This is a genomic window from Bacillus sp. 103mf (assembly GCF_900116295.1).
GTDB classification, from domain to species: domain Bacteria; phylum Bacillota; class Bacilli; order Bacillales; family Bacillaceae_G; genus Bacillus_A; species Bacillus_A bruguierae.
The window spans coordinates 1-113,096 of record NZ_FPAF01000009.1; the positions used below are offsets into that span (position 1 = coordinate 1).

Annotated in this window: 91 protein-coding genes, 9 tRNA genes and 3 pseudogenes; 69 read left to right on the forward strand and 34 right to left on the reverse strand. The window is 36.2% G+C overall.

The window, feature by feature from the left end:
* The first annotated feature begins 1 nt into the window (after nt 1).
* The 22 genes from BM350_RS17840 (at nt 2) to ugpC (ending at nt 17,278) form a co-directional block, all read left to right on the forward strand.
* A tRNA-Thr gene (locus BM350_RS17840) sits at nt 2-77 on the forward strand.
* Nucleotides 78-87: 10 nt separating this feature from the next.
* Nucleotides 88-171: transfer RNA gene (locus BM350_RS17845), tRNA-Tyr, on the forward strand.
* 14 nt (nt 172-185) lie between these two features.
* Nucleotides 186-259: transfer RNA gene (locus BM350_RS17850), tRNA-Trp, on the forward strand.
* Nucleotides 260-269: 10 nt separating this feature from the next.
* Nucleotides 270-345 (forward strand) — tRNA-His (locus tag BM350_RS17855).
* Between the two features lie 114 nt (nt 346-459).
* Nucleotides 460-534 (forward strand) — tRNA-Gln (locus BM350_RS17860).
* A 5-nt stretch (nt 535-539) separates the two neighbouring features.
* A tRNA-Gly gene (locus BM350_RS17865) sits at nt 540-614 on the forward strand.
* A gap of 10 nt (nt 615-624) precedes the next feature.
* A tRNA-Cys gene (locus BM350_RS17870) sits at nt 625-698 on the forward strand.
* A 6-nt stretch (nt 699-704) separates the two neighbouring features.
* Nucleotides 705-786 (forward strand) — tRNA-Leu (locus BM350_RS17875).
* Nucleotides 787-986: 200 nt separating this feature from the next.
* Nucleotides 987-1,766, forward strand: coding sequence for a transglycosylase domain-containing protein (locus BM350_RS17880; RefSeq protein ID WP_090918840.1), 780 nt, complete (start codon nt 987-989; stop codon nt 1,764-1,766).
* 190 nt (nt 1,767-1,956) lie between these two features.
* Nucleotides 1,957-2,607: a DsbA family protein gene (locus BM350_RS17885; protein WP_139207741.1), complete on the forward strand. Its 651-nt coding sequence runs from the start codon at nt 1,957-1,959 to the stop codon at nt 2,605-2,607.
* A 113-nt stretch (nt 2,608-2,720) separates the two neighbouring features.
* A tRNA-Gly gene (locus tag BM350_RS17890) sits at nt 2,721-2,794 on the forward strand.
* Between the two features lie 224 nt (nt 2,795-3,018).
* Nucleotides 3,019-4,158, forward strand: coding sequence for a tRNA epoxyqueuosine(34) reductase QueG (queG, locus tag BM350_RS17895; protein ID WP_090918779.1), 1,140 nt, complete (start codon nt 3,019-3,021; stop codon nt 4,156-4,158).
* Between the two features lie 49 nt (nt 4,159-4,207).
* Nucleotides 4,208-5,104 (forward strand): amidase domain-containing protein, encoded by an 897-nt coding sequence (locus BM350_RS17900; protein WP_090918781.1) that lies wholly within the window; start codon nt 4,208-4,210, stop codon nt 5,102-5,104.
* 55 nt (nt 5,105-5,159) lie between these two features.
* Nucleotides 5,160-5,648, forward strand: coding sequence for a tRNA (uridine(34)/cytosine(34)/5-carboxymethylaminomethyluridine(34)-2'-O)-methyltransferase TrmL (trmL, locus tag BM350_RS17905; RefSeq protein ID WP_090918783.1), 489 nt, complete (start codon nt 5,160-5,162; stop codon nt 5,646-5,648).
* A 339-nt stretch (nt 5,649-5,987) separates the two neighbouring features.
* A complete protein-coding gene (locus BM350_RS17915) occupies nt 5,988-7,883 on the forward strand; it encodes a PrkA family serine protein kinase (RefSeq protein WP_090918788.1) in 1,896 nt (631 codons plus the stop codon).
* Nucleotides 7,884-8,600: 717 nt separating this feature from the next.
* Nucleotides 8,601-9,776, forward strand: a complete 1,176-nt coding sequence (gene yhbH / locus BM350_RS17920) for a sporulation protein YhbH (RefSeq protein ID WP_090918790.1) — start codon at nt 8,601-8,603, stop codon at nt 9,774-9,776.
* A 519-nt stretch (nt 9,777-10,295) separates the two neighbouring features.
* The gene (locus BM350_RS17925) at nt 10,296-11,264 is read left to right on the forward strand and encodes a carbohydrate ABC transporter permease (protein WP_170857735.1); all 969 of its coding nucleotides are present in this window, start codon (nt 10,296-10,298) and stop codon (nt 11,262-11,264) included.
* 13 nt (nt 11,265-11,277) lie between these two features.
* Nucleotides 11,278-12,141, forward strand: coding sequence for a carbohydrate ABC transporter permease (locus BM350_RS17930; protein ID WP_090918792.1), 864 nt, complete (start codon nt 11,278-11,280; stop codon nt 12,139-12,141).
* Between the two features lie 51 nt (nt 12,142-12,192).
* On the forward strand, nt 12,193-13,446 hold the full coding sequence (locus BM350_RS17935; RefSeq protein ID WP_090918794.1) for an efflux RND transporter periplasmic adaptor subunit: 1,254 nt from the start codon (nt 12,193-12,195) through the stop codon (nt 13,444-13,446).
* Between the two features lie 23 nt (nt 13,447-13,469).
* Nucleotides 13,470-14,789 (forward strand): ABC transporter substrate-binding protein, encoded by a 1,320-nt coding sequence (locus tag BM350_RS17940; protein WP_090918796.1) that lies wholly within the window; start codon nt 13,470-13,472, stop codon nt 14,787-14,789.
* Between the two features lie 87 nt (nt 14,790-14,876).
* Entirely contained in the window at nt 14,877-15,794 is a 918-nt protein-coding gene (locus BM350_RS17945) for a hypothetical protein (protein WP_090918798.1), read from the forward strand.
* Nucleotides 15,795-16,180: 386 nt separating this feature from the next.
* On the forward strand, nt 16,181-17,278 hold the full coding sequence (ugpC, locus tag BM350_RS17950; RefSeq protein ID WP_090918800.1) for an ABC transporter ATP-binding protein: 1,098 nt from the start codon (nt 16,181-16,183) through the stop codon (nt 17,276-17,278).
* 141 nt (nt 17,279-17,419) lie between these two features.
* Here ugpC and BM350_RS17955 read toward each other — a convergent pair whose 3' ends face one another.
* The 5 genes and pseudogenes from BM350_RS17955 to BM350_RS27670 all read right to left on the reverse strand — a co-directional run.
* Nucleotides 17,420-19,264: a sensor histidine kinase gene (locus BM350_RS17955; protein ID WP_090918801.1), complete on the reverse strand. Its 1,845-nt coding sequence runs from the start codon at nt 19,262-19,264 to the stop codon at nt 17,420-17,422.
* Nucleotides 19,261-19,446: a helix-turn-helix domain-containing protein gene (locus BM350_RS17960; RefSeq protein WP_090918803.1), complete on the reverse strand. Its 186-nt coding sequence runs from the start codon at nt 19,444-19,446 to the stop codon at nt 19,261-19,263. The genes BM350_RS17955 and BM350_RS17960 overlap by 4 nt, the downstream gene beginning before the upstream one ends.
* A gap of 179 nt (nt 19,447-19,625) precedes the next feature.
* Nucleotides 19,626-20,285 (reverse strand): YkyA family protein, encoded by a 660-nt coding sequence (locus tag BM350_RS17965; RefSeq protein ID WP_090918805.1) that lies wholly within the window; start codon nt 20,283-20,285, stop codon nt 19,626-19,628.
* 16 nt (nt 20,286-20,301) lie between these two features.
* Nucleotides 20,302-21,099: a peptidoglycan-N-acetylglucosamine deacetylase gene (locus tag BM350_RS17970; protein WP_090918806.1), complete on the reverse strand. Its 798-nt coding sequence runs from the start codon at nt 21,097-21,099 to the stop codon at nt 20,302-20,304.
* Between the two features lie 638 nt (nt 21,100-21,737).
* Nucleotides 21,738-21,875, reverse strand: a pseudogene (locus BM350_RS27670) (IS6 family transposase); the annotation flags it as partial.
* A 712-nt stretch (nt 21,876-22,587) separates the two neighbouring features.
* Here BM350_RS27670 and BM350_RS17985 point away from each other — a divergent pair.
* From BM350_RS17985 to BM350_RS18010, 6 genes are all read left to right on the forward strand, one after another.
* Complete coding sequence (locus BM350_RS17985) at nt 22,588-23,130, forward strand: NfeD family membrane protein (RefSeq protein ID WP_090918808.1); 543 nt, start codon at nt 22,588-22,590, stop codon at nt 23,128-23,130.
* Between the two features lie 15 nt (nt 23,131-23,145).
* The gene (locus BM350_RS17990) at nt 23,146-24,678 is read left to right on the forward strand and encodes a flotillin family protein (protein ID WP_090918810.1); all 1,533 of its coding nucleotides are present in this window, start codon (nt 23,146-23,148) and stop codon (nt 24,676-24,678) included.
* Nucleotides 24,679-25,029: 351 nt separating this feature from the next.
* A complete protein-coding gene (locus BM350_RS17995; RefSeq protein WP_090918813.1) occupies nt 25,030-25,284 on the forward strand; it encodes a hypothetical protein in 255 nt (84 codons plus the stop codon).
* Nucleotides 25,285-25,609: 325 nt separating this feature from the next.
* Nucleotides 25,610-26,155: a helix-turn-helix domain-containing protein gene (locus BM350_RS18000; RefSeq protein ID WP_090918815.1), complete on the forward strand. Its 546-nt coding sequence runs from the start codon at nt 25,610-25,612 to the stop codon at nt 26,153-26,155.
* 5 nt (nt 26,156-26,160) lie between these two features.
* Complete coding sequence (locus BM350_RS18005) at nt 26,161-27,114, forward strand: alpha/beta hydrolase family protein (protein ID WP_090918817.1); 954 nt, start codon at nt 26,161-26,163, stop codon at nt 27,112-27,114.
* 239 nt (nt 27,115-27,353) lie between these two features.
* Complete coding sequence (locus tag BM350_RS18010; protein ID WP_090918819.1) at nt 27,354-28,058, forward strand: metallophosphoesterase family protein; 705 nt, start codon at nt 27,354-27,356, stop codon at nt 28,056-28,058.
* 100 nt (nt 28,059-28,158) lie between these two features.
* Here the strand turns inward: BM350_RS18010 and BM350_RS18015 are convergent, their stop codons facing one another.
* The gene (locus BM350_RS18015; RefSeq protein ID WP_090918821.1) at nt 28,159-29,085 is read right to left on the reverse strand and encodes a DMT family transporter; all 927 of its coding nucleotides are present in this window, start codon (nt 29,083-29,085) and stop codon (nt 28,159-28,161) included.
* A gap of 128 nt (nt 29,086-29,213) precedes the next feature.
* Here BM350_RS18015 and BM350_RS18020 point away from each other — a divergent pair, with 128 nt between their 5' ends.
* Complete coding sequence (locus BM350_RS18020; protein ID WP_090918823.1) at nt 29,214-30,611, forward strand: MocR-like pyridoxine biosynthesis transcription factor PdxR; 1,398 nt, start codon at nt 29,214-29,216, stop codon at nt 30,609-30,611.
* A gap of 41 nt (nt 30,612-30,652) precedes the next feature.
* On the opposite strand, the gene BM350_RS18025 is transcribed toward BM350_RS18020, so the two are convergent.
* The 5 genes from BM350_RS18025 to fdhD form a co-directional block, all read right to left on the reverse strand.
* Nucleotides 30,653-31,168 carry a GNAT family N-acetyltransferase gene (locus BM350_RS18025; protein WP_090918824.1) on the reverse strand — a complete coding sequence of 172 codons (516 nt, stop codon included), beginning with the start codon at nt 31,166-31,168 and terminating at the stop codon, nt 30,653-30,655.
* A gap of 679 nt (nt 31,169-31,847) precedes the next feature.
* The gene (locus BM350_RS18030; protein ID WP_090918826.1) at nt 31,848-33,224 is read right to left on the reverse strand and encodes a HAMP domain-containing sensor histidine kinase; all 1,377 of its coding nucleotides are present in this window, start codon (nt 33,222-33,224) and stop codon (nt 31,848-31,850) included.
* Nucleotides 33,225-33,697: 473 nt separating this feature from the next.
* The gene (locus BM350_RS18035; protein ID WP_090918828.1) at nt 33,698-34,375 is read right to left on the reverse strand and encodes a response regulator transcription factor; all 678 of its coding nucleotides are present in this window, start codon (nt 34,373-34,375) and stop codon (nt 33,698-33,700) included.
* A 646-nt stretch (nt 34,376-35,021) separates the two neighbouring features.
* Nucleotides 35,022-35,528, reverse strand: coding sequence for a GNAT family N-acetyltransferase (locus BM350_RS18045; protein ID WP_090918830.1), 507 nt, complete (start codon nt 35,526-35,528; stop codon nt 35,022-35,024).
* Nucleotides 35,529-35,830: 302 nt separating this feature from the next.
* Complete coding sequence (gene fdhD, locus BM350_RS18050) at nt 35,831-36,628, reverse strand: formate dehydrogenase accessory sulfurtransferase FdhD (protein WP_090918832.1); 798 nt, start codon at nt 36,626-36,628, stop codon at nt 35,831-35,833.
* 600 nt (nt 36,629-37,228) lie between these two features.
* Here fdhD and fdhF point away from each other — a divergent pair.
* The 13 genes from fdhF to BM350_RS18115 all read left to right on the forward strand — a co-directional run bounded on the left by fdhF (nt 37,229) and on the right by BM350_RS18115 (nt 55,590).
* Nucleotides 37,229-40,171, forward strand: a complete 2,943-nt coding sequence (gene fdhF, locus BM350_RS18055) for a formate dehydrogenase subunit alpha (RefSeq protein WP_090918834.1) — start codon at nt 37,229-37,231, stop codon at nt 40,169-40,171.
* 11 nt (nt 40,172-40,182) lie between these two features.
* Nucleotides 40,183-40,668 (forward strand): helical membrane plugin domain-containing protein, encoded by a 486-nt coding sequence (locus tag BM350_RS18060; protein WP_090918836.1) that lies wholly within the window; start codon nt 40,183-40,185, stop codon nt 40,666-40,668.
* Nucleotides 40,669-41,186: 518 nt separating this feature from the next.
* The gene (locus BM350_RS18065) at nt 41,187-43,046 is read left to right on the forward strand and encodes a glycerophosphoryl diester phosphodiesterase membrane domain-containing protein (RefSeq protein ID WP_090917595.1); all 1,860 of its coding nucleotides are present in this window, start codon (nt 41,187-41,189) and stop codon (nt 43,044-43,046) included.
* 118 nt (nt 43,047-43,164) lie between these two features.
* The gene (locus BM350_RS18070) at nt 43,165-45,504 is read left to right on the forward strand and encodes a xanthine dehydrogenase family protein molybdopterin-binding subunit (RefSeq protein ID WP_090917593.1); all 2,340 of its coding nucleotides are present in this window, start codon (nt 43,165-43,167) and stop codon (nt 45,502-45,504) included.
* Nucleotides 45,501-46,343, forward strand: a complete 843-nt coding sequence (locus BM350_RS18075; protein ID WP_090917592.1) for an FAD binding domain-containing protein — start codon at nt 45,501-45,503, stop codon at nt 46,341-46,343. Before BM350_RS18070 ends, BM350_RS18075 begins: the two co-directional genes overlap by 4 nt.
* On the forward strand, nt 46,340-46,810 hold the full coding sequence (locus BM350_RS18080) for a (2Fe-2S)-binding protein (protein WP_090917590.1): 471 nt from the start codon (nt 46,340-46,342) through the stop codon (nt 46,808-46,810). The genes BM350_RS18075 and BM350_RS18080 overlap by 4 nt, the downstream gene beginning before the upstream one ends.
* Nucleotides 46,807-47,763: an XdhC family protein gene (locus BM350_RS18085; protein WP_090917588.1), complete on the forward strand. Its 957-nt coding sequence runs from the start codon at nt 46,807-46,809 to the stop codon at nt 47,761-47,763. Before BM350_RS18080 ends, BM350_RS18085 begins: the two co-directional genes overlap by 4 nt.
* Before the next feature lies 1 nt (nt 47,764).
* Nucleotides 47,765-48,367, forward strand: coding sequence for a nucleotidyltransferase family protein (locus BM350_RS18090; protein ID WP_090917586.1), 603 nt, complete (start codon nt 47,765-47,767; stop codon nt 48,365-48,367).
* 635 nt (nt 48,368-49,002) lie between these two features.
* Nucleotides 49,003-50,136, forward strand: a complete 1,134-nt coding sequence (gene ald / locus BM350_RS18095; protein ID WP_090917584.1) for an alanine dehydrogenase — start codon at nt 49,003-49,005, stop codon at nt 50,134-50,136.
* An 89-nt stretch (nt 50,137-50,225) separates the two neighbouring features.
* Complete coding sequence (locus tag BM350_RS18100) at nt 50,226-51,641, forward strand: amino acid permease (RefSeq protein ID WP_090917582.1); 1,416 nt, start codon at nt 50,226-50,228, stop codon at nt 51,639-51,641.
* Nucleotides 51,642-51,754: 113 nt separating this feature from the next.
* Nucleotides 51,755-52,315 carry a class I SAM-dependent methyltransferase gene (locus BM350_RS18105; protein ID WP_090917581.1) on the forward strand — a complete coding sequence of 187 codons (561 nt, stop codon included), beginning with the start codon at nt 51,755-51,757 and terminating at the stop codon, nt 52,313-52,315.
* A 510-nt stretch (nt 52,316-52,825) separates the two neighbouring features.
* Nucleotides 52,826-53,203 (forward strand): ArsR/SmtB family transcription factor, encoded by a 378-nt coding sequence (locus BM350_RS18110; RefSeq protein ID WP_020061255.1) that lies wholly within the window; start codon nt 52,826-52,828, stop codon nt 53,201-53,203.
* Between the two features lie 23 nt (nt 53,204-53,226).
* Nucleotides 53,227-55,590: a heavy metal translocating P-type ATPase gene (locus BM350_RS18115; RefSeq protein WP_090917579.1), complete on the forward strand. Its 2,364-nt coding sequence runs from the start codon at nt 53,227-53,229 to the stop codon at nt 55,588-55,590.
* 33 nt (nt 55,591-55,623) lie between these two features.
* On the opposite strand, the gene BM350_RS18120 is transcribed toward BM350_RS18115, so the two are convergent.
* Complete coding sequence (locus tag BM350_RS18120) at nt 55,624-57,087, reverse strand: nicotinate phosphoribosyltransferase (RefSeq protein WP_090917577.1); 1,464 nt, start codon at nt 57,085-57,087, stop codon at nt 55,624-55,626.
* A gap of 196 nt (nt 57,088-57,283) precedes the next feature.
* On the opposite strand from BM350_RS18120, the gene BM350_RS18125 reads away from it, so the two are divergent.
* From BM350_RS18125 to BM350_RS18130, 3 genes are all read left to right on the forward strand, one after another.
* Entirely contained in the window at nt 57,284-58,555 is a 1,272-nt protein-coding gene (locus BM350_RS18125) for a helix-turn-helix transcriptional regulator (RefSeq protein WP_090917575.1), read from the forward strand.
* Between the two features lie 2 nt (nt 58,556-58,557).
* Complete coding sequence (locus tag BM350_RS26365) at nt 58,558-58,686, forward strand: NprX family peptide pheromone (protein WP_139207713.1); 129 nt, start codon at nt 58,558-58,560, stop codon at nt 58,684-58,686.
* Nucleotides 58,687-59,040: 354 nt separating this feature from the next.
* Nucleotides 59,041-60,702 carry a M4 family metallopeptidase gene (locus tag BM350_RS18130; protein WP_090917602.1) on the forward strand — a complete coding sequence of 554 codons (1,662 nt, stop codon included), beginning with the start codon at nt 59,041-59,043 and terminating at the stop codon, nt 60,700-60,702.
* A 47-nt stretch (nt 60,703-60,749) separates the two neighbouring features.
* On the opposite strand, the gene BM350_RS18135 is transcribed toward BM350_RS18130, so the two are convergent.
* Nucleotides 60,750-61,298 carry a TVP38/TMEM64 family protein gene (locus tag BM350_RS18135; RefSeq protein WP_090917573.1) on the reverse strand — a complete coding sequence of 183 codons (549 nt, stop codon included), beginning with the start codon at nt 61,296-61,298 and terminating at the stop codon, nt 60,750-60,752.
* 413 nt (nt 61,299-61,711) lie between these two features.
* Here BM350_RS18135 and BM350_RS18140 point away from each other — a divergent pair, with 413 nt between their 5' ends.
* Both BM350_RS18140 and BM350_RS18145 read left to right on the forward strand, forming a co-directional pair.
* Nucleotides 61,712-62,218 carry an RNase A-like domain-containing lipoprotein gene (locus tag BM350_RS18140; RefSeq protein ID WP_090917571.1) on the forward strand — a complete coding sequence of 169 codons (507 nt, stop codon included), beginning with the start codon at nt 61,712-61,714 and terminating at the stop codon, nt 62,216-62,218.
* Nucleotides 62,219-62,234: 16 nt separating this feature from the next.
* The gene (locus BM350_RS18145) at nt 62,235-62,507 is read left to right on the forward strand and encodes a hypothetical protein (RefSeq protein ID WP_090917601.1); all 273 of its coding nucleotides are present in this window, start codon (nt 62,235-62,237) and stop codon (nt 62,505-62,507) included.
* Nucleotide 62,508: 1 nt separating this feature from the next.
* On the opposite strand, the gene BM350_RS18150 is transcribed toward BM350_RS18145, so the two are convergent.
* From BM350_RS18150 to BM350_RS18165, 4 genes and pseudogenes are all read right to left on the reverse strand, one after another.
* On the reverse strand, nt 62,509-63,765 hold the full coding sequence (locus tag BM350_RS18150; protein ID WP_090917569.1) for a VanW family protein: 1,257 nt from the start codon (nt 63,763-63,765) through the stop codon (nt 62,509-62,511).
* 384 nt (nt 63,766-64,149) lie between these two features.
* Nucleotides 64,150-65,166 (reverse strand): LCP family glycopolymer transferase, encoded by a 1,017-nt coding sequence (locus BM350_RS18155; protein ID WP_090917567.1) that lies wholly within the window; start codon nt 65,164-65,166, stop codon nt 64,150-64,152.
* Nucleotides 65,167-65,431: 265 nt separating this feature from the next.
* Nucleotides 65,432-65,569: pseudogene (locus BM350_RS18160) on the reverse strand (nucleoside transporter C-terminal domain-containing protein); the annotation flags it as partial.
* A gap of 2 nt (nt 65,570-65,571) precedes the next feature.
* Nucleotides 65,572-65,975, reverse strand: a pseudogene (locus BM350_RS18165) (Na+ dependent nucleoside transporter N-terminal domain-containing protein); the annotation flags it as partial.
* Between the two features lie 77 nt (nt 65,976-66,052).
* Here BM350_RS18165 and BM350_RS18170 point away from each other — a divergent pair.
* Nucleotides 66,053-66,439 carry an SMU1112c/YaeR family gloxylase I-like metalloprotein gene (locus tag BM350_RS18170; RefSeq protein ID WP_090917565.1) on the forward strand — a complete coding sequence of 129 codons (387 nt, stop codon included), beginning with the start codon at nt 66,053-66,055 and terminating at the stop codon, nt 66,437-66,439.
* 113 nt (nt 66,440-66,552) lie between these two features.
* Nucleotides 66,553-67,863 (forward strand): hemolysin family protein, encoded by a 1,311-nt coding sequence (locus BM350_RS18175; protein WP_090917563.1) that lies wholly within the window; start codon nt 66,553-66,555, stop codon nt 67,861-67,863.
* 24 nt (nt 67,864-67,887) lie between these two features.
* On the opposite strand, the gene BM350_RS18180 is transcribed toward BM350_RS18175, so the two are convergent.
* Entirely contained in the window at nt 67,888-69,510 is a 1,623-nt protein-coding gene (locus BM350_RS18180; protein ID WP_090917561.1) for a lactate permease LctP family transporter, read from the reverse strand.
* Nucleotides 69,511-70,084: 574 nt separating this feature from the next.
* Between BM350_RS18180 and BM350_RS18185 the strand changes: the two genes are divergently transcribed.
* Both BM350_RS18185 and BM350_RS18190 read left to right on the forward strand, forming a co-directional pair.
* Entirely contained in the window at nt 70,085-70,372 is a 288-nt protein-coding gene (locus tag BM350_RS18185; RefSeq protein WP_090917559.1) for an ArsR/SmtB family transcription factor, read from the forward strand.
* A 255-nt stretch (nt 70,373-70,627) separates the two neighbouring features.
* On the forward strand, nt 70,628-70,807 hold the full coding sequence (locus BM350_RS18190; RefSeq protein WP_090917557.1) for an acid-soluble spore protein H: 180 nt from the start codon (nt 70,628-70,630) through the stop codon (nt 70,805-70,807).
* A 32-nt stretch (nt 70,808-70,839) separates the two neighbouring features.
* Here BM350_RS18190 and BM350_RS18195 read toward each other — a convergent pair whose 3' ends face one another.
* Together BM350_RS18195 and BM350_RS18200 are read right to left on the reverse strand one after the other, a co-directional pair.
* A complete protein-coding gene (locus BM350_RS18195; RefSeq protein WP_090917555.1) occupies nt 70,840-72,231 on the reverse strand; it encodes a peptide MFS transporter in 1,392 nt (463 codons plus the stop codon).
* Nucleotides 72,232-72,684: 453 nt separating this feature from the next.
* Nucleotides 72,685-73,650 carry an ABC transporter substrate-binding protein gene (locus tag BM350_RS18200; RefSeq protein ID WP_090917553.1) on the reverse strand — a complete coding sequence of 322 codons (966 nt, stop codon included), beginning with the start codon at nt 73,648-73,650 and terminating at the stop codon, nt 72,685-72,687.
* A gap of 174 nt (nt 73,651-73,824) precedes the next feature.
* On the opposite strand from BM350_RS18200, the gene BM350_RS18205 reads away from it, so the two are divergent.
* The 3 genes from BM350_RS18205 to BM350_RS18215 all read left to right on the forward strand — a co-directional run bounded on the left by BM350_RS18205 (nt 73,825) and on the right by BM350_RS18215 (nt 76,761).
* On the forward strand, nt 73,825-74,829 hold the full coding sequence (locus BM350_RS18205) for a FecCD family ABC transporter permease (protein ID WP_090917551.1): 1,005 nt from the start codon (nt 73,825-73,827) through the stop codon (nt 74,827-74,829).
* On the forward strand, nt 74,826-75,884 hold the full coding sequence (locus BM350_RS18210; protein ID WP_090917549.1) for a FecCD family ABC transporter permease: 1,059 nt from the start codon (nt 74,826-74,828) through the stop codon (nt 75,882-75,884). The genes BM350_RS18205 and BM350_RS18210 overlap by 4 nt, the downstream gene beginning before the upstream one ends.
* Nucleotides 75,885-75,948: 64 nt before the next feature.
* A complete protein-coding gene (locus BM350_RS18215) occupies nt 75,949-76,761 on the forward strand; it encodes an ABC transporter ATP-binding protein (protein WP_090917547.1) in 813 nt (270 codons plus the stop codon).
* 240 nt (nt 76,762-77,001) lie between these two features.
* Here the strand turns inward: BM350_RS18215 and BM350_RS18220 are convergent, their stop codons facing one another.
* On the reverse strand, nt 77,002-77,733 hold the full coding sequence (locus tag BM350_RS18220) for a class I SAM-dependent DNA methyltransferase (RefSeq protein WP_090917545.1): 732 nt from the start codon (nt 77,731-77,733) through the stop codon (nt 77,002-77,004).
* Between the two features lie 401 nt (nt 77,734-78,134).
* Here BM350_RS18220 and BM350_RS18230 point away from each other — a divergent pair, with 401 nt between their 5' ends.
* The gene (locus BM350_RS18230) at nt 78,135-79,325 is read left to right on the forward strand and encodes a glycine C-acetyltransferase (RefSeq protein ID WP_090917543.1); all 1,191 of its coding nucleotides are present in this window, start codon (nt 78,135-78,137) and stop codon (nt 79,323-79,325) included.
* A 34-nt stretch (nt 79,326-79,359) separates the two neighbouring features.
* On the forward strand, nt 79,360-80,334 hold the full coding sequence (locus tag BM350_RS18235; protein ID WP_139207711.1) for an L-threonine 3-dehydrogenase: 975 nt from the start codon (nt 79,360-79,362) through the stop codon (nt 80,332-80,334).
* A gap of 287 nt (nt 80,335-80,621) precedes the next feature.
* Here BM350_RS18235 and BM350_RS18240 read toward each other — a convergent pair whose 3' ends face one another.
* From BM350_RS18240 to BM350_RS18280, 9 genes are all read right to left on the reverse strand, one after another.
* Complete coding sequence (locus BM350_RS18240) at nt 80,622-80,819, reverse strand: hypothetical protein (RefSeq protein ID WP_244548042.1); 198 nt, start codon at nt 80,817-80,819, stop codon at nt 80,622-80,624.
* A 206-nt stretch (nt 80,820-81,025) separates the two neighbouring features.
* On the reverse strand, nt 81,026-82,909 hold the full coding sequence (locus tag BM350_RS18245) for a vWA domain-containing protein (RefSeq protein ID WP_090917537.1): 1,884 nt from the start codon (nt 82,907-82,909) through the stop codon (nt 81,026-81,028).
* Between the two features lie 3 nt (nt 82,910-82,912).
* Complete coding sequence (locus tag BM350_RS18250) at nt 82,913-83,806, reverse strand: ATP-binding protein (RefSeq protein ID WP_090917535.1); 894 nt, start codon at nt 83,804-83,806, stop codon at nt 82,913-82,915.
* A gap of 260 nt (nt 83,807-84,066) precedes the next feature.
* The gene (locus BM350_RS18255; RefSeq protein WP_090917533.1) at nt 84,067-85,593 is read right to left on the reverse strand and encodes a cardiolipin synthase; all 1,527 of its coding nucleotides are present in this window, start codon (nt 85,591-85,593) and stop codon (nt 84,067-84,069) included.
* 710 nt (nt 85,594-86,303) lie between these two features.
* Complete coding sequence (locus tag BM350_RS18260; protein WP_090917531.1) at nt 86,304-86,531, reverse strand: hypothetical protein; 228 nt, start codon at nt 86,529-86,531, stop codon at nt 86,304-86,306.
* The gene (locus BM350_RS18265) at nt 86,528-87,727 is read right to left on the reverse strand and encodes a Ger(x)C family spore germination protein (protein WP_090917529.1); all 1,200 of its coding nucleotides are present in this window, start codon (nt 87,725-87,727) and stop codon (nt 86,528-86,530) included. Before BM350_RS18265 ends, BM350_RS18260 begins: the two co-directional genes overlap by 4 nt.
* Nucleotides 87,724-88,839 carry a GerAB/ArcD/ProY family transporter gene (locus tag BM350_RS18270; RefSeq protein WP_170857736.1) on the reverse strand — a complete coding sequence of 372 codons (1,116 nt, stop codon included), beginning with the start codon at nt 88,837-88,839 and terminating at the stop codon, nt 87,724-87,726. Before BM350_RS18270 ends, BM350_RS18265 begins: the two co-directional genes overlap by 4 nt.
* A gap of 2 nt (nt 88,840-88,841) precedes the next feature.
* The gene (locus tag BM350_RS18275; protein ID WP_090917527.1) at nt 88,842-90,404 is read right to left on the reverse strand and encodes a spore germination protein; all 1,563 of its coding nucleotides are present in this window, start codon (nt 90,402-90,404) and stop codon (nt 88,842-88,844) included.
* A 655-nt stretch (nt 90,405-91,059) separates the two neighbouring features.
* The gene (locus BM350_RS18280; protein ID WP_090917526.1) at nt 91,060-92,484 is read right to left on the reverse strand and encodes an amino acid permease; all 1,425 of its coding nucleotides are present in this window, start codon (nt 92,482-92,484) and stop codon (nt 91,060-91,062) included.
* A gap of 459 nt (nt 92,485-92,943) precedes the next feature.
* Here BM350_RS18280 and BM350_RS18285 point away from each other — a divergent pair, with 459 nt between their 5' ends.
* A complete protein-coding gene (locus BM350_RS18285; RefSeq protein WP_090917524.1) occupies nt 92,944-94,902 on the forward strand; it encodes an electron transport protein in 1,959 nt (652 codons plus the stop codon).
* A 58-nt stretch (nt 94,903-94,960) separates the two neighbouring features.
* Here BM350_RS18285 and BM350_RS18290 read toward each other — a convergent pair whose 3' ends face one another.
* A complete protein-coding gene (locus BM350_RS18290) occupies nt 94,961-96,412 on the reverse strand; it encodes an RNA-guided endonuclease InsQ/TnpB family protein (RefSeq protein ID WP_090917522.1) in 1,452 nt (483 codons plus the stop codon).
* 287 nt (nt 96,413-96,699) lie between these two features.
* On the reverse strand, nt 96,700-97,590 hold the full coding sequence (locus tag BM350_RS18295; RefSeq protein ID WP_090917520.1) for an SDR family oxidoreductase: 891 nt from the start codon (nt 97,588-97,590) through the stop codon (nt 96,700-96,702).
* Nucleotides 97,591-98,050: 460 nt separating this feature from the next.
* Here BM350_RS18295 and BM350_RS18300 point away from each other — a divergent pair, with 460 nt between their 5' ends.
* The 12 genes from BM350_RS18300 (at nt 98,051) to fsa (ending at nt 110,283) form a co-directional block, all read left to right on the forward strand.
* The gene (locus BM350_RS18300; RefSeq protein ID WP_090917518.1) at nt 98,051-98,254 is read left to right on the forward strand and encodes a hypothetical protein; all 204 of its coding nucleotides are present in this window, start codon (nt 98,051-98,053) and stop codon (nt 98,252-98,254) included.
* 129 nt (nt 98,255-98,383) lie between these two features.
* Nucleotides 98,384-99,358 (forward strand): phosphotransferase enzyme family protein, encoded by a 975-nt coding sequence (locus tag BM350_RS18305; protein ID WP_090917516.1) that lies wholly within the window; start codon nt 98,384-98,386, stop codon nt 99,356-99,358.
* Nucleotides 99,359-99,964: 606 nt separating this feature from the next.
* Nucleotides 99,965-100,693, forward strand: a complete 729-nt coding sequence (locus BM350_RS18310) for an amino acid ABC transporter ATP-binding protein (protein ID WP_090917514.1) — start codon at nt 99,965-99,967, stop codon at nt 100,691-100,693.
* Nucleotides 100,694-100,705: 12 nt separating this feature from the next.
* Nucleotides 100,706-101,530: a glutamate ABC transporter substrate-binding protein gene (locus BM350_RS18315; protein WP_090917512.1), complete on the forward strand. Its 825-nt coding sequence runs from the start codon at nt 100,706-100,708 to the stop codon at nt 101,528-101,530.
* A gap of 72 nt (nt 101,531-101,602) precedes the next feature.
* A complete protein-coding gene (locus BM350_RS18320) occupies nt 101,603-102,259 on the forward strand; it encodes an amino acid ABC transporter permease (RefSeq protein WP_090917511.1) in 657 nt (218 codons plus the stop codon).
* Nucleotides 102,260-102,904 (forward strand): amino acid ABC transporter permease, encoded by a 645-nt coding sequence (locus tag BM350_RS18325; RefSeq protein WP_090917509.1) that lies wholly within the window; start codon nt 102,260-102,262, stop codon nt 102,902-102,904.
* Between the two features lie 139 nt (nt 102,905-103,043).
* Nucleotides 103,044-104,468 carry an amino acid permease gene (locus BM350_RS18330; RefSeq protein WP_090917507.1) on the forward strand — a complete coding sequence of 475 codons (1,425 nt, stop codon included), beginning with the start codon at nt 103,044-103,046 and terminating at the stop codon, nt 104,466-104,468.
* The gene (locus tag BM350_RS18335; RefSeq protein WP_090917505.1) at nt 104,446-104,823 is read left to right on the forward strand and encodes an OsmC family protein; all 378 of its coding nucleotides are present in this window, start codon (nt 104,446-104,448) and stop codon (nt 104,821-104,823) included. Before BM350_RS18330 ends, BM350_RS18335 begins: the two co-directional genes overlap by 23 nt.
* A gap of 564 nt (nt 104,824-105,387) precedes the next feature.
* Nucleotides 105,388-105,846: a MarR family winged helix-turn-helix transcriptional regulator gene (locus BM350_RS18340; protein WP_090920515.1), complete on the forward strand. Its 459-nt coding sequence runs from the start codon at nt 105,388-105,390 to the stop codon at nt 105,844-105,846.
* Between the two features lie 19 nt (nt 105,847-105,865).
* Nucleotides 105,866-107,488 carry an MDR family MFS transporter gene (locus BM350_RS18345; RefSeq protein ID WP_090920517.1) on the forward strand — a complete coding sequence of 541 codons (1,623 nt, stop codon included), beginning with the start codon at nt 105,866-105,868 and terminating at the stop codon, nt 107,486-107,488.
* 719 nt (nt 107,489-108,207) lie between these two features.
* Nucleotides 108,208-109,113: a ribokinase gene (gene rbsK / locus BM350_RS18360; protein WP_090920523.1), complete on the forward strand. Its 906-nt coding sequence runs from the start codon at nt 108,208-108,210 to the stop codon at nt 109,111-109,113.
* A 522-nt stretch (nt 109,114-109,635) separates the two neighbouring features.
* Nucleotides 109,636-110,283, forward strand: a complete 648-nt coding sequence (fsa, locus tag BM350_RS18365) for a fructose-6-phosphate aldolase (RefSeq protein ID WP_090920526.1) — start codon at nt 109,636-109,638, stop codon at nt 110,281-110,283.
* A gap of 756 nt (nt 110,284-111,039) precedes the next feature.
* On the opposite strand, the gene BM350_RS18370 is transcribed toward fsa, so the two are convergent.
* Together BM350_RS18370 and BM350_RS18375 are read right to left on the reverse strand one after the other, a co-directional pair.
* On the reverse strand, nt 111,040-112,194 hold the full coding sequence (locus BM350_RS18370; protein WP_090920529.1) for an MFS transporter: 1,155 nt from the start codon (nt 112,192-112,194) through the stop codon (nt 111,040-111,042).
* Nucleotides 112,195-112,705: 511 nt separating this feature from the next.
* Nucleotides 112,706-113,096 (reverse strand): CAP domain-containing protein (locus tag BM350_RS18375; RefSeq protein ID WP_244548043.1); only part of this gene is annotated, 391 nt, incomplete at its 5' end.

Genomic DNA, 113,096 nt, shown 5'->3' on the forward strand with positions numbered 1-113,096 from the left:
AGCCGGCTTAGCTCAATTGGTAGAGCAACTGACTTGTAATCAGTAGGTTGGGGGTTCAAGTCCTCTAGCCGGCACCATGTAAGTTTCGGAGGGGTAGCGAAGTGGCTAAACGCGGCGGACTGTAAATCCGCTCCTTCGGGTTCGGCAGTTCGAATCTGCCCCCCTCCACCATTTATATTTTATATAGGGGCATAGTTTAACGGTAGAACAGAGGTCTCCAAAACCTCCGGTGTGGGTTCGATTCCTACTGCCCCTGCCAACACAGCATGGCGGCTGTGGCGAAGTGGTTAACGCATCGGATTGTGGCTCCGACATTCGTGGGTTCGATTCCCATCAGTCGCCCCATTTTTAAATATAACTTTACAAAACAAATTGATTGTGATAATATACTAAATGTCCGGTTCGGATATTTTAAGGAATAAAACAATTAATGCATCATATAATGTATTAATCACTCGGTGGGCTATAGCCAAGCGGTAAGGCAACGGACTTTGACTCCGTCATGCGCTGGTTCGAATCCAGCTAGCCCAGCCATTTTTGCGGAAGTAGTTCAGTGGTAGAATACAACCTTGCCAAGGTTGGGGTCGCGGGTTCGAATCCCGTCTTCCGCTCCAAATTTAATATGGCGGCATAGCCAAGTGGTAAGGCAGAGGTCTGCAAAACCTTTACCACCGGTTCAAATCCGGTTGCCGCCTCCATATTATGCCGATGTGGCGGAATTGGCAGACGCGCACGACTCAAAATCGTGTTCCTTCTGGAGTGTCGGTTCGACCCCGACCATCGGTACTGTTTAGACGAGGTTACTCGTTTTTTTTTATGAACGTAAATAAATCGATTATATTAAGCGTTTTCTACTGTAGTAGAAGGCGCTTTTTTCTTTCTAGTCCTTAAAATTACAAATTTGTAAGGAAGTTGTAAGAGAAATCAATTGGATATTTTTAAAAAGAAAGGTATTCTTAAATTAAGAGTAATGAATGTTGAAAGGAATGGGGGTGTCTGTTGTGAAGGAACGAACAGCATATCGCACTTTGCATCATAATATTTCTTTAACTCCGATAGCAAAGATTTTTTATAAAGCCCTTATATTATTATTATTGCTAAGTTGTATGCTAGTGTTTGCTGGAAATAAAATGATTGAAAGTAAGGATATAAGTAAATTGACAGTACCTGCTCAATTTGAGTTACCAGAGCAATTAGGGAATGCATTTATCGCAACTGAGGATAAGAGGTTCTATCATCATAATGGATTAGATTATATTGCAATTGTTAGAGCTACAGTAGAAAATATAAAGGCTGGTGGTGTTGTACAAGGTGGCAGTACAATTACTCAGCAACTTGCAAAAAATGTTTTTTTAACAAGTGACCGAACATTTTCTCGTAAATGGAATGAAGTTTTCTATGCAAAAAAAATAGAGCGAACATTTACGAAAAATGAGATTTTAAAACTTTATGTAAGCAATATTTATTATGGAGAAGGAGCATGGGGCATTGAGAAAGCTGCGAAACTTTATTTTGATAAGCAGGTAGATCAATTAACATTAAGTGAAAGTGCTATGCTAGCGGCCGTTGTGAAAGCACCAGCTTATTATTCTCCAATACAAAATTATGATAAGGCTGTAGAAAGACGTAATATTGTATTGAAGCTCATGGAGCGAGAAGGATATATTACTCATGCTGAATATGTACAAGCTGCAAGTGAAAAGCTTGTTATTCGTCATGACATTCCTAATAATCAACCAGCAGAGCGTGTGAAAGCTGTGAGTTAAGAGTAAGTTCAAAAGAACTTACTCTTTTTATGTGAATGAATAGAAACGAATTGAGACACAATATTGTCACATTTGTTTGATTTTGCTTATTTTATGAGCTACTTCAATGGACTGTTTATATGAGAATTGATATCATAAATATTGTATGTATAGTGGCATACAAAGAATAAAACATTAAAGAGGAATGTATATGAAGTCAAAAAATATTATGATTCTCGGTGTTATTTTTTCTGTTGCAGTGCTTATTGTAATTGGGACAATTGTATATAGTCTTGTGAACGATAAGAAGGAAAAAGGAAAAGATACGTTTTTATATGGCACGCAGCAATCTTTAGGAGAGAAAGATGCTACGATTCATATTGTTGAATTTGGAGATTTTAAATGTCCAGCTTGTCGTACATGGGATGTAACTGTATTACCACGCTTAAAGGAAGAGTATATTAATAAAGGAAAAGTTCAGCTTCATTTTATTAATTTTCCTTTTATTGGGAAAGACTCTGATTTAGGCGCAGCAGCTGGAGAAGCGATTTATAAGCAAGATCCAAAAGCTTTCTGGACGTTCTATGATGAAATATATCAAAATCAAAAGAATGAAAAAGAAGAGTGGATTACAGAGGCTTTAGTAGTAGATATAGTAAAGCAAAAGCTACCTACTATCGATGTAGAGAAGTTTAAAAAGGATTTAAAGAGTAAGGAAATAAAAGATAAAGTACAGAAAGATTTTGACCTTGCTCAAAAATTAAAAGTACAAGGTGCACCATCTATATATATAAATGGTAAACTTGTTAATCCAGATTATGATAGTATTAAGGCGGCAATTGATAAAGTTACGAAAAAGTGATGAGATATTCATCACTTTTTCGACTTTTTTCGATAAAATTATTGCACCGCCTTATATTACATGCTATACTTCTTAACATAAGTTAACCAAAAATTAATATTTTCTTCATATTTGCGGGTGTAGTTTAGTGGTAAAACAAGAGCCTTCCAAGCTCTGGTCGAGAGTTCGATTCTCTTCACCCGCTCCAGAAATTATTTCGTATTTTTATAATCATTGTGATCAACGCAGTGTTTCGTTTCTTAGATAAACGAGGCATTGCGTTTTTTTATGTTTCGAGTGCATGGATATATGTAAAAATAGTAATGTGTAATTCGTTATGATATATTGCAAATGCTTTTGACTAATGAGTAATGGAAGTAAAATGACTGCTTGTGAAATAAAATAAATATGCATGTTATAAGGAGAGTAAATGTGAATTTTGAACAATTAAAACAAGATGTTATTGCGTATAGTAAAACAATTGGTATTGATAAGATAGGGTTTGCGAGTGCCACGCCATTTGAGGAATTAAAGCAACGTCTTATTCAGCAGCAACAATTAGGATATCAATCCGGTTTTGAAGAATCGGATATAGAAAAGAGAACGAATCCGGAATTGTTATTGCCAGGTGCAAAATCAATTATTGCTATTGCATTGGCGTATCCTTCGAAGTTAAAAAATGCACCACAAAGCAAACGAGGAGAGAGACGAGGGATTTTTTGCCGTGCTTCTTGGGGACAAGATTATCATCTTGTTTTGCGTGATCGTTTAGAGAAGCTGGAGGCATATTTAATTGAACGTTTACCCAATATAGAAGTCAAATCTATGGTAGATACGGGAGAATTAAGCGACCGTGCTGTTTCAGAGCGAGCAGGCATTGGATGGAGCGGAAAGAACTGTTCCATTATTACGCCGGAATTTGGTTCGTATGTTTATTTGGGCGAGATGATTACAAATATTCCTTTTCCACCAGATACTCCAATTGAAGATCAGTGCGGGAGCTGTACAAAGTGTATTGATGTTTGTCCGACAGGGGCGCTTGTCCAAGGCGGACAATTAAATTCTCAAAAATGTATTGCGTTTTTAACGCAAACGAAAGGATTTCTTCCGGAAGAATATCGAGACAAGATTGGAAATCGCATTTACGGATGCGATACGTGCCAAACTGTTTGTCCGAAAAACAAAGGGATAGATTTTCATAATCATCCAGAAATGGAACCTGACCCTGAACTTGTAAAGCCGCTATTAAAACCCCTTCTGACCATTAGTAATCGCGATTTTAAAGAAAAGTATGGAATCATGTCTGGATCGTGGCGAGGGAAAAAGCCGTTACAACGAAATGCAATCTTGGCACTGGCTCATTTTAAAGACGAAACGGCCATTCCTGATTTAATTGCTGTAATGAAAGAAGATCCTCGTCCTGTTATTCGCGGCACAGCGGCATGGGCATTAGGAAAAATTGGCGGAGAAGGGGTGCAAGAGGCGATTGAAAAAACGAAAGAGCGGGAAAAAGATGAAGAAGTGCTTCATGAGATGAATCGTGGCCTTGAACTATTAGCTAAGAAAAAATAGCAGATTATCCTTCAGTCCCTCATATTGTAATAAGGGGAGGGGAGACTCTATGTCTGTAAAACAGCATCTTCAACAGTGTCTGCAAAGGAAATTGGATTATATAACAAATAAACGTATGAATGAAGCAGAAATTTCAGATGAAATTGTTGACATGTTACACCGTAAAAAGAAGCTCTGTAAAAGACGTAATGCTGAGATTGTAAAAAGCAATGCTAACGTATCTTTTCTTAGACAGTTAAAAGGTGTGAACTATGATGAAGTAGATTATCAAATTCATTTTCAGTATTTTATTCGTCATCATCATTTATTTTATGTAGAGGAAGAACAAATGGAGAGGCGTTTACGATTAGAAGATGGATGTATTAAGCAAGATATAGCAATTGGAACGCCGATAGATGAACAGAAAGTTGGAACGTTAGAACGTGAAGTAACAAAGGGAAAAGGACAATATATTCCATACAGTTATAATCGCTTAGAGGCAGTGAAATATGCAGAGCGGTGGTGGGATGATCGGAATCCAGCTTATCAGAACTTCCAAGATAATTGTACAAATTTTATTTCGCAATGTCTGCATGCTGGTGAAACACCAATGACTGGATATCCGAATATTCGCAGTGGATGGTGGCAGCAAAATCGCCAATGGAGCTGGAGCTGGGCGGTAGCTCATTCTTTTCATTGGTACTTATCAAGTGATTCTCTAGGACTTCGAGCAAAGCAAGTTGAGAAGCCACAGGATCTAATGCTTGGAGATATCATTGTATATGATTTTGAAAATGATGGCAGATGGAATCATACGACAATTGTCGTGGCAAAGGATGCTAATGGTATGCCTCTTGTAAATGCACATTCTGCCAATAGTCGCAGACGTTATTGGGATTATGAAGATTCAAGTAAGTATACACCGCAAATGAAATATAAGTTTTTTCATATTCTTGATAATGACTAGAGATTTTTTATCCAAGTGGTATAATACGTAGTAGAAAAAGATTGAGGTGAACATTGTGGGAATACATGTTGTTTTATATCAACCAGAAATTCCAGCGAATACAGGTAATATTGCGCGTAGTTGTGCAGCAACAGGTGCAGAATTACACTTAATTAGACCGCTTGGATTTTCTACTGACGATAAAGCGTTAAAGCGTGCTGGATTAGATTATTGGGAACACGTAAAAATTACGTATTATGACTCTATTGAGGAATTTTATGAGAAAAATGAAAATGGTGAGTTTTTCTACTTAACAAAGTATGGAGAGAAAGCACACACAACATTTGATTATAGCAACGTAGAAAAAGATTATTATTTTGTATTTGGAAGAGAAACAAATGGTCTTCCAGCAAATGTTATTGAACATAATTTTGATCGTTGCTTACGCATTCCAATGACTGATAAAGTTCGTTCTTTAAACTTATCTAATACTGCCGCTATTTTAATTTATGAGGCATTACGTCAACAAAATTATCCAGGATTAGATGTAGAAATTGTTTATTAAAAGCTGTCATATGGAGAGACTTTATTTTATAACAGGTAAAAAGTGATGAGCAAGCTCATCACTTTTTATTTTGTTCTTGGTTTATCATTGTATCCTGATGTAAAAATAGCAGTAAGAAATGTGAGCATAACACCTAAAATTAATAAAAGCTTCATGAGAATAGCCCCCATTCATATTTATCTCTATCATTTTTATTATATCGAATTTTCTATCAATTTAGGTAATAAACTTTATAAAAGTTTGTGTATGATTTCATTTTGATTCGTATGAATGTTTAAGGACATCCTCGCATACTTTTATAATAATCCGCTTGAACAAGGAGATGGGGGAGGAGCTATAATGGATATTTTAAAGAAAATCGAACAGCACCGGGAAGCAGAAGAGCGTTTAAAGTGGGAAGGGACATTTGCTGACTATTTAGAAATTCTAAAAGAAAGACCATGGGTAGCACAAACAGCGCATTCTCGTATTTATAATATGATAAAGGATGCTGGAATTGAAGAAGTAGATGGCAGAAGAAAATATAATTTCTTCAGTAATCAATTATTTGGGTTAGAAGAAGCATTAGAACGTCTTGTAGAAGAATATTTTCATCCATCTGCAAAACGATTAGACGTAAGAAAACGAATTTTATTATTAATGGGACCAGTTAGCGGCGGGAAATCTACATTAGTTACAATGTTAAAGCGTGGATTAGAGGCATATTCACATACTGATCGCGGTTCGGTTTTTGCAATAAAGGGTTGCCCCATGCATGAAGATCCGCTTCATCTTATTCCGCATCATTTACGTGATGATTTTTATGCAGAGTATGGAGTGCGGATTGAAGGGAATTTATCACCACTAAACTTAATGCGTTTAGAAAAAGAGTACGGCGGCAGAATTGAAGATGTAATTGTCGAGCGTATTTTCTTCTCGGAAGATCGGAGAACGGGGATTGGAACATTTAGTCCATCTGATCCGAAATCACAAGATATTGCTGATTTAACAGGTAGTATCGATTTTTCTACTATTGCTGAATATGGTTCAGAATCTGATCCGCGTGCTTACCGTTTTGACGGGGAGTTAAATAAAGCAAACCGCGGAATGATGGAATTTCAAGAGATGTTAAAATGTGATGAAAAATTTTTATGGCATTTATTATCACTAACGCAAGAAGGAAATTTTAAAGCAGGTCGATTTGCATTAATCTCCGCAGATGAGCTAATTGTTGCTCATACGAATGAAACAGAATATCGTTCCTTTATTTCTAATAAGAAAAATGAAGCACTTCATTCACGGATTATTGTAATGCCAATTCCATATAATTTACGGGTAAGTGAAGAAGAGCATATTTATGAGAAGATGATTCATGAAAGTGATGTTTCTGATGTGCATATTGCACCGCATACATTTCGCGTTGCAGCGACGTTTACAATTTTAACGCGCTTAAAAGATCCGAAGCGGCCAGACATCGATTTAATTAAGAAAATGCGTTTATATGATGGTGAGATGGTGGAAGGATACAATTCTATTGATGTAGAAGAATTACAGCGGGAATATCAAGATGAAGGTATGAGTGGAATTGACCCGCGTTATGTAATAAACCGTATTTCTTCTACGATTATTCGTAAAGAAGTAGCGTCAATTAATGCCTTAGATGTATTACGTTCTTTAAAGGATGGATTAGATCAACATCCATCCATTAGTAATGAAGATCGTGAACGCTACATGAATTTCATTTCATTAGCGCGTAAAGAGTATGATGAAATTGCGAAGAAAGAAGTACAAAAAGCGTTTGTATATTCATATGAAGAATCAGCGAAGACACTTATGGATAATTATTTAGATAACGTAGAAGCATATTGCAATAAGTCGAAACTGCGTGACCCGTTAACTGGAGAAGAAATGAGTCCTGATGAAAAACTTATGCGTTCTATTGAAGAACAAATTGGTATTTCTGAAAACGCGAAGAAAGCGTTCCGTGAAGAAATTTTAATTCGTATTTCTGCATATGCTCGCAAAGGGAAGCGGTTTGATTATAATTCGCATGAACGTCTTCGCGAGGCAATTCAGAAGAAGTTATTCGCTGATTTGAAGGATGTTGTCAAAATTACGACGTCAACGAAAACACCGGATGAGAATCAATTGAAGAAAATTAATGATGTTGTGGCGCGATTAATTGATGAACATGGTTACAACTCCACATCTGCAAACGAATTGCTCCGTTATGTAGGTAGTTTATTAAATCGATAATAAGCATGGTTGTAGAAAAAGAAAAGCTGTCTCTTATTTGAGGCAGTTTTTTTGTATCTTTTGTTCAACATATAAGTTACCGCTATGCAGAACAAAACATGCCCGCTACTTGCTTGCCCCCTTTGTTTAAAACATGGCAAGTGGCAGAAAAAGGCCCTGATCGCTTCTACACACGGCCAGATGCTCCCGCCCTCCTAAAAAGAAAGAGGTTTTATGCCGTTTTTCAACGTAACTTTATATAAATCCATTTTAATATTCCAACACATAAGTCGCTACTATGCAAAACACAATATGCTCTGCACTTGCTTGCTACCTTTGTTTAAAACATGGCAAGTGGTAGAAAAAGGCCCTGCCCGCTTCTATGCATGGCCAGACGCTCTCGTCCTCCCTAAAAAGAAAAGGTTTTTTATGCCGTTTTTAACTGGAATTTATATATAGGCAATGCTTGTCCACTATGAATAAATTAAAATGCAATCTTATGAATTTATTTGTCAATTATTTTCACAATGAGCATATGATAGAGTAACCAACCATTCATACAGAAAAAAGTCAACACAATACAATATGTTGCCTAGCTGTAAAGTGTGCAACAATGCATTGTGTTTCTTTCTTAATTATGGAAGTGTATTTCTTCGTTGCTTATGTTCTAACTAAGAAACTTATGTTTTAGGATGTATTTTAATGAAAGCATAAAAAACTATGTAAGGAGGGAAAGGAATGACAGAAGAAAATCAATCCAATTATACGATTTCACAGGAAAATTGGTCCCTCCATCGTAAAGGACATGATGATCAGCAACGTCATCAAGAAAAAGTACAAGAGGCAATAAAAAATAATTTACCAGATCTTGTTACAGAAGAAAGTATTATCATGTCCAATGGCAGGGATGTTGTAAAAATACCAATTCGTTCACTAGATGAATATAAAATTCGTTATAACTATGATAAAAATAAGCATGTTGGTCAAGGAACAGGTGATAGTAAAGTGGGTGATGTTGTAGCGAGAGATGGATCTAGTGGTCAAAAACAAAAAGGAGCAGGAAAAGGAAAAGGCGCAGGAGACTCGGCAGGAGAAGATTACTACGAGGCAGAAGTATCGATTTTAGAGCTTGAGCAAGCATTTTTTAAAGAGTTAGAGCTCCCTAATTTGAAGAGGAAAGAACTGGATGAAAATCGCATTGAACACATTGAATTTAACGACATTCGCAAAACGGGTCTTTGGGGGAACATTGATAAAAAACGGACGATGATGTCTGCGTATAAACGAAATGCAATGAGTGGCAATCCAGCCTTTCATCCAATTAAACGAGAAGATTTAAAATTCCGTACGTGGAACGAAGTTTTGAAACCAGAATCAAAAGCTGTTGTGTTAGCAATGATGGATACGAGCGGTTCGATGGGCCTTTGGGAAAAATATATGGCTCGTAGCTTTTTCTTCTGGATGTCTCGCTTTTTACGCACAAAATATGAAACAGTTGATATTGAATTTATCGCACACCATACAGAAGCAAAAGTTGTCACAGAAGAAGAATTTTTTTCAAAAGGTGAAAGCGGTGGAACGATTTGCTCATCAGCATATAGAAAAGCATTAGAATTGATCGAAACAAAATATTCTCCAGACCGCTATAATATATACCCATTTCATTTCTCGGATGGAGATAATTTAACATCTGATAATGCACGTTGTGTCAAACTTGTGCAGGAGTTGATGAAAGTATCTAATATGTTTGGGTATGGAGAGGTGAACCAGTACAATCGCCACAGTACACTCATGTCAGCATATAAAAATGTGAAAGATGAGAAGTTTTGCTATTATATTTTAAAACAAAAAGCTGATGTGTTTCATGCGATGAAGAGCTTTTTCCGTGAAGAATCGAAAGAAAAGATGGCTTAACCTCCTAAGTGCAGGGGGTTTTTTGCTTGTAACTATTTAGTCTTTAATAAATTTTTGTAGCATGTTTGATTCATTGATTATTAGTTAACAATTGAAATCCGGTTCCTTCTACTATTTTTTTAATGGAGGATGACTATCATACATACGTAATGCAATTGAGAGTTTATCTTTTTCTAATGTTGGTCTACCTAATTTTTTTTCGCGTTTTTCTACCTGCTTCTAAACTTTCGACATACCCCTTGTACAATAAAAAGGCATTGGAGCCATTCATGCTCTTTACAACAGAACCACCCAGCCTATCTAAAGTTGATAAAAATTATCAATTATCTTTTTGATTTTACAATATGATTCTAGGCAGGGTAAGGGACATTCACTTTTCATCCCGTTTTATGAACATCGGAACTAAAATCCCTTCTTTCTTTATTTTATCTGCATTTCATCTGCATCTGTGCCCACTAAACTACATAATTGTAAGATGTATTTATGAAAATAGACTCATAAAAAAAGAGGGATCTACGAATGAAAATAAACAAAATTCGATTATATATTCGGAATATCTTTTTGGATCGCAGCCATCAATCATTGAATAAACTTCAAGATAAAAAAAGATCCCCAATAAAATTTTGGGATTTTATGCAAAAGGATACAAGTATAGCATTCTTTTTTCTTCTACCAAGTGCAATTGGTTTTTCAATTTTTTATCTGATTCCATTTGTAATGGGAATGATCTATTCGTTAATGGATGGCATGACTGATGGTTCTTTTGTCGGTTTAGCCAATTATAAAGAACTGCTGGGTAGTGCTTCTTTTCTCAAAGCAGCAACGAATACGTTTTGGTTTACCGCAGTGAGTGTACCGCTCGTAATCATTATCTCTTTATTACTGGCACTTTGTTTGAATCAAAATATATATATTCAAAATTGGTTAAGAAGCGCGTTTGTACTACCACTTGTCGTTCCTGTGGCTTCTATTGTCATGCTCTGGCAAATTTTATTTGATTGGAACGGTACATTTAACGTATGGATGCACAATATGGAGTTTGAACGAATTGATTGGATGAAATCCAGTTGGGCAATTGTTGTCTTGTCAATCGTATATTTATGGAAAAATATCGGATACAACATTATTTTATTCTTGGCAGCTTTACAAAATATCCCCAAAGAGTATTACGAAACTGCAGAAATTGAAGGTGCAGGTCGTATGCATACATTTATAAATATTACACTCATTTATTTAACACCAACAATGTTCTTTGTCATATTAATGTCGATTATCAATTCGTTTAAAGTCTTTCGGGAAACATATCTGATTGCAGGAAGTTATCCGCATGACAGCTTGTATATGATGCAGCATTATATGAACAATATGTTCGTGTCGCTTGATATTCAAAAGTTGACAGCGGCTGCCACGTTGATGGTGGCGGTTATTTCTATCATTGTATTCATATTGTTTGCAATAGAACGTCGTTTTCGAAAGTTTATGAATTAGGTGGGAAAAGCAGATGAAAAAAGAAAATGTATTTCGTAAATGGATGTTAACGCTATTTTTGACTATAGTAGCGGTTATGATGCTATTTCCAATCATATTTACCCTAACGAATTCATTCATGACTGAGCATGAGATTGGATACAATTATGATTCGATTGGAGAAATGAAAAAGGATACACCGTTCGTTAATTTAAAATTAATCCCAGATTTAGTGTCATTTGAACAGTATGGAACAGTATTAGTGAAAAATCCGGCATTCTTAAAAATGTTTTGGAATTCAGTATTCATGGTTGTACCAATAATAGTAGGTCAAGTCATCGTTGCATCGTTTGCAGCCTATGTCTTTGCCAAGATTCAATTTCGAGGAAGAGACAAGTTGTTTATAGTTTATCTTTTGACAATGCTTATGCCATTCCAAGTTACACTGGTACCGAATTATATCATGGCAGATAAACTTGGAATATTAAACAGTACAGCGTCTATTATTCTTCCAGGAATCTTTGGAGCATTCGGTGTATTTATGCTCCGGCAGTTCATGTTGCATATCCCGGATGCGTATATAGAGGCAGCTAAGATGGATGGAGCTGGCCATATTACAATCTTTTTTAAGATTATTCTTCCTCTTATTCGTCCTGGAATTGCTGCTCTTATTGTCTTATTATTTGCGGACTATTGGAATATGATCGAACAGCCACTTATTTTTCTGAATGATGAATCCAAACATCCATTATCGCTCTATTTATCAAAAATTAATGAAGGGGCACGCGGTGTGGGGTTTTCTGCTTCTATCCTGTATATGACCCCAATGATTCTGTTGTTTTTATATGCTCAGTCCTACTTTATCAAAGGAATTCAATTATCAGGTGTGAAAGAATAACGAAAACTTATCATATAAGCTTTCTTTCGGAAAGATTTTAGGGGGAACAAAATGGAAGATACAAACGAACAAGTAGTAGCAAGAAAAAAACGAAATATCAAAATTATTTCCAGTTTATTTATAGGGCTCTTAATTATCCTTACACTCTTTAGCAATACGCTAGCGAATTGGAACTTGCCAAAGGTCACTACAGATAAGCCAAGAAATGGTCAGCTTACACAAACATTTACAGGTAATGGCGAGTTACTGCCACAGGAGGAAGCGAAGTTAAGTAATAGTAGCGTAGAGGCGAAAGTGAAGGAGGTACATGTAAAGGAAGGAGACCGTGTCAAAAAAAACCAATTATTAGTGACATACGATAGTAAAAAGAGTGAACAAGAGATTCTTGATGAAGAAGCAACTCTTCAAATTAATAAATTAGCACTGAATGACGCTCAAGCGAACTATAATGAAGCAAAAAAAAATCAACAAGAAAACAGATCAAATGATCAACCAAATAATGAACAGGATAATCAACAAGAAAACAAATCAAATAATCAACCAAATGGGGGGATAAGTGAGACAAGTATACAAAGTCTCAAAACAGCTGTGGAGAGCAAAAAAATTGAGATTAGTGTTCAAGAAAGAAAAATTAAAAATTTAAAAGAAGAATTGGAAAAGAGCAAGAACCTAATTGCTCCTTTTGATGGAGTTGTTACAAAAATAAATGCAAAGAAAGATCAACTTTCTGCGAAAGAAGAAGGAGATATAATTCTCTCTGATGAGAGTAAAGGCTTTAAAGTTGAATTACAAGTCCCTTCTGATTTAGCTATGCACTTGAAGGTTGGAGAAAAGATAGAGATGAAAGGAAATGCTAAATCCTTAGAAGGTGAACTTATAGAGATTAAAAATATAGAAAGTAATGAAAATGAGAGACTGGAGGAACAAGGTAAACAGCAAGATGAACAAAAAGGCGAACAAACACCAGCAACTCCACAACCACAGAAACGTATTCTTGTAAAAGTACAAGGAGAAGAACTTAAAAAAGGGGAGCAGGTGGAAGCTAAACTGACTAAACAAATTACTAAAGGCGTGCTTATACCAAATAAGGTGATCAAGAGGGATAATCAGGGAACATTTGTCTATACAATAGAAGAAAAAAAAGGACCTTTAGGTAATGCCTTTTATATAGAAAAGTCTCCTATTACTGTTGGTGAATCCAACGGGCAAGAAACAATAGTATTAGAAGGAGTATATGAGAAAGATCAAATTGTTTTAGACAGCAGTGAGCCTTTGAAAAAAGGAGAACGAGTAAAGGTAAAATAACAAAAATAAGGAGAGAATCTAAAATGAAAAAGGTTTGTATGATGCTAGTAGCAAGCCTATCACTTATCTCTGTGGCAGCTTGTGGAAATAGTGATAGCAAAGAGGAACGAAAAACAAAAGATGGAAAAACGATAGTCGAAGTGTCGACTTTAGGTGCTACTGAGTCCCTAAAACAGGCAGAGAAACTATATGAACAAAAGAACCCTAAAATTGACATCCAGATAAAAGGGGCTTTTCCAGAAGATGGATCAAAAAAAGAAGGATCAAAGACAGACGAGACCTCCGCAGAGAAAACGATTAGTAAGGTGAATACAGAATTTTTATCAGGTAAAGGATCCGATGTGATTGTACTAGACGGTTTACCAGCGGACAAGTACGGAAAGAAAGGCTTACTTACAGACTTAAATAAAATGATGGAACAGGATAAATCTTTTGATAAAAATCAATATTTTAATAAAGTTTTAGATAATTCGAAAACAAACGAAAAACTTTACGGTATTCCATTATCTTTTTGGTTAAGTGGATTGCTGGGGGACGATACAGCGATACAACAATCTGGAGTAAAAGTGAATGACAAAGAGTGGACTTGGAGTGAGTTCACAAGCATTGGAAAAGAATTAGCAAGCAAAGGAACACATACACATGTTATTGGAAATACTCCTCCGGAACAAATGCTGCAATTTCTGGTGCAAGATCATTATGGTGAGTTAGTAGATAAAGCAAGTGGACAAGCAAAGTTCCAATCTGATTTATTTGTACAGATGCTGGAAGACGTAAAGAAGATGTATGACCAGAAAATAGCCACTGCAGATTCTGTGAGTTTAGGAGAAGCATATTTTGTCCGTCTACCAATGATCATGTCGGTAGAAGATTATTTCAGTACGGGAGCTTCATTGGGGATAACAGGGGCAAAAATATATCAAAAACCACATATAGCTGGACAAAAAAAGGAAATTGCTTTTACACCGAACACAACAGTAGGTATAAATGCGAAATCTCCGGTTAAAAAGGAAGCATGGAATTTTCTTAAGTTTTTAATGTCTGATGAGGTCCAAAGTAAAGGGAATGGATTTCCAATTAATAAAGCTGTATATGAACAACAAATCAAAACGCTGAAGGAAAAAGGAAAACTTGAGGGTCCAGTTGGTTCTATTAACGTTAGTGAGAGTGATATACAAGGATTAGAGAAAATGGTTGCTGAAATAGGCGTCCAGAGCCCACAAAGTACTAAAATTGAATCAATTATTGCTGAGGAGTCCAAGTCTTACTTTAGTGGTCAAAAATCAGCTAAGGATGTAGCAGCGCTGATCCAAAATCGAGTGACGACATATATCAACGAATAAGTTGTATTTATTTCATGACAGGTAGTAGTAATTAAAGAAAAATAAAAATAACTAGTAAAGTGAGGAATGGAATTGAAGAAGAATAAAATGATCCTGATGTTATGTAGTAGCATATTGCTAACTGGTATGGTGGCATGTAGTAACAACAGTGATGAGAGTTCAGTGAAAACTGTTGATCAAAAAAAGAGTGCAGAAAAAATGGAATCAACTTCTAAAGAAGCATCTGTTGAGGAAACTAAACTCTCTATAGAAGATACACTTTCAAAAGAAGATCAAGAAATTGTCGACGTATTGTTTAACTCGGTCCCTGAGATAAAAGATTATTATCAAAAAGACAAAGAATACACGATTTCATTAACAGCAGAAGTTACAAAACCGAATCCAAATTCAACGAATAAAAATGAGAAAGAACATTATAAAGTGCATTTTCAAGGAAAGGTATTAGGAGGTTGGGAGTTTTATGTGAAGCCACACAGTAAAGAGGTTATATTTAAAGGAATATTTGTAGGAAATAAGGGTCTTTATACTCTTGAAGAGTTCAAAAAAGAAGCAAATGAAACGGATGATTTCTATGCAAAACTGAAAGAGAAAGTGCCGGAGTTTAGAAAAGATGTAAAAACAACTGTAGCAAAGAAACTTCAAAGTAAAGTAGCAAAAAAACAAGACATTAGTGATGAAGAAATCATAGCGTATCTAGATGAGGTTGCAGAACCTGAGTTGAAGGTATGGAACCAAGCTATGGCGCAAAAAAAAGGACTAGACATAAAAAAAGAAGTAATCAAACCAGATCCAAGTGCAAAAGATCCACTAAAGAGGGATTTTTATCAAGTTAATATCCTAAAAGAAACTTTCCTTATTAAATCTACCTTTGAAGAAAAGGACATATATTTGGCTCTAGATCAACCTATTGAGAAATCGGGGAAAGAAGTGAATTCAGTACAAGTTTCTCGTTTTATAACATTTTCTATGGACATGCTTTCTCAGGATACAGCTAACAAAAAATAAATGTAACTACTCAGCTACTAAATAAGATGACATACTCAATAAATTATGCCATACATGGTGACAACTGGACCATTGTTTCATAGAAATCCACGATAAATAAGAGAAACTGCACAAAATTGAATGGCGGTTTCTCTTATTTTACTTCTTGAGTCAAAGGAACCATTTCGTTTTTTTTATACTGGTCTCATGCCTTGAAATACAGACTGGTCCTCTCAATTTATCCAGTAGAGTTTCCGAAGTATTATTGTTCGTTCGGATAGATGAGAAAAAGCTTGTGGGGTTCAACATGAACATGTGAATTTTGAATTCATACTATATCTTTAAAAATTCGGGGAAAACAAAAATGATAAAAACATATATAGTTTTTTTATTACAGGAGGTAAAACATGACAGAGGTAGTATTAAAAAATATTTATAAAATATATGACAATAATGTACCAGCGGTGGAGGATTTTAATCTTCATATTCAAGATAAAGAATTTATAGTATTTGTTGGTCCTTCTGGATGTGGTAAGTCGACTACTTTACGTATGATTGCTGGGTTAGAGGATATTTCACAAGGAGATTTATATATTGATGAAAAATATGTGAATGACATACCACCAAAGGATCGTGATATCGCAATGGTATTCCAAAATTATGCCCTCTATCCTCATATGACTGTGTATGATAATATGGCATTCGGTTTGAAAATTCGTAAGTTACCAAAAGATGAAATTGAGCGTCGTGTTCACGACGCAGCAAGAATTCTTGGATTAGAGGAACTTTTAAAGCGGAAACCAAACGCGTTATCGGGCGGTCAGAGACAACGTGTTGCTTTAGGGCGTGCGATTGTGCGTGATGCAAAAGTATTTTTAATGGATGAGCCATTATCAAATTTAGATGCAAAACTACGTGTTACTATGCGCTCTGAAATCTCTAAACTGCATCATCGCTTACAAACAACAACTATTTATGTTACGCATGATCAAACAGAGGCAATGACAATGGCAACGCGCCTGGTAGTTATGAAAGACGGACGGATACAACAAGTTGGTACACCAAAAGAAGTATATGAATATCCCGAAAACGTATTTGTTGGTGGCTTTATTGGTTCACCAGCCATGAATTTCTTTACGGGGAAAGTGGAAAATGGAAAATTTGTTTTAGGTCATATCAAACTAAGCATTCCAGAAAAAAAATTAGAAGTACTGCGTGAAAAAGGCTATGAAAATAAAAACATAATTCTTGGTATTCGCCCGGAACATATAAATGATAGTCCAAGTATGTTAGAAACTTTACCTGATAATATTATAAATATCAAAATTGAAGTTGCCGAATTGCTTGGAGCTGAATCAATGATTTATGCTACGTTACACAATCAATCCTTTATTGCACGTCTAGATACACGTAATGATTATCGAACAGGCGAAGCTATGCAACTTGTATTTGACATGGAGAACGTACATTTCTTTGATGTTGAAACACAGTTACGTATTAAATAAAATTGTATTTGATTGCAATGAAACCTATCTATCATGTCGGGAATTTTGTACGTTTGGACACAAATAAACCTATTCTCTGTACGTTAAGAAAAAGGTTGAGATACTATCAAAATAAATGAAAAAAAGTGTAGAATCTCCGTTCTACACTTTTTTCTGTAAATAGAAATAAAACAACACGCCATCAACTGTATTATTTACCCCATACTCTGCTCCATGAAGTTCTAAAATGTTTTTTGAAATAGCAAGTCCAAGTCCTGTCCCACCTTGTGAGCGATGACGTGCTGTATCAACCCGGTAAAAACGATCCCAAATTTTATCTAATTGATCTTCTTCAATATGGGCGCCTTTATTTTCGATGCAAACTTTTATACGACTTGGCTCATCTATTGTAGAAATAATAATATCCTCTTTTTCTGGCGTATAACGAATAGCATTCGTGATAAAGTTTGTGATTACTTGTTCCATACGACGATGATTTGCAATGACTTCAGTTGCAGCAAGATGTGTGTGAACATGTAATTGCTTTTTTGTTATCTCCAAAGATAATTGTTCACATATATGCGTAATGGCCTTTTCAATGCAAAAAACATCCATCTGCATTTTATACGTACCAGATTCAAATTTTGCTAACTCAAGCATATCCACAATTAACATGTCCATCTTATCCACTTCTTTTTCCATTGCCTTAAAGTAATACTCTTTCTTATGACTTGCAACACCATCTTTTAAGATAGAAATACAACTTTTCATAATACTTAGAGGTGTCTTTAACTCATGCGATACTCCTGAAATAAATTCTTTTCTTGTATGTTCTAATTTTTTTTCTTTCTCTATGTCTAGTTGCAATTGCTCAATATGTGAATGTAATGTATTTGAAAGTACATTAATATTTTGAGATAAATCACCAATTTCATCTTTTGACATGACTGGAACCCTTTCCGAGAAATCTAAGTTTGCAATTTTCCTGGTTGTCTTGTTTATTTGTAATAAGGGACTTGCAATCTTTTTTGAATAGTAAAAAGAAGCTAGAAAAATAAGAAGCAACACAAATATAATAATATAGACATAATACTCTTGTATCATGTGTACAGCTTCATCAACGGGCTGCAACGAAGTCATTGAAAAAATGTATGTTATTGCACCGTTCTTATCTTTTATCGGTTTGATTATGAGCTTATATTTAATATCATTTTGCTCATAATTGATTTCTTGTAATGAATCATAGTTAGTACTCTTTTCATTTAGCAATAAGTCTGCCTGAAACTCTTGTATCCTTTCCATAAACAAGTTATTTGTATAAACAAAATTCGATTGTGTACTGTCAGCCGAAAGTTGAACCTTTGTAATTTTCCCTTCTATATATTTTTGAGGTACTTGTTCATCAAGTTCTTTTGTATGTTCAAGCTTCTCTTTAGAACTATATTTATTTTTAAGTTCTTCACCAAGTTCATTCATTTTTTTTTCTAATGTCGTATTTACCAAATTTGGAGTTTCTGTTTTGAAGAATACATAATAAGGAATAAATGTAGCATTTTTTTCTATACCCCTCAAAGTAACTGTTTCTCCTAAAGGGAATATTTCATTTGAAATATTCCTCGCATGATCGTCCGCAACCTTGAAATTATAAAGAGGTATGGTCATTGTAGAATTAGCAAATTGATTTTCTTTATTTTTAGACTGATCTAATTTTACTTCTATATAAAAATCATTTACATTCTTTAAGTTCCCATTAGTATCTAATGTTGTGATCCATGTATTATGTTCTCGATAAAAATCTTGTTCTAACTTTTGGATGACTTGTGAATTTCCGCCACTATTTAAATAATCTGTTTCAAAAGATTTCATGTTTGTTTTGATATCATCTACTTTTTTATTCGCATAAAATTGCTTAAAGAATATCGTTTGTCCAACAAAAATGGTTGCCAAGATCAACATACATAACACTGTTGTTAACATAAATAATTTTAATACAATTCCTCTTTTCATACTTTATCCTCCGGTTTACAAACTGCTCGAACAATGATTATAACACTCTTAGATTTATCTCCCCATTTATTTCGCAATGTACTAATGTGACTATTTACTATACAATCATCATCAACAAATTCATAGCTCCATATTTTTGTAATTAACTGTTCTCTCGTAATGACTATACCTTGATTTTGCATTACATATGAGTCAGGTTAATGTCTTTCCCATCTATTGCTTCTAATACTTCATATCCTGAATCTAATTAAAATGACTACTGAACACAAAAAGCCAAATTGCTCTTGATTAGCAAGAATTTGGCTTTTGAGGTTTGAATTATAAAAAACTCTCACAATACACTTCGTCTTTTACAATCGTTTTATTTTTTAATTTCTTTAATTTTAATATTTGCTTGTTTATAAAAGGCTAATTTCTTCTGATTATACTCATTCGTGTATTTATTAAATCTATCCTTTTCTAAATGAATTTGTTCATAAGATTGATTGATAGTTTTTATTTTCTCATTAATTGATTTAAGTTTTTCATCTTTCGCTTGTAGCATTTTGTACAGTTCTTCTTCTAATTGTAATGATTTTTTATAACTATTATACAATTTTTTGAAAGAATCAGCGCGATTTCTATACATATCTTGAACTTCTTCTGCCTGTTCTTGTAATTTCTTATCTTCTAATTTCTTTATATAGTTATCAACAGACTTCACTTCTTTTTGTGCATTGTCTAAGGCGGTTTTTTCTTTCTCTAATATTTTTTTACGGTCATGTATATTTGTTACAGCTTGATCTAACTTTTCTTTCACTACTTGATTATTTTCTTTTCCTTCAATTGTAATTTGCGTATATAACTCTTGTCCTTGCTTTTCTAATGCTGCTAATTTTTTCGTATCTTCAAACATTGTCTTTTCTTGTTTTGTAGCACTTTCAAATGCTACATACAAATTTGCTTCTGGTTTTTGTCCTAAACAGCCTGACAACAAGGTTACAGATAGGGCTGTTATAAGTGCTATTTTTCTATATATCAACTGCAATTCCTCCTACTTAGATACGATCATCTTTCCAAAAATTTAATGGGAAATGAGATGTTTCATCATACACTTCAAATTCATAACCTTTATTACGAAGGTCATTAATAATTCTTTGTAATGCCTGCACTGTCTGTGATTTTTCATGCATTAAAATGACTTCGCGATTTTGACCCACCTGAGAAATTGTTTTTTGAACCACAGCATCTGGATTTCCTGGGAACTTCCAATCTAAAGAATCTATTGTCCAATCCCACTCTTTCATGCCGACACTTACCATTTTATCCCGTAATTCCTGTTTAAGTCCGGGCATACTCCCATACGGACAACGAACAAGATTTGGATGAATTCCAGTTACTTCTTTCATGATGTTTTGCGCTTGTTGCATTTCTTCAACAAATTTGCCTTGGATATACAGCTTTTTATTATCGTGTGTCATACTATGAACACCTGGATAGTGACCTTCATTTACTAAGCGTTTTACGCTTTCTTTATGAGCTGGGATATTTCCACCAATCATAAAGAACGTTCCTTTTATATTATTACTCTTTAAAATATCTAAGATTTCTTTTTGAAATTGACTTGGTCCATCATCAAATGTTAAGTATGCTACTTTACGAACCCGACCATTGTATTGATCTGGTGTTGTTTTTTTCATTTCTCCTTTTGTTTGCTCACTTGCCAGTTGAACAGTATTTTCTTGGTTCATTACCCCTTTGGCAGGTGATGTGAAGAATTGAAACATAAAAATTCCTAGTGTGATACAAGCAACTATTGATATAATCACCGTTATTTTTAGTCCTTTTGTAAACATTCTAGTATGTCCTTTCTAGTAACCTTTAGTTTTAGATTTTCTACGAAATGATTCTATTTATTAAAATTGAAATTTGATCTTTTTTCGATAATGTATCTTCATACATTGTTCCTTTTACTCTTGGACTGAATAAAAAATAGATCGATGTAATACATATAAAAATCAGTATAGGAAATATAATCATTTTTTTGTTCATAAAAAAATCCCCTTTGGATCAACTTGCTTTTGATAATATGTTTACAATTTAATAGATTTTTTAAAAATAAAAATAATATCGTGAGCGTTACAAACCACCTACAAAATATAAATGCATACGGTAAATTGATAAAATTCTCTTTGCTTAACCGTCTATAAATTTTGTCATACCTACTGGGTATACTTTTAGGATAAAAGTTTTATGTAAAGATTAAATGCAGATAACATGAATTTTTTTAAAAGATTGTTATCTGTAAAAGGGGATAGCGTACACATTCATCAACTGAAAGTATATGTTTGTAGAGAGGCTGGTTTTTCTATGTGATTTTTTATAGGGATCCCGACAGAAAAACGGGTTCTGGTGCAAGGAATCTATAAAACTGGGAGGTTCTGTTGCAAAGTTTCTTCACACACAAAACGGTTGAGATGATTGCTGCTAAATGTTATGTAGCCGTTATTAATTTTTGTAATTCTTTATACGCTGAAAAAGCACAGTTTGTTTGAAGCCTGTGCTTTTGTTTATAAATGGCATGAATGGTTTCTATACTTTTTATGGTACGTGAAGCATGACGAAGATTTTGTGTAACCGCTAAATAAGATTGAACACTTTACTGCTTGATAAGGCTGAACACTTTTTTCCAGTTCGCAGCACTCGCTTTACATGGAGAGGCGTGCATGATAGGCTGGATGGCCTTGCAAATTTCCTTATATGATGCAGCTTTTACAAGAACAGCTTGTGCGCATAGGCTCCATGTCAAGCGATCCTAGTTGTGAACAAATTTCCAGAAATGTGTTCACTCTTATTTAACAAAAAGTGTTCATTTCTGTCAGGTGGTCGTTTAAAAGAAGTTCATCTATAAAGTAACAGCCAAGTGGTAAATTATCGAGTAAGAGGCCATATAAATACAAATTAAAAAATCGACATAAAAACCCTTTTTCTTTTTAGGTGGGTGAGAGCATCTGGCTGTGCATAGAAGCAGTCAGGGCCTATTTCTGCCACATGCCAGGTTTAAAACAAAAGGAGAAGGCGAGTGGATTGTAAAAATAATTTCCAATATATATATGACTTTACTTTTTATGTAAAATCTTATATTATATAAAATATATAATATAGTAGTTTATTTTCAGGAGGAGGCTGTCAACGTAGCTTTCTCCTGTTCTTTTTTGGAGTCTGCAGTATAAGGCTCTTTTTTTAAAAAATAACTGAAAATTAAGATAACAAAGGAGGGGAGAATATATATTAAATAAGAACCTGTTAACAAGTTTCACTTATGTTGAAAGGAGTGAAGCAGTATGTTATTTAACTTTCCAATTGAAACAATCTATTTATATGGGCTTATTATAACTGCAGCTATTGCCATTCTTTATTTGCTTTTCGGTGATATTTTAGAATCCCTTTTTAGTATATCAAGCGGAGCCACTTCGCCTTTTACACTTTTATTTAGTTTTCTTGCGATGCTATGTGGATTTGGTTACATATTAGAATATATATTTCCATGGAGCAGTATTTCTATTTTTGTTATTTCTTTTTTTCTTGCACTTGTTGGTGTGATTACAGTGAAAATGCTTGTTTTAGCTCCAATTTCTAAAGCGGAGCAAAATACAATGCACCGCATGGAAGAATTTATTGGTTGCAAGGGAGAAGTGATTATAACGATTCCGAAAGAAGGGCTAGGTGAGGTTTTGCTGGCTTCTCAATTTGGCAATAATGCGATGCCAGCTAAGACGATAGGAAAGAAAGATATTTTACAAGGATCTTATGTCATTGTTGAGGCAGTGCAAGACGGTGTTTTACTTGTACAAAATTTAGCAATTTCTTTAAAGAAACCGAAATGATAAGGAGGAGTTACTATGGTTCCATTAATTATTGGCGGTGTTTTGTTAGCGATATTAGCTATTCTGATTTTAATCTTTATTACGAAATATCGAACGGTTGGACCCGATGAAGCGTTGATTGTAACGGGAAGTGGTTTAGGAAGCGGAAAAAATGTTGTTACAACAGATGATGGCAAGAAGATTAAAATTATTCGCGGCGGCGGTACATTTGTTGTGCCGATTATGCAACAAGCAGAACCTCTTAGCCTATTAAACTATAAGTTAGAAGTAGGAACACGTGATACATATACGAAGCAAGGTGTTCCGGTAACAGTAAATGGTGTTTCTATTATTAAGGTGGGTTCTACAATTGAGGAAGTATCAACAGCAGCAGAACAATATTTAGGAAAAGAAACAGAAGAACTGAAGGTAGAGGCAAAAGAAGTGTTAGAAGGACATTTACGAGCAATTCTTTCTTCGATGACAGTAGAAGACGCGTATAGTAACAGGGAACAGTTTGCCCAGAAAGTACATGAAGTTGCTTCTACTGATTTGAAGAAAATGGGGCTGCGCATTGTATCATTTACGATTAAAGAAATTAGTGATAAAAATGGATATTTAGATGCGCTTGGTCAGCCGCAAATTGCGACAGTAAAACGTGATGCGCAAATTGCAAACGCAGAACGAGAAAAAGAAGCACGAATTGAGAAAGCGCGTGCCGAAAAAGAAGCAAAAGAAGCAGAGTATCAGCGTGATGCGCAAATTGCTGAAGCAGAGAAATATAAAGAATTAAAGGTGCAAGCATACAAAAAAGAGCAAGAACAAGCACGTGCTGATGCAGACCTTTCCTATGAGTTACAGCAAGCGAAGGCGCAGCAAGGTGTAACAGAAGAGCAAATGCGTGTGAAAATTATTGAGCGTGAAAGACAAATTGAATTAGAAGAAAAAGAAATTGCTCGTCGTGAAAAGCAATACGATGCAGAAGTGAAGAAAAAAGCAGACGCTGATCGTTATGCAGTTGAGCAAGCTGCAGAAGCAGAAAAAGTGAAACAAATAAAAAAAGCAGATGCTGAGCAGTATAAAATTGAAGCAGAAGCAAGAGCACGTGCAGAAGAAGTACGTGTTGAAGGTTTAGCAAAAGCAGAAATACAAAAGGCGCAAGGTACAGCAGAAGCGGATGTTATTAAACTAAAAGGTCTTGCAGAAGCAGAAGCAAAACAAAAAATTGCTGAAGCATTTGAACAATACGGTCAAGCAGCAATTATGGATATGGTACTGAAAATGTTACCAAGCTATGCGAAGGAGATTGCAAGCCCGCTTAGTAATATTGATAAAATTACTGTTGTGGATACCGGCGGCGGTGGAAAAAACAGCGGAGCTGGTAAAGTTGCAGGCTATGCGACTGACTTGATGGCAACGATGCAAGAAACTTTGAAGGCTTCTTCCGGTATTGATTTAAAAGAATTGCTGGAAAGTTTTGCGGGAAAAAGTACAACGCAGCAACCTGTTAGTGAGAAGTCCGTTGTACAAGTAGGGGAAGAAAGTAAAAAGGAAAATAGTGAGCAGTAAAAAATATATACAGGTTAAAAAAACAACATAAAAATCCCCTTTCCTTTTAGGGGGACGAGAGCATCTGGCCGTGCATAGAAACGGTCAGGGCTTTTTCCTTCTACATGCGATGTTTAAAACAAAAGTACAGGGGCATGTTGTATTCGGTATAGCGACTTATATGTTGAAAAATGAAAATGGATTTAAATAGTAAACCCTCTAGTGTGTCTAGAGGGTTTACTATTTTAGTATAGCTAACTAGAAAATGTAATACAATTCAAATCTTTTAAAATATAAAAGATCTGAAATAACAGTGATAGAATGGGTGAGGAAAATGAGATTTTGAATAGGAAAGCAAGGAGTAGAGCTCGTATGAAAGCAGTTATTGAAAGCATTTATAGCCCATGTAATGGAGTAGTAGAAGAAGTGTTAATTAATGAAAAGTCTTATGTATATGAATGGGAAAAGCTACTTATTATTAGAAATAATAAAGGGATATTAGAAGAAGCAGCGGTTGGGATTAGTGGAAATGTATTGTCTGTAGATGTAGTAGTTGGACAGGAAGTAGATACGAATACAGTATTGTGTAAAGTAGAAGATGACTTGTTAATAACGGGCTGTGAATAAGTTTTATCCCGCTATTCGTGGGCAGTAAGACCCCCACCTCAAGATTCAGAGAGAAACAAAGAAGATAGGTGGGGGATGAAGAAAACCCCCACTGACAGAAGTTTCACTTTATTTTATTAAAATATAAAAAAGACAAAAACGAGTATGTGTGTAGGTATACAAGTACTCGTTTTTTTTTGTAATGAAAAATGATATACCGAAGGGTTCTATTTATTGTTATCCATCAATATTTTTAATATTAATTAAAGATTGTTTTGTATGTATTTTTGTTATCATTTTTGATAATATAATCATAAGATGTAATAAAAGGGATAGGTGTAGATACATGAAAGAAAAAAAGATGGATATTCTGTTTCATCCGATCCGTTTTCAATTGATTCAAGAATTTATCGGAGGAGAGAAATTAACAGCAAAGCAGCTTGCAAAAAAGTTACCGCATATTCCACAAGCGACGTTATATCGCCACTTAGAAAAACTGACGACAGCACATATATTACAAGTTGCTCAGGAAACGCAAATACGAGGAACGGTTGAAAAGTTATATGCCTTGAATCACAGTATGGCTAGTGTTTCACAAAAGGATTTACAAGACGTAACGAAAGAAGAACATATGCAATATTTTATGATGTTTGTCACCCATATTATGGCAAGTTTTAAAGATTACTTGCAGCAAGATCATGTCGATTTCGAAAAAGATGGAGTCGGATATCGGCAAGCAAGTTTTTATATGAGTGATGAGGAATTTAAAGAGTTTGCAGAGGAAATGAGTGGAGTATTTTTTAAAGCGATGGAGCGTAAACCATCTCCAGAGCGAAAGCGAAGAACGATTTCAACAATTATTATTCCTGAAAGAAATAAGAAGGGAGAATAAACAATATGGGGAAAGAATTGTTCGTTACAATTGAAAGTATAGTTTCACTTCAAGGAACGTTAACAATTCCAGCATATGATGCAGCAACATATCCAGCTATTTTACTTATTGGTGGAACAGGAAAAGGGGATCGGGATGGAAATGTTCGCGGTTTACCACTACGTTTATATAAAGACTTAGCGGACTATTTCACTTCGTTAGGATTTGCGACTTTTCGTTATGATAAGCGTGGTACGCATAAAAGTGAAGGGAATTATTATGAAACAGGTGTTACAGATTTAATTGATGATGGAGTCGCTTGTGTACGTTTTTTAAAGGAGCATCCGCAAATTGATCCAAAGCGAATTGTAATTGTAGGTCATAGTGAAGGAGCTTTACTTGCGCCCGCTATTTATGTAAGAGAATCGGTGGCCAATTTAATTCTACTTAGCGGTGCGGCTGAACCTTCAAAAACATTACTGCCAAAACAAATGAAAATGGCAGTTAAAGAATTAGAAGCAGCATCCGGATTTCGAGGATGGCTATACCGTTTTTTAAAACTTCCACAACGTATGCAGAAACAAAATGAAGCAGTTATGGAAAAAATACAACAATCCTCAAAGCCTGTTATGCGAATTAAAGGAGTAAAGATAAATGCAAAGTGGATACGTGAACAATTTCAATACAATGTCGTAGAGTATTTAGAAAGAGTTGAATGTCCTGTTTTAGCGATTACTGGAGATAAGGATATACAAGTACCGCCAGAGCAGGCAAGGGATATTGCGGAATATGCAGCAGGTGAGGCGGAGTGGCATATCATTCCTAATATGAACCACATTTTACGAGAAGTTGATAAAGATCATACAATGCTAGGGTTAATGAAAGAATATAAAGGGCTTGTGAATAAAAGGATTCAAGAGGAATTATTGAATGTTATGAAGGAATGGTTGGCAAAGTATAATCTTCCTTTTAAAAGTTAAGTTATTTTTGGCGGATTGTATGAAAAATACTGTTTTACAGGACGCAAAACAATTAAATTGTATGATTGCTGTAAAGATCAAAACACCAATCATACAAGAAGTATGTGGAAAAGACTAGCATCTAAATAGATGCTAGTCTTTTATTTTAACAATATCTTTCTAGTTAGAAAATTGCGATATTAATAAAGTCTCTCTATAATATAAATTAACTTTTATAAATTAGAAAGAAGGAAATACATATGAGAAGGACGCTTGTGATCAGTGATATTCATGGTGAACTAGAGAGATTTGAAATGTTATTAGAAAAAGTTGAATACACTTCAAAAGAGGATCAACTCATTTTGCTAGGAGATTATGTAGATCGTGGTCCGAATGCTAAAGAAGTAATTGAAAAAGTGATGCAATTAAAAGAAGCCGGCGCGTTTGTCTTAAAAGGGAATCATGAAGATATGATGATAAAAGCTTTAACGACAGAGGAAGAAAAGTTTTGGAATCATTGGGTAAAGAGAAATGGAGGGGATCAAACGTTACATAGCTACGGTTTTTCTGAAAGTGATATTGCTGTAAATGAAGAGGAATTTATAAGACCGCAGTTACATTCTGAAGTGTTAGAGAAACATTTAGAATTTATCCAAGGATTAGACCACTATATTGAAACAGATGAGTACATTTTTGTTCATGCGGGCGTACAACCAATGACACCTATTTCTGAAACAGATGCGCATACATTGATGTGGATTAGAAATGAGTTTCATAATGGATATAATGGTGAGAAGACCGTTGTCTTTGGGCATACAGAAACGAAACTTCTTCACGGTGATAACGAGAATTTTGGCGTGTATTTTGGCGGAAATCGTATCATTGGTATTGATGGCGGGGCTGTATACGGCGGCCAGCTGAACTGTTTAGAATTGCCAAGTCAAAAAGTATATTCAGTTAAATAGGAAAGATCCGCCTATTAATGTAGGAAAGAAAAAGAGATAAGGAATTCAAACAATAATGAAACCTTATCTCTTTTTTTATGCTATGACTTGTTATTTTCTTTTACATGTGTTCGGTTGCTAATGTTGGTTTTACTTCTTTTTCTGGCAGGGTCAAAAAAATTACTGCGACAATAATGAAAGCGCCGCCTAATAATTGATATGTTCCAAACGACTCATTCAACCAGATAATCGAAACAACAGCTGCTACGAGTGGTTCAATACTTGATAAAATACTCGTTTCTGTTGCAGATAAATAGTTTAGACTACCGATATAGAGAAGGAAAGAAAGTGTACCACTTATAATGATGAGCATAAGCATAGAAAATGTACTCATTGTTAATGTATTCGCTATATGTTGAAAATGAGATTCCTGATTATATAGAAACAAGGAAATTCCCCCGAGTAACATCCCCCAACCGACAATTACCGATGTCCCCCACTGTTTAATAAGCGAAGCAGGATGGAGTGTGTAAAAAGCAAAACCGATTGCTGTTAAAATACCAAATAATATTGCTTGTTTAGAAAGAATAATATTTTCAATTGATCCGTTGGTAATAAGGAAATACGTCCCCGCTAATGCAGCTATGATTGCTATGAATTGCGTAGTGGAGGGAAGTCTTTTGTGCTGCAGCGCAACGTAAATAGTAATAAGAACTGGACCGAGAAATTGAAATAATGTCGCAGTTACAGCATTGCTTATATGAACGGTTTCAATGAATGCATACTGAGCACCAAGCATGCCAGCAACTGAAAAAATTAGCAGTTGAATCCAATGACGTGGATACCTCCAAATTCCAAGTATATTTTGTTTTGTAAATAGTAAGGAACATAAAATAAACATGCCTGCTAATAGGAGACGAATGACTAAAAAGTCACTAGATAATAGTTCGGTATGATGAAATAGCCATTGAATCATAGGGCCAGATAGTCCCCATAATGTCGCTCCGCTAATAATCATCATTAAACCGAGGCGTCGCGATGATTTCATGATGTATCCTCCTTTGTGTGAAAGCTCTTGATTTTATTTAATAGAAATGATAAGCATGAAAGTATTATATATAATCTCTGATACCATCAAAAGTATCAGTTTTCTATAAAATAAAGGGGTCAGTTTGTATGTTAGAATTAACGCCAAAACTTGATGTTCATAGTAAAGAACCACTATATGTACAACTATATAACTACATGAAAGAGGAAATGAAATCTGGAAATGTAAAGCCTCATACGAAATTACCATCTAAGCGTAAATTAGCTCAATATTTACAAATTAGTAAAAATACAATTGAAGCTGCTTACAGTCAGCTTATTGCGGAAGGGTATATAGAGTCTGTCTCGCGTAAAGGCTATTTTGTATGTGAAGTGGAACAAAGTGTATTGCATGTGAAAGAAAAGATGCACGATGTAGAAGAAATATTTTGTTATGATCGTGACTATGCATTTGATTTTACGCATACAGGTGTTGATGCTCGCTCATTTCCATTTGCCTTATATCGCAAATTGGCAAATGAAGTACTACAAGTTGAGAATAAGCAAGTACTACTGCTTGGGCATCCACAAGGTGAACTTGGATTAAGAAAAGAAATTGCGCAATACATGTATGAATCGCGCGGTGTACAATGTTCACCAAGTCAAATCATCATTGGGGCAGGAACGCAATATTTAATAAGAATGCTATTTCAATTGTTAAAAGAGAGTACATTTGCAGTAGAGAATCCAGGATACCACCGGAAAATGGTTACGTGTGAAAAAGGAGCGGAACATGTGGAAATGCTGCCGCTTGATGAAGATGGGATTATGATATCGAGTTTGGAAGAAAGGGATGCAGATGTGGTATTTGTGACACCATCTCATCAATTTCCATGCGGAATGATTATGCCGGCTTCGAGAAGAATGCAGCTTTTGCATTGGGCAGAGAAAGAGGAAGGACGTTATATTGTAGAAGACGATTATGATAGTGAATTTCGATATTCAGGAAAACCAATTCCAGCTCTCCAAGGGTTAGATCCAAATGGAAAGGTTATTTATATGAGTACTTTTTCAAAAGCGTTACTTCCATCGTTACGTATCAGTTATATGGTGCTTCCAAAAACACTTATTGAAGTATATCAAAAAGAATATTTCTTTCATACGCAGACTGTATCGCGCATTGATCAAGAGATTGTGAAACGATTTCTCGAAGGCGGACATTGGGAAAAGCATATTCATAAAATGAGAGTTGTGTATCGTAAGAAGAGGGATACATTGGTTTCAGCAATTTCAACATATTTTCCGAAATGCGTAGAAATACTTGGCCAAGATTCTGGGCTGCACATATTATTACGAGTAAATAATGGGATGACAGAGCAAGAGCTTATTGAGAAAGCGGCAGCATATAGTATAAAAGTATATCCAGTTTCTACGTACTATGATGAGATGAAAGCTGATAATAAAACAATCTTGCTTGGCTTTGCTATTTTATCTGAGGAAGAAATTGAGGAAGCGGTTCAATTGCTTGGAAAAGCATGGTTTAGTTGAAGGTATAGGAAAAGGGACTTTTAAAAACAAGTCCCTTTTCCCTATTTGTTTTCTTCATGTAAAAACAACACCATATGCTCTTCATCCCAATACTGGTTATTATATTTTAACGAACGTTCTTGTACGCCAAATGTTTTAAATCCTAACGATTCATAGAGCTTTTTTGCACCTTCATTGCCAACGACAACATCAAGCATAAGTTGTTCTACTTCTAATTCTTTTGCTTTTTCAATTGTTGCTTGCATAAGTGCTTTCCCGGCGCCCATTCCACGCGCTTTTGGAGAGACATAAACAGAACCAATTTTCGCTTTATGTTCTTGCTTTAAAAATGATTTTGTTTCTAAAGTTGCCACGCCAATTAAATCGTCGTCTTTAAAAGCACCGAGCGTGTAATTTTCATTTTGGTCTAATATTTGCGCTTTATATTCAACAGGATCTTCCTTATTAATAATATCTTCATAAGAAGAACTGAACGCTTCTGGATTTTGTTTTAATCCCTCGACACGAAGTGCTAAATAAATTTCTGCATCTTTTTTCGTTAATACACGAATTTCCAATTGTATCGTCCTCCAATTCTTTGGTGGTAATGCTATATTTTATATTAAAATCATCATACTTTCAAAAAATAGGCTCGATATATAAATCCATTTTAATATTTCTACATGAAAGCCGCTGCTATGGAGAAACAAGTAGCCTGCACTTGTTTTCTCCCTTTGTTTGAACCCTCGCCCGTGGCAGAAAAGGGCCCCGCCCGCTACTATGCATGGCCAGATGCTCTCGTCTATCTAAAAAGAAAAGGGTTTATATGTTGATGTTTCAATTGGTATTTATATATAAAATCCATTTTAATTTTTTAACATAAAAGCCACTGCTATGGAGAAACAAGTGGTCTGCACTCGTTTGCTCCCTTTGTTTTAACCCGTGCCCATGGCAGGGGCCCCGCCCGCTACTACGCATGGCCAGATGCTCTCGTCTATCTAAAAAGAAAAGGGTTTATATGTTGGTGTTTCAATTGGTATTTATATATAAAATCCATTTTAATTTTTTAACATAAAAGCCACTGCTATGGAGAAACAAATAGCCTGCGCTTGTTTTCTTCCTTTGTTTGAACCCTCGCCCGTGGCAGAAAAAGGCCCTGCCCGCTACTATGCATGGCCAGATGCTCTCGTCTATCTAAAAAGAAAAGGGTTTATATGTCGGTTTTCCAACTTTCATTTATATATAAATGAAAAATAGCTACTTGATAGGCAATTCTATAGTAAATGTAGTTCCGATTCCGACTTCGCTTGTTACATGTATAGAACCACCATGTAATTCTACAATTTCTTTTGCAACAGCTAAACCAATACCTTTTCCGCCAGTTGCTCGTGTTCGAGATTTATCAACTCGATAGAAGCGGTCAAAAATATGTGGTAAGTCTTCACTTGGAATTCCTTCTCCTTCATCTTGTACTTGTATAAGAAAAGTATGCTCCTTTTTTAATACAAGTACTGTAATATGAGAATTTTCGTGGGAATGCTGATGTGCATTATGTAATAAATTTAGCATGACTTGCTCCATGCGACGGTCATCTATGCAAGCATATAAATCTTCTTGGCAATATAAAGAGATATCTATTTGCTTTTTTTTAAGAGATGGTTTTATTTTTTCAACCATACGCTCGGCGAATGGTAACAGTACGATTGGCTGTTTCTTTATCGTAAATTGGTGTTGTTCAAGCTGCGCAAGTTCAAATAAGTCTTGTACGAGTTCAGTAATATTTTCAGTTTCTTCTTCAATGATTTGTAAATATTCTTCCCGTTCTTCTTTAGATAAAGACTCTCTTTTTGCAACTTTTGTGTATCCTTTTACATATGTAAGCGGGGTTAGCAATTCATGTGCAACGCTTGCAAGAAACTCGTTTCGTTCTTTTTTCATGTATGTTAACTCACTAGAAAGCCGTTCAATTGTTTCTGCTAAGCTTCCTAATTCATCTTTACTTTTAATACCTAAAGTAATTGGCTCATTTTGTTTCATCATTTTTTCAGTTGCTCGCTTCATTTTAATAAGCGGGTTTGTAATGACCCTTGAAAATAAAAATACTAAAATTGTTGTGAGAGCTACTGTTAATGCACCGATGGTAATAAATTGTTTTGTTAATCGAAAAATCATTTCTTTTATAGATGTAGTTTCTAAAAACATATGGACATAGCCAGTTACTACTCCATATTTTACAATAGGGCTAACTGTTGAAATATATTTTGATTCTTTCCAGCGATCTTCTGTTATCATTCCACCTCTAGGAATGTACGTAATCTTTTGGTCAAGTTGTTTGCGCATGTCTTTTGTAATGGCATCAGAGGAACCTATAATGTGACCTGTTGTATCTGTAATGACAAGTTTTGTATGAGCAGGAGAATTAGATTCCATCGTTGCTACACGTTCAAAAATTCCTTCTCTATAGCGCTTTTCTATAATGTTACAATACCAATTTCCTTTTTCTAATAAGGCCGTAGTTTCTTCGTCTACACGCATTTGTGCTAGTGTTGTATGAAAAGATACAAATAGTACGGATTCAATGCAAAGAGCTAATAATAAAAAGTACGTCCCAAGCTTTATAGAAAGTTTATTCATTATGATTCACAACCTTTTCCTGTACTAACAGGCAGTAAGCTCTCTACCGTAAAGTTATGAAGAAACAACGAAATTCGATAGAAGAAAAACTGCTATATAAATACAAATAAAAAATCGACATAAAAACGCTCTTTTTTTTTAGCGGGCGAGAGCATCTGGCCATGCATAGAAACGGTCAGGACCTTTTCCTGCCACATGCAAGGTTAAAACAAAAGAAGAAAGCAAGTAGCGGTCATGTTGTATTCTGCAGAGCTAGACAAAGCTGTCGAAAAATTAAAATGAATATATATAGTATATGCCTGATTAGTTGAACTTTATTTTTATCCCGCTACTTTAGGGCAGTAAGACTCCCGCCTCAAGATTCTGAAAAAACAAAGAAGATAGGTGGGAAATAACTGCCCGTAAGAGCTTGATTGGGTGGGCTTTCCATCAGTGGGGGATGAAGAAAAACCCCCACTGATGGAAGTTTCACTTTATGAGGATTCACCTTTCCATTTGTAACCTATTTTATAAACAGTTTCTAGGTAATCTTCGATAGGAAATCCTGCTTTTCGAAGCTTTTCACGTATATTACGAATGTGAGAATCAACGGTACGATATTCAATATCTGTTTGAAATCCCCATATTATTTCAATAAGTTCATCACGGCTATAAGCACGGTTTATATTTTGTAAAAAGAGTCCAAGTAAGGAAAACTCAATTGGCGTAAGAGAGAGCTTTTCATTATATACAGTTACGGTATGTCTAGTTTTATCCCATTCAATGCCGTTAAAGTTTACAAATCCCTCTTTCTTCGTACGACGGAGTACAGCTTCTATACGAGCAATTAATACTTGCTCATCAAATGGTTTTGTAATATAGTCGTCAGCGCCTAATGTGAGCCCTTTCACCATGTCATAATTTTGATTACGCGCTGTTAGCATAATAATGGGGACGTTACTTATTTGGCGAATTTGAAAGCAAGCCTCCCAGCCGTCCATTTTTGGCATCATCACGTCTAGCAAAATAAGATCAAATTCTTTTTGCTGAATGAGTTCAAGAGCATCTTGGGCTGATGTTACTTTCATACAAAAATGTCCACGTGGACTTAAGAATAAATCTAATAAGCGAAGCATGCGTTCTTCGTCATCTACTAATAATAGTTTTGCCATAACGATGTACACCTCAAGTTTTCATTATTTATGTTTATCCTGTATTAAGAGTTAGAAGGAAAAGATAAGAGAATCAAACTCTCACTAATAGAAGTTTCCTTTATATTATTCTACATGAACTTTATAAAAAACACTGTTCATATGGTAAAGAAAAGGATAATTGCCATAAAAAATGCACTACTTTTGCACATTTTTTTTTTATAATAAGCAATGTAGCAGCACAAAAATACCCTATGTTGCGACATAACGTCATGTCATTTTGATTTCAAAATGACAAATTCCATTCTATTGTGTACGTGAGATAGAGAACATTTTTCGTATTCACCTCGCATCGGATAAGAAAAATTTCTATCTCACGGCTTTTTTTTGAATGTAGATAAAGGGGATTTGGATAGTGAACAAAAAAGACCTTGAAAAGCAGAAACAAGAACGAAATGTAGTTATAATCTGCATTGCGGTATCAATGATGATTATCGTTGTTTGTGCTAGAAAGTTTTTTTGGTTGTTATAAAATAAATTGATTTGTTATAGATAAAAAGCCTCGCACCGATTGTGTGAGGCTTTTGTAATGTAAAAATAATGATACATGAGAAACACCCACTTCAAGATTTGCAGGAGAGTGGGTGTTTTTATGTTAAAAGAAGATTTAAGCATTGAGAAATAACATCATATGCTCTTCATCCCAATATTGTCCGTTATATTTTAAAGCACGTTCTTCTACACCAAATGTTTGGAACCCCAGTGATTCATATAGTTTCTTTGCCGGTTTATTTCCGACAACCACATTAAGCATAATTTGTTCTATATCTAATCTAGGGGCATTTTCAATGATAGTTTCAATTAACGCTCTTCCAGCACCAAGACCGCGTGCTTTTGGAGAAACATATACAGAGCCAATTTTCGCCTTATGCTCTTGTTTGACAAGTGGTTTTATTTCAAGAGTGGCAATACCGATTAATTCATCTTCTTGAAAAGCACCTATCGTAAACTTTTCAGGGTTATCTAACCGTTTTGCAATGGCAGCAACGGGATCTTTTTGTTTCATAATATCTTCATAAGAGGAACCAAATGCTTCTGGATTTTGAGTTAATCCTTCTATGCAAAGCGGTAAATATATATCTGCATCTTCTTTTGTTAATACACGAATGTTCATATCAGTTACCCTCCTAATGGTTTTTATGTAATGAAATTATATATTAACTTTATTAACTATTCAATAGGTATATATGTTACATTTTTATAACTATACGTATATAAGTAAAAAAGTGACATAAAAACCCTCTTTCTTTTTTAGGGATGGAGAGAGCAACTGGCCGTGCATAGAAACGGTCAGTGCCCTTTTCTGCCACGTGCCATGTTTTAAACAAAGAGAGCTAGACAAAGATGTCGAAAAATAAATGAATTTAAATCAAAAGATTTCTCATATGAGAAACCTTTTGATCGCTTTATTTACGCTTACTGATGCCTTTCAATTCGCTCTGGGTGCGTGTAAATATTACAAGAATCACCGCGAATAAAGCCAACGACAGTAATTCCTAAATCATGAGCAAGTTCTAGAGCTAATTTTGTCGGAGCGGATTTTGATAGGACAATTTCACAGCCGATTTTTGCAACTTTAAGTAAGATTTCAGATGAAATGCGTCCGCTAAAGGCAATTACTTTTCCTGTTATCGAAATGTTGTTCCGTAAGCAATAACCGTAAATTTTGTCTAAAGCATTGTGACGACCAATATCCATTCGTGAAACGAGAATTTGTTTTTTATCACATAATGCGGTGTTATGTACACCACCTGTTTCTTGGAAAGTAGTAGAGGATTGCTGCAGATCATTCATGAGGCGAAAGCAATCTTCAGGTCCCAAGGTAATATGAATATCGTGCATCGTTTTGGCTTTTGCCGCATCATTTACAAAGACAAAGCCTTGTCTGCTTTTCCCGCAGCACGATGTCACATATCGTTTGTTATAGCAAGTTTGATAGAGTGGATTTGTTTGCGTTGTTGTGACATGCGCAAATCCTTTTTCTTTTTGGATCCATAATTGTTCAATGTGTTTATAGGAAGGAATAATACCTTCTGATACTAAGAAACCAACGACCATATCTTCAACATGATCGGGTGTACAGACAATTGTTACATATTCTTCACCGTTTAGTTTAATTGTAAGTGGATATTCTGTTACAACCTCATCATCTTTTTGATGAAATGTCCCACCTTGGTAACGAACCATTGTATATGTGCTTTGAACAGACTCCATACGATTTTCCCCTTTATCAATTATTCTCCCATGTTTATCATAAGCCAATAAAAAAAGAAAAGCATTCGTTTTGTATATAAATCAATTTAAACTTTTCAACCGCGCCGGTGGCAGAAACAGGATCCGACCGCTACTACGCAAGGCCAGACGCTCACGCCCACCTAAAAAAAGGGTTTTTTACACCCATTTTTCAAATTGATTCGCATATACAAATTCATTTTGTTTTTTACATATCAGTCGCTGCTATGCAGAAAAAACATGCCCGCTACTCGTTTGCTCCATTTGTTTTAAAACTTCGCCGGTGGCAGAAACAGGCCCTGACCGCTACTATGCAAGGCCAGACGCTCACGCCCACCTAAAAGAAAAGGGGGTTTTTAAGCCATTTTTTCATTTTGTACTTCCATACATTCCTTGGTTATTATTTGTATTCTACGATATAATAGAATCGTAGTCATATACATCAATTGTAAGCTTATTTTATACATCAAGAATCTACTTCTAAGAACTGTTTTTTCTGTTTTGAAAAAGAGCGTATAGCAACATCGTTTTGAAAACGTATTCAAAATGTGTTGTATGGTTGGTTGTAAGGAGAGGATAAAGATGTCGGAACACAAAATTCGTGTAACTGTCGATGGTACAGAGTATATTTCATCTAGTAAGAAAACGATATTGCAGTTATTAAACGAAAGAGAACTTGAACACCCGCAAATTTGTCACGTACCAGAAGTAGATCCAATTCAGACATGTGATACATGTATTGTTGAAGTAAACGGAAAGTTGATGCGCGCTTGTTCAACAAACCTTGAAGAAGGTATGCATATTGAAAGAAAATCGAAGCGAGCGGTTGAAGCCCAAACAGAAGCGATGGATCGCTTACTTGAGAATCATTTATTATATTGTACTGTTTGCGATAATAATAACGGAAATTGTAAAGTCCATAATACAGTGCATATGATGGGAATTGAAGAACAGAAATATCCGTACGAACCGAAAGTGAGCGCTTCGGAAGTCGATATGTCCCATCCGTTTTATCGTTACGATCCAAATCAATGTATTGCATGTGGTCAATGTGTAGAAGTATGTCAAAACCTACAAGTAAATGAAACTATATCCATTGATTGGAGCTTAGATCGTCCGCGTGTCGTTTGGGATGACGGCGTAGCAATTAATGATTCCTCTTGTGTAAGTTGTGGACAATGTGTAACGGTTTGTCCATGTAATGCCTTAATGGAAAAATCGATGCTTGGAGAAGCTGGTTTCATGACCGGGCTAAAACAAGATGTATTAAATCCAATGATTGATTTTGTGAAAGATGTAGAACCGGGTTATAGCAGTATTTTAGCTGTTTCGGAAGTAGAGGCAGCGATGCGTAAAACGAAAATCAATAAAACGAAAACTGTTTGTACGTTTTGTGGTGTCGGATGTTCATTTGAAGTGTGGACGAAAGATCGTCACATTTTAAAAGTACAACCGTCATCGGATGCGCCGGTAAACGGGATTTCAACGTGTGTAAAAGGGAAATTTGGATGGGATTTTGTAAATAGTGAAGAACGTATTACAAAGCCGCTTATCCGTAAAGGAGACAGGTTTGTTGAAGCAACTTGGGAAGAAGCGCTAGAAGTTGTTGCAGCAAATATGAGTCATATTAAAGAGCAATATGGCAGTGATGCTTTTGGATTTATTTCTTCCTCTAAAGTAACGAATGAAGAAAATTATGTAATGCAAAAGTTAGCGCGCCAAGTATATGGGACAAATAATGTGGACAACTGTTCTCGCTACTGTCAATCACCAGCAACAGATGGTTTATTTAAAACAGTAGGCATGGGCGGTGATGCAGGAACAATTAAAGATATTGCAGAGGCAGGACTTATCATTATTGTTGGAGCAAATCCGACAGAAGGTCATCCAGTTCTTGCAACGCGTGTGAAACGCGCACATAAACTGCATGAGCAAAAATTAATTGTGGCTGATTTACGTAAGCATGAAATGGCAGAGCGTGCCGATCTGTTTGTTCACCCAAGTCAAGGTACAGATTACGTTTGGCTAGCAGGTGTAACAAAATATATTATTGATCAAGATTGGCATGATAAAGCATTTCTAGCTCAAAACGTAAAGAACTTTGATGAATATAAAACAATGTTAGAGAAGTATACGCTTGATTATACAGAAAGTGTAACGGGCATTTCGAAAGATACATTAATAGAAATGGCAAAAATGATTCGTGATGCAGATGGCACATGTATACTTTGGGGTATGGGAGTGACGCAAAATACAGGTGGAAGTACGACATCAGCTGCAATCTCTAATTTACTTCTTGTAACAGGGAACTATCGTCGTTCTGGTGCAGGAGCATACCCGCTGCGCGGACATAATAACGTACAAGGTGCTTGTGATATGGCAACATTACCAAACTGGCTGCCTGGTTACCAAGCAATATCCGATGATGCACTGCGCGCAAAATTTGAAAGAGCATACGGCGTTTCGATTCCGAAAGAACCAGGATTAAATAACATTGCGATGCTGATTGCTGCAGAAGCAGGGAAATTACGCGGTATGTATGTGATGGGAGAGGAAATGGCATTAGTCGATTCTAACGCGAATCATGTGCAGCACATTTTAGAAAATCTTGATTTTCTTGTTGTGCAAGATATGTTTTTAACGAAAACAGCTCGTTTCGCAGATGTCATTTTACCAGCAGCGCCAAGTTTAGAAAAAGAAGGAACATTTACGAATACAGAACGTCGTATTCAGCGTTTATACGAAGTTATGCCGCCGCTTGGTGATTCAAAACCAGACTGGTGGATTCTTCAAAAGGTAGCTCGTGCATTAGGTGCAAATTGGAACTATGAACATCCAAGTGAAATTATGGATGAAATCGCATCACTTGCTCCTTTATATTCCCAGGCAACATATGATCGTTTAGAAGGATGGAACAGTTTATGCTGGGGTAGTCATGACGGCAGTGATACACCATTATTATATGTAGATGGATTTAATTTTCCTGATAAAAAGGCACGTCTATCACTTGATGAATGGGTACCGCCGGTCGAGGCACCGGAAGAATATGATTTATTATTAAATAATGGCCGAATGCTCGAACATTTCCATGAGGGGAATATGACAAAGAAATCGGCAGGTATTTTATCGAAAATGTCAGAGGTGTTTGTTGAGATATCACCAGAACTAGCGATGGAGCGAAATGTGAAGGATGGAAGTCTTGTAGAACTTGCATCACCATTTGGAAAAATAAAAGTTCCAGCGCTTGTTACAGATCGTGTAACTGGAAATGAACTATATTTACCGATGCATGCAACAGTAAATGAAGAAGCAATTAATATTTTAACAGGAACGGCAACTGATCTTTATACATGTACACCAGCATATAAACAAACGCGTGTCAAAATGCGTGTGCTGCGTGAAAAAGGAAATCGTCCACTTCCTGCTTCCAACCCGCGAAATAAAAAGCGCCATCCGCAAAATGGTGTCGAAGTGCAGAAGAAATGGCAACGAAAACAATATGTATCACTTGTGGATGAAAACTAGGGGGGAGCATTGTGGCAAAAGAAATTACAATGATTCAAAAAACGGTTGTAACAGAGGAACAAAAGAAACAACAAGTTTCTGAGGAATTATTACAACAATTAGGAGAGAATCAACAGGCAATTGAAGAAACGATTCATTTGTTAGCACAGCTTCAAAAAGCTGGTTTGTTAGATGCGGCAGTAAGCTTGCTGGCAGCGAAAGAAGATGTTTCGAAAATTGCGATTGAACAACTAAACCGTGAACCAGTAAAAAATGCATTAAATAATATGATGGGTGCAGGAGAAGCGCTATCTTCAGTAGATCCAGAAGTGACTAAGCAAGTAACATCCAGTTTAGTGACAGGTTTACAATATGCAACTGATGAATTAAAAAAAGGTGAGAAAACAAGTGTGATGGATTTCTTTAAAGTATTACGAGACCCAGACATAAATCGAGCAATTACATTTGGATTTAATTTTTTGAAAGCATTTGGTCAAGAGTTAGAAAAGAAGAATTAATAAGAAAAAGAGCGGTGGATTTAGAATCTATCGCTTTTTTACATGTTTAGTAGAATATATTATGATGAAAGAGATGAATTTTTATAACTACTCAGTCACTCTATGAAAAACCGATAGAAAAGCATTTTTTTAAGTGGTCGAGAGGGACTGGCTATGTATAGTAGCGGTCAGGGCCTTTTCCTGCCACGCCCAAAGTTTGAAAACAAAGAAAGGCAGCGAGGTGTAGGTCCATTTTTACCCCGCTATTCGTGGGTAGTAATACTCCCACCTCAAAATTTGGCGAAAGCATTGTCTAGTTCCAGTGGCTAGAATGTTCGGTGGCTTCGCTGCTTCCTACGAGGTAAGAAACACCTCTACGTCAGAAGCTCCATCCCCCTCACATTCTGGACGAGCCACTTCCACATTTCTTTGTTGTCCAGCTCTAGCGGCTAGAATCTCCGGTCGTTTCGCCCCCCTAAAAAACAAGGGTTTTATGTTGTTTTTTAACTTAAATATAGTTTCAGAATATGGAGGAATCTATGCTACACCGAAAAAAACTATCTATACCAGGGGTAATGAAACATTCCTTTCAGACAGTAAGGTTTGCCTTTGGAAATGTATTAGCGTTTCAACTTATGTACAAACTTCTAGCAGTAATTGTCTTTATCCCACTATTCGGTATGATTTTTAATAAGTTATTATACTGGGGTGGATATGCAAATGCGACAAATGATGAATTGTTTGCATTTTTTAAAACACCGTACGGAATTGCAGCTATTTTCATTTTACCTGTACTAGCACTTTTTCTCATTTTTATCGAATTTGCAGTGCTTATTATTATTTCGTATTTTGCACATAAACGACAAAAGGTGAGACTGCGTCCAATTCTATATAAAACGGTAACGTATTTACCTTCTTTTTTCACATATTGCTTACCAGGATTTATTTTGTATGTTGTAGTTTTACTACCTCTTTTAAGCATCGGTTATAAATCTGCACTTCTTCCTGAAATTCAGATTCCTAATTTTATTACAGGCGAATTACTGAAAACAACAATGGGACAAGTCGGATATTATTTCTTTTTCGCCGTAGTTGCCTATGTAAATCTTCGTTGGATTTTTGTGTTACCTATCATTGTTTTAGAAGAAAAGCCGTTTCGCGTAGCTGCTCGTCAAAGTGCAATGTTAGTAAAGGAAAACTTTTTGAAAGTCCTGTTCTTTTTCATTGGATTTTTTATTTCGATAGGCATTGTTTTTCTGCTTTTTACAGGTGTTTATTTATTGTTACTGCTCGGGGTATATAAATTTACAAATCCAGAAGGAACATTTGCTTTATTAGCACAATCTACTCTATCTGTATTTTTAACGAGTACATTTTATATATTTAGCTTTATTGTCACCCCGTTTTACATTATGGCACTTATAAGGTTGTATTTACAGAAAGTTCCCGTTGAAGCTGTTTTAGTAGAAGAGGGCCTTGACTATTTTAAAACAAAAGCAGAGAAATGCTTCTTTCAAAAGCATCGATTGAAATTTATTGGTGTATATATTTGCGGGGTTGTTGTAATGGGAATGGTTTTGGCCTTTATTGTAACCTTTATTACGAATTCTTATAAAGAGCCTATTATTATGGCGCATCGTGGTTACATCTCTAAAGGCGTAGAGAACACAAAAGAGTCAGTCCAAGGAGCGATTGATGCGAAAGCCGATTATGCGGAGATTGATGTATTGCAAACGAAAGATGGAGAATTGGCCGTTATACACGATTTGAAATTAAAGCGTCTTGCGAATGCAAATGTACAAGTGTCAGAATTAACGATGGATGAACTTCGAAAGCTTACGTTAAGGCAAGGTGAATTCTCAGGAGGAATCAGTACACTTGATGAAATTATTAAACTTGCAAAAGGGAAGATTAAGCTTAATATAGAAGTGAAGCTCCATGGAAAGGAAAATGAAAAGGATTTTGTAAAGAAAGTTTTAAAAACCATTGAGAGAAATGAATTTGAAAAGCAATGTGTGATTCAAACATTGCATTACCCGCTTATTAAAGAATTTAAACGTGCAAATCCCGATATAAAAGTAGGATATGTCCTATATGCAAGTGTAGCAAATTTAAAACATGTTCCAGCTGATTTTTATGTAGCGGAAGAATATATGTTGAATAAGCGCTTAGTCCAATCAGCTCGTAAATTAAATAGACCGATTTATGTATGGACTGTAAATGATATGGAAAACTTAAGGGGATATTATAAATTGAATGTAGATGGAATTATTACAGACTATCCAGACGATGCGAGGAACACGATTAAAATGCTCAAAGAGCAAGAGGAAAATGAAACGGATATGTTTGAGAAAATTACGGAAACAACCGAAGACTTATTTGCAAAGCTATTTATGTAAAAAGAGGCTGCTAGTGAAACACTAGCAGCCTCTTTTTTTGTATGGAGAGATCTGTACTAAATTGTTAGTCGTATAAATAGGATGGTAGAAGAGCAGAGCAAAGCAAAGGAGGCCGAGAATGGAACGGTATCGTGTCATAGGGAAAAGTGTGAAGCGAAAAGAAAGTGCTGATAAAGTAACGGGAAGAGCAAAGTATATTAATGATGAAATAGAGGTTGGCACGCTATATGCAAAACTTCTTACGAGTCCATATGCACATGCTTATATTAGGAGTATAGATATTCGTGAAGCGAAAAAAGTACAAGGCGTACATGCTGTGGTAACGGGAGCGGATTATCCTATTCTTGTCGGCTCTAGTATCGTTGATCGTCCTCTGTTAGCCTTTGAGAAAGTACGGTATTTTGGTGAACCGGTTGCACTTGTTGTGGCGGATAATGAAGCGATTGCAAGAGAAGCAGCAACACGGATCCGTGTTATATATGAAGAGCTCCCGATTATTCGTTCCCCTTTGCAAGCCTATAATGAGCCAAACATATTAGTTCATGAACACGTGGAACAATATAAATTAGAAGAAAAAGTATATCCAAAGCCGCATACAAATATCGCAAATCGGACGAAAATTCGTAAAGGTGATATTCAAAAAGGATTTGCTAGTAGTGACACGATTGTTGAGGAGACATTTTCTTTTCGGCAATCTGATCATGCGGCGATGGAAACGCGGTGCGCTAGAGTAGAAATGAAACCGAATGGAGATGTGATTGTTCATTCTACATCACAGGCTCCTTTTGAAATAAAGAGGCAGTTAAGCGAAGCGTTTGAAATTGATGAAGGGAAAGTTATTGTACATGTGCCGTTAGTCGGGGGGGCATATGGTGGAAAAACAGCAGTACAGCTTGAATTTTTAGCATACATTGCTTCAAAAGTAGTAGGGGGAAGACGAGTTACTCTTCAAAATAGTAGAGAGGAAGATTTCATAATGTCTCCTGTTCATATCGGTTTACAAGCAAAAGTAAAGCTTGGATGCACAAAAGATGGAAAGCTGCAAGCAGCAGAAATTTTGTATTTATTTGACGGCGGTGCTTATGCTGATCGAGCGGTAACGATGAGTAAGGCGGCCGGGCTAGACTGCACAGGCCCATATGCGATCGAAAACGTATGGTGTGATTCACTTGGTATGTATACAAACCATACATATGCAACGTCGTTTAGAGGGTTTGGACATTCAGAGTATACATTTGTAATGGAACGAACGATCGATATACTTGCTGAAAAGTTAGGGATGTGCCCGCTTATGTTTCGTTTGAAAAATGCGATTAGACCAGGAGATACAACGCCGACACAAGTGCTTGTAACGCCAAGTAATACGGGAGATGTGGCAGCGTGCTTACAAAAGTTACAATCGCTTATTAATTGGGAAGAGGGAAAGAAAGTGATTCTACCTAATGGCATGGTACGTGCTAAAGGGGTTAGCTGCTTCTGGAAAAATTCGACTACGCCAAGTAATGCCGGAGCAGGTGCTGTGTTGACTTTTAACGGTGATGGTAGTGTCAATATCAATTGCGGTGCTGTTGAAATTGGGCAAGAAACAAAAACGGTGCTAACACAAATGGTTGCTGAGAAAATGAACATGAATACTGATGATGTGCATATCATGATGGAAGTCAATACACAAGTTTCTCCAAAACATTGGAAAACAGCAGCGAGCCGAACGACACTCCTTGTTGGAAATGCGGTTGTAATGGCTGCAGAAGACGCAATGAGGCAGCTCTGCCAAACGGCTTCAAATTTACTTGGATACCCCGCAGAAGAATTAGAGATTGCAGGAAAACAAGTTTATGTCAAAACGAATCCGAATCTACATGTACCTTTTTCTAAAATTGCATTTGGGTATGTAGATGCAAATGGGAATGTAAAAGGAACAGAAGTGGTGGGAAGAGGGAGTTATGTACTGGAAGGAATTACAGACATTGATTATGAGACAGGAAAAGGGAAACAAGGACCGGAATGGGGAGTAGGGGCGCAAGCGGTAGAAGTGGAGTATAACCCTAAAGATTATACATACCGATTGTTGAATGCTGTAACAGTTGCCGATGCGGGAATCGTTTTAAATAAAAAGGGAGCAGAAACGCAAATTATGGGGGCCATGAGTATGGGGCTCAGTTTTGCAACGCGAGAAACATTTCATTATGATGCGAAAGAAAGAAATTTGAATCATCAGTTTCGTTCTTATAAAGTCATCCATTACGGGCAACAGCCAAAATATATTGTCGATTTTGTAGAAGTACCACATAAAGAAGCTGCATTTGGTTCTAGAGGACTTGGGGAACATGGAATTATTGGCATGCCAGCAGCTTTAGGAAACAGCTTATCCATAGCAACTAGTATTTCATTACGAAACTTACCGCTTACGCCAGAGTTAATTTGGAAAGAGACGCAAAAAGGAGAAGGGATGGAATGATACCATTTGATTTTGAGTATTATCGTCCGGATTCTATTCAAGAGGCTATTCGATTATTTCACCAACTAGATCAAGAGGGGAAGAAGCCGCTCTACTATGGGGGCGGAACAGAAATTATTACGATGGGACGTTCGCAGCGCATTCGAACAAAAGCTGTTATTGATATAAAAGATATTCCAGAATGTAATGTTTGTGAATGGCAGGGTGACAAACTTTTACTTGGTGCAACATTAACGATAACAAATGTTCAAGAAGCGCAAGTCTTTCCGCTCCTTGGGGAAACTGCTGGCCGGGCCGCAGATCGCACGGCAAGAAATAAAATTACAATTGGCGGAAATGTTGCGGGAAGGATCCGCTATAAGGAGGCGGTTCTGCCTTTTTTATTAGCTGATAGTACATTTGTCATTGCCGGGATTGAGGGGATTCATTATGTACCTGCTCATCAAGCTTTTGTGGAAAAATTACAATTACAAAAGGGTGCGTTTCTTGTACAAATGATTACAGATCGGCAGTATGTGACAGCACCGTATTATAGTGTAAAAAAACGCCAACTAGAAAAAATTGATTATCCCCTTGTAACGGTTGCGTCGATTAAATATGATGACGAAATTCGAATGGCGTGCAGTGGCTTATGTGTGTTTCCATTTCGTTCACTTCAGATGGAAGCAGATTTAAATAATAAGCACATTCCATTTGAGAAAAGAATTGAACACGCCTTAACCCATATTCCAGCTCCTGTATTAGATGATATAAGAGGCTCGCGTGCTTATCGGACATTTGTATTTCAATCTGTACTGCAAGATATATTGCGAAATTTTGCAAAGGGGGACGAAAGATGAGAAACGTCCAGCTCATTTTGGATGTCAATGGAGAAACGCGAGAGGTAGTTGGAAGAATGGCCGATACGCTGTTACATATATTACGTCACGAACTGGATTTAACAGGAGCAAAGCCTGGCTGTGAAAACGGTGATTGTGGTGCTTGTACAGTTCTTGTTGAAGGGATACCAATCAAGTCTTGTATTATGCTGGGGGTTGAAGCAGTTGGAAGACAAATTATAACGATTGAGGGATTACATGAGACACCCATTCAACAAGCTTTTGAAGAGAAATGGGCTTTCCAATGCGGATACTGTACACCGGGATTTATTATGAATTGCCATGGACTTGTGTCGCAAAGGCCTGATGCAGATGATCATGTTATTGAAGAATGGTTAAGTTCTAATATTTGCCGATGCACGAGTTATCAAGAGATTGAAGAAGCTGTAAAGTCTGTATTAGAAAAGCAGCGAGGGGATTCAAAATGACTTCCGCATATGGTGTATTAGAAGCGTTGTTATGTTGCGAGGAACGCTGTGCATTAGCGACAATTATTCATGTTGAAGGATCGGCATATAGAAAAGAAGGAACGATGATGCTTTTTCAAGAAGATGGCACAAAAGTAGGAATGCTAAGTGCAGGGTGCATTGAAGAAGAGCTTTTCTACTATGCTGTAGATGTTATGGAGCAAAATACTTGGGCGATTCATACATTTAATACAAAGGCAGAAGACGATTTGTCCTGGGGAGTAGGATGTAATGGTGTTATTCATGTATTAGTGGAACATATAGATGATACCTATAAAGCGATTTTACAAGACTTATATATTCACCTTGCTAATGGTTCCTCGGCTTGGATGGTGAAAAATCTTTCGTTAGAGCAAACTGCACTTATATATAATAATGGTAATACGTACGGTAATTGGGAAGGGGCTATTCCACAGGCAACTTACTTGAAAAATGGGTTGCAAGATGAATATTATAGCCAACATTTTATACCAAAGCCCCGCCTGTTTATTTTTGGAGCAGGAGAAGATGTAAAGCCACTCGTTCGTTTTGCGAAGGAAACAAGCTTCTTTGTAACAGTTTGCGATTGGCGGGAGGCCTTATGTAATACGGATCAGTTTCCAAATGCTGATGCATGTGTGGTTGGTTTTCCAGTAGAAATGATACAAAAACTTTCATTACATCCAAGCGATTTTCTTGTCATTATGACGCATCACTTTGAAAAAGATCGACAATTACTATCTCTTTTATTAGAAAAAAATGTTCGTTATATAGGTGTTTTAGGACCGCGTCATCGCACGGAGCGCTTATTAGACGGTAAACCAGTTCCTCCTCATCTCCATTTTCCTGTTGGAATTTCAATTGGTGCACAAGGTCCAAGTGAAATTTCCGTTAGTATCATGGCTGAAATTATCGGGCAATTACGGATGAAGTGAGATGAAAATCATTGGTGTATACTTGGCGGCTGGAAATAGTAGACGAATGGGACCGGGAATCCATAAACTTTCTCTTCCTTTACACAATGAACCACTTGGTAATGCAGCACTCAAAACTGCTTTGTCTTCAAATCTCGCAGGTATTATTATTGTCACAAATGATGAAAATTGGGTTTCACAATCATTACGACATGAGAACGTACACCTTCTTTCTTGTTTTGATTCTAGTCAAGGACAATCCCATTCACTGCGCTGTGGTATTAAGAAAGCCATGCATATGAAAGCGGATGGAATTGTTGTCTTACTTGCTGATCAACCTTTTATTAAAACAGAGGTAATTAATGAATTACTAGATTGTTATAAACAACATAAAACGGTCTATTATGTAGCAGCAAAGTATCGCGGAATTGTAAGGCCGCCTGTTTTGTTTGCAAAGAAAACATTTCCTCTCTTGCAAACATTAAAAGGTGATCAAGGAGCTCGCACTATTTTTCAACAGTCATTTATAAAGGGGATAACGATATCGTATGAAGAAGCGACCCTTTTTTATGATGTGGATAGTTGGAGTGATTATCAGAAAATGATACAGTATTACGGAAAGTGAAAAACGAATTGTTTTATAGAGCATTCACAATCAAGTCTTATTACTCAATTTCATCGGGCTTATCCAACAGGGATAGGTCTTTGCTATTGAGTGATTTTTAACATATATAAGTGAAACAACGACATAAAAATCCCCTTTCCTTTTAGAGGGACGAGAGCATTTGGCCATGCAGGAGTTTCCTACTACATGCAAGGTTTAAAACAAAAGGAGAAAGCAAGTAGCGGTTATATTTTGTTCTACATAGCAGCGGCTTATATGTTGGAAAATTAAAATGGAATGGTCCATCTTCATAAATTATATCGATAAACAAATATTTAACAGGTTGCAAAAGTTTTGTAAGTCGTTAAGCAGGAGTTTATAGAAATTATTGACGGATTTTTGTATAACATTTATTTGTTAAAAAACTTTCTGAAAATAATAAATATAGAACGGTAAAAAAGAAATAGAGCACCTATTTCCTAATAAAATTAATTTACATTATTTACACTATTTCAAATATAAAAACTTTTACTTTTTTCATATGATAGCGTTTTCATAGATTGAAAGTTATGCTAGAATAAGTTCATAAGTTATTAACTATTATAAAAAGAAAAAAGAATTACTTTTTTCTGTTAATTATAAGGGGGCATTTCATTATGCGTATTGGGGTACCAGCAGAAATTAAAAATAACGAAAACCGTGTAGCTATGACACCAGCGGGTGTTGTACATTTAATTCGTAACAATCACGAAGTATTCATTCAAAAGGGTGCAGGATTAGGATCAGGTTTTCCTGATGAGCAATATGTAGAAGCAGGAGCAAAAATCGTAGAAACAGCTGAAGAAGCTTGGGCTATGGAAATGGTAATGAAAGTTAAAGAGCCAATTGCAAGCGAATATAAATATTTCCGTGAAGGCCTAATCTTATTCACTTACTTACACTTAGCTCCAGAACCAGAATTAACAAAAGCATTAATTGAAAATAAAGTAGCAGCAATCGCTTACGAAACAGTTCAATTAGAAAATCGTTCTCTACCATTATTAGCGCCTATGAGTGAAGTTGCAGGTCGTATGGCAGCACAACTTGGTGCACAATTCCTTGAGAAAAACAAAGGTGGAAAAGGTATTTTATTAGCAGGTGTTCCAGGCGTAAAACGCGGTAAAGTAACAATTATTGGCGGTGGACAAGCTGGTACAAATGCTGCTAAAATTGCAGTTGGTTTAGGTGCTGACGTAACAGTTATCGACTTAAGCGCAGATCGTCTTCGTCAATTAGATGATATTTTCGGTAACCAAGTGACAACTTTAATGTCTAATCCTTACAATATTGCACAAGCTGTAAAAGAGTCTGATCTTGTAATCGGTGCAGTATTAATTCCAGGAGCAAAAGCACCAAAGCTTGTAACAGAAGAAATGATCAAGTCTATGGAGCCAGGTTCTGTTGTAGTTGATATCGCAATCGACCAAGGTGGTATTTTCGAAACAACTGACCGTATTACAACACATGACAACCCAACTTATGAAAAACACGGCGTAGTTCACTATGCAGTTGCAAACATGCCTGGTGCGGTTCCACGTACATCTACACTTGCATTAACAAATGTTACAGTACCATACGCAGTACAAATCGCAAACAAAGGTTACAAAAAAGCTTGCTTAGAAAACACTGCATTATTAAAAGGTATTAACGCATTAGAAGGCTATGTAACATTCGAAGCTGTTGCAGAAGCACATGGTGTAGAATATAAAGCAGCAAAAGAATTATTAGAAGCAGAAGCAGTATCTTGCTAATCTAAATATCGAACAATATTTTCATACAACAAGATGAGAGCTAAGAGAAGTGCCTCTTAGCTCTTTTTAACTAGAAGGGGGCAAGAGTCGTGGCCAACTTATTTAAAAAGAAATCCGTGACACAATTGTTAAGCCAAAGTCAAAGTAAAACTTTGACAAAAACATTAGGGGCATTTGACTTAACGATGTTAGGAATTGGAGCGATTATCGGTACAGGAGTACTCGTATTAACTGGATTAGTAGCAGCAAGAGATGCTGGTCCAGCTGTTATTTTCTCGTTTATGATTGCAGCAATTGTTTGTGGTTTTGCAGCATTATGTTATGCAGAAGTTGCTACAGCGCTTCCTGTATCAGGTAGTGTATATACGTATGCATATGCAACAATTGGAGAATTTGTTGCCCATTTAATGGGATGGACATTATTGTCAGTTTATGTTTTAACAACAGCAGCGGTAGCCGGCGGCTGGACGGGTTACTTTAATAATTTAGTAAGCGGATTGGGATTAGAAATTCCGAAACAACTGTTAACGATTCCAGCTCACGGCGGAATTGTGAACCTTCCAGCGATTTGTATTACGTTAGTATTAACATGGTTACTATCTCGCGGTACGAAAGAAAGTAAACGTGTTAATAATGCAATGGTATTAATTAAAATTAGTATTGTTGTATTGTTTATTGCAGTGGGTGTATTCTATGTAAAACCAGTAAACTGGACGCCATTTGCACCGTATGGTATAAGTGGGATTTTTGCCGGAGGAGCTGCAGTATTCTTTGCTTTCTTAGGATTTGATGCATTAGCAACTTCAGCTGAAGAAGTAAAAAATCCACAGCGTGATTTACCGATTGGTATTATTGCATCGCTTGCTATTTGTACAGTTATTTATATTGCAGTTTGTCTTGTTATGACAGGAATGGTGTCATACAAAGAATTAAATGTACCAGAAGCGATGTCTTATGTATTAGAAGTTGTTGGGCAAGATAAAGTAGCAGGTGTTATCGCAATTGGTGCAGTAATTGGGATTATGGCCGTAATTTTTGCTTATATTTACGCGACAACACGTGTATTCTTTGCGATGAGCCGTGATGGTTTACTTCCAAAATCATTTGCGAAAATTAACCAAAAAACAGAAGCGCCGGTATTTTCAACATGGTTAACAGGTATCGGAAGTGCTTTAATTGCCGGATTTGTCGATTTAAAAGAATTGTCAAACTTAGCGAATATTGGAGCATTATTAACATTTGCGATGGTAGGTGTTTCTGTACTGATCCTTCGTAAAACACATCCGAAATTACAACGTGGCTTTATGGTACCGCTTGTACCAGTATTACCGATTATTTCAATCGCATGTTGTCTGTTCTTAATGGTAAACTTACCGCTTACAACATGGTTATACTTCGGTGCTTGGCTTGTGCTAGGAGTTATCGTATACTTCGTATACTCTAAGAAACATAGCCACCTGCAACAAGATAAAGGTTCGCAAGATCATTTAAAACAAGCAAATTAAAGGGATAAAGCCTTATGCGTTGGGGAGCGCATAAGGCTTTTTTATGTTTTTGAAGGGATTTTAGGAAATCTCATAGAAACATATATGTCGAAAGATGGAAAAGGGGGATAATAATGGTTGTAAAAGAGGGAGTAAAAGTTGTAGTTGGTGCAGAAGGATATAATAACAATCCAGGGTGGTTACATACACAAGAAAATGAACTAAATTTATTAAAAAGGGAAGATTGGGTGAAAAAATTTGCTCCAAACTCTATAGCAGCAATCTTAGCAGAGCATGTGTGGGAGCATTTAACATATGAAGAAGGAAGAGAAGCAGCAAAAATTTGTTATGAATTTTTACAGCCGGGTGGTCATCTTCGCTGTGCCGTACCAGATGCATTTTTCCCAGATGAAGATTATCAAGCAGGCGTACAAGTCGGCGGACCAGGTCCATTAGATCATCCGGCAGCGAGTCATAAAATTGTTCATAATTATAAAACGATGACTTCGATGTTTGAAGAAGCTGGTTTTGAAGTGAAATTACTGGAGTATTGTGATGAAAACGGAGAATTTCATTATCATGACTGGAATGAAAAAGACGGCTTTATTTATCGTTCCAAACGTTTCGATCATCGCAATCAAGATGGCCAACTTGGTTTTGTTTCGTTGATTGTCGATGCGGTTAAGGCTAAGTAAAAGAAAAAAGCGCACAAATTTAGCATGTCGTTAATATATCAGCGATTCTTTGGGTATATCGGCGCTTTTTACAATATATCGACCGTTTTTTAGCATATATCGGCGATTCGACATGATTTAAAGACCCTTCGACACTGTTCGACATACCAAACGTACAAAGAGAACCCTTTAGTATAAATTAAGGGTTCTCTTTTAGGTTCATCACTGTAACATGGGGTTGTTTTTTTGGAAATGAATCATTTTTCATACACGGAACGGAGAGTGGCGACTCCTGCGGGAATAGCGAGGAAAGTGAGACCCCGCAGGCTCGCTCTCGCCCGCGGAAAGCGTCCACTCGGAGTGGAGTGTACATCTTATATGTCCCCCGTCTTTTGGTGATGAACCTTTTCTTATGAAATTTTCAAAAAATAAAACCAGAAATGATTGACACATATGAACAATCACTCATATAATAAAAATATAAAATATATGAACAATTACTCATATGTTCAAATGAAGAGGTGAGCTATTGTGACGGAACAAAAAGTAGAAACAAATGAAGAAACGTGTTTACAAAATGTCATTCATCAAGAAGTTGTAGAAAAAGTACAACAAACGATTCCACAGGATGATAGCTTAAGTCAAGTAGCAGAGTTATTTAAAGTATTAGGAGACCGTACGCGCACACGTATTTTACACGCCTTATTTGAGGCAGAAATGTGTGTATGTGATTTAGCATATTTACTCGGAATGACGCAGTCGTCTATTTCCCACCAATTACGTGTATTAAAGCAAGCGAAGCTGGTCAAAAATCGTAAAGAGGGAAAAGTAGTGTATTATTCACTTGCAGACCATCACGTTATTCATATTTTCGAGCAAGCATTTGAGCACGTAAATGAAGAAAAATAGAAACAACACAAGGAGGAACAAGTATGGGGGAAGCATTGGTAAAACGAAAACTTGTGTTAGAGGGATTGGACTGCGCAAACTGTGCAATGAAAATTGAAAAAGGTGTAGGAGAACTAGAGGATGTATCATCGTGTTCTGTTAACTTCGTAACGAAAACGATGACGGTAGAAACAGCGAAACAAAATGAAGAACATGTTGTCAAAGAAGCAACACAACTCGTAAATAAATTAGAACCGCATATTTATGTGAAAGAAGAACAAAAAACAAAAATAGCAAAAGAAACATTTATACTAGAAGGTTTGGATTGTGCAAACTGCGCGATGAAAATCGAAACAAAAATAAACGAAATGCCTGCAATTACATCCGCATCTGTTGATTTTGTTTCTAAAAAATTAAGAATAGAAGTAGCAAATAAACAAGAATTAGAGACAACTGTTGAGCAGATAAAAGAAGTCGTACAGAAATTAGAACCAGAAGTAAACGTAGTGCGTGAGAAAGAGAAAACAGAGCATAGTCATAGTCATGATCACGGAGAAGCGAATACGAAAAAAATGATTTGGCGGTTATCGATTGGGGCGATTTTAACTGCTATTGCTGCACTAGCTTCATTACCGCAAATCATCATAATTCCACTTTTCGTGATTGCTTATATGATTATAGGCGGCGATATAGTTTTACGTGCTGCAAAGAATATTGTACGCGGACAGGTGTTTGACGAAAACTTTTTAATGGCAATTGCAACACTTGGTGCTTTTGGGACTCAAAACTATTCAGAAGCTGTCGCGGTAATGCTCTTTTATCAAGTAGGTGAACTGTTCCAAAGCATTGCGGTAAATCGTTCCCGTAAGTCAATTAGTTCATTAATGGACATTCGACCTGATTACGCAAACTTAAAGATAGGAAATGAATCGAAACAAGTATCGCCAGAAGATGTGCAAATTGGTGATTTCATTATCGTCAAACCAGGTGAAAAAGTACCGTTAGACGGTAAAGTAATCGAAGGAACATCGATGGTAGATACATCGGCGTTAACAGGAGAATCTGTACCTCGTGAAGTAGAAGTCGGCAGCGATGTATTAAGCGGTTTTGTGAATCAAAATGGTGTCTTAACAATCGAAGTGACGAAAGAATACGGTGAATCTACGGTTTCAAAAATTCTTGATTTAGTGCAAAATGCAAGTAGTCGTAAAGCACCGACAGAAAACTTTATTACGAAGTTTGCTCGTTATTATACACCAGCTGTCGTCGTTACAGCTGCAGTATTAGCTTTTGTTCCACCGCTTATTATAGAGGGGGCAACGTTCTCAGATTGGATTTATAGAGCGCTCGTCTTTCTTGTTATCTCTTGTCCTTGTGCATTGGTTGTTTCGATTCCACTTGGGTTCTTCGGAGGTATTGGCGCAGCATCTAAGAGCGGAATTTTAGTGAAGGGCAGTAACTATTTAGAAGCATTAAATGATGTAAAACATATCGTATTTGATAAGACAGGTACGTTAACAAAAGGTGTCTTTAAAGTAACAGATATGCAACCAGGCGAATTTGTGACGAAAGAAGAATTGTTACAGTATGCAGCATTTGCAGAGGTATATTCGAATCATCCAATCGCGCAGTCCATTCGAGCTGCATATGGAAAAGTAGTCAATGAGCATATGATTGAAGAGTATAATGAAATTTCTGGTCACGGCACAGTTGTGAAAGTGAACGGAAAAGAGATCTCTGCTGGAAACGCAAAGTTAATGAGAAAAGAAAATATTCCATTCCAGCAACCGCAAACTGTTGGAACACTTGTACACGTAGCTGTAGATGGTATGTATGCTGGATACATTGTCATTTCTGATGAAATCAAAGAGGATGCTAAGCAAGCAATTCAATCGTTAAAACAACTTGGTGTAAAAAGAACCGTTATGTTAACCGGCGATGCAAAATCAGTCGGAGAAGCAGTTGGGAAACAACTGGGGATTGACGAAGTCCATGCCGAACTGTTGCCGCAGCAAAAAGTAGAAGAAATTGAGAAAATTGATGCGACGAAACATCCGAAAGAAAAAATTGCGTTTGTTGGAGACGGTATTAACGATACACCTGTATTAGCAAGAGCGGATGTTGGGATTGCGATGGGTGGTTTAGGATCAGATGCAGCAATTGAAGCGGCTGACATTGTAATCATGACAGATGAGCCTTCGAAAATAGGAGCGGCTATTCAAATTGCAAAACGCACGCGCAGTATCGTATGGCAAAACATCATTTTTGCCTTAGGGATAAAAGGAGTTGTTCTTTTATTAGGGGCATTCGGCATTGCAACGATGTGGGAAGCTGTCTTCTCAGATGTTGGTGTAACGTTGCTGGCTGTGTTAAATGCGATGCGTGTGCTACGAGTAAAGGATTTGTAAAAGCAAAAGGAGAGAAGCGAGGTGCTTCTCTCCTTATTTTTTGATAGAATTTACAATTTGTTCTCGCACAGTTTGAATATAATTCATTTTATGATCCCAGCACACTTGGCTTAAATCGACTGGATATTCTTCTGGATTCAGCGTCCGTTTATACTCTTCCCATAAGAAGGATAAGCTGCTTTGTGCATGGCGCTGAATATGAAGGATGTCAGGTAATTCGTATGTGAGCTGCCCGTTCACAAATATATCATGATGCAGCTCTTTTGCTTCAAAGTTCGTAACAAATTTACTAATATACGTATGAACAGGGTGGAACATTTTTAAACGCTCTTCTTGCTGCGGTTCTTCCGTTTCTAATGCAATATAATCGCCTTCTGCATGCTGATTGATACGATTGATAATACGATAGATACGCTTTAATCCTGGTGTTGTAATTTTCTCAGGATTGGACGAAATTTTAATTGTGTCGTTTAGTGTACCGTTTTCATCTTCGATACAAACTAATTTATAAACAGCGCCTAATGCTGGCTGTTCAAACGATGTGATTAGTTTTGTTCCGACACCCCATACGTCAATTTTGGCTCCTTGCGATTTTAAATGTAAAATCGTGTATTCATCCAAGTCGCTCGAAGCAATAATTTTTGTATTGGTAAATCCAGCAGCATCTAACATTTTACGTGCTTCTTTAGATAAGTACGCCATATCGCCGCTATCGAGGCGGATGCCATGAAAGTTAATGCGATCACCAAATTCTTTTGCGACGCGGATCGCATTTGGTACACCAGATTTTAATGTGTCGTATGTATCAACGAGAAAAACACATTTTTCATGTGTTTCCGCATATTTTTTGAAGGCTACATACTCATCGCGATACGCTTGTACAAATGAATGAGCATGTGTACCAGCAACAGGAATACCAAATCGTTTTCCAGCTCGAACATTACTTGTTGAAGAAAAACCGCCGATGAATGCTGCTCTTGTTCCCCAAAGTGCTGCATCAAATTCATGAGCACGGCGTGTTCCGAATTCAAGAAGTTCATCATCACCAGCTGCATGCTTCATCCGTGCAGCTTTTGTAGCAATTAATGTTTGGTAGTTCACAATATTTAAAAGTGCGGTTTCAATAATTTGTGCTTCTCCAAGTGGTGCTTCTATACGCAAAAGGGGTTCGTTATGAAAGACAACCTCGCCTTCCTGCATACTGCGAATGGAGCCAGTAAACTTCATATTTTGTAAGTAGTGTAAAAAATCTTCTTCAAATTGCAGCTCTTTGAGATAAGCGATATCACTTTCTGTAAACCGAAAGTTCTTCACATACTCTATAATCTTCTCGAGCCCTGCAAAAATAGCATAACCATTTTCAAAAGGCAGCTTACGAAAGTATAAATCGAATACTGCCCGGCGATTATGAATATTATCCTTCCAATATGTATAGGCCATATTCATTTGATATAAGTCTGTGTGTAAGGCGTAGCTATCGTCTTTATAATGCCCCATAACATAAACACCTCCATATTTTGGTTATAGTATACCTCTTTTTTAAAGTTTTTTTGCTAAAAACTATACATATCATAAATGTTATAAAGTAAAAATAAAAAATCCTTCGGAATATTTTTATTTATCAATTTATATTTTGGTAAAATTTATGTATTATTAAAGTACTAGGGGATAACTTAGAATGGAGGAGGGGACTATGCAACAAAATCTAGAAAAAATGGGTAAGCAAATTTTTTACAAACGACTCCAACAAAAAATGACACAAGAAGAACTTTGTCAAGGCATTTGTTCCGTCTCATATTTAAGTAAAATTGAAAATGGAAAAATTGAGGCCTCAGAAGAAATATTGCAGTTATTATGTACGAGATTAGAGATTGCAGTTTCGGATTTAAGAGATATTGAAGCTGAAGTGAAAGAAAAGTTAGAGGAGTGGTTAAAGGCACTAGTTCAATTAGATAAATATAAAGTTGAAGAGTTATATACAGAATTAGAAGCAGAAATGCAACAAATTGTAGATTTTGAAATTGTGAATTATTATAAGTTATTATATACAAGATATTTAATTATGAAGAGAAATATACCAGCCCTTAAAGAGGAGTTGGAGAAACTAAAAAAGGTTTATAAAAAATATTCTCCATTTCAGCAGCTGCTATATCAGTATAGTCAGGCTTTATGCTATTGCCTACAGCATAAATGGCCAGAGGGATTACGGTTTTTAATTCAGACAGAGTTAATGGCAAAAGAACAAGATTATTATGAAACTGGAATTTATTATAATTTAGCACTTGCATATACTCATTTGGAAATTCCACATATGGCACTTCATTTTGCTAATATTGCCATGGAAGGATTTCGAAATGAATATAAATTTCGAAACGTAATTAATTGTCAAATCATCGTTGCGTTAAGCTATATTGAAAAAGGACAGTATGATGAAGCATTAAAAATTTATGAGAGTATACTACGTGAAGCGGATTCTTTTTCTGAAAAAGATGTATTGATGGCAATGGTATTAAGTAATATTGGCACTATACATTATAGAAAAAAAGAGTATGAAGAAGCTAAAAAATACTATACAAAAAGTTTACACTATCAAAACATAGAAGATGTAAACTACGTCGATACATTATATGAGATGGCGTTGCAATGTATTCACCTTGAACAATTAGAAGAAGCAAAAGAGTGGATTGACAAGGGTATTGCTTCTGCTAAGAAAGATGAAAGGTGTAATACGAAGTTGTACTTACTGCTTATGCTTCGTTATAAGTATTATACAGAACCAAGCGTAAATAAAGTATTCTTAGAAACTGAAGCAATACCTTTTTTCAAAAATGCAGGAAGTAAAAAAGAATTAAAGAAAGTATATATAGAACTTGCTGAGTATTTTGAGAATTATTCACAGTTCAAAGAAAGCAATCATTATTATAAGTTAGCAATTGAAGTGCTCGAAACGATACGGGAGGGATAAAGATGAAAAAAGTAGTAATAGGTACGATTTTAACAATGGTGGCATTAGTTGTAATAGCTAATCCGCAATATTCTCATGTACCAGATGTTTATGGACAAGCCGATGACACAGTTGAAACAGTAAATATATAAGGTGTGACCATTGGGAATGAGACTGACTCGAAATGTCGTTAAAAAACGGCCTTTTGAGTCAGTTTTTTTATTCCTGTTTTTAAATTGTTCGTCAAAATTCTACAAAACTTGAGAAATAAAAATATTTAAATATTAAGATTGCAGCTCGTTTATCACATTGTAATCAAGTTAATGTGAGTATAGAATAACAGCAAAACCCTCTGTCCTGATAAACAGGAGGGCTAAATAATTGTTCGTCAAAATTCTACAAAACTTGAGAAAAAAATTTTTTTAATTTTCAGTATTTTAATAGTGAAAACTTAATGCTACTATAAATCTACTCTTTAAAAAATTTTTGTTAGGGGGAAAAGAATGATGAAGAAAAAGAGTTTAGCGTTTGTGTTAGCAGCGGGAATGGCAGTGACAACGTTCGGGGGGACAAGCTCTGCGTTTGCAGACTCAAAGAACGTACTTTCTACAAAGAAATACAATGAGACTGTCCAGTCTCCAGAGTTTGTAGCAGGTGATTTAACAGGTACGTCTGGGAAAAAAGCAGAATCTGTTGTATTTGATTATTTAAACGCTGCGAAAAAAGATTATAAACTAGGCGAAAAAAGTGCAGAAGAATCTTTTAAAGTGCAACAAGTTGTAAAAGATCCTGTAGGAGAAGCAACAGTTGTACGCTTACAGCAAGTGTATGAAGGTGTACCAGTGTGGGGTTCTACTCAAGTAGCTCATATTGGGAAAGATGGTGTATTAAAAGTTGTATCAGGAACTGTTGCACCTGATTTAGATAAGAAAGAGAAGCTAAAAAATAAAAATAAAATTGACGGAAAACAAGCAATTGCAACTGCACAAAAAGATTTGGGGCTGAATCCAAAATATGAAGCAGAGCCGTCAGCGGACTTATTCGTATATCAAAATGGCGAGGAAACAACATATGCATATGTTGTGAAACTAAATTTCTTAGATCCAGAGCCAGGAAACTATTATTATTTCGTTGAAGCTGATAGTGGGAAAGTACTGGATAAATACAATACAATTCATAGTGCTAATGCTACGAATAAGACACCGATTAAAACTGTAACAGGAACAAATAAAGTTGGAACAGGTAAAGGGGTATTAGGAGATACAAAATCTATTAATACAACATTATCTGGATCTAGCTATTATTTACAAGATAATACACGCGGTGCGGCAATTTACACTTATGATGGAAAAAATCGCACTACTCTTCCAGGAACATTATGGACAGATGTGGATAATATCTTTAATGCTAGCCGTGATGCAGCGGCAGTGGATGCACATTATTATGCAGGTGTAACATATGACTATTACAAAAACACGTTTAATCGCAACTCTTATAACGATGCTGGTGCACCGTTAAAATCAACAGTTCATTATAAGAGCGGTTATAATAATGCTTTCTGGAATGGTTCACAAATGGTGTATGGTGATGGAGATGGATATACATTTGTTCCATTATCTGGTAGTCTAGATGTTGTTGGGCATGAATTAACACATGCCGTTACTGAATATAGTTCAAACCTTGTTTATCAAGATGAGTCTGGTGCATTAAATGAAGCAATCTCTGATATTTTTGGAACATTAATAGAATACGCTGATAACCGTAACCCAGATTGGGAAATTGGTGAAGATATTTATACGCCTGGTACAGCTGGGGATGCACTTCGCTCTATGAGTGATCCAACAAAATATGGTGACCCAGATCATTATTCTAAACGCTATACAGGAACGGACGATAACGGCGGCGTTCATACAAACAGTAGTATTATTAATAAAGCTGCTTACTTATTGGCAAATGGTGGTACACATTATGGCGTAACGGTAAATGGTATTGGTAAAGATAAAGTAGGTGCAATCTACTATCGTGCAAATACACAATATTTCACTGAATCGACAACATTTAGTCAAGCCCGTGCTGGATTGGTACAAGCAGCAGCTGATTTATACGGTGCAAACTCTGCAGAAGTGACAGCTGTGAAGCAGTCTTATGATGCAGTAGGTGTGAATTAGGTTCCACTCCCCTTTATATAATGAAAAAGGAGCATATGCTCCTTTTTTCATTTTTTCTTCCATGTTTTCCACAAATAAAATAAGCCCGCGCAACCAGCAATTGTTATAATCCATTTTGCTTCACTTGTTCCGTTTATAACTTGGTAGGTAGAATACACTTCAATAAGTAGAGCCGGTATTTTCCCGAGAGTACTAGCGATGCTAAAAGTCAGAATGGACATCGTTCCAAGGGCTGCGAATAGTGTTACGATGCCAGACGGAATAAAGGGGATGAGACGAAACGATAAAACAAGAAAGAATGCTTCTTTTCTTTGTACATAAAGAAGTTTTTGTACTTTTGGATATTTATCTATATTTTTTTGAGCAGCTTTTTGAAAACCAAGTCGATATAAATAAAAAGAAATAATAGCTCCTAATGATTCCCCTGCAATGGAGATGAGTGTTCCTGTTGTTACTCCAAATAATGAAATGTTAATAGCAGTCAAAAAAACACTAGGAATAATAGCTGTTAGGCTAATAAGAATATTGAATAAGATGCTAAGCGGAATTGCCATTGTTTGATGCTCTATAAGAAAAGAATGAATCGTTTCTGCCATATAAATTAGTTTTCCTTTGTTTTTTTATATACAAGTTAAAAAACCGACATAAAACCCCCTTTCTTTTTGAGAAGACAAGAGCATCTGGCCGGGCATAGAAGCGATCAGGACCTTTTCCTGCCACATGCGAGGTTAAAACAAAGAGAGCAAACGAGTATAGGTCATGTTGTATTCTGCATAGCAGCGACTTACAAAGAAAAGCAGAGCTAGACAAAGATGCTGAAAAATTAAAATCGATTTATATAGCATTACATCATAGTTTTTATATTAGGACAATAGAATTGTGGGAAATCATAGATTTCTTTAAAGAAAAAGTCATATTTCTATAGAAAGAATTACTAGGAAGTAACAATAGGTACGATAAAATTGACTTTTTCTAAAGATAATACAATAATCATGAAAGAGGTGATACGATGAAAAGATTAGGGAATGTTATGATAAGCATCATGCTTATGATGATACTTGTATTAACTGGATGTTCAAGTCAGACTAAGCCGAAAGAAAATAATGCAGCATCAGTTGTAAACGTTAGTGATAAGATTTTAGATGAAATGGAAGGACCGCCAAAAAATGGTCATACACTAGAACGTCACGTTGGCAAAACAGATGAGCAGTTGAAAGAACGATTACGTACAGATAATGTATCTGCCGCAAGTACATATTATGATAAAGAAACAGCAACAAAGGCGGTAAAGGATAGCTTAAAACAGCATGAAAAAGAAATTGAAAAATGGTTGAAAGAATCGAAGGAAAATCGTCTTGTATTGAATACGAAGCATAACTTTGCAGTTGGAAAAACGGTATTAAAAAAGGATATGCGCGTAAAAGATGGACTTCGTAATACAGTAACTGTGTTGCAAAGAGATAAAGGGAGTCAGCTTGGTTTTAAAATTATTACTTCTTATCCTTCTGAGAAATAAGAAAGGCAGGGAATTTATGTATTCAACATTTCAATATTTTCTTAGAGCGTATTGTACATTAAGTATATATGAAGAAGAAATGGCTCATCTTATGCAACAATTTAAAGAACAGGAAGAACAAGAAACGCAGGAAAAATTATTACAAGAATTTGCTCAAATGCAAAAAAGAGAAGATTGGAAGAAAGTAAGGAAAGAAGCTGAACAATATGGAAATCGTATGTGGACAATAGAAGAAGCAAAAGTACATATCGGTAATTTTATTTCTATATTACAAAACAAAAAGGCGTGAATCATCCCGCCTTTTTGTATGTGCTTTTTGAAATTTGACCGCTCGAGAGCACTTGCCCATTTTGTGTTACTTTTTTATATGTTACAGCCACAATGCTTTTATCAGTTTCACTTATAACTTTCGAAGAAACCTCTACATTTTTTCCTGTATTTGTACCGAAAATACGAGCAGTTACACTACTGCCACTCGTGAATGCTTGAATATAAATATATTTACCCGTATTATTTTTAAATTTCAAATCAGGGCCGTAGTCAGCAACTGCTGCATCTTGCCCAAGAGGTAAGTAATGGACCGGTAAAGAATGATTACTTCGAGCTACAACTCCTAAATCAGCTCGTAATACGGCACCATATAATGTGCTGCTTAATTGGCAAACACCACCCCCAGCACTTTGTTCTACTTTTCCGTTTACATATATACCTGCTGATTTATAACCATGTGCTGCATCTGTTATGCCAACACGACCATTAAAACTAAATGTCTCATCGGGTGCAACAAATACTCCCGTTAATGTATCGGCAGCACGTTCTACATTAAAAGTTTGACTTGAGTTTCGTCCAGCCAGTGGGGTAGAGTATTCAGCGATTACTTCTTGAATCCCCATCTTTTTTACATCTTCTGTTGAGCGCTCGGGTTTCAAGGCTGTAATTGGAACTTGAATATCTTGTTTATTTGTCGTAATGGCTTCTGTTGTGAGAGATTTTAATTTCTCTTTATCAACTTTTTCACCATCTTTACTTTCACTAATATTAATTGTTGTTCCAGAAATAGATAAGTCGGCATTAATAGGTTCTACTAAGGAATCATTATATTTTTCCTTAATAAATGCATCATATTTTGCTGCGTTTATAGAAGGCTCTAACTTATAGTCGCGTTTTAATTCACCTGTTTCAGCTTGTTTTCTCATTTTATAACGACTAGAAATATTGCCCTTTTGTTCTTTAAAAATTTTATCTGCAACATCTGTACTGTTATATTCAACCCCTAATTCTTGCCAAGTATATGTATGTTTGTCATCCTGTAAGGCATAATTCACAGATTTTTTATTTAACTCATCAATTTTTTGTTGAATTATTTTTTGAACGTCTGCTTTCTTTTTCCCATCTATGGAAATACCTTCAAATGTTGTGTGGGGTAAAACGTATGTATCTAACTGATGATTTAATTTGGACACATATTGATAAGCGCTAACACCACCACCACAAAGAATGATTCCACCAGCAATCGCAGAACCAATAATCAAATTGCGTAATTTCATTTATTTCCCTCCGAAAAGAAAATTTTTTAGATTATTAATATGTATATTTCTAACGTATAAATGATAAAAGCAGTAATTCTTATACACTAGTATACTATTAATTTTATTACATGTGTAATATTTTGATAAAAAACGTTACATTTTTGTAATATAATTACCTATAACTAGAAAGTTTATGTAGCAGAGTAAAGTAAAAATTCCACCAGTGGGAGTTTTCTTCCTAATCTGTCTTCTTTGCTTCGCATCGTGATGTGAAGGTTTTATTGCCTATGAATAGTGAGAGAAGTTTTCTTTGAATTGTCTCATGAAGTATAAGTTTTATAAGAGAAAGATAAGCACATAAAAAAACAGCTGTTGTATTACAACAGCTGTTTTTTTATGTGCTTATAATTTCTTATGATCTAATTTACCTGTAACACCAAGATGGCCTTGTAGTTCCTTCGTAATATCTTGAACACTCTTTTCTTCAGGAACATAAAAGTATTTACCATCAATATATTTATCCTGACCTTTTACTTGCAATTTATCAATTTTTAAGCGGGAGTCCATTGAGTTTTTTGTAATTGCCATCATATCGTCGAAAGTTAAGTTTGTTTTTATATCATGATCAACTGCATCAAGTAAGTCACCAAGTTTGTTAATTGAATTCACAGATAATGCTTTTTGAGCAATTGCTTCTAAAACAAGTTGTTGACGTTGACCGCGCATATAGTCGCTGTCAATATGACGCGTTCTTGCTAGTGCAAGAGCTTGTTCGCCGTTTAAGTGTTGGCGACCTTTTTCAAGGTGGATAGCACCTTGCTGGTCTTTACTGTCTTGTTCAGTAAAGGTAACTGGTACATCTACATCAATACCACCAAGAGAATCAACAATTTTTATAAAGGATTTAAAGTTAAATTTCACATAATAATCAACAGGAACATCTAGAAAACGTTCTACTGTATTAATTGTGCTATCAACGCCACCAAATACGTGTGCATGTGTAATCTTATCTTCTTTCTTTTCTGATGGAATATATACGCGAGAATCACGAGGAATGCTTAATAATTTCACGGATTTATCGTTTTTATTAATAGTTGCAAGTAACAATGCATCTGTACGAGTTGCAGTTCCGTATTCTTTTGTTCGTGTATCACTTTCATCAACACCCATAATTAGGATTGAAATATTATCAGTCATCGGTTTTACTGCTTTTTCGCGCTTGTCCGATTTATCGCCGCGTCCTAATTCTGAGTAAGCACCATTAGCAACAGCTTGTGCTTTATTATATATATGGAAGAAATAGCTGCCTCCTCCAATAATCAAGAGGAATAAAGGAATGAGAACAAACCATAGTATACGTTTTTTCTTAGAGCGTTTTTTTTGTAATGCTCTATTTAGCGCTTCTAAATCAGGTTTCATTAATATTTCTCCTTTAAACAATCAATTCATATATTTTCTTATAATTTTAAAAAAGACACACTTTCTATTGTACATAAATACAATTAGTTTTCATTAAAAATTTTTAAATGACATAAAAATGAAATATATGAAATATATGAAATATATTGTATTATAAAGATGTTTATATTGTATGAAAAGTTCTTGCACGAAAAACAGATGCCTTATAAAAAGGCATCTGTTTAAGAATGATTGTATACAAAAAATAAAGGAAAAAAGATTTAATTTAAATCATAATACTAACAATAGTCGCAGATAGAATGCTTACTAATGTTGCTCCGTATAGGAGTTTCAAACCGAATCTAGCAACGACATTTCCTTGTTCTTCATGTAAACTTTTTACTGCTCCTGAAATAATTCCAATTAGGATTCTAATTTACCAAGACCATTTATTTTACTAAGGAAAAAACCAATCCAGCGAATGATGAATGGTAAAATTTTAAAGTGTTGTAAGATACCAATTAAGACAGAGATAAATACAATTGGCAGTAAAACACTTAAAAAGAAAGACATTTCACCTTTGTTTAATAAGCCACCGAATACAAAGTTTACACCTGCCGCGGCATAATTTAATAACTCATTAAATAAATTTGAAATTGCTGTAATGAGGATGAGGCCAACCTGTGTATTTAATAGTAGGAACGTTAAAATTAATTGTACAATAAGCATGATAATGATTGGTTTGAACTTAATGTACTTTCTATTCTTACTTGCTATAAAAGCAAGAAAAAAACGACAATGAGTCCGAGACCAAATGTGAAAAATTTCATAGTAATCCTCTTTATAGGTGACTTTGTATATAGGTTTTTCATTTCAAAGGAGAATATACAAGAAAGGGAAAGAGAAGATGAATATTACTGCTGTTCACCACGTTGCCATTATTTGTTCCAATTATGAAGCATCAAAAAAATTCTATACAGAAGTACTTGGTTTTCAAATTTTACGTGAAGTATATCGAGAAGAGAGAGAATCATATAAGTTGGATTTGTGTGTTGGGAATACATATCAAATTGAATTATTTTCATTTCCTACCCCTCCGAAGCGCATAAGCTTTCCCGAAGCAACAGGATTAAGACATTTAGCATTTTCTGTTTCATCTATAGAAGAAGCTGTATCGCATTTACAGAAGCACGGTATACAAACTGAAAGCATTCGAATTGATGAGATAACTGGAAAACGTTTTGTATTTTTTCAAGATCCAGATGGTTTGCCCCTTGAATTATATGAGAAATAAAAATTTGTGAAATTTATACAGGTTTTCTTGTGAGGAAATGAGAGAAAATAAAGAAAGTTAAACTTATCATTGCGGGAGGTGTAACTTTAGCTGCCTACAGCTAAGGGAGATACTTGGAAATAGGGAATTTAATACTAGTTGCAGCTTTAATTACGTTGACGGGCTTTTTTGTTGCAATTGAATTTGCGATTGTTAAAGTACGTAGTAGTCGCATTGATCAACTTGTAGGAGAAAAAAAGCGGGGAGCAGTAGCGGCGAAAAAAGTGATTTCTAATTTAGATGAATATTTGTCAGCGTGCCAGTTTGGGATTACCATTACAGCACTGGGACTGGGGTGGTTAGGTGAACCAACCGTAAAACATGTATTAGAGCCTGTATTGATTACACTTCAAATCTCTCCTCCAATTGCTAATACTGTATCTTTTATTATTGCATTTGCTGTTATTACTTTTTTACATGTTGTAGTTGGAGAATTGGCACCAAAAACATTTGCAATCCAAAAAGCAGAGCAAGTCAGTCTGATGTTTTCAAAGCCACTGATATATTTTTATCGCATTATGTATCCATTTATTTGGACATTAAATCATGCAGCACGTTTTGTGGCAAGTTTATTTGGATTAAAACCTGCTTCTGAATATGAAGTAGCACATTCAGAGGAAGAGCTCCGCCTCATTTTATCAGAGAGTTATGAAAGCGGAGAAATTAACCAAGCAGAGTTTAAATATGTAAATAATATTTTTGAATTTGACAATCGCCTTGCCAAAGAGATTATGGTGCCGCGGACAGAAATTGTTGGGTTATATGCGGAAGATTTATTTGAAACACATATTGAAATGATTCGCCAAGAAAAATATACAAGATATCCAGTATTCGGTGAAGATAAAGATGAAGTTATAGGAATGGTAAATGTAAAAGATTTCTTTATCCGTTATATGGATGGAGAAAAGCAAGAAGCAAAATCAATCACGACATATACAAGGCCGGTTATTGAAGTAATGGAAAACATTCCAATACATGATTTGTTATTGAGCATGCAAAAAAAACGTATTCCTTTGGCAATTTTATATGACGAATACGGTGGAACAGCAGGACTTGTTACGCTTGAAGATATTTTAGAAGAAATTGTGGGAGAAATTCGAGATGAATATGATGAAGATGAACATCCACCTATTCAACATATTAGTGACGATTGTAAAATTGTTGATGGAAAAGTGTTAGTAAGTGAAATTAATGATTTGTTCGGTTTACATTTGAATGAACAAGATGTTGACACAATTGGGGGATGGCTAATGATGCAAGGACAACCAATTGCAGAAGGGGATACGACTGTTGTTGGTGAATGGACATTTACTATTCTTGAAAAAGATATTCATCAAATTAAGCGAGTAGAGATTAAAAAAATGGAGACGAAAGAAAAAGGCTGATGAACGAGTCATCAGCCTTTTGTATTAGAAAATATGGAATGCAGCGTTAAGTTGAAGTAAGCTAATAATGAATAAGAAGATTAAGCTATATTTTATTGTTATTTTAAATAGTTCTGATTCTTTACCAACTATTCCAACTGCCGCGCAAGCTACAGCAACTGATTGTGGTGATACCATTTTTGCCATTGTACCGCCTACTACGTTTAATGCAACGAGAGTAGAAGGAACGATATCTAATTGAGCGGCTGTAACAGCTTGAAGAGGTGCAAATAGAGAACCGCTGGATACTACAGAACCAGTTAAGAACACGCCAATCCAACCTAAGATTGGAGAAAGAATAGGGAATGCATCTCCAGTAGATGATAAAGCTAATCCAAGAGTTGAAGACATACCAGAATAGTTTGTTACATATGCTAATGCAATTACACTACAGATTGTATAAATTGGTGTTTTTAACTCTTTTAATGTTTCAATAGTTAATTCTTTTACTAGCTTACCGCTTACACGGAATACAAGTAAAGATACGATAATTGCAAGTACAATTGCAGTAGTTGTTGATGAGAATACATCTAACTTAAAGATTGCTGGAAACGGTGTATTTGCTTTAACGATTGGCGCTGTTTTCATCACGTGATTGTGCAGGCCAGGTACTTGAATATTCCATACTAAGCTACTTAATGTACCATTTGGAGCGAATAAGGCTTTTACTGCTTTTAAGTTAAAAATTGTTACAAATGCAGTTAAGAATACAAATGGTGACCAAGCGTATAAAATTTGTTTCATTGTATAACTATGTTTTTCTAGTTTATTTGTTTTTGCTTTTGTTGAAGATTTTGGTTGCCATACACGTAAGAATAATGCTAATGCGATCATGCTGACTACAGCTGCGAAAATATCAGTAAGTTCTGCACCAAGGAAATATGTTACAACGAATTGAGTAAGAGCGAAAGAACCGCCGCTTACAATAATACCTTGCCAAGTTTCTTTAATTCCTTTGAAACCATCAACAATTGCGACAAGTAAGAATGGTAAGACGAAACTAATAAATGGTAAAATTCCAACTGCATGACGACCAACAGTTAATGCGTCAAGTTGTGTTAATTGAGCAGGTACTGTAATTGGAATACCCATTGCACCCATCGCGCCCCCGGCAATGTTAGCAACTAAACATATACCCGCTGCTTTTAATGGATCAAATCCCATACCTACAAGTAATGCTGCTGTAATAGCAACTGGTACACCAAAACCTGCTGCACCTTCTAAGAAAGCACCGAAAGAATAAGCAATCAATAATACTTGAAGACGAGGGTCGCTTGTAATGCTAGAAATGCTATCGCGAATAACGTTAAATTGTTCAGTTTTTACAGTTAGTTTGTAAAGAAAAATTGCTGCGATAACAATTGTACAAATTGGATAAAATCCAGCGGCTACACCGAAGGCAGCGGAGGATACGGCCATAGTTGCTGGCATTTTATAGACAAATATAGAAAGAATGATAGCTAAAATAACACTATAAAATCCAGATATGTATCCTTTCATTTTAAAGATTGTTAAACATAATACGAAAAATAAAATTGGTATTGCGGCTACAAGTGCTGATAGCCAAATATTGTGTAATGGGTCATAAATTTGTGTCCATGTATTCATAATTGCGACATCTCCTATATATAGTCTGTGAATTTATTCACAAAAATTGTGAAGTATTTCACAATCAAATTACATTTTTAGTATAGTCCCCTTAATCACTATTGTCAACTTGGTAAAGTGTAATTATTACATAGAATCTGTAACTGTAAAAATTCCGCTACATTTTATGAAGAAATTGGGAGGAATAAAGGGATTAATATACAGCAAAGAGTGTATACGGATAGGATATGTTATCTGTTGTTTATATATTCTTGTATAATTTTTAGCTCTCTGCTATACATTTCAGAGATGTGCTTAATTAAATATAAGAATCATGAGGGGATACAAAAAAATATAACAAAAATGTTGAGAAATTTATTTTTGAAAGCAATGAACAGCCTTGTAGATACTTTGCTTTTTCTCTAAGTCGTATAGTATAATATTCAAACATCAAAAGAGAGTTTTCTCTCTATATAAAGGAGGAATGTGGTTTTTATTATAGGAAGTTATTGGATATAGAATGGAATAACGAATAAGAAATATAAAAATAAAACATGTATAAATATAAAATAAGTAGAAAAAATGAGGGGAAAATATGTATCAAAATCAATTTGATTGTCGTATTTCAGAAGAAGATGTACAAATGTTACGAGCACTAGCTCATCCGCTTCGTCTTCGTCTTGTAATGGAACTAGTGCAGCGTGGAATTTGTAATGTAACACAGTTGCAGGAAGTATTAGAAATTCCACAATCTACAGTATCACAACATTTAACAAAATTAAAGCAGAATAAAGTTGTCCGTTTTGAAAGACGTGGTTTAGAAGTATATTATGAAGTGCACAATGAGAAAGTAAATAAAATTTTAAAAACATTATTTTCTTAAAATTGAAATATTATGCAAAAAATAGGTATGTACTTGTACATACCTATTTTTTTATCCTGCATTAACGCGCAGCAAGACCCCTATCTCAAGATTGAGAGGGGAGCAAAGAAGATAGGTGGGGGATAACTGCTGGCATGCGCCCGCTATTCGCAGATAGTGAGACTTTATCTCCAGATTGTTGAGAAATAAAGAGAGAGGCGAGGATAAAATTCATTCAGACACGGCAATATAAAAAAGAATAAGGAGGGAATGATAATGGATATAAAGCGAGTAAAACAAATTTTATCATCATCAAGTAGAATTGACGTTACATATCACGGTGTGCCTGTTTGGATTGAAAGCTGTGATGAGACAAATGGGCTTGCGAATGTGCACGATATAAAAACACCACATGACACAGTACAAGTAGACATCACTACATTAGAAGAGCATTAAAAAAAGCGGAGAAATTTCTCCGCTTTTTACATTTATTCCATCATATGTGCAATTTTCTTAGAGAACATAAGAAGTATTAAACCTAATACAATAACGATAATACCAATGCTTGAGAATACTTCTAAATAACCTAAAGATTGTGTGTAAGCTGCTAAGATACCTGATAGCTTATTAGCAAAACCACTACCAGCTAACCATACACCCATTAATAAAGAAGTTAATTTTACAGGTGCAATTTTAGTTACCATTGATAGGCCGATAGGTGATAGGAACAATTCACCTATTGTATGGAACATATATGTGATAACAATAAACAGTAAGCTAGCCTTTGTTGTAATATGAGCTTCGTCACTTCCTGTTTTTAAAACTGCTAATGTTAATGCAAGATAACCGACACCTAACAGAATCATACCAAGTGCCATTTTTGTTGGAACTTTTAAATCACCGTGTTTCGTCTTAGATAATTTAGCCCATAATGCAGATACAAGTGGTGCTAATAAAACGATAAATCCTGGGTTAACAGATTGGAACCAAGATGTTGGAATTTCCCATCCGAAAATAGTACGATCAACAAACTTATCTGTATAAAGAGTAAAAGAACTACCTGCTTGTTCAAAGCCTGCCCAGAAGAAGACAACGAAGCAAGTTAAAATAATAATTGCCCAAGTACGGTTTTTTTCTTGTTTTGTTAAAGGTTTTTTCTCAATAGCTTTTGCATTTTTGTCTTTTGATTTTTTACCTACAACTTTTGTTCCCGCATCACCAAGGTAACGAGGAGCTAATAGGTTAAAGAAAATCTGACCGACAATCATACCGATACAAGCAGCCAAGAACCCATATTTATAACCCATAACCATAACGCCATTAACGCTTGTTTTAAAGAAATCTTCTGCTAGGAAACCGCAAACAAGTGGTGCAAAGAAAGCTCCTAAATTGATACCCATGTAGAAGATTGTGAAAGCACTGTCACGGCGTGGATCATTTTCACTGTATAGTTCACCTAATAGAGTAGAGATATTTGGTTTAAAGAATCCATTACCAATAACTAATAATCCTAATCCTAAATAAAGTCCAGTTGTTGTATTCATTGAGAACAGAACAAAGTTCCCAATTGCCATAACAATACCGCCAAGAGTAATTGCAAGACGTCTTGGGATAAAGTGGTCAGTTAACCATCCACCAATAATTGGTGTGAAATATACAAGCATTGTAAATGTACCAAAAAGTTGTACAGCGTCTGCTTTATCAAATCCTAAACCACCACTAACAGCAGCAGTTGTTAAATAAAGAACTAAAAGACCACGCATTCCGTAGTAACTAAATCTTTCCCATGCTTCTGTTAAGAACAACAAATATAATCCCGGAGGATGTTTCTTTTTTTGTTGTTGTTCTCCAGCTTTGTCTAACTTCACAGCTGCATCCATTTTCATTCCTCCTAATCTTGTTCAACGGATATTTATGTAATCATTTTAATTTACAAAATATTTAGAAGTCAATAGAATTATATGGAAATAGAATAAAAAATTTTGTAAATTCTGTGAAAACTGTTTCCGTTATCATATTTTTCCCTTGAAAAATTTAAAATAAGCGTTTTCAAGAGTATTCTTTCTCGTCTGAAAAGAGTGTAAAATAATAACTAATCTGAAAATTTTAACTAAACAAATTTTTCTAATATACTAAACTATTCTTTTTAATACTTTTAGAATATAACATATTTTGCATAAGAATACAAAATAAAAAACAACTCTTGTATGCTAGAGTTGTTTTTTACTAAGTATAAATTAAGAGGTGAAAACTACCAATTTACACCATTTTAATAAGATATTTTATCCTGCTATTAGTAGGGGTGAAGAGCTCCTACTGATGGAAGTTTCACTTTATTTTACAAATCGTTTTTCAATGTCATCTAGCATCAAGTTCGCAGCCATTACACCGCCAGCTGTATTCCAAATGACATCGTCAACTTTGTATACTTTACCATTTTTGGAAGCATTTAAGTTTTTGAATAGAGGATCGTTGATATATTCTTTTTCTAATTCAGAACCTTTCTTTTCATTACCTTTATCATATGTGAAGTAGAAGATGATATCGCCATCCATTGCAGGAATGCGCTCTTTAGATACATTGCGTTCTGCAAAGTCATTTTTATTTTGATCACCAGGACGTTTGAAACTAAGTTCTTTTAAAATAACACCAGAGAATGTATCTCCGTGATAAATACGAACATCACCAGGCATAAAGCGAACCATAGAAATTTCTTGATTTACTTTATCTCCAAGTTTACCTTTTAAGTCTGTTATACGTTTGTCGTAATCAGCTAGTACCTTTTGACCTTCTTTTTCTTTATTTACTGCTTTTGCATAAAGTTTAAAGTTATCTTTCCATTCACCGCGTAGTGTTTCTGAGAAAACAGTAGGAGCAATGCCTTTTAATTGCTCGTATATTTTTTCGTGACGCAGTTTGTTACCAATAATTAAGTCGGGTTTTAATGAAGCAATTGCTTCTACATTGGGTTGAAGCTCGGTACCGACAGTTTTTACATTTTTCAGTTTGTCCTTCGTATGTGGATACCATGGGTTACCGGTAGGTGATTCAGCAGCACCGATTGGTGTTACACCAAGGGTAAGTAAAGCTTCTGTTCCTTCATTTGTTAAAACAACGACACGCTTTGGATTAGCAGGAACTTCTGTTTTACCCATTGCATGTTCTACAGTAATCATTTCTTTCTTTTCTTCTTTTTTAGGCTCAGCTTTGTTATCTGATTTCCCACATGCCCCTAAAAGAAGGGTAAATGATAACACGAATACAAATAATGCAAATGATTTTTGCTTGATGAAATTCATTATGTATCCCCCTAGATATTGAGAATCTTTTTCAATTAACAAGGTTGATATTAAGGTGTTATAACTAGATTGTCAATAGGTTCAATTGAAAATAATTATTACTATCATTGACGATGCGAATTAAGTTACAATACACTAACAACGTATCATTATGTATTAAAGGAGAAACGCTGCATGTTATTAAAAACAAATCAGGCAAAATGGGTTGGATTATTTGGTGGAATCATTGCAGTTATTGCTTGTATTTGGGGGAGTATTATTTTGGGATATACAAATACAAGTGGGAAATTAGCATTGGATGCTTTTTTCCATTTTAATGGTTCGAATGAACATATTATTATTCAAAACGTACGTTTACCTCGTGCGCTTATTGCTGCTAGTGTCGGTGCTAGTTTAGCCATCGCTGGTTGCTTTATGCAAACTTTAACAAAAAATCCACTCGCTGCTCCGGATTTTATCGGATTAAACTCAGGTGCTGCCTTTTTTATTGTTGTAGCGATTGTTGTTTTTTCAATTTCATCTTTGTCAGCGTTTACGTGGATTGCCTTTTTAGGTGCAGCAGTTGCTGCCGCACTTGTATTTGCTTCTAGTTCTTTAGGAAAAGAAGGGACAACTCCTCTTAAGTTAACATTGGCAGGGGTAGCGATAAGTGCTTTATTCTCTTCTTTAACACAGGGGCTGCTTGTTTTAAATGAAAAAGCGTTAGAAGAAGTATTGTTTTGGCTTGCTGGTTCTGTACAAGGTAGAAAGTTAGAAGTATTACAATCTGTATTTCCATATTTATTAGTTGGCTGGATTGCCTCTCTCCTGATGGCAGGGAAAGTGAATACGCTCATGATGGGAGAAGATGTAGCAAAAGGGCTAGGACAACGAACAGTGATGATGAAGGCACTTGTACTGCTTATTATTGTTTTATTGTCAGGTGGATCTGTTGCTGTTGCAGGACCAATTGGATTTGTTGGAATTATTATCCCTCATTTCGCAAAAGCTCTTGTTGGTGTAGATCATCGCTGGAGAGTTCCGTATAGTGGATTGTTAGGTGCCATTTTGTTATTACTTGCAGATATTGCTGCGAGGTATGTGATTATGCCACAAGAAGTACCAGTAGGGGTTATGACAGCATTTATTGGTGCACCATTCTTTATTTATATCGCACGTAAGAGAGGGCTTAGCAAATGAAGAAGTACATTCCGTTTCGTATAGGAAAAGACGGTCTCTCGTTTTTAATGTATAAACGAACTTGTCTCGTCTTGTTAAGTTTATTAGTTATTTTAATTGGATTATTTTTTGCAAGTGCGGGTCTGGGAGAGATGAAAATAGCTCCATATGATGTATGGCAAGCAATTATCGGAAACGGTGATGCGATGTCTAATATGGTTGTAAATACGTTTCGTATGCCACGTATTCTCATTGCAATTCTCGTAGGAATAGCTCTTGCTGTAGCCGGATGTATTTTACAAGGGCTCGTTCGAAACCCGCTTGCTTCTCCTGATATTATTGGCATTACAGGTGGAGCAAGTGTAGCGGTTGTGTTATTCCTAGCTATATTTAGTGATAAAAACAATGCATTAACAGTAAGTATCCATTATATGCCACTGGCGGCCTTTATTGGGGCAACCATCGTTGCATTTTTTGTATATTTATTTGCGTGGAGAAATGATGGGTTATCGGCGATTAGTCTTGTTTTAATTGGTGTTGGGTTTTGGGCACTAACGAAAGCAGCAACAACATTATTCATGCTGCTAGCACCAATCTATCAAGCGAGCCAAGCCAATGTGTGGATTACCGGTACTGTTTACGGAGCTTCCTGGCAAAACGTAGGGGTGTTAGCACCTTGGGTTCTTATTTTAACAGTGGTTGCATTTATAGCTGCTAGACATTTAAATGCACAAGAACTTGGTGATGATATTGCTACTGGACTTGGTATTCGTCTAACGAAATCACGTCTTTTCCTCTTGCTCCTTAGTACAGCGTTAATTGGAGGAGCGGTTGCCTTTGCAGGTGGAATCGGATTTGTTGGTTTAATGGCACCACATATTTCAAGAAGGTTAGTAGGTTCTTTATATGGTGCGTTAATTCCAGTAGCAGCTGTTGTAGGTGCGATTTTAGTACTTGCTGCAGATTTAATTGGGCGCACAGTCTTTGCTCCGCTTGAAGTGCCAGCAGGTGTATTTACATCAGCAATCGGTGCTCCATATTTTATTTATTTACTTTATAAAAGTCGAAATTCATAAAGGTAAAGAAAAAATATATAGATGATTTACTATCTATTAAAAAACGGAGTAAAGGAAGATAAACATGCAAAAAGCATTAGAAACAAAATCATTAACGTTGTCTTATGGTGAAACAATTATTATTGATGAATTGGATTTAGAAATTCCAAAAGGGAAAATTTCGATTTTCATCGGTTCAAATGGCTGTGGGAAGTCTACTTTATTACGTTCACTTGCACGTTTATTAAAACCAACATCTGGGGATATTTTATTAGGAGATCAAGTTATTCAAAATATGCAAACGAAGCAAATTGCTCGCCAGCTTGCGATTTTGCCACAAGGCCCACAAGCGCCAGAAGGAGTAACTGTTCTTCAGCTTGTTAAACAAGGACGTTATCCATATCAAACATGGTTAAAGCAATGGTCAAAGCAAGATGAAGAAATGATATGGAAAGCATTAGCTGCAACGGGGATGACTGAATTTGCAGAACGAGATGTTCATGCCCTTTCTGGTGGACAACGTCAGCGTGCATGGATTGCAATGACACTTGCTCAGGATACAGATATCATTTTATTAGACGAGCCAACAACATATTTAGATATGACACATCAAATTGAAGTGCTTGATTTATTATTTGAGTTAAATGAGAATGAGCAACGGACAATCATAATGGTGCTGCATGATTTAAATTTAGCTTGTCGTTATGCAGATCATATTGTAGCAATTCGTGATAAACAAATTTATGCACAAGGCAAACCAGAAGATATTATTAATGATAAGCTTGTACGTGATGTTTTTCGCATGAATTGTGAAATTATAACAGACCCGTTATTCGGTACACCGCTTTGTATCCCGCAAGGAAAGGGAAGACGTATACTTCCGCAAGCGGTTAATTAAAAGGAAAAATATATATAAATGCAAATTGAAAAACCGACATAAAACCCCCTTTTTTTAGGGGAGGACGAGAGTGTCTGGCCGCGCATAGGAGCGGTCAGGGCCTTTTCCTGCCACATGCCAGGTTTGAAACAAAAAGAGCAAGCAAGTGCAAGGCATGTTGTATTCTGCATAGCAGCGATTTGTGTGTTAAAAAATCAAAGTGGATTTATATATATAAGGCGATGAATCAACATCGCCTTTTTATTTTGTACACGAAAATAATAGAAACAGGGGGATACGCAGCCTACGTATATATTCTTCTTCACTTTGAAAATGCTGCAAATCTGGTGTTGCTTCGCGTAAACTAGTGATCGTAAAACCAGCTTTTTGTAAAGATATGAAGTATTGTTCAATCGTCCGGTGGTATTTAACGACATGTTCATTAATCCATGGTTCGATCCGTTTGCCAGTTTTAAAATAATCATCAACAAGCCAGCTTGTTCGTTTTCCAGTGGCTTGTAAGCTTTCAAATGCAGAGGTGATAACTGGGTGTTGAACACTAAAAGCAAAAGTACCGCCAGGTTTTAACGTTTGAAAAATCTGTCTGAGAGTATCATCAATATGTTCAATGTAGTGAAGGACAAGTCTAGATGTAACGATATCAAAAGTAGAAGATGGGTATGTATAGTCTTTGAGGTTTAAAAGATGGACAATTCCATTTGTATTTTGTAATTGTTTTTGAGCTTCTTCATACATACGGTGGGAGCCTTCAATTCCAGTATAAGATTGGCACCCTTTCTGCAGTAACTCTACTCCAAATTGTGCATCACCACAGCCGAGATCAAGAATACTTTTACCTTTTATATGGCCAAATAACTGTAAGAGAGCAGGCTTTTCAATCGTGTCGTTTGGGTTATCGGTTCGATGTCTACGTTTTATGTACTGTTCAAAAAATAAGTCTTCATTGTAAACGTCAGATTCTGTATAAGACATTGTATCATCTCCTTGAAAACGTTTTTTTAATTCTACCAAAATCTAAATAATAATAATAGATTTCCGATATTATATAAGATATAATCAATAGATGTAAGCGTTTACTTTAAACTATTTTCCTATAATAAATTTTTGAAACGTGTTAAGCTTGTAAAGGGGTATTATATGAATCCATTTTAATTTTTTGACATAAAGATTGCTGCTATGCAGAAAAAAAGATTCTGCACTTGCTTTCTCCCTTTGTTTTTATTTCGCATGTGGTAGAAAAAGGCCCTGACCGCTTCTACGTATGGCCAGATGCTCTTGCCCACTTAAAAAGAAAAGGGTTTTTTATGTCGGGTTTTAATTTGGATTTATATAGGATAATACTTTCTTTATATGAACAATAGGGAGGTTTCACGATGTCTAGCAAAACACTTGAACAATTTTTAGTAGAAAACCTAGAGGACTTGAAATCAAAGGGGCTTTATAACGTTATTGATCCGCTTGAAAGTTCGAATGGACCGATTATTACAATTGGCGGAAAAGAATATATTAATTTATCTTCAAATAATTACCTTGGCTTAGCCACAGACGAGCGTTTAAAAGAAGCAGCAATCGGCGCGATTCATAAATATGGCGTTGGTGCAGGGGCTGTTCGTACAATTAACGGTACACTTGATTTGCATATTAAATTAGAAGAAACAATTGCGAAATTCAAACATACAGAAGCCGCAATTGCATATCAATCTGGATTTAATTGTAATATGGCAGCGATTTCAGCTGTTATGGATAAAAATGATGCAATTCTTTCTGATGAATTAAACCACGCATCTATTATTGATGGTTGCCGTTTATCAAGAGCAAAAATTATTGTTTATAAACATTCTGATATGGAAGATTTACGTAAAAAAGCAATCGAAGCAAAAGAATCAGGTCTTTACAATAAATTAATGGTTATTACAGATGGTGTATTCTCAATGGATGGCGATGTAGCAAAACTACCAGAAATCGTTGAAATTGCAGAAGAGTTAGATTTAATGACGTACGTTGATGATGCACACGGTTCTGGCGTACTTGGAAAAGGTGCTGGTACAGTAAAACATTTTGGACTATCTGATAAAGTAGATTTCCAAATCGGAACATTATCGAAAGCGATTGGTGTAATTGGTGGATATGTTGCTGGTAAGAAAAACTTAATCGATTGGTTAAAAGTGCGCTCACGTCCATTCTTATTCTCAACAGCGTTAACACCAGCTGATGCAGCTGCTTGTATGAGATCAATTGAAATTTTAATGGAAAGCACTGAGCTGCATGACCGTTTATGGGAAAATGGTCGTTATTTGAAACAAGGTTTAAAAGAGCTTGGTTTTAACATTGGAGAAAGTGAAACACCAATTACACCTTGTATTATTGGTGATGAAGTATTAACACAAAAATTTAGTCAACGTTTAAACGAAGAGGGCGTATACGCAAAATCAATTGTGTTCCCAACTGTACCAAAAGGAACAGGACGTGTTCGTAATATGCCAACAGCAGCACATACGAAGGAAATGCTTGATGAAGCAATTCGCACATATGAAAAAGTTGGAAAAGAAATGGGTATTATTTAAGACATTTACATCTATGAAAGCTTGTTAATGAGGAGTGGGGAAAATGAAAAAAATTCTAGTAACCGGTTCTTTAGGTCAAATTGGTTCTGAACTTGTAATGAAACTTCGTGATGTATACGGTGCATCAAACGTTGTTGCAACAGATATTCGTGAAACAGATAGCGAAGTTGTAAAGTCTGGCCCATTTGAAATTTTAGATGTAACTGATGGTCAAAAATTACATGATATTGCAAAGCGTAATGAAGTGGATACAATCATTCATTTAGCAGCATTACTTTCTGCAACGGCAGAAAAAAATCCACTATTTGCTTGGAACTTAAATATGGGAGGTCTTGTAAACGCGTTAGAAGCGGCACGCGAGTTAAACTGTAAGTTTTTCACGCCAAGCTCAATTGGTGCATTCGGTCCGACAACGCCAAAAGATAATACGCCGCAAGACACCATTCAGCGTCCAACTACGATGTATGGGGTAAACAAAGTAGCTGGAGAACTTTTATGTGATTATTACTATGAAAAGTTTGGTGTAGATACGCGCGGTGTCCGCTTCCCTGGTTTAATTTCATACGTTGCGCCTCCTGGAGGAGGAACAACTGACTATGCGGTTGAAATTTATTATGAAGCAATTAAAAAAGGTGCGTACACTTCTTACATTGCAGAAGGAACATACATGGATATGATGTACATGCCAGATGCATTGCAAGCTATCATTTCTTTAATGGAAGCAGACCCAAGTAAGCTAAAACATCGCAATGCATTTAACATTACAGCGATGAGCTTCGAGCCAGAACAAATTGCGGCATCTATTCGTAAACACATTCCAACATTCACGATGGATTATGCTGTTGATCCAGCTCGTCAAAAAATTGCAGATAGCTGGCCAAATTCAATTGATGCAACAGCAGCAAAAGAAGAGTGGGGCTTTAAAGCAGACTATGATTTAGACAAAATGACAGCTGATATGCTGGCAAAATTAAAAAAAAAATTAGAAGCTGAGATGGTACTTAGCTAATACGAAAGAGCCGATTCAATGAATTGAATCGGCTCTTTTTGTCAACATGTTTAAATTTAGCCTATATAAATCCATTTTAATTTTTTGACATAAAGATTGCGGCGATGCAGAAACAAAGGAAGTTGCACTCGCTTGATATCTATGGTTTTCACTGCGCATGTGGCAGAAAAAGGCCCTAACCGCTTCTATGCACGGCCAGATGCTCTTGCCCATCTAAAAAGAATGGTTCTTTTAATTTTGATTTATATAGATTTCACTTCATGCATATCTACATTAGTTTTCTAATATTATTGCTCCGTTTCTTCAAATTGTTTTTCATATTCGTAGCTAAAGGCTTTATGTGTTTTTTGATCTTTATCCCAAGGATTCGATTTTCCTAACTTTTTGTTAGAGGCAGAACCGTAAGGCCCTTCAGGAAACTCCTCAGGAATGACATATTGATGTCTAGCTTTGGCAGTTGTAACATCCGTATATTGTTCATCCATTTTGGGAGAGAACCATCCTTTCATATATATCTGATTCTTAATATGCCCCAAAAATTTTCGTTTTTTACCGGCGACTTTTCAAATATATCGACCACTTTTCACCATATATCGGCGCAAATTAAAATATATCGGCGATTCGACACGAAATAAAGATTCCTCGACAAAAAATGGCTAAAAAAACAGGAGCTTACCTCAGCTCCTGTTTTCTACTCAATCGTTTTCAATAGTAATTTCTTCAATAACGGTTTAATCTTCAAGCGTAAATCTTCAGCATGATTCGCCACTAAGAAGTGGTGGTTGTAAATATTTTTCATTAGCTGATAGGTTGCTTCTTTTGCTTCGCCTTCTTCGATAAAGATTCCGATGACTTCTATGCCGCTTTTACGAGCAAGTTTTACAGCTTCATGTGTGTCTAAAATACCATCTTGTTGATAATCTAATGCAGACGGTTCGCCATCTGTAAAGACGAGTAGGAATTTATGTTTTTCTGGACGTTTTGCAAGTTTTTCTGACACGATACGAATAATGTATCCATCACGGTTATCTTCTTCTTCACGAAGTTGCATGACTTCCGGACCAATGCTTGGAAGCGTTGAGTTTTGATACGTTACGACTTCATGAATGACGTTTGGTTTATTTTCGGGTGTGGCGCTAGAAGCATCTTCCCAAAATCCACTAATAGCGTGCGGAATTTTTAACGATTTTAAAGCTTCATGGAAAAGAACAACGCTTTTTTTCGTTTCTTCCATTTTGTTATACATCGAACCAGAGCAGTCAACTAACAGGTGAAAGACAACGTCAAGTTCTTGTGATTCTTGTCCTTTTTTATAAAACATACGTGGTTGTTTTTCTGTATAAATACGTAAGAACTTTTTACGAAGTCTTCCGTAGTATTTATCAGCATTTGCGTTTGTTTTATTTTCAATTGTTTTTTCAATGATTTTCTTTAGTTCTTTCACATCTTTATTTACGACAGATTTTATAGCGTGATAGTCTTTCTTTTCATCATGATTTGGTTTGCGAGCTTCTTTACAAGTATGCGTGGCACCGGCGTTATACTTCCCGTATACACCTTCATTTTGGCTAGAAGCATGAGATGCTCTCGTATCTTCAGCATCTGCACCGTCGAAATTCGACTGAGTACTTTTTTGTGAAGTACCTTGCACAGAAGCGAGTGCTTGATCACTATCTTCAGATTCACGGGCAGTATCCCCCATCATATTTGTCTTTGTACCGCTCTCTAATTCAAAGCGTAAGAAGTTTTCGTTTTCATTGTTTTTATTTTCACGATGCCAAGTTGAGAAACTTTCATTTATTTTACTTTTATTATCGTCATCGTCAACAATTTGAACATCATCATTTGCTAATTCATCTACTCGTTCTTCAATTTTCTCAAAAATGACAGAAGTATTGAGCGGCGCAAGTCCAAAGTAGTTATTAATCATATCATTTTCTAAAAGTTCTTCTAAACGATAGCGAATTTTTTCGACAACATACATCGTATCTTCTGTTGTACGTGTTTGGAATGTTTCGTGTAAGATTGCTTCAATGTGCTCAAAGTAGTCGTTGTTAAACATTTCGTATTTGTCGCTCGTTAATGTTAAGTAGCATAAACAGATGAGCATATCAGCATGATAATTACGGATACGGTTAATTTCGTATTGTGAGCTGAAATAGTTCCGATACATTTCTTTTCGGCGTGCAAAAATTGGTTTTGTACCAGGGCGCTCTTGTTTCACAATTTCTTCAACTCGTAAATCTTCTAATAGAACGAATAACTGTGTTAAAAAATTTCTAAGCGGTGATTGCTGCAATTCTTTTGCATAATTACGAATGAGTTGCATATCGGAATGATGTTTATAGCCAAGAGCTTTTAAATATACTTCACTTTTTAAGCCGATTACTTTATCCATTTCGCTTCGGTCATCCCAAAAATGACTGATGACAATTTTATTTTCGATTTCGTCATAATATGCTTTATATCCATATTCCAAATATGCATTTTCTTCTTTTAGAAGGGCATACATTAAATTTTCCATTTGCAGAAACAGAGACGCATCGATTTTTTTGTCGCTAAAAATTTGTCTCATGAATTATCCCTCAAAGAAATAGCTTTCTGCTAATTCACGCACCGTCATTTGTTCCGTCTCATCGCTTAATTTTGCAATAATACTTCGTTCAATTGCACGCATTACTGGAATATATACACTTAAATCACATGCATCGATAATACCGCGAATACTTGCAGCTTCTTCACTTACACGACCATCACGAGCAAGTGGCATCAAGTCACTAGCGAATGCTACAAACTTTTCGATCGTTGCTGCATTCTTTAATTTGGATTCAGCTAATAGGAGTTCTTTTAATGTTTCACCTTGAATATAAGGAACTTCAATAATAACGAAACGGTTTTTTAACGCTTCATTTAGTTCACTTGTTCCAACATAGCCTTCGTTAATCGCAGCAATTACACGATATTCATCACTGCCATACACAACTTCTTGTGTGAATGGGTTTGTAATCATTTTGCGGTAGTCGAGTGCACCGTGAAGAAGTGGAAGCGTTTCTGGTTTTGCCATGTTAATTTCATCAATATAAAGGAAGTGACCATTTTTCATCGCTTTCATCAACGGGCCATCCACGAAAGTAACTTCAGAGGCACCGTCCTTTGTTGTTAATGTGTTGTACCCTAAAATGCCTTCTACATCTAAATCAACAGAGCAGTTGATGCTATGCATTGGCTTTTGGAAAAGATACGATAGTGTTTCAGCAAGAACGGTTTTACCGCTTCCAGTAGGTCCTTTTAATAGAACATTTTTGCCAAGAAGTAGGGCAGTAATTGCATCTTCAATAATACTGCTATCTGCTGCTTTATACATTTTTGTTCCAATTAAAGTAGCAGCGTTGCCCGCTGCATGTTTATTTGTTTCATGAATATTTACAAGTTGCTCTTTTAATCCCTCATGTATATGAAATTGTTCTAACATGTATTTCCCACCTAACATTATTTTCATAAAGTAAACAATCCTTCTTATGATAACGTGTTTTCATAAGTGAAGCAAAGAAAAAACATCTTCCAATTTGGAAGATGTTCCCTTATCCCGCTATTCGTGGACAGTAAGACCCCCACCTCAAGATTTAGAGGAAAGCAAAGAAGATAGGTGGGGGGTAACTGCCGGTAAAAGCCCGATTGGGCGGGCTAACCATCAGTGGGGGATAAGGCCCCCCCACTGATGGAAGTTTCACTTTATAAAAGTGGCGAAATAAGTCGCATCAGTGATTCAAGCATTCTTTTTCGAATACTTCTTATTTGAAATACTTCCCAGCGAATTTCTGTAGAATCCTTAAAATCTTGTTCGAAATCACGTTTAATATCAAGGACAGTCGGAGAGTTGTATAATATGGCGATTAATTCATAATTCAATTCAAAACTACGAATGTCCATATTTGCTGTACCAATTGTTGCAATTTCATCATCAATTAATACAATTTTAGCATGCATAAATCCATCTTTATAACGATAAATAGAAACACCTGCTTCCAATAACGGAGCAAAGTAAGATTGAGAAGCTTGGTCGCTTATAACGCTATCGCTTATGCCAGGATACAGAATACGGACATCAATTCCAGCGACTGCACTTAAACGTAGTAATGTTAATGTTTCTTGATCCGGAATAAAGTATGGCGTCGCAATCCAAATGGACCGTTTAGCTGATGTCATTGCCGCTAATAGGGCATTTCGAATTGTTTTGTCATTTGCACTCGGGCCACTTGCGACAATTTGGACAGCACCTTCTGCCTGAGTCGTCCATCTTGGAAAATACTCTTTATTCATAAAAGGTTCCCAAGAATAGTTATTTAATCCACTACATGCGTATAACCAATCTTCTAGAAAGATGGCTTGTAGTTTGTATAATGCTTTTCCTTCAAGTTTTAAATGACTATCTCGCCAAATTGGAAATTTCTTAGAACGACCAAGATATTCATCCCCAACATTCAATCCACCTGTAAATCCAATTTTCCCGTCAATAATAATGATTTTTCGGTGATTACGGTAATTGACAGTTTCGATTAACCACGGAGAAAGGACAGGGTCAAATTCTACTACCTCAATTCCTGCATCCTTCATCGGTTGCAAAAAGGTGCTTCGTAATGGATAGCTTCCGAGATCATCAAATAAAAAGCGGACAGTTACACCAGCTTTTGCTTTTTCAATTAAAGCATCCCGAATCTTTGTGCCAATTTCATCAGCCCGGTAAATGTAATATTGAATATGAATGTGATGTTTTGCTTCTTGAATGGAGGACAAGATTTCTGTAAATGTTTCTTCTCCGTTTGTTAATAATTTCGTTGCCGTTTCATCTGCAATAGGGCCCCCGCCAAACTTTTGAATGATTGTAGTCAAATGGGCAGAGTGTTCATTTAGAGACGATGGTATTGCCTGTTTCAATCGTCTTCCTTCTAAAATTTCACGGAACAACTTTCTTTGCTCTTCAGCACGATGTAAATGTTTTTTTCGGCGCCATCTGCTTCGGCCAAATAAAGCATACAAAAATACGCCAAAAATAGGGAGAATGGCTAATACTAAAAACCAAGCTAACGTACTTTGTGGGGAGCGATTTTCAATAAAGATGATGAAAGCAATGCCAGCAGCTGTAATAAAGAATAGTGATCCAACGAAGGTGTATAACGATATAGATGATCTGTTTAATACTATTAGTATAATAGTTGAAACTGCAACAACGAATAGTAATTGAAGAACACGATTTTTCATTGGTAGGAATGTCACCTTTTTCTGATTAGTTATATCCTTATTATAAAAGGTTTTATTTACATTAAACAAATATGAAATATTATAGCCTACGCTTCTTAATTATCGGAACTTTTCGTTTTAAAAAGGAGAGAATTTGATGAATGGTATAAGTCGTCCTATTGGTGGGGGGATGGATATCCTTATCCACCCCCTTACCTATGCCAAGGTCCGCCTTATTTATCCTGATATTCGTGGGCAGTAAGACCCCCACCTCAAGAATGAGAGAGAAGCGAAGAAGATAGGTGGCGGATAACTGCCAATAAAAGCCCGATTGAGTGGGCTTTCCATCAGTGGGGGATGAAAAAACCCCCACTGATGGAAGTTTCACTTTATATGGCTACGGTTATTAAGAATTTTTTGTGCAGAAAAGGGAAATTGTAAGGGAAATTGCAAACTATTGTAAAGGAGTACCACCTTTTAGAACAAATAAGGTGGTATTTGTTTAGAAATAAAGAGATTAATTTTTATGAAATAAATATAAAAACAGCGAGTCCGTTCCAGGTATATGATAAAAAGGAAATTTCACCCAAGGGTGAAGGCTGCTCAAAATGAGGTTGGATCAATACATAAGTTATTTGGAATCGCATCATAACTCACAAATTAGTAGGTAATATAGGTCCTATTTTCTTATCAATTTATCTTTGCACCAGAATCAACCTTCTCGATTTTCTTTATTTTGGTACCATCTTTTCAAGCGGTTCGAAAATAATTTGAATCAATTTGTTAGGACCTGGCATATCAGGAAAGTGATTGAGCAGTATAGCCAGAATCCATCCAATCGCTGTCAAAGAAACAAAAACGAATTTATCCTTTTTTGGATAACGATTCATTTTCGGCCACTGATAGAGAGCCATAAGGCACACTAAGAATGTAATACCAACTATTGGTCCTATCTTCATTTCTTTTCCCCCTCTTGTTTAGGCAAACCTCCAGGTCTCGTTCCTAATCCCGGCCTCCGCACATAAGCTTTGATATCAATGCCAACTTCCACTTGTGGAAAAATCTCATCCCACCTATCCTTCACTTTATCCCACTTGTCCGGATATTTTCGTTCAAAGGCTTCTGCAAAGTGAAAAACATCCGCTTTCATTTCTTTCTGTACCTTTTCTAAAGTCTGATTAAGCCGTTGTTGAATAGCCTTTGCCAATTTTTTTTGAATCATTTTATTTATTTCTGGTTTCATAACATCTAAATTAGTAGCGTTCTCTACGATACTTCCTTCAGTTCTAATATTTGCTGTTATTTTCCATTTATTATTTTCAATTTTAGGAGCTATATCTGTATGTTCTTGAGTGAGTTCCATCGTTATGGTCTCTTTTTCCCCCTGAGGTTTCACTGCCACGACCGCTTCTAGAATTTCATTTCTTAACCAAAGGAGCCCTTTTGTCATTTCTGGATTAATTTTTCCAATCATTTTGTCTTTCTTAAAAATAGATGTTTCAAGGATAGAACCAAGTGTTTCCTTTTCTTCAATCTGTTCCAAATTTTTAGTATTAATGTAAGGAAGAATAGCTCCCCCCGCCTCTCCCGTAACCATTTGTTGAAAATCTTTTAAAGTGACAACTGGACCCATTCGTTCATCCACAAGTTTCCGTAGGGACTTCCCTATATATCCCTCAAGCGGAGACTGAAGTGTTAAAAGATGAGCTGCATCCCCTTCACTGACAAATAAATATGAACGATTCCGGGGTTCTGGGTGACGTACAAAGAAATCTATTTCATCATGAAGGCCCTCTTTCGCAGCCTGTTCCCCAAAAATATAAACTCTGCATTGCCCCCAGAAGAGCTCACGGGGGGTTTTCGCTTGAATTTTTGACATAGCATCCGAAACATTTTTACCCAATGCGGTTCTCACTATAGTCGATTTATCGTCTCCCCCTGCTTTAGCTTGTCCGGCACTCTTCTCCCCTTTAGGAATTAAGACCTGAACCGACACTTTAGTCTGATCTTTGCTTTTATCAATGGTTGTTGTTAATACAATTGCCATCTCAGTTGTTTCTATTCGATCCCAACAACCTGTGAGTGGAAGAAGACATATAAAAACGAGAAGAACTAAGAGTGATTTTTTTCTGCTAATAGGCACATAACGTTTCACTGTTGGTGCTCTCCCTTCTTTTTGTTATGTTTCTGACGAACCATAGCCAGAAACAGGAGGCATGATGGAATTACAAGGAGGAAAAGCGGTTTATAAAGTGGGCTTACCAATTTATAAAACTGACTCATTTCCGGTATATTAGGGTGTGCCCATATGCCGAACACGACCATAAGCAAACCGTAAGGAAAGACAACAGGACGATAATCAGACAAATTTAACCATTGAGCAGTACCTAATGCAAGAGCATAGTAGAAAACCGATATTTTAAGGAAAATCCCCGTTACCCAAACCACCATAACGATGGCTTCTAGGTTTTCAAAAAAATCGCTAATATTGATATATCGAGCTGCCTCAAACACCGGATAAAGGTAGTTACTGGTCATTTTTCCTCCAAATAAGAAAAGGACGGTAAGGTTGATTACTACCATCGTGAGTGTAACTGCCAAAACAGAGATCATGCCCCATTTCTTTCCCTTCTCCCTATCTGTTAAGAAAGGTAATAAAAATGAAATGACGAAAAACTCTGTAAACCAACCTAACCCTGGGATAATCGCTCCCGATATAGAAGGCTTGATCCCATGCATCATGATGGGAAACATATTTTTGGTCTCAAAGTCCTGCAGAAGAAGAAGAAGCATAATGAATAAAGGAACAATAAATAATGGGATATAAAGTTGAGCTAGTCTGCCCAATATTTCTATCCCTCCATAAACTACAAAGGCACAAAGCAAGGTAAGACAGGAAATGATAACAATACGTGGTGTTTGCGGGAGAATAGCCCCCACTGTGAACTCTGCATATTGCCGTAGAAAATTACCGATATTCTCCAGTAAGAAGAACAGGTAAAAAAAACTAATAAACTTTCCAAGAAAGCGTCCTATAATTTGTTCGCTGTATTGAATAAACGTCTCGTCGGGATAGATCTTGTTAAGCCGGTAAGCAAGAAACACTGAAAGAAAGCCCATGGATGAAGCAAAAATAGGGGAAATCCACATATCCCGTTCTGCCTCCCTGCCCATAATTGTAGGAACGGCCAGAACAGTGGTTCCTAAAATCATAGGATACGCTATGAGCCCCATTTGAATGGCAGAAATCTTTCCTTTCTCCAACATGTTTATTCACCTCCCTTTGATGGATCAAGCTTCTGATTGGAAGATTGTCGGTCAGAATCGTATTCTCCTGTTAAATGGGAACGAGGACTGATCATCCACCAAGGCGCCCGGAATAACACATCTTTCAAACCGCGCACTTTTACGGGAGCAATCGGACTCAGATAGGGAACTCCAAAGGAGCGCAAGCAACACAAATGGATACTAATCGCAATTATCCCGAACATAATTCCAAGTAATCCAAGCGTTCCAGCAGCGAACATTAAAGGGAAACGAAGCATCCTAAATGCTGTCCCTTGAACATAACGCGGAATCATGAAGGAGGAGATACCGGTGATGGCCACCACGATGACCATGATTTCGGAAACCAAACCAGCTTGGACAGCAGCTTCACCAATTACTAAAGCACCTACAATACTAACAGCAGCCCCAACTTGTTTCGGAAGCCGGACTCCTGCCTCACGTAATGCTTCGAATGTAAGTTCCATGATAAAAGCTTCTACGATTGTCGGGAAAGGAACAGGTTCACGTGATGCGACAATACTATTTAACAGCATGTTTGGAACCATTTCTTGATGAAACGTCATGATGGCTACATATATGGAGGGACCCAGAAGAGACATCCCAATAAATAAATAGCGCATCCATCGAATACAAGTACTTATAAGAAATCGTTGATAATAGTCCTCCGGAGCCTGAAGCAACGAAAAAAACGTGACAGGCAAAATCAAAACAAAAGGTGTCTCATCTATCATGACAGCTACTCTTCCTTCCAAAAGATTTGCAGCTGTAACATCCGGGCGTTCTGTATTGAGGATTTGAGGGAATGGCGAAAAAGAATTGTCCTCAATCAATTCTTCGATATATCCGCTTTCCAGTACTCCATCCAGTTCGATTCGTTGTAGCCGGTTTTGAACCTCTTCAAGAAGCGTTTGGTCTACAAGTCCTTCAATGTAAGCAATCACCACATCTGTTTGCGTATAGCGCCCGATTTTCATCGATTTCAATTTCAAATCTGGACTTTTAATTTTTCTACGCAAGAGGGATGTGTTGATTCTTAAAGTCTCCACAAAACCGGATCTTGGCCCTTGTATCACCCCTTCTGCAACCGGTTCTTCAATTGACCGTTTCTCCCATTTAGACAACCCTAAAGAAAGAGCCTGTTTCTCTCCCTCTATTAAAAGAAGGGGATTTCCTTGCAGAATCGATTCTATCCCTTCATGGACGGTATCCACTTCTTGTATACTGGCTACCGCAATTTTGCTTTTCTTTAATTGATTTATAATGTCTTTTTGTTCGGTTATATTCTGCATTAGAGGAGAAAGGAGATTTTTATCCATTTCTTCAAGGTCAGATAAGCCTTCAATATAAATCAAAACAGCTTTGATTTGATTCCCAATTAAAAAGGAACGGAAAATTACATCTGAACAATCGGTAAAAATCATTTGAAAAAAATGGAGATTTTGTTCTAAATCCGAAAAAAGAGGTTGGGAATATTTTTGAATCTCCTTTTTTGGAGATAAGAGCGATCTATTTTTTGACTTTATTGGAGAATTTCTTCGAAGCATGACCGTCTCCCCTTTGAAACAGAATAAAAAAGAATCTTAATTTACTAAATTATTCTAAGCAAATGTACTTATTTTAATAGTTGTTGTTCTTTTTTTCAGTTCTGGTACAAAAAGAATTAAATAGCAAAATCGAAATGAATATTACCTAATAAATACGTCTGCTTCTTTCGTAATTAAATTCTTTATGATGAACTTTCATAATAAGAATCGTCTAGATTGTTCGGTATTTACACTGTATTTTTATGTATATTTTGAAAACATTCGAGATTTGCGCCAGAACCAAATATAATGTTATTTTTGCAATTCCTTTGAAAAATATTCATCATTTAAGATGAATTCATATACAGGTTTTGTGTACCTATTAACTTTTATCCCGCTATTTGCGGGCAGTAAGATCCCCACCTCAAGATTCAGCGAGAAACGTTGTCCAGCTCTAGCGGCTAGAATCTCCGGTCGTTTCGCCCCCTCCGACGAGGCAAAAAGCGCCTCTTTGTCAGGGGCGTGGGCGTCCTACGCTTCTGAGCGAGCCGCTTCCACTTTTCTAAAGAAGATAGGCGGGGGTAGTTCAATATACGAAACTGTTAACAGTATCAGAATTAAAAAATGAATTTTAACTGAAAAACACTAGCTCCGTAAAGGGCTAGTGTTTTTGAATTTAACTAATTTTTGTATCAAGTGTTTCTATGTTCTTTTCAGCGGTATTTTTCATGATAAATGGATAAAGAACTAATCCAATTACGAATAATCCTATTCCTAGTAAGAAAGTTTTTATATCAGCTGTCCCTGTTTTGATAACCCAAATGGAATAAATAAGAGCAAGTACTGTGATGACTCCGTCCAATTTGCGAGAGCCTTGCATGTTGTTATATGTTTCACCAGTAATAATGAGTTTTAATTGATACAACGTTGAAACAAGATATGGAATTAAATAAGCAAGCGTAGCGACAACAATTGCAAAGTTATACGCTTCTGATACTGACCCAGAAATAGTAGAGAATAAGAATATTTGCGTCATAACATTTGTTAATAATAATGAGTTTTTCGGACTTCCTTTTTTATTTGTTTTTCCAAAGAAAGCAGGGAATAGTCCGCCTTTTGCTGCTTGATACGGAACTTCTGCACTTACAACGATCCAACCTACTGTAGAACCGAATAGAGAGACAAGTGCTAGAAATGCCATAATGTATGCACCTTTATTACCGATAGCCATATTCAATGCATCAACCAATGGTTTTTGTGATCCTTTTAGCGCATCTTGCGGAAGAGCACCCATTGTTAACAATGTAATTGATACATAAATAAGAAGCGCAATTACTAATCCGAAAATCGTTGCTTTTTTTACATCGCGCTGTGATTTTGCACGGTTTGAAAGCATAACAGCTGATTCAATACCAATAAACGCCCAAAGTGTTGAGATGGCAGCAGCGTTGATTTGTCCGCCTAATGGAATGGATTTCCCAGCCTCATTCATAAAGGTTTGACCATCGCCGAAATTCGCTGCATTAAAAATGAATAATGTAATGATAATAAACATCGTAAATCCAATAATTTTTGCAACTGTTGCAAGTAAGTTCATATTACCAGCACGATCAATATTTTGAGAAAGAATATATTGAATGCCCCATAGCATAATACTACATACAGCAAATGTTAAGGCTTTTCCTAGTTCTAATGAGAAACCATTTGTCGTGAATAAAACTTGTTTACTTTGCAGAACTGGGAAAAATGTAGATAAATATCCTGCAAATGAAATAATAACAGAAGCTGTTGCAGCCCAGTTTGCAGCCCAGTAACCCCAAGCCATGCTATAACCAGCAACTTTCCCAGCTTTTGGTGAAGTGAACATTGCTTGCGCATAGCTTTGCGGACCTGCTTTTAAATTTGGTTTTCGCATTGCTAAGTTTCCAAACACGAGCGCAATCATGAATACACCAAGCCCCGTAATTGTCCATGCAAGCGTGGACCCCATTGGTCCTGATACTTGCGCTAAATTTGCCGGAAGCATAAACACGCCGCCGCCAACCATATTTCCAACAACGAATGCTGTTAAAATCCATAAACCCCATTTTTTTGTGTCCATGATCGTCTAACTCCTTTTGATGATAGTTTTTTTGTTTTATGATTTATTGTACCTAGTGTTTTTTGGAAATAAAAAAGAGCCATGTAGATAAAAAATACCTACATGGCTCTTTGCCTAACGTAGGTACAACGGGAATAACCCTTGTACCTACGCGTGAATTTTTCCGCTAGGTTTCAAGGGTTTACGTATGATGATGATGTTTTTGTGCAAATGTAACTACAGTTGTATTTGTAAGCATAGTCCTTTGCTCCCTTTCTCCTCTGATTTTGAAGTAAGTATACTACATGTTTTTTAGAAAGGGAAGAGAAATGTATATATTTTTTTATGAAAATTCGTATTAGTGATTAAATATTTATAGCGATGAAAGTATGGTTTTGTATGTATTTCTTTTTTTACAGGGAATATTAAGGTTGCTACAGAGTATTTGTAATATTTTTTGATGAACATGGAGGAAAGTAAATGGAAAATAGAAAGTCGGCTAGATCTCTTGCTTTGGGGATAATGTTTGTATGTATTGTCCTTTTTAACTTTTCAAAACCAACATATGCTTATATTCCTTCTGAAGATCAAATTGTAAAGAACAAACCAAATCATTACGGAACTGAGGGAAATCAACCAGCCTATGATATTTGGGGACAAACGATTTCGCAAAAAAAGGCGAATGAGTTGTTGAAAACGAAAGAAGGCAAAGCTTTATTATCACCACAAAACGGAGCAGTGAAAATTGACAAGAATTTATTAAATTTGGGGAGAGAGTCTTTTTATGAAGAAACATTTGGAAATGAAGTGTTTCTTACAGACATAATGGGTATTTTAAATGGTGCGTTAACTTTAGAAAATATTAAAAAAGCAATTCACGACTTACATGGAAAAGGGACAACAAATTTACGTGTTGAACTGGCAAAAACTGTGAAAATAGGAGATGAAACGTTTGAAAAAGGAACAAAGGTTGATACTGGCTTAGATGTTGCAAGAGGTTCTAATGAAGTATTAGGAATGCCTATTATTAAGTCTGAAGGAAGAGAGAAGATAGGAGTAAGCTGTGCCGCATGCCATGCAACGGTAACTAGAGATACAAAACAAGTTATTGAAGGTGCTGCAAATAATGATTTTAATGGCGGTCTCATTTTAGCACTAGGAACAAATTCGACAGCTTATTTTTCTCGTGCAGAAATTAAGTCATTACAAAACTATATAAAAGATTTAGGACGAACAGTAGTAACTTCTGATGGAAAAAAAGCTCCGCTTCCTGATCCAGAGATGATAGAGGAGGCTGTAGATCGTACTTTATTAAAATGGCCAAGCGGAAACTTTGATGCGAGTAGTGATTTGGTGAATAATCCAACACAAATTCCAGATTCTTTTACATTTGGAGATCATCCTTATGGGTGGAATGGATTTGCACAAGCTGGTCCATTTAAAGGACTAAGTGTAATTAATAGTGCTGTAAATATTCAAGGATCAGATTTAACGACATTAGCACATGCTAGTCCATTCCTTTTCAAAATCGACAAGGAAGTTTATTTAGGAACAATGTTACAAAATGCAGCGAATCTAAAATATCGATATGATCCTAAAATTGGAAAGAAACCATCTGAGTTCTTTGCTTCAGTAGACCCTACTCCAGGGGTACCAGGAGTAAATGAGTTAATTGCGCTTCCGACATTTCCAAGGCCGTCTTTAATCTCTCCAAATGGTTTATTATCAAATTCTCCTGGCTATCGGGTTATGGAGCAAAATAATGGAATGTCTGCATTACAAAATACATTCGTTTCCCCAAAACCACCATTATCTGTTGATGATAAGACGATGAAAAAGGGGAAGAACGTTTTTGCACGTGCAGGTTGTATTACTTGTCATGCAGGACAAATCTACACAAATAATAGGATTATTCCAGTTAATGAAATTAAGACCGAGCCATCAAGAGCAAAAGCATTTGAAGCAATAGGTAAAGACTTAGCAGAGCCTATTATTTATTCACCGGATACACCTGTACCTGTACCAAAAGGGGCAAAATTGTTAAAAGTTCCAGCCTATTCATTAGATAAAGAGAAGATTAACTTAGCGTATATGTTAAATGGTTCACCTGGTGGTTATAAAGTTCCAAGTTTGTTAGGGCTTTATTGGGGAGCGCCGTATTTACATGATGGAGGTGTTGCGGTTGGCCAAAACGTGGAGAGTGAACTAGGTATGACAGGAACAGTATCAAAAGGAATTGAACCTAATCCGTTTAACAGCTTACGAGCATTAATTAATCAAAACTTGAGAAGAAAAGTAATCGAAGCAAACAAAAATTCAAAGGATTTACAAGATGCACATATTACGGGAGAAGGACATGAATATTGGGTAGATTCTTCTACAGGTTTTTCAAAACAAGAGCAAGATGCGTTAATTAACTATTTACTCACATTAGAATGAAAACTCCCGCCACTTATCTCATTCGGATCTTGAAGTGGGGGTTTCTCGTGTATCACCTTCAAGAGATGCTTAACACGAGTGGAGTTGACACAGCTGCCTGATGGCACACCCCCTCTATTCCATCGGCAAACGCCTTTGGAACTGCTTTTTTTAATATGTTATAGGCACCATTCACATCTGCGTTCAGTAATTTGTTTTCTTTCGTGCGATACAAGCCACGTGTGATCCGTTTTCCACTGAATACAGGAATGTCTTTCTCACCGTAAGTGGGGATCGCATCATTGTCTAGAAAGGATGCTTTACTTGTATACGATTCTTCCACGACTTGTACAATAATACCTTTTCGTTTTGCTTTATAGGTGATCACTTCAATGAGGAGATTGTGTGGGATATGGCAGAAGGATTGATTCTGTCGTTTTCCCATATCACTGTTTTGTTTCCATGATGTATTTTTCCCAATCACAATCATAGAAATCTCATGTTGAACTGCGAAGTGAACAATGTGATAACTGATTTTGTGAAAGAAATCTTTTATTTTGAGAAACCGTTTCTCATGAAGTCTCTCTAAACGCTTTGATGTGTGTGGTCCTTCTTTTGGTTCTTTTCCATGACGAAGAATACCCAGTAAATGAGCCTTTTTCTTGTTGTAGTATTGATTCATACTTTTGATTACATTGCCCTTTACTAACACAGGAGTAGCCCCTGTATTCGTTGTGATAGTTGCAATGTTATGAATCCCTAAATCAATACTTATGTAGCGATGGTTATCCACCTGCTCAGGTGCTGGCTCAGATTTTTCTGCTACAATTTCTACTTTAAACTTTCCGTAAGCAGGAGAAACACGTATCTCTTTTAGATTGTTGATATGTCCGAACAATTTACCGATGTTTAATTTCATGCTTGTTTTAGGAAAACGAATGTACTTATCTTGGAGTTTACACACTTGATTCGTGAATACAATTTCTTTCATAGATGATTTGGTGTATTTTGGAATATGGGGTTTGCCGGTAAAATTGGAAGGATGTTTCTTGTATGCCTCAATGGATGCAAAAAATGATTTCCAATTTTGATATAACTTCTTCATAACCGCTTGATTCGTTTGCGCTGGCAAGTTCATATAATCTTGTTGTTTCATTGTTTTAAACAAACAATCTAAGAAATGATACGATAGGAACGATTTCTCTTTTGTCGGGAAGGTAAACAAGTTACATTTTATATCTTTCTGTTCTTTAACAGGTTTTTCTTTTTGTTTTTGCATGCGTTTTTGGTATGCATGCAGTTGATTTTCATTCATAATTTCAATATGTGCTTGTAATGTATGAAGAACTTCTTGTTGAAGTGGCTGTAATGGCTTATCAGTACGTAAGGCCGTATACACTTGGCGAATATAGAAGTTTGTTGTATTGTAGAGATTTTTTGCGTTTTGACACATTGCTAGGAAATAAGAGTATAACTTATGACCTTTCTTGATCCAAATTTGATAGGTTGCATATTCTTTTTCTTTTGTCATCATGTTCACCTCCTTCTTTCCTTCATGATACTACAAAACAACAAAAAAGAACATACATTCGTATTGATGCAAAAATATTTTTACGAATGCAATGGCAGTTCAATCCCACCTTAAGCTTAGCTATGCCTTACACGTTTTGAAGATGGAGTTTTCTTGCCAATTTTTCGATGAATAATCTATTTTTTATCCCGCTATTCGCGGGCAGGAAGATTCCACACCTTAAGATTTAGAGAGAAGCGAAGAAGATAGGCAGAGGATGAAGACCCTCCACTCATGGAAGTTTCATCTTATCCATTTATAATCACTCCACCGTTTACATGAAGCATTTGTCCTGTCATATATGAGGAGTCGTCCGACGCCAAATAAACATAGGCAGGTGCCAGTTCAAAAGGTTGTGCAGTACGTTTCATTGGTGTGTCACTTCCAAATGTTGCATAAATTTCCGGCGGAGCGCTTGAAGGGATAAGAGGGGTCCATACAGGCCCTGGAGCAACGCCATTGACCCGGATTCCTTGATTAATGACTGATAATGCTAACGAGCGGGTAAATGCAACGACAGCTCCTTTGGAAGCGGCATAATCAATCGCGGGCTCAAGTCCGTTGTATGCAGCGAGTGAAGCCGTATTGATAATAGAGCTTCCATTTTTTAAATAAGGCATGGCTGCTTGTGTTAAATAAAAATATGAAAAAATGTTTGTTTTAAAAGTACGTTCGAGCTGCTCTGCTGAAATGTCGCTTATACTTGCTTGTGCATGTCCTTCTCCAGCATTATTGACCAGGATTTCAAGATGGCCAAATGCTTCCATTGTCTTTTTAACGACATAATGACAAAATCCGGCACCCCCAATATCACCTGCAATTGTCAGGCATTGTCTGCCCAATTGGTTCACTCTGTCTTTTGTTTCGGATGCATCCCCATGCTCATTTAAATAAACAATTACAATATCTGCCCCTTCTTTTGCGAAAGCAATGGAGATAGCTCGGCCGATCCCGCTGTCTCCCCCAGTAATGATGGCGACTTTGTTCAACAGTTTGTTGCTTCCAGAATAATTAGGATTTTCGGAGATAGGTCTTGGAATCATCAAAGATTCAATACCCGGCTGTTGAGGTTGGTACTGCGGGGGAAATTCGATTGGAACTATATCGCACTTTTCTACAAACCCAAAATGCTCAGACATAATAAGCTAGCCCCCTTCGGTTATATGTGATTTAGCATATTCTAAAAAAGATTATAGGTGCATGCCCGGTGTTTTGGCTTTCAATTTTTTCTATCCATTCCCTGTCTGTGTAAACAGGAAGGTGGACATCATTAGGCACTTCCGTTGTGAACAGCAGATCCCCACATTTGTAGAGCATTTTTGCCACTGAAATCACACTCTCCGATTACCCGACAACTTGCATTAACCTGCCACTGTAGCTCAATAAGAAAACCGAAATTATTTTATCATATCTGGAGAGAAGCCCCCCACCTCAAGATTCAGAGAGAAGCAAAGAAGATAGGTGGGGGATGAAGAAAACCCCCACTGACGGAAGTTTCACTTTATTTGCTATTTTCATGATAAATATTATTTAGAAATTACTGTAAATAGAAGGGCGATGTGATAATCTTATAAAGAGGTTTTTTTAAGGGGTGGGAGCTTGCCGTATGTCGTACATATTTTAAGCATTTTCATGATTTGTGTAGGGGGAATTAGTGTATATCGCTCTGTTAAATATAAAGGGTACGGAGCTTATTTTAAAGTGAAAAAACTGAAAATTCCGTTATGGATTATTACGTTAGGGGTTGCGCTGTTTGTTATGAGCATGGGTATTTATACGCTTATATTGGAAGGGAAATGGTAATGCTGTTATCGATATAAATTCCTTATTATTGGAATGGAAAAGGAGTAGAATGTTCTACTCCTTTTTTCAATTCTCAGCAGTGATTTTAAGATTTATGGCGAATTATGTAGAGAAGAGAGGAGTGTTCATATGGAATTAGCAGTTGAAAAAGTGTTTACAAAAGAAATTTTACAAGAAGGAGCGAAGCGCTTCGGAGTAACGGTTATGGAAGAACCATTAGGGGATTTTGAAAATTATATTTTTCGTGCCGAGGGAGAAGATCGTACACCGTATGTTTTACGTTTGACACATTCATCTCATCGTACATATAAGCAAATTGAGGCCGAATTAGATTTTCTAGCATATCTCGGCAAAAATGGTGCAAAGGTAGCCGCGCCGCATCGATCAAAAAATGCTCTATTTGTCGAAAGTCTACAAGCAACTGATGGCACATCTTTTTACATTTCACTTTTTGACTATGCAAAAGGAGAAAGAGTGAAAGATGTAGATTCTGCTGTTTGGAATGATACGCTTTTTTACGCTTGGGGTAAAGCAATTGGGCAGTTACATCGACTTACGATGGATTATCCAAAGACGGAGAATCGTATTACGTGGATGGAAGATGAAATTACTGTTATTGATATGTTACAGGAAGATAAGGAACTACAGGAAATTGCGTATGAAGTTGTAGCAGAAATTAAAAATTTACCTGTGACAAATCACACATTTGGATTGATTCACGGAGATATTCATCATAAGAATTTTCACTATGAAAATGAGGAGTTAACCATTTTTGATTTTGATGATGCCACGTACAATTATTTTGCACATGACATTGCAATGGTTTTATATTATTCTGCCCTGCAAAAAGATTGGTCAGAAGAAAAAAAGGCGATGTTTGCACGTCACCAGTTGCAAGTATTGAGAGAAGGATATGAGACAGAGCATATTCTTGATGATTCTGTATATGATACGATACCACTTTTCATGCGCCTTCGAGATGTTGCTTTATATGGAACGATTATGAAAAAGTTTAACGGTAAAGAAATGCCAGAGTATTTTCAAACATTAACAAATGGTATTTATAAGAGAATTCTTGCGAGAAAAGCAATTGTTGAATGGTAAGTAAAATGAGAACTGACCTAAAGCACTATTATAGTGTTTTAGGTCAGTTTTTTTACTATATAAACACAAAACCGAAAAAACCTTTTTTCTTTAGGTGAGCGAGAGCGTCTGGCGGCGCATAGTAACAGTCAGGGCCTTTTTTGCTATAAAACAAAAGGAGAAAGCAAGTCGCGGTCATGGTTATTCTGCAACGCAGCGACTTATATGTACTCAAATCGAAGTGGATAGAGAGGTTCATTTGAATACATATGATTGGATGAATTATTTAAGATCCCTTTTGTGTTTTTATACAAAAATGTGTTTATTTTCTCGGAATAATATTGTATTTCATAAGGTGTATATTTTGTATTTTTTATATATTCCGAAAATTATTTGTAAAAAGGAGAATTTCGTGGTGATCCAGCTTATTACATTGAAAAGGGACTAGGAATGAAATGGTATATGGAAAAGATAAACAAGAAGAAGTTTCCTAAAAGAAGTGAAAGAAGCAAAGAAAGTGATTTCTTTGCTTCTTTTTTTGTCTAAAAGATTACTAGTTATTTTTTTAGATGTTTTCGAATATAAAAAACTATACAGGCCTTTTGAGTTGTAAAGGAGGGGAGTAGATTGATTGTTTTTCGCGATGTCAACAAGTATTACGGCAACTTTCAAGTTTTAAAAAATATTAATTTGCAAATTGAAAAAGGGGAAGTCGTCGTGGTCGTTGGCCCGTCGGGTTCAGGGAAAAGCACGTTGCTGCGCTGCATGAATCAACTAGAGATGATCACGAATGGTGAATTGGTTGTAAATGGTGTCAACATACATGAGGGAAAGAAAGATATAAATCAATTAAGACGAAGTATCGGCATGGTATTTCAACATTTTTATTTATATCCTCATAAAACGGTGCTTCAAAATATTACATTTGCCCCAATAAAAGTACTTAAAAAGCCGAAAGAAGAAGCAGAAAAAATTGCCATGTTTTATTTAGAAAAAGTAGGGATTACGGATAAAGTAAATGCCTATCCGCACCAACTATCAGGGGGACAGCAACAGCGCGTTGCCATTGCAAGGGGACTAGCGATGAAACCGGAGATTATGTTGTTTGATGAACCGACTTCGGCGCTTGATCCTGAAATGATTGGTGAGGTACTTGATGTGATGAAAACATTAGCAAAAGAAGGCATGACGATGGTTGTTGTTACACATGAGATGGGATTTGCCCGCGAGGTAGCTGATCGCATTTTATTTATGGACAAGGGTGAAATTGTGGAAGAGGCCTCGCCTGCTGATTTCTTTGTAAATCCAAAGCAAGAACGCGCCCGATTATTTTTAAGTCGTGTGCTGAATCGTTAAAGGAGGAATTTGATGATTAAAATGAAAAAGTGGTTTACGCTTATCGTTTTTGCCTGTTTATTTGTATTGGTTGTAGCTGGGTGTGGAAATAAGAAAGAAAAAGAAGCTGTAAAAAATGAGAAAGAAACTGTTATTGATCAAATTAAGAAACGTGGAAAATTAGTTGTCGGTGTGAAGTATGATACGAATCTATTTGGATTAAAGAATCCAGCAACAGGAAAGGTAGAAGGATTTGACATTGATGTTGCAAAGGCACTCGCGAAAAAATTTTTAGGCGATGAGAATAAATTAGAATTAAAAGAAGTTACTTCTAAAACGCGCATCCCAATGCTGAAAAACGGCGATATTGACGCAATTATTGCGACAATGACAATTACCGAGGAACGCAAAAAAGAAGTTGATTTCTCAGATGTGTATTTTAAAGCTGGGCAATCTTTGCTTGTAAAAAAAGGAAGTGGAATTAAAGATATAGCTGACGTGAAAAAAGGGGTAAAAGTGTTAGCTGTAAAAGGTTCTACTTCTACGAACAATATTCGTGCCAAAGCACCGGAAGCGACTGTGCTTGAATTTGAAAACTATAGTGAAGCATTTACGGCATTGAAGGCAGGACAAGGCGATGTGTTAACAACAGATAATGCCATTTTATATGGTATGGAAAAGCAAGACGCAAACTATGAAGTGGTTGGAAAAAAATTCACAGATGAACCATATGGCATTGCGGTGAGAAAAGGAGAAACGGAGCTTACGAAAGTAATGAATGAGTTACTCAAAGAGATGCAAGCAAACGGTGAATACAATAAATTATATGAAAAGTGGATTGGGAAAAAGCCGGAGTAATACCACAAATATAGGATACAAGAGGATGAGAAATAATCATCCTCTTGTTATGAAGAAAGAGGGGGAGCGTTTGTGCCCGATTTTTCGATTCTCTCAAATAATCTAGATTTGTATTTAGAAGGATTCAAATACACAGTACTGTCTAGTTTGATCGCGTTAATTGGTAGTTTTATTCTTGGCATCATCATCGCAGTGATGCGAATTGCGCCAATTCGGCTTCTAAATTGGATTGGGGCAACATATGTAGAGTTTATTCGGAATATCCCTTTAGTCCTCGTTGCATTTGCTTTTTATTTTGCTTTTCCGGTAATCGGTGTTACATTAAGTGGATTTGTTGCTGGTACAACTGCACTTACGATATATACAGCGGCTTTTATTACAGAGGCAATTCGTGCAGGAATTTTATCAGTTCCGAAAGGGCAGATGGAAGCAGCACGTTCTTCTGGTTTAACATATGTACAAGCGATGTATTATATTATTTTGCCACAAGCGATAAAAATTGTAATTCCGCCGCTAGGTAATCAATTTCTAAATTTAGTGAAAAACTCTTCTATATTAGGGATTATTGCTGGGACGGATTTAATGTACCAAGGTGATTTAATCTCTACAAGAACATTTGTCACATTTGATGTATATATATTTGTTGGTGTGTTTTATTTACTTTTAACTGTTCCGCTTAGCATGGGTGTTCGCTTCTTAGAGAAACACTTGGCGAAAGGAGCTGTGTAGATGGACTTTCGAGGTGCTTATACAGGAGATCATATTATTTTTTTATTAAAAGGATTACTTGTTACGCTAGAAATCGCTCTTATTGCAATCTTCCTTAGTTTTATCATTGGTAGCGTCATCGGTACGTTGCGATATACGAAAATACCGGTTGTATCAACAATACTTGCTTGTATTGTTGAAATCATTCGTAATTTACCGCTGTTATTAATTATTTTCTTTACATATTTTGCGCTCCCAGAAGCTGGATTGAAATTAGAGATTACAACAGCGGCCATTGTGGCTTTGACGATATTTGAAGCAGCAATGATATCAGAAATTGTTCGCAGTGGTTTATTCTCAATTGAGAAAGGGCAAATTGAAGCAGCGCGTGCTTCTGGATTAACGTATGTACAAACGCTTCAGCACATTATTCTGCCGCAAGCGCTGCGACGTATGGTGCCGCCGCTTGTCAGTCAGTTTATATCTCTTTTAAAAGATACATCGTTGGCAGTCGTTATTTCATTACCAGAATTAATGCATAATGCTCAAATTATAAATGGTCAAAATGTGAACTATATGATTCCAATCTTTCTTCTCGTCGCTTGTATGTATTTCATTGTAAATTATAGTTTGTCTCTTTTTTCAAGACGGTTAGAAAGTAGGTGACTCTTGCATTGTATTTTATGCAAGAGTTATTTTTTTAGAAAAATTTTAATTTTATATAGAAATTGTAAACGCTTTATTGTATATTTTTTATTATCAGAAAATTTTAAAATTCAAAGGGGTATGCAAGGGGAGGAAGAAGATGAATCAGACAACGAATGAGCAATTACATCGTACAATGAAGAGTAGACATTTATTTATGATTGCACTTGGAGGAGTAATCGGAACAGGTTTCTTTCTCGGATCAGGATATACAATTAATCAAGCAGGACCAGGAGGAGCAATCCTTTCGTACTTAGTCGGTGGTTTAATTATGTATTTAACGATGCTTTGCCTTGGTGAACTAACAGTTGCCATGCCCGTTTCGGGATCGTTTCAAAAATATGCGACGAAATTTATCGGACCTGGAACAGGGTTTATGATTGGGTGGCTGTATTGGCTAGGCTGGGCTGTAACGGTTGGTTTAGAGTTAACGTCAATTGGTTTAATGATGAAAAGATGGTTTCCGGATGTAAATGTTTGGGTATGGTGCCTTGTGTTCGGAGGACTTTTATTCATTTCAAATGCAGTATCAGCAAAAAGCTATGCAGAATTAGAATTTTGGTTTTCAAGTATTAAAGTAATTACCATTATTGCATTTATTCTTCTTGGTGGAAGTGCACTACTTGGTTTTTTACCATACGATGGAAAAGCAGCAGCACTGCTTTTTTCTAACTTCGTACATGATGGCGGGTTATTTCCACATGGAATTGGAGCTGTGTTACTAACAATGATCACGGTAAACTTCTCCTTCCAAGGAACAGAGTTAATCGGAATTGCGGCAGGTGAAAGTAAGGAACCGGAAAAAACGATTCCACGTGCTATTCGTAATACAGTGTGGCGTATTATGTTGTTCTTTATTTTAACGATAACGATTTTAGTAGGATTAATTTCTTGGAAAGAAGCAGGAGTTATTGAAAGTCCGTTTGTTGTTGTCTTTGATAAAATTGGTATTCCATATGCGGCGGATATTATGAACTTTGTTATTATCACTGCTCTATTATCGGTAGCAAACTCTGGATTATATGCAGCAACGCGTATTTTATGGTCGTTAGCAAATGAGGGAATGGCACCAACTTCTTTTAAGAAGGTGAATAAAAGAGGGATCCCGATTACAGCATTAGTTGTAACGATGATTATTGCAGCGCTATCGTTATTAACAAGCGTATTCGCGGAAAGTACTGTATACATGTATTTACTATCTATTGCAGGGTTATCTGCGGTGTCAAGTTGGATTATTATCGCATTTTCACAAATTCGATTTAGACAACAATATGTAAAGAGCGGCGGCAAGTTAGAAGAATTAAAATATAAGACACCATTGTATCCAATTGTGCCAATTGCAGCGCTTGTTTTAAACAGCATTGTTGTGATTAGTTTAGCCTTCATCCCAGAACAGCGCATGGCATTATATTGCGGCATTCCATTTATTATTTTTTGCTACATATATTATTATATAAATAAAAAGAGACAGCAAAAGGTGCAAATGGAAAAGGAGAATACATATGCAACTAATAGTCAAGCGTGATGAAATCATAACGAAGCTTCCATATGGTGAATTGCAAATTGGAAAAGAGAATGGGTATACACCATTAGAACTTTTGATTGCTTCGATTGCAGGGTGCAGTGCAATTGTATTTCGAACGATTTTAGAAAAAAAACGTATTACGTATCATGAATTTACAATGGAAACGGAAATCAGAAGAAGCGAAACTTTATCGAAACCATTGGAGAGTGTCCATTTACACTATAAAATAAAGGCAGAAAGAATCACGCAAGAACAGTTAGAAAAGGCATTAGAGCTTGCGATGAAAAATTGTACAATTGTGCAATCTGTGAAGGATAGCATTGAAATTATTGAAACAATTGAATTGATTTCATAAAGTGAAACTTTAATCAGTGGGGGGCTTTATCCCTCACTGATTATCAGCCCTCACCAATCGGGCTTTTACGGGCAGTTTATCTCCCACCTAACTTCTTTGCTTTCGCTGAATTTTGAGGTGGGAGTATTACTGCACGTTAATGCGGGATAAAGAAGTAAAGACTACCATTGCTATGTGGTGTATGCATAGTAATGGTAGTTTTTTGTTATGAGAAAATCATCCTAGCATTTCAGCTATATAAATCCATTTGAATTTTTCGACATATAAGTTTCTGCCGTGCAGAATACAACATGACCGCTACTTGCTTGCTCTCTTTGTTTAAAACCTGGCATGTGGCAGGAATAGGCCCTGATCGCTTCTATGCATGGCCGGATGCTCTTGTCCCCTTTAAAAAGAAAGGGGTTTTTATGTCGCTTTTTTAACTTGTATATAGCATGATTTTCGTATTTTTTTACCGAAAAAATACGAAAGTTTGCAAGAAACAAAATCATTGACATTATTAATTTCGGAGTTTAATATTTAAAGACGTTAAATATTTTATTGTTTAAATAAGGGGTAGAAAATATGCAAAATGACATGACTCATATAGATAAAATTCAAGCTCTTGCATTTTCTATTGGAAAGAAATTGCAAACGGAGTTATTAGAGAAATTACAGTCATCTGGATTAACACCACCGCAATTTTATATTTTAAAAATTTTAGATCGTTACGGTGCATCAAGAGCAACAACATTAGCGAAGAAAATGTATGTGAAACCGAGTGCCATTACAGTCATGATTGATCGTTTAATCGATCACGATTTGGTTTTGCGTTATCATGATGAAAATGATCGCCGTGTGGTTGTAATTGAGTTAACGGCAAAGGGGAAAGCTGTTCTAGAAGAGGCAATGATTGCTCGTAATCAACATATTGCCAAGTATTTTTCTGAATTAGAAGTACAAGAGAGAGAAGACTTATTGCGATTATTTGAAAAACTAGAAGCAATTATTTGTCAATCATCAGAGAAGAAAGAGACAAACTAAAGAGAGTTGAGGAGATTATATGGAACAACAAGCAAATCAAAATAGAACGTTGTTGTTAATTGGTTTAGTTATCGCGATGCTATTTGCTGCATTAGACGGAACAATCGTTGGTACAGCAATGCCGCGTATTGTCGGTGAACTTGGCGGATTAAGTTTAATGACATGGTTAACAACAGCATATATGTTATCATCAACAACGGTTGTACCAATCGCCGGTAAATTAGCCGATTTATTAGGCCGCCGCACTGTATATATGACAGGATTAATCGTCTTCATGATTGGTTCTGCGCTTTGTGGTATGGCAAACGGTATGACTGAATTAATTATTTTCCGTGGTATTCAAGGGCTTGGCGGCGGTATTATGATGCCGATGGCTATGATTATCATTGGGGATATGTTTACAGGAAAAGAACGTGCGAAATGGCAAGGGGTTTTTGGAGCGCTTTATGGTCTTGCTTCTGTCATTGGTCCGCAAATTGGTGGTTGGATTGTTGATTCAATGAACTGGAGATGGGTATTCTACATTAACTTACCAGTTGGGATTTTAGCGACAATCTTTATCGCAATGGGCTTAAAAGGGAAGAAACAAACAGGGCCAATTCAAATTGACATCGCTGGTATTTTCACGATGATCGTCGGTGTTGTGAGCTTATTATTAGCATTAACATTTGGCGGAAAAGACTACGCTTGGGATTCTTGGCAAATCATTGGTTTATTTGCGCTTGCGATTATTGGGCTTATCAGCTTTGTTATGGTCGAGAAAAAAGCGAAAGAACCGATTTTACCTGTCCATTTCTTTAAAAATCGTACATTTACATTATTAAATGCAATTGGTTTCTTTATGAGTATTGGAATGTTTGGAGCAATCATGTTTGTTCCATTCTTTATGCAAGGTATTGTTGGTGTAAGTGCTGCTGAATCAGGAACGATTATGACGCCAATGATGATTACGATGATCATCACGAGTATTATTGGTGGTCAACTTGTGTTAAAAGTTGGAGTAAAGCCACAAATTATTACTGGGATGCTAGTTATGGCTGGCGGATTTGGAATGTTAACGACAATGGATATGCATACAAGTAAGCTTGTTGCAACGTCGTATATGATGATTATTGGTTTTGGAATGGGCCTTGTAATGCCAACTTTAACATTAGCATTACAAGAAAGCTTTCCGAAAAAAGATCTTGGAATTGTAACTTCATCAAGTCAATTCTTCCGTCAAATCGGTGGTACATTTGGGATTACGATTTTAGGTTCCATTATGAATAACACATCTGGTACAGTATTAACAGAAAAATTAGTGCCTGTACTGAATACGTTCCCACCACAAGCAGGACAAATCGTGACGAAGTTTAAAGATATGATTCACACAGATCCGCAAGGGCTATATTCAATGTTATTTAGTCCAGAAGCAATGAAGCAGATGCCAGAAGCAATTGCAAACAGTATTGTGCCTGTATTAAAGACATCATTATTAGATTCTCTTCATCATGTATTTATAACTGGATTAGTATTTATTCTAGTTGGTGCTGTATTTACATTGTTCTTGAAGAAAATTAAGCTTTCTGATCGTAAAAAGGGAACAGAAGAACAAAAGAATGAAAAAGAAGAGAAAGATGCAAGTGCAAGTGTATCTTATTGATCATAAAGAAGAGCATCGCCTGTAGTGGCGATGCTTTTTATATAATCGCAATTTTTACTGGTGGGAGAGCGATTTTGGATGTTGAAAAAGTAAAGGAGTTGGGGATGATCTTGTCATTTACAAACAATTGACGGATTTTCATGAATACGTTATATTATTTGCGTAAACGGTTACATATGGTAAAGAGAGAAAAGAATGTGCGATAAAAGACGTCGCGAAACTAGCGGGGGTATCTTTTGCTACTGTTTCTAGAGTAGTCAACTACCCACCACTTAAACGTTAACACGTTTTGAAGTGGGGGCTTGTAAAAAGCCCTGGTTGTCTAGCCTTAGTCTTCCGTGGACTCCGTTCGTAGGTTGCATACCCAAGAATGATTCCCTAGTTCTTGGCTCTATGGTGGCTCTGTAACAGTTCTGATTGGGAAGGAACGGTCAACCACATGCTTTCTTGTATAAGAAGTTGCTAACACCTACAAACATTGGCGAAGGGAAACTACATCCTGATATGGATGGGCAAAACATGTGTGTATTTGCCAAGAGTTATTTTAGACTATGCCTAACCGAAAGAAGTCCTCATCTTACCGCTGGGCTCTTGCCCGTCACTTGCTTGAAAATGGGGACTTCTTTCGGAAATACGTTAAAAGTGCCGGTTATAGCAATTGATCGTATCGTTGCAGGAAATGATTTGATTGCATTCGGTACAGTAAGGAGGGGAAGGTATTGCCAAATATTGTAGTAGTTGGCAGTGTTTCCATAGATTTAGTTGCCATCTCAAAAAAACGCCCGAAAGCTGGTGAAACAGTAATTGGTGAAGCATTTTATACTGTTCCGGGTGGAAAGGGTGCAAATCAAGCTGTAGCTGCAGCACGTTTAGGTGCAAATGTTGCGATGGTTGGAGCAATTGGAAATGATAATTATGGAAAATTTGTTCGAAAAAATTTAGAGAATGAGCATATTTTTAATGAATACGTGGAAGCGATTACGCATGAAACAACAGGCATTGCCCATATCGTATTGGCTGAAGAAGATAATAGTATCATTGTTGTGCAAGGTGCAAATCGTTCTGTAAATGAACAACTTGTAAATCGTGCAAAAGATCTTCTTATGAAAGCAGATATGGTTGTTTTACAGTTAGAAATTCCACTTGAAACAGTAACATATGTACTAAATATTTGTGAAGAACATCAAATTCCAGTTATTTTAAATCCAGCTCCAGCGCAAAGATTGCCAGAGGAAGTATTGCAAAAAGCAACGTATATTACACCAAATGAGCATGAATGTCGAATTGTTTTAGATGACTTTACATCACCAATTGAATCACTGCTTGAAAAATACCCCAATAAGTTGTTAATGACGGAAGGTGGAAACGGTGTTCGCTTCCATAATGGCATAGAAATTGTTCATGTACCAAGCATATCTGTTGAAGTTGTTGATACGACAGGAGCTGGAGATACATTTAACGGTGCATTAGCAGTTGCGATTGCAGAAGGGGAAGAATTGCAAAAAGCAATTTGTTTTGCAAACATTGCAGCCGGGCTTTCTGTAACGAAATTAGGAGCACAAGGTGGTATGCCATCAAGAGATAAATTACGAGAAGTAAAGAGGATTGTAGGATGGTTTAATTAGCTTTGTTATTGCAACATTAAATTTAGTGTATATTGAACTGTCAAATGCATGTAAGATTATGACTTTTATCGTAATTTTAACTTAGAGGTATTGACTTATTAGTAGGTTCTATTTTAGCATTATTACGTACACTTATTGCTGGCATGAATTCATTCTTTGCAATAAGTGTGGATTACTTGCTGTCCTTATAATGGTAATTGTAAACGGTCTCATCATTGAGAAAGGAAAAGTAGTACCTTTTATCGAAAATGATGTTTTGAGGGGTTTTACACTCATTTTTATGGACAGACGTCTGACAACTAATCTTCGTTATTGCTTTGATATTTCTGCTAAATGAATAGTAGTGGATGTACAAAATCTCGTTTAAAAAGCAATATGTAATCGGTATTATTTCAACGGATTCCAATGCAGTTACATCGGTAGTAAGTGTGGCAAAGGAAAAAAGTAAAAATTTTTTTGGTTGAATTAGGCCGTATTAAGAAAAAATAAACACATACTTACATTCAGAAAGGAAGAAAAAACATGAAATTTTTTATTGATACAGCAAACATTGACGAAATTAAAGAGGCAAACGACCTTGGCGTATTAGCAGGTGTGACAACGAACCCATCTCTTGTGGCAAAAGAAGGCGTAGATTTTCATGAGCGTATTCGTGAAATTTGCAGTGTTGTAGAAGGACCTGTAAGTGCAGAGGTTATTAGCCTAGAAGCAGATAAAATGATTGAAGAAGGAAAAGAATTAGCGAAAATTGCACCAAACGTTGTTGTGAAAGTACCAATGACGACAGAAGGCTTAAAAGCAGTAAAAGCATTCGCTGATTTAGGAATTCGTACAAACGTAACATTAGTATTCTCAGCAGTACAAGCATTACTTGCAGCACGTGCTGGTGCAACGTATGTATCTCCATTTTTAGGTCGTTTAGATGATATCGGTCATAACGGCATGGACTTAATTCGTCAAATCGCTGACATCTTTGCGATCCACGGTATCCCAACGGAAATTATTGCAGCATCTGTACGTCACTCTGTTCACGTAACAGACGCAGCGTTAAACGGTGCGCATATCGCAACAATTCCAGCAAATGTTATCGCTTCATTAGTGAAACACCCATTAACAGATCAAGGAATTGAGAAATTCTTAGCGGATTGGGAAAAAACGCAAGGAAAATAATATAAAAAAATGGTTCAACGGATACGTTGAACCATTTTTTTTATGGATAATTCCTTCTTACATGTCCACTAATATATCGACCGGTTTTTTTATTGGGAATTTCTTCGAATGTAATAAGTATTTTAAAAGATGAATATTAAAATTTTAGGGAAATATGGAAGGGATATGAAGTAGAGAAGAAAACACCGTTTCGAGTTTTTTCGGCATTTGCAGTAACGACATTATTAAGTTGTACACTTATGTCGAAAAATTAAAGTGGATTTATAGTTTGGAATAAAGTGAAACTTCCGTCAGTGGGGGGGGCTTCATCCCCCACTGCCCGTTAATGCGGGATAAATTCCTAAATATTTTATCGAGTTGTGCAGAGAGAAAAAATATTTCCGGGGGAATTGTCGAAAGTTATTCTATTTTTTTATTTAGATTTTGTTTATGAACAGCAACAACGGCTACCGTTGTCAGCAAAGTAATTATCTCAATATGCTTTTTAAAATGAAAAACTTGGAACAAAACCTAGAAATATATGGGTTATTAAATATAGAATAGAAGTTAGAAGGGGTTCATTCCAACTTTTAGGCAAGTATTGATATAAAAACGTTTTGGGATACTCTAAAATATTAGCTTGATGGCGATGTGGTGCTACCCCATACAGAAATAGACATACAAAAACGCCATTCTTTCCTATGATTTTACAGAAAGAATAGCGTATTTTTTCATTTTAGGGGGTATTTTGTTTTGTTAGATTGATAGCGATGGGGGTTATTCCATCATTGCTTTTTTAAATCTTCCTCGTACATAAATTGTTGAAGCAAAAGTAAGTAAGAAAGCTGTTCCAATTACAAAGCTTACGCTCGGTGAGGCGCCGATTGCTCCAATTGTAAAAGAACCGGCAACAACGCCTAATGAGAAGAATGCATAGAATAATCCAAATGCTTTTCCGCGATTGTCTTCTGTTGTATTTTCAACAAGTAAGGCATTAATAGAAGGAAAGAGAATGGCAAATCCAATTCCGTAAATCATCATTACAACAAAAAGCATGCTCTTTGTTGTAAATATACCAAGCAATGATAGTGCCAATGCCATGATTGCAATACCGATAACCATCATTTTTTTACGGTTAAAGAAATCGTATATACGATTTGTAGGTAGTAAAAAGAAGAGGATTGCAGTGATTCCAAAGACACTAAGCATCATTCCTGTTGTAGACGTTTTTAGTCCTAAAGCTTCTATTTTTACAGGTAACATATATGTGACAATTCCTTGTGAAAACATTAAGGTGAAAGCACCGATATATGCTTGTAATAGTGGTTCGAACTTTAATAATTCAAGCAGTTCTTCTTTGTTCATCATTTGTATCCGTGACGACTTTGTTCTTGTTATGTTATTTGGCAGCAAGAAAAGTGAGATCATTGTACCAAGTATCATTAAGATAGAAATTGTAATGAAGACCCAGTGTATACCAGCTTTTGCTTTCATAATCCCACTGAATGCAGGACCGATGATAGCTGCTGTTCCAACGGCTGCACCAGATAAAGCCATTGCTTTCCCTTGTTTTGTTGAGTTTGTTTGTTTTGATAAGAAAGTGAAGGCAGCTGGTATTAAGAAACCATCACTAAATCCGTGCAGAAAACGAACGATAATAAGTTGTTCTCCGCTTTGAACAATGGTATATAACAAAACTATAAGACTTGTAATACCCATGCTAATATAAAGAACTTTTTTTGCACCATATTTATCAACAGATGCACCTGCAATAATATTGCCAATCATATTAGCAAACGAGTACATTCCAACGACAAGACCGATAATAAGAGGAGTTCCCCCGAGGTTTTGTGCGTATGTACTCATAATTGGTAATTGTGAAAATGTATCGAAAAATGCGATGATAACAATAAAATAAATAAAGTATTTCAACTCTTTCACCTCTCTTGTGCTATTATGACATAATGCTAATTTTCTCCGCAATGAAATTGATTGGCATGTTTGGAAATTTGCGTATGGGGTTATAGGAGAGGAAAGATATTAGAAGGTAGTGAAAAATAGATTTTTGCATGTCTTCATTCTATTTATATTAATCTATTTTAATTTTTTGACATACAAGTCGCTTCTATGCATGGCCAGATGCTCTCGCCCGCCTAAAAAGAAAGAGTTTTTTTATGTCGATTTTTTAATTTGTATTTATATCGTATGCAAGAAGATTATCTTATGGGCTATTTACAAATTGTAGGTGGAGAATATTTGACGCTTACAATAAAAAAAACAGAAGTCATTCGTAAAAATGACTTCTGTCGTTCAAAACTTTTTATTGAACTCTTTATGGAATACATTTATCAAACGGTTGAATTCGTTTCATAATTAAAATCCCATCACTTGCAAGTCCAAAAAAGTTTTTTGCTAAAAACTCGAGTTTATCAACAATTTTTATTTATTTTTTGATAAATTGTTGCGTCCAAATATTATCCTGTTCCACGTAACCAACACCTATATAGGTAAAATTACCATTTAAAATATTCGCACGATGTCCCGGACTGTGCATCCAAGCATTCATAACTTCTTCTGGTGTTTGTTGCCCTTTAGCAATATTTTCACCTGCTGCGGAATAAGAAATACCAAAACGTGTCATCATGTCAAATGGCGAATGATAAACCGGACTAGTATGATCAAAATAATTATTTTTCAACATATCCTCTGATTTTATACGTGCTACTTTACTAAGCTCTGTATCTATCTGTAATGGAGATAAGCCCGCTTTCGCTCGTTCTACATTAACTAGCTCCGCAACACGTTTTTCAAACGCATTTAGTACATGACCTTTA

What these genes read in the sequence shown, in the direction of transcription:
- BM350_RS17880 (WP_090918840.1), top strand. Translation starts at nt 987, where the DNA reads ATGGGGGTGTCTGTTGTGAAGGAACGAACAGCATATCGCACTTTGCAT.
- BM350_RS17885 (WP_139207741.1), top strand. Translation starts at nt 1,957, where the DNA reads ATGAAGTCAAAAAATATTATGATTCTCGGTGTTATTTTTTCTGTTGCA.
- BM350_RS17900 (WP_090918781.1), top strand. Translation starts at nt 4,208, where the DNA reads ATGTCTGTAAAACAGCATCTTCAACAGTGTCTGCAAAGGAAATTGGAT.
- BM350_RS17915 (WP_090918788.1), top strand. Translation starts at nt 5,988, where the DNA reads ATGGATATTTTAAAGAAAATCGAACAGCACCGGGAAGCAGAAGAGCGT.
- yhbH (WP_090918790.1), top strand. Translation starts at nt 8,601, where the DNA reads ATGACAGAAGAAAATCAATCCAATTATACGATTTCACAGGAAAATTGG.
- BM350_RS17925 (WP_170857735.1), top strand. Translation starts at nt 10,296, where the DNA reads ATGAAAATAAACAAAATTCGATTATATATTCGGAATATCTTTTTGGAT.
- BM350_RS17930 (WP_090918792.1), top strand. Translation starts at nt 11,278, where the DNA reads ATGAAAAAAGAAAATGTATTTCGTAAATGGATGTTAACGCTATTTTTG.
- BM350_RS17935 (WP_090918794.1), top strand. Translation starts at nt 12,193, where the DNA reads ATGGAAGATACAAACGAACAAGTAGTAGCAAGAAAAAAACGAAATATC.
- BM350_RS17940 (WP_090918796.1), top strand. Translation starts at nt 13,470, where the DNA reads ATGAAAAAGGTTTGTATGATGCTAGTAGCAAGCCTATCACTTATCTCT.
- BM350_RS17945 (WP_090918798.1), top strand. Translation starts at nt 14,877, where the DNA reads ATGATCCTGATGTTATGTAGTAGCATATTGCTAACTGGTATGGTGGCA.
- ugpC (WP_090918800.1), top strand. Translation starts at nt 16,181, where the DNA reads ATGACAGAGGTAGTATTAAAAAATATTTATAAAATATATGACAATAAT.
- BM350_RS17955 (WP_090918801.1), bottom strand. Translation starts at nt 19,264, where the DNA reads ATGAAAAGAGGAATTGTATTAAAATTATTTATGTTAACAACAGTGTTA.
- BM350_RS17960 (WP_090918803.1), bottom strand. Translation starts at nt 19,446, where the DNA reads ATGCAAAATCAAGGTATAGTCATTACGAGAGAACAGTTAATTACAAAA.
- BM350_RS17970 (WP_090918806.1), bottom strand. Translation starts at nt 21,099, where the DNA reads ATGTTTACAAAAGGACTAAAAATAACGGTGATTATATCAATAGTTGCT.
- BM350_RS17985 (WP_090918808.1), top strand. Translation starts at nt 22,588, where the DNA reads ATGTTATTTAACTTTCCAATTGAAACAATCTATTTATATGGGCTTATT.
- BM350_RS17990 (WP_090918810.1), top strand. Translation starts at nt 23,146, where the DNA reads ATGGTTCCATTAATTATTGGCGGTGTTTTGTTAGCGATATTAGCTATT.
- BM350_RS17995 (WP_090918813.1), top strand. Translation starts at nt 25,030, where the DNA reads ATGAAAGCAGTTATTGAAAGCATTTATAGCCCATGTAATGGAGTAGTA.
- BM350_RS18000 (WP_090918815.1), top strand. Translation starts at nt 25,610, where the DNA reads ATGAAAGAAAAAAAGATGGATATTCTGTTTCATCCGATCCGTTTTCAA.
- BM350_RS18005 (WP_090918817.1), top strand. Translation starts at nt 26,161, where the DNA reads ATGGGGAAAGAATTGTTCGTTACAATTGAAAGTATAGTTTCACTTCAA.
- BM350_RS18010 (WP_090918819.1), top strand. Translation starts at nt 27,354, where the DNA reads ATGAGAAGGACGCTTGTGATCAGTGATATTCATGGTGAACTAGAGAGA.
- BM350_RS18015 (WP_090918821.1), bottom strand. Translation starts at nt 29,085, where the DNA reads ATGAAATCATCGCGACGCCTCGGTTTAATGATGATTATTAGCGGAGCG.
- BM350_RS18020 (WP_090918823.1), top strand. Translation starts at nt 29,214, where the DNA reads ATGTTAGAATTAACGCCAAAACTTGATGTTCATAGTAAAGAACCACTA.
- BM350_RS18030 (WP_090918826.1), bottom strand. Translation starts at nt 33,224, where the DNA reads ATGAATAAACTTTCTATAAAGCTTGGGACGTACTTTTTATTATTAGCT.
- BM350_RS18035 (WP_090918828.1), bottom strand. Translation starts at nt 34,375, where the DNA reads ATGGCAAAACTATTATTAGTAGATGACGAAGAACGCATGCTTCGCTTA.
- BM350_RS18045 (WP_090918830.1), bottom strand. Translation starts at nt 35,528, where the DNA reads ATGAACATTCGTGTATTAACAAAAGAAGATGCAGATATATATTTACCG.
- fdhD (WP_090918832.1), bottom strand. Translation starts at nt 36,628, where the DNA reads ATGGAGTCTGTTCAAAGCACATATACAATGGTTCGTTACCAAGGTGGG.
- fdhF (WP_090918834.1), top strand. Translation starts at nt 37,229, where the DNA reads ATGTCGGAACACAAAATTCGTGTAACTGTCGATGGTACAGAGTATATT.
- BM350_RS18065 (WP_090917595.1), top strand. Translation starts at nt 41,187, where the DNA reads ATGCTACACCGAAAAAAACTATCTATACCAGGGGTAATGAAACATTCC.
- BM350_RS18070 (WP_090917593.1), top strand. Translation starts at nt 43,165, where the DNA reads ATGGAACGGTATCGTGTCATAGGGAAAAGTGTGAAGCGAAAAGAAAGT.
- BM350_RS18075 (WP_090917592.1), top strand. Translation starts at nt 45,501, where the DNA reads ATGATACCATTTGATTTTGAGTATTATCGTCCGGATTCTATTCAAGAG.
- BM350_RS18080 (WP_090917590.1), top strand. Translation starts at nt 46,340, where the DNA reads ATGAGAAACGTCCAGCTCATTTTGGATGTCAATGGAGAAACGCGAGAG.
- BM350_RS18085 (WP_090917588.1), top strand. Translation starts at nt 46,807, where the DNA reads ATGACTTCCGCATATGGTGTATTAGAAGCGTTGTTATGTTGCGAGGAA.
- BM350_RS18090 (WP_090917586.1), top strand. Translation starts at nt 47,765, where the DNA reads ATGAAAATCATTGGTGTATACTTGGCGGCTGGAAATAGTAGACGAATG.
- ald (WP_090917584.1), top strand. Translation starts at nt 49,003, where the DNA reads ATGCGTATTGGGGTACCAGCAGAAATTAAAAATAACGAAAACCGTGTA.
- BM350_RS18105 (WP_090917581.1), top strand. Translation starts at nt 51,755, where the DNA reads ATGGTTGTAAAAGAGGGAGTAAAAGTTGTAGTTGGTGCAGAAGGATAT.
- BM350_RS18115 (WP_090917579.1), top strand. Translation starts at nt 53,227, where the DNA reads ATGGGGGAAGCATTGGTAAAACGAAAACTTGTGTTAGAGGGATTGGAC.
- BM350_RS18120 (WP_090917577.1), bottom strand. Translation starts at nt 57,087, where the DNA reads ATGGGGCATTATAAAGACGATAGCTACGCCTTACACACAGACTTATAT.
- BM350_RS18125 (WP_090917575.1), top strand. Translation starts at nt 57,284, where the DNA reads ATGCAACAAAATCTAGAAAAAATGGGTAAGCAAATTTTTTACAAACGA.
- BM350_RS26365 (WP_139207713.1), top strand. Translation starts at nt 58,558, where the DNA reads ATGAAAAAAGTAGTAATAGGTACGATTTTAACAATGGTGGCATTAGTT.
- BM350_RS18130 (WP_090917602.1), top strand. Translation starts at nt 59,041, where the DNA reads ATGAAGAAAAAGAGTTTAGCGTTTGTGTTAGCAGCGGGAATGGCAGTG.
- BM350_RS18135 (WP_090917573.1), bottom strand. Translation starts at nt 61,298, where the DNA reads ATGGCAGAAACGATTCATTCTTTTCTTATAGAGCATCAAACAATGGCA.
- BM350_RS18140 (WP_090917571.1), top strand. Translation starts at nt 61,712, where the DNA reads ATGAAAAGATTAGGGAATGTTATGATAAGCATCATGCTTATGATGATA.
- BM350_RS18145 (WP_090917601.1), top strand. Translation starts at nt 62,235, where the DNA reads ATGTATTCAACATTTCAATATTTTCTTAGAGCGTATTGTACATTAAGT.
- BM350_RS18150 (WP_090917569.1), bottom strand. Translation starts at nt 63,765, where the DNA reads ATGAAATTACGCAATTTGATTATTGGTTCTGCGATTGCTGGTGGAATC.
- BM350_RS18155 (WP_090917567.1), bottom strand. Translation starts at nt 65,166, where the DNA reads ATGAAACCTGATTTAGAAGCGCTAAATAGAGCATTACAAAAAAAACGC.
- BM350_RS18170 (WP_090917565.1), top strand. Translation starts at nt 66,053, where the DNA reads ATGAATATTACTGCTGTTCACCACGTTGCCATTATTTGTTCCAATTAT.
- BM350_RS18180 (WP_090917561.1), bottom strand. Translation starts at nt 69,510, where the DNA reads ATGAATACATGGACACAAATTTATGACCCATTACACAATATTTGGCTA.
- BM350_RS18185 (WP_090917559.1), top strand. Translation starts at nt 70,085, where the DNA reads ATGTATCAAAATCAATTTGATTGTCGTATTTCAGAAGAAGATGTACAA.
- BM350_RS18190 (WP_090917557.1), top strand. Translation starts at nt 70,628, where the DNA reads ATGGATATAAAGCGAGTAAAACAAATTTTATCATCATCAAGTAGAATT.
- BM350_RS18195 (WP_090917555.1), bottom strand. Translation starts at nt 72,231, where the DNA reads ATGGATGCAGCTGTGAAGTTAGACAAAGCTGGAGAACAACAACAAAAA.
- BM350_RS18200 (WP_090917553.1), bottom strand. Translation starts at nt 73,650, where the DNA reads ATGAATTTCATCAAGCAAAAATCATTTGCATTATTTGTATTCGTGTTA.
- BM350_RS18205 (WP_090917551.1), top strand. Translation starts at nt 73,825, where the DNA reads ATGTTATTAAAAACAAATCAGGCAAAATGGGTTGGATTATTTGGTGGA.
- BM350_RS18210 (WP_090917549.1), top strand. Translation starts at nt 74,826, where the DNA reads ATGAAGAAGTACATTCCGTTTCGTATAGGAAAAGACGGTCTCTCGTTT.
- BM350_RS18215 (WP_090917547.1), top strand. Translation starts at nt 75,949, where the DNA reads ATGCAAAAAGCATTAGAAACAAAATCATTAACGTTGTCTTATGGTGAA.
- BM350_RS18220 (WP_090917545.1), bottom strand. Translation starts at nt 77,733, where the DNA reads ATGTCTTATACAGAATCTGACGTTTACAATGAAGACTTATTTTTTGAA.
- BM350_RS18230 (WP_090917543.1), top strand. Translation starts at nt 78,135, where the DNA reads ATGTCTAGCAAAACACTTGAACAATTTTTAGTAGAAAACCTAGAGGAC.
- BM350_RS18240 (WP_244548042.1), bottom strand. Translation starts at nt 80,819, where the DNA reads ATGGATGAACAATATACGGATGTTACAACTGCCAAAGCTAGACATCAA.
- BM350_RS18245 (WP_090917537.1), bottom strand. Translation starts at nt 82,909, where the DNA reads ATGAGACAAATTTTTAGCGACAAAAAAATCGATGCGTCTCTGTTTCTG.
- BM350_RS18250 (WP_090917535.1), bottom strand. Translation starts at nt 83,806, where the DNA reads ATGTTAGAACAATTTCATATACATGAGGGATTAAAAGAGCAACTTGTA.
- BM350_RS18255 (WP_090917533.1), bottom strand. Translation starts at nt 85,593, where the DNA reads ATGAAAAATCGTGTTCTTCAATTACTATTCGTTGTTGCAGTTTCAACT.
- BM350_RS18260 (WP_090917531.1), bottom strand. Translation starts at nt 86,531, where the DNA reads ATGAAGATAGGACCAATAGTTGGTATTACATTCTTAGTGTGCCTTATG.
- BM350_RS18270 (WP_170857736.1), bottom strand. Translation starts at nt 88,839, where the DNA reads ATGTTGGAGAAAGGAAAGATTTCTGCCATTCAAATGGGGCTCATAGCG.
- BM350_RS18275 (WP_090917527.1), bottom strand. Translation starts at nt 90,404, where the DNA reads ATGCTTCGAAGAAATTCTCCAATAAAGTCAAAAAATAGATCGCTCTTA.
- BM350_RS18280 (WP_090917526.1), bottom strand. Translation starts at nt 92,484, where the DNA reads ATGGACACAAAAAAATGGGGTTTATGGATTTTAACAGCATTCGTTGTT.
- BM350_RS18285 (WP_090917524.1), top strand. Translation starts at nt 92,944, where the DNA reads ATGGAAAATAGAAAGTCGGCTAGATCTCTTGCTTTGGGGATAATGTTT.
- BM350_RS18290 (WP_090917522.1), bottom strand. Translation starts at nt 96,412, where the DNA reads ATGACAAAAGAAAAAGAATATGCAACCTATCAAATTTGGATCAAGAAA.
- BM350_RS18295 (WP_090917520.1), bottom strand. Translation starts at nt 97,590, where the DNA reads ATGTCTGAGCATTTTGGGTTTGTAGAAAAGTGCGATATAGTTCCAATC.
- BM350_RS18305 (WP_090917516.1), top strand. Translation starts at nt 98,384, where the DNA reads ATGGAATTAGCAGTTGAAAAAGTGTTTACAAAAGAAATTTTACAAGAA.
- BM350_RS18315 (WP_090917512.1), top strand. Translation starts at nt 100,706, where the DNA reads ATGATTAAAATGAAAAAGTGGTTTACGCTTATCGTTTTTGCCTGTTTA.
- BM350_RS18325 (WP_090917509.1), top strand. Translation starts at nt 102,260, where the DNA reads ATGGACTTTCGAGGTGCTTATACAGGAGATCATATTATTTTTTTATTA.
- BM350_RS18330 (WP_090917507.1), top strand. Translation starts at nt 103,044, where the DNA reads ATGAATCAGACAACGAATGAGCAATTACATCGTACAATGAAGAGTAGA.
- BM350_RS18335 (WP_090917505.1), top strand. Translation starts at nt 104,446, where the DNA reads ATGCAACTAATAGTCAAGCGTGATGAAATCATAACGAAGCTTCCATAT.
- BM350_RS18340 (WP_090920515.1), top strand. Translation starts at nt 105,388, where the DNA reads ATGCAAAATGACATGACTCATATAGATAAAATTCAAGCTCTTGCATTT.
- BM350_RS18345 (WP_090920517.1), top strand. Translation starts at nt 105,866, where the DNA reads ATGGAACAACAAGCAAATCAAAATAGAACGTTGTTGTTAATTGGTTTA.
- fsa (WP_090920526.1), top strand. Translation starts at nt 109,636, where the DNA reads ATGAAATTTTTTATTGATACAGCAAACATTGACGAAATTAAAGAGGCA.